94 protein-coding genes and 7 pseudogenes (1 of these 101 cut by a window edge) are annotated in these 114621 nt (G+C 58.0%); 46 read left to right on the top strand and 55 right to left on the bottom strand.

The genetic code is table 11. The features are described from left to right. Positions 1–122 precede the first annotated feature (122 nt). The 3 genes from istA (at position 123) to ACYZTL_RS26555 (ending at position 3836) form a co-directional block, all read left to right on the top strand. Complete coding sequence (gene istA / locus ACYZTL_RS26565; protein WP_461950425.1) at positions 123–1622, top strand: IS21 family transposase; 1500 nt, start codon at positions 123–125, stop codon at positions 1620–1622. Next, positions 1615–2418 (top strand): IS21-like element helper ATPase IstB, encoded by an 804-nt coding sequence (istB, locus tag ACYZTL_RS26560; protein WP_461950426.1) that lies wholly within the window; start codon positions 1615–1617, stop codon positions 2416–2418. Before istA ends, istB begins: the two co-directional genes overlap by 8 nt. 494 nt (positions 2419–2912) lie before the next feature. After that, positions 2913–3836, top strand: a complete 924-nt coding sequence (locus ACYZTL_RS26555) for a hypothetical protein (RefSeq protein WP_461954222.1) — start codon at positions 2913–2915, stop codon at positions 3834–3836. A 549-nt stretch (positions 3837–4385) separates the two neighbouring features. Here ACYZTL_RS26555 and ACYZTL_RS26550 read toward each other — a convergent pair. Further along, positions 4386–5417: an IS110 family RNA-guided transposase gene (locus ACYZTL_RS26550; protein WP_461950015.1), complete on the bottom strand. Its 1032-nt coding sequence runs from the start codon at positions 5415–5417 to the stop codon at positions 4386–4388. Between the two features lie 504 nt (positions 5418–5921). Continuing rightward, entirely contained in the window at positions 5922–6380 is a 459-nt protein-coding gene (locus ACYZTL_RS26545) for a hemerythrin domain-containing protein (RefSeq protein WP_461950014.1), read from the bottom strand. 322 nt (positions 6381–6702) lie between these two features. On the opposite strand from ACYZTL_RS26545, the pseudogene ACYZTL_RS26540 reads away from it, so the two are divergent. Then, positions 6703–6876, top strand: a pseudogene (locus ACYZTL_RS26540) (methyl-accepting chemotaxis protein); the annotation flags it as partial. Between the two features lie 248 nt (positions 6877–7124). Next, positions 7125–7453: pseudogene (locus tag ACYZTL_RS26535) on the top strand (DHCW motif cupin fold protein). A 598-nt stretch (positions 7454–8051) separates the two neighbouring features. Here ACYZTL_RS26535 and ACYZTL_RS26530 read toward each other — a convergent pair. Beyond that, complete coding sequence (locus ACYZTL_RS26530; RefSeq protein WP_032828974.1) at positions 8052–8282, bottom strand: hypothetical protein; 231 nt, start codon at positions 8280–8282, stop codon at positions 8052–8054. Between the two features lie 175 nt (positions 8283–8457). On the opposite strand from ACYZTL_RS26530, the gene ACYZTL_RS26525 reads away from it, so the two are divergent. Further along, the gene (locus tag ACYZTL_RS26525; protein ID WP_461950013.1) at positions 8458–10119 is read left to right on the top strand and encodes a SulP family inorganic anion transporter; all 1662 of its coding nucleotides are present in this window, start codon (positions 8458–8460) and stop codon (positions 10117–10119) included. A gap of 21 nt (positions 10120–10140) precedes the next feature. Here the strand turns inward: ACYZTL_RS26525 and ACYZTL_RS26520 are convergent, their stop codons facing one another. From ACYZTL_RS26520 to ACYZTL_RS26510, 3 genes and pseudogenes are all read right to left on the bottom strand, one after another. Beyond that, positions 10141–10329, bottom strand: a complete 189-nt coding sequence (locus tag ACYZTL_RS26520; RefSeq protein WP_095077032.1) for a ribbon-helix-helix protein, CopG family — start codon at positions 10327–10329, stop codon at positions 10141–10143. Between the two features lie 420 nt (positions 10330–10749). After that, positions 10750–11047 (bottom strand): annotated as a pseudogene (locus tag ACYZTL_RS26515) (hypothetical protein); the annotation flags it as partial. A 109-nt stretch (positions 11048–11156) separates the two neighbouring features. Then, positions 11157–11825: a polysaccharide lyase family 7 protein gene (locus ACYZTL_RS26510; RefSeq protein ID WP_461950012.1), complete on the bottom strand. Its 669-nt coding sequence runs from the start codon at positions 11823–11825 to the stop codon at positions 11157–11159. A gap of 852 nt (positions 11826–12677) precedes the next feature. On the opposite strand from ACYZTL_RS26510, the gene ACYZTL_RS26505 reads away from it, so the two are divergent. Beyond that, positions 12678–14108: a hypothetical protein gene (locus ACYZTL_RS26505; protein ID WP_461954221.1), complete on the top strand. Its 1431-nt coding sequence runs from the start codon at positions 12678–12680 to the stop codon at positions 14106–14108. A gap of 549 nt (positions 14109–14657) precedes the next feature. Here ACYZTL_RS26505 and ACYZTL_RS26500 read toward each other — a convergent pair. From ACYZTL_RS26500 to ACYZTL_RS26485, 4 genes are all read right to left on the bottom strand, one after another. Beyond that, on the bottom strand, positions 14658–15689 hold the full coding sequence (locus ACYZTL_RS26500; protein WP_461950015.1) for an IS110 family RNA-guided transposase: 1032 nt from the start codon (positions 15687–15689) through the stop codon (positions 14658–14660). 51 nt (positions 15690–15740) lie between these two features. Further along, on the bottom strand, positions 15741–16673 hold the full coding sequence (locus tag ACYZTL_RS26495) for a J domain-containing protein (RefSeq protein WP_461954220.1): 933 nt from the start codon (positions 16671–16673) through the stop codon (positions 15741–15743). 866 nt (positions 16674–17539) lie between these two features. Continuing rightward, positions 17540–17866, bottom strand: a complete 327-nt coding sequence (locus ACYZTL_RS26490; RefSeq protein ID WP_461954219.1) for a low molecular weight protein tyrosine phosphatase family protein — start codon at positions 17864–17866, stop codon at positions 17540–17542. Between the two features lie 47 nt (positions 17867–17913). Then, positions 17914–18603 carry a winged helix-turn-helix transcriptional regulator gene (locus ACYZTL_RS26485; RefSeq protein ID WP_461954218.1) on the bottom strand — a complete coding sequence of 230 codons (690 nt, stop codon included), beginning with the start codon at positions 18601–18603 and terminating at the stop codon, positions 17914–17916. Between the two features lie 102 nt (positions 18604–18705). On the opposite strand from ACYZTL_RS26485, the gene ACYZTL_RS26480 reads away from it, so the two are divergent. Together ACYZTL_RS26480 and ACYZTL_RS26475 are read left to right on the top strand one after the other, a co-directional pair. Then, positions 18706–19647 (top strand): carbon-nitrogen hydrolase family protein, encoded by a 942-nt coding sequence (locus ACYZTL_RS26480; protein WP_461954217.1) that lies wholly within the window; start codon positions 18706–18708, stop codon positions 19645–19647. A 72-nt stretch (positions 19648–19719) separates the two neighbouring features. Then, entirely contained in the window at positions 19720–20154 is a 435-nt protein-coding gene (locus ACYZTL_RS26475) for a GFA family protein (RefSeq protein WP_461954216.1), read from the top strand. 130 nt (positions 20155–20284) lie between these two features. On the opposite strand, the gene ACYZTL_RS26470 is transcribed toward ACYZTL_RS26475, so the two are convergent. Together ACYZTL_RS26470 and ACYZTL_RS26465 are read right to left on the bottom strand one after the other, a co-directional pair. Then, the gene (locus ACYZTL_RS26470; protein ID WP_461954215.1) at positions 20285–20776 is read right to left on the bottom strand and encodes a hypothetical protein; all 492 of its coding nucleotides are present in this window, start codon (positions 20774–20776) and stop codon (positions 20285–20287) included. 142 nt (positions 20777–20918) lie between these two features. Next, the gene (locus ACYZTL_RS26465; RefSeq protein WP_461954214.1) at positions 20919–21389 is read right to left on the bottom strand and encodes an anti-virulence regulator CigR family protein; all 471 of its coding nucleotides are present in this window, start codon (positions 21387–21389) and stop codon (positions 20919–20921) included. Between the two features lie 153 nt (positions 21390–21542). Between ACYZTL_RS26465 and ACYZTL_RS26460 the strand changes: the two genes are divergently transcribed. Beyond that, positions 21543–21680: a hypothetical protein gene (locus ACYZTL_RS26460; RefSeq protein WP_461954213.1), complete on the top strand. Its 138-nt coding sequence runs from the start codon at positions 21543–21545 to the stop codon at positions 21678–21680. 107 nt (positions 21681–21787) lie between these two features. Here ACYZTL_RS26460 and ACYZTL_RS26455 read toward each other — a convergent pair whose 3' ends face one another. The 6 genes from ACYZTL_RS26455 to ACYZTL_RS26430 all read right to left on the bottom strand — a co-directional run bounded on the left by ACYZTL_RS26455 (position 21788) and on the right by ACYZTL_RS26430 (position 37225). Next, on the bottom strand, positions 21788–22540 hold the full coding sequence (locus tag ACYZTL_RS26455) for a GGDEF domain-containing protein (RefSeq protein WP_461954212.1): 753 nt from the start codon (positions 22538–22540) through the stop codon (positions 21788–21790). A 13-nt stretch (positions 22541–22553) separates the two neighbouring features. After that, positions 22554–22940 (bottom strand): DUF1987 domain-containing protein, encoded by a 387-nt coding sequence (locus ACYZTL_RS26450; RefSeq protein ID WP_461954211.1) that lies wholly within the window; start codon positions 22938–22940, stop codon positions 22554–22556. A 19-nt stretch (positions 22941–22959) separates the two neighbouring features. Beyond that, a complete protein-coding gene (locus ACYZTL_RS26445) occupies positions 22960–23529 on the bottom strand; it encodes a SiaB family protein kinase (protein ID WP_461954210.1) in 570 nt (189 codons plus the stop codon). Between the two features lie 2 nt (positions 23530–23531). Beyond that, on the bottom strand, positions 23532–24746 hold the full coding sequence (locus ACYZTL_RS26440; protein ID WP_461954384.1) for a SpoIIE family protein phosphatase: 1215 nt from the start codon (positions 24744–24746) through the stop codon (positions 23532–23534). A gap of 1034 nt (positions 24747–25780) precedes the next feature. Beyond that, positions 25781–26209, bottom strand: a complete 429-nt coding sequence (locus ACYZTL_RS26435; protein WP_461954209.1) for a hypothetical protein — start codon at positions 26207–26209, stop codon at positions 25781–25783. A gap of 189 nt (positions 26210–26398) precedes the next feature. After that, complete coding sequence (locus ACYZTL_RS26430; protein ID WP_461954383.1) at positions 26399–37225, bottom strand: peroxidase family protein; 10827 nt, start codon at positions 37223–37225, stop codon at positions 26399–26401. Between the two features lie 672 nt (positions 37226–37897). Between ACYZTL_RS26430 and ACYZTL_RS26425 the strand changes: the two genes are divergently transcribed. The 3 genes from ACYZTL_RS26425 to ACYZTL_RS26415 are packed head-to-tail and all read left to right on the top strand — an operon-like array spanning position 37898 to position 42311. After that, positions 37898–39634: a type I secretion system permease/ATPase gene (locus ACYZTL_RS26425; protein ID WP_461954208.1), complete on the top strand. Its 1737-nt coding sequence runs from the start codon at positions 37898–37900 to the stop codon at positions 39632–39634. A 6-nt stretch (positions 39635–39640) separates the two neighbouring features. Continuing rightward, entirely contained in the window at positions 39641–40981 is a 1341-nt protein-coding gene (locus ACYZTL_RS26420) for an HlyD family type I secretion periplasmic adaptor subunit (protein WP_461954207.1), read from the top strand. A 1-nt stretch (position 40982) separates the two neighbouring features. Continuing rightward, positions 40983–42311 carry a TolC family outer membrane protein gene (locus tag ACYZTL_RS26415; protein WP_461954206.1) on the top strand — a complete coding sequence of 443 codons (1329 nt, stop codon included), beginning with the start codon at positions 40983–40985 and terminating at the stop codon, positions 42309–42311. 147 nt (positions 42312–42458) lie between these two features. Here ACYZTL_RS26415 and ACYZTL_RS26410 read toward each other — a convergent pair whose 3' ends face one another. Continuing rightward, positions 42459–43055, bottom strand: a complete 597-nt coding sequence (locus ACYZTL_RS26410; RefSeq protein ID WP_461954205.1) for an eCIS core domain-containing protein — start codon at positions 43053–43055, stop codon at positions 42459–42461. 116 nt (positions 43056–43171) lie between these two features. Between ACYZTL_RS26410 and ACYZTL_RS26405 the strand changes: the two genes are divergently transcribed. Then, positions 43172–43336, top strand: coding sequence for a DUF2986 domain-containing protein (locus ACYZTL_RS26405; protein WP_461954204.1), 165 nt, complete (start codon positions 43172–43174; stop codon positions 43334–43336). Between the two features lie 722 nt (positions 43337–44058). Continuing rightward, a complete protein-coding gene (locus ACYZTL_RS26400; RefSeq protein WP_461954382.1) occupies positions 44059–45573 on the top strand; it encodes a sensor domain-containing diguanylate cyclase in 1515 nt (504 codons plus the stop codon). A gap of 234 nt (positions 45574–45807) precedes the next feature. Here ACYZTL_RS26400 and ACYZTL_RS26395 read toward each other — a convergent pair whose 3' ends face one another. Then, entirely contained in the window at positions 45808–46314 is a 507-nt protein-coding gene (locus ACYZTL_RS26395; RefSeq protein WP_461954203.1) for a transporter substrate-binding domain-containing protein, read from the bottom strand. An 83-nt stretch (positions 46315–46397) separates the two neighbouring features. On the opposite strand from ACYZTL_RS26395, the gene ACYZTL_RS26390 reads away from it, so the two are divergent. Continuing rightward, positions 46398–47672, top strand: coding sequence for a flavohemoglobin expression-modulating QEGLA motif protein (locus ACYZTL_RS26390; RefSeq protein ID WP_461954202.1), 1275 nt, complete (start codon positions 46398–46400; stop codon positions 47670–47672). A gap of 135 nt (positions 47673–47807) precedes the next feature. Here the strand turns inward: ACYZTL_RS26390 and ACYZTL_RS26385 are convergent, their stop codons facing one another. Further along, the gene (locus ACYZTL_RS26385) at positions 47808–48470 is read right to left on the bottom strand and encodes a hypothetical protein (RefSeq protein ID WP_461954201.1); all 663 of its coding nucleotides are present in this window, start codon (positions 48468–48470) and stop codon (positions 47808–47810) included. A gap of 85 nt (positions 48471–48555) precedes the next feature. After that, on the bottom strand, positions 48556–49218 hold the full coding sequence (locus tag ACYZTL_RS26380; protein WP_461954200.1) for a hypothetical protein: 663 nt from the start codon (positions 49216–49218) through the stop codon (positions 48556–48558). A 404-nt stretch (positions 49219–49622) separates the two neighbouring features. Here ACYZTL_RS26380 and ACYZTL_RS26375 point away from each other — a divergent pair, with 404 nt between their 5' ends. Next, entirely contained in the window at positions 49623–49895 is a 273-nt protein-coding gene (locus tag ACYZTL_RS26375; RefSeq protein WP_461954199.1) for a hypothetical protein, read from the top strand. Positions 49896–50208: 313 nt separating this feature from the next. On the opposite strand, the gene ACYZTL_RS26370 is transcribed toward ACYZTL_RS26375, so the two are convergent. Then, the gene (locus tag ACYZTL_RS26370; RefSeq protein ID WP_461954198.1) at positions 50209–53106 is read right to left on the bottom strand and encodes a sensor domain-containing phosphodiesterase; all 2898 of its coding nucleotides are present in this window, start codon (positions 53104–53106) and stop codon (positions 50209–50211) included. Positions 53107–53336: 230 nt separating this feature from the next. Next, complete coding sequence (locus ACYZTL_RS26365; RefSeq protein ID WP_461954197.1) at positions 53337–53564, bottom strand: hypothetical protein; 228 nt, start codon at positions 53562–53564, stop codon at positions 53337–53339. A 95-nt stretch (positions 53565–53659) separates the two neighbouring features. On the opposite strand from ACYZTL_RS26365, the gene ACYZTL_RS26360 reads away from it, so the two are divergent. Together ACYZTL_RS26360 and ACYZTL_RS26355 are read left to right on the top strand one after the other, a co-directional pair. After that, positions 53660–54931: an epoxide hydrolase family protein gene (locus ACYZTL_RS26360; RefSeq protein ID WP_461954196.1), complete on the top strand. Its 1272-nt coding sequence runs from the start codon at positions 53660–53662 to the stop codon at positions 54929–54931. A 100-nt stretch (positions 54932–55031) separates the two neighbouring features. Further along, a complete protein-coding gene (locus ACYZTL_RS26355) occupies positions 55032–55532 on the top strand; it encodes a GNAT family N-acetyltransferase (RefSeq protein ID WP_461954195.1) in 501 nt (166 codons plus the stop codon). 133 nt (positions 55533–55665) lie between these two features. On the opposite strand, the gene ACYZTL_RS26350 is transcribed toward ACYZTL_RS26355, so the two are convergent. Both ACYZTL_RS26350 and ACYZTL_RS26345 read right to left on the bottom strand, forming a co-directional pair. Then, complete coding sequence (locus ACYZTL_RS26350; RefSeq protein ID WP_461954194.1) at positions 55666–56007, bottom strand: hypothetical protein; 342 nt, start codon at positions 56005–56007, stop codon at positions 55666–55668. Positions 56008–56267: 260 nt separating this feature from the next. After that, the gene (locus tag ACYZTL_RS26345) at positions 56268–56963 is read right to left on the bottom strand and encodes a tRNA (adenine(22)-N(1))-methyltransferase (RefSeq protein ID WP_461954381.1); all 696 of its coding nucleotides are present in this window, start codon (positions 56961–56963) and stop codon (positions 56268–56270) included. A 246-nt stretch (positions 56964–57209) separates the two neighbouring features. Here ACYZTL_RS26345 and ACYZTL_RS26340 point away from each other — a divergent pair, with 246 nt between their 5' ends. Then, complete coding sequence (locus ACYZTL_RS26340; protein ID WP_461954193.1) at positions 57210–57887, top strand: class I SAM-dependent methyltransferase; 678 nt, start codon at positions 57210–57212, stop codon at positions 57885–57887. 16 nt (positions 57888–57903) lie between these two features. On the opposite strand, the gene ACYZTL_RS26335 is transcribed toward ACYZTL_RS26340, so the two are convergent. After that, positions 57904–58557 (bottom strand): TetR/AcrR family transcriptional regulator, encoded by a 654-nt coding sequence (locus ACYZTL_RS26335; protein ID WP_461954192.1) that lies wholly within the window; start codon positions 58555–58557, stop codon positions 57904–57906. 118 nt (positions 58558–58675) lie between these two features. Here ACYZTL_RS26335 and ACYZTL_RS26330 point away from each other — a divergent pair, with 118 nt between their 5' ends. From ACYZTL_RS26330 to ACYZTL_RS26295, 8 genes are all read left to right on the top strand, one after another. After that, positions 58676–59101, top strand: coding sequence for a hypothetical protein (locus ACYZTL_RS26330; protein ID WP_461954191.1), 426 nt, complete (start codon positions 58676–58678; stop codon positions 59099–59101). A 415-nt stretch (positions 59102–59516) separates the two neighbouring features. Continuing rightward, entirely contained in the window at positions 59517–60986 is a 1470-nt protein-coding gene (locus ACYZTL_RS26325) for a multiheme c-type cytochrome (protein ID WP_461954190.1), read from the top strand. 444 nt (positions 60987–61430) lie between these two features. Then, on the top strand, positions 61431–61523 hold the full coding sequence (gene kdpF, locus ACYZTL_RS26320) for a K(+)-transporting ATPase subunit F (protein ID WP_150786186.1): 93 nt from the start codon (positions 61431–61433) through the stop codon (positions 61521–61523). Beyond that, entirely contained in the window at positions 61520–63292 is a 1773-nt protein-coding gene (kdpA, locus tag ACYZTL_RS26315) for a potassium-transporting ATPase subunit KdpA (protein ID WP_461954189.1), read from the top strand. The genes kdpF and kdpA overlap by 4 nt, the downstream gene beginning before the upstream one ends. Before the next feature lie 10 nt (positions 63293–63302). Continuing rightward, on the top strand, positions 63303–65381 hold the full coding sequence (gene kdpB, locus ACYZTL_RS26310; protein ID WP_461954188.1) for a potassium-transporting ATPase subunit KdpB: 2079 nt from the start codon (positions 63303–63305) through the stop codon (positions 65379–65381). A gap of 12 nt (positions 65382–65393) precedes the next feature. After that, positions 65394–65966: a potassium-transporting ATPase subunit KdpC gene (gene kdpC / locus ACYZTL_RS26305; RefSeq protein ID WP_461954187.1), complete on the top strand. Its 573-nt coding sequence runs from the start codon at positions 65394–65396 to the stop codon at positions 65964–65966. A gap of 26 nt (positions 65967–65992) precedes the next feature. Beyond that, the gene (gene kdpD / locus ACYZTL_RS26300) at positions 65993–68692 is read left to right on the top strand and encodes a two-component system sensor histidine kinase KdpD (RefSeq protein ID WP_461954186.1); all 2700 of its coding nucleotides are present in this window, start codon (positions 65993–65995) and stop codon (positions 68690–68692) included. Further along, a complete protein-coding gene (locus ACYZTL_RS26295) occupies positions 68689–69378 on the top strand; it encodes a response regulator (RefSeq protein WP_461954185.1) in 690 nt (229 codons plus the stop codon). The genes kdpD and ACYZTL_RS26295 overlap by 4 nt, the downstream gene beginning before the upstream one ends. A gap of 60 nt (positions 69379–69438) precedes the next feature. Here the strand turns inward: ACYZTL_RS26295 and ACYZTL_RS26290 are convergent, their stop codons facing one another. From ACYZTL_RS26290 to ACYZTL_RS26260, 7 genes are all read right to left on the bottom strand, one after another. Next, complete coding sequence (locus tag ACYZTL_RS26290) at positions 69439–71340, bottom strand: potassium transporter Kup (RefSeq protein WP_461954184.1); 1902 nt, start codon at positions 71338–71340, stop codon at positions 69439–69441. A 391-nt stretch (positions 71341–71731) separates the two neighbouring features. Continuing rightward, the gene (locus ACYZTL_RS26285) at positions 71732–72460 is read right to left on the bottom strand and encodes a TetR/AcrR family transcriptional regulator (RefSeq protein WP_461954183.1); all 729 of its coding nucleotides are present in this window, start codon (positions 72458–72460) and stop codon (positions 71732–71734) included. A 215-nt stretch (positions 72461–72675) separates the two neighbouring features. Next, positions 72676–73185, bottom strand: coding sequence for a flavin reductase family protein (locus tag ACYZTL_RS26280; RefSeq protein WP_461954182.1), 510 nt, complete (start codon positions 73183–73185; stop codon positions 72676–72678). A gap of 37 nt (positions 73186–73222) precedes the next feature. Next, on the bottom strand, positions 73223–74452 hold the full coding sequence (locus ACYZTL_RS26275) for an acyl-CoA dehydrogenase family protein (RefSeq protein WP_461954181.1): 1230 nt from the start codon (positions 74450–74452) through the stop codon (positions 73223–73225). Between the two features lie 469 nt (positions 74453–74921). Continuing rightward, positions 74922–75401: a VOC family protein gene (locus ACYZTL_RS26270; RefSeq protein WP_461954180.1), complete on the bottom strand. Its 480-nt coding sequence runs from the start codon at positions 75399–75401 to the stop codon at positions 74922–74924. Between the two features lie 89 nt (positions 75402–75490). Beyond that, positions 75491–76105, bottom strand: coding sequence for a dihydrofolate reductase family protein (locus ACYZTL_RS26265; RefSeq protein WP_461954380.1), 615 nt, complete (start codon positions 76103–76105; stop codon positions 75491–75493). Between the two features lie 169 nt (positions 76106–76274). Beyond that, the gene (locus tag ACYZTL_RS26260) at positions 76275–76667 is read right to left on the bottom strand and encodes a GFA family protein (RefSeq protein WP_461954179.1); all 393 of its coding nucleotides are present in this window, start codon (positions 76665–76667) and stop codon (positions 76275–76277) included. Between the two features lie 132 nt (positions 76668–76799). On the opposite strand from ACYZTL_RS26260, the gene ACYZTL_RS26255 reads away from it, so the two are divergent. Both ACYZTL_RS26255 and ACYZTL_RS26250 read left to right on the top strand, forming a co-directional pair. Next, the gene (locus ACYZTL_RS26255) at positions 76800–77204 is read left to right on the top strand and encodes a hypothetical protein (protein ID WP_461954178.1); all 405 of its coding nucleotides are present in this window, start codon (positions 76800–76802) and stop codon (positions 77202–77204) included. Then, complete coding sequence (locus ACYZTL_RS26250; protein WP_461954177.1) at positions 77198–77890, top strand: RES family NAD+ phosphorylase; 693 nt, start codon at positions 77198–77200, stop codon at positions 77888–77890. Before ACYZTL_RS26255 ends, ACYZTL_RS26250 begins: the two co-directional genes overlap by 7 nt. Positions 77891–77952: 62 nt before the next feature. Here ACYZTL_RS26250 and ACYZTL_RS26245 read toward each other — a convergent pair whose 3' ends face one another. Both ACYZTL_RS26245 and ACYZTL_RS26240 read right to left on the bottom strand, forming a co-directional pair. Further along, on the bottom strand, positions 77953–78609 hold the full coding sequence (locus tag ACYZTL_RS26245) for a DUF2931 family protein (RefSeq protein WP_461954176.1): 657 nt from the start codon (positions 78607–78609) through the stop codon (positions 77953–77955). A gap of 42 nt (positions 78610–78651) precedes the next feature. Then, positions 78652–79644: pseudogene (locus ACYZTL_RS26240) on the bottom strand (DUF2235 domain-containing protein); the annotation flags it as partial. A 218-nt stretch (positions 79645–79862) separates the two neighbouring features. Here ACYZTL_RS26240 and ACYZTL_RS26235 point away from each other — a divergent pair. Further along, positions 79863–80144: pseudogene (locus ACYZTL_RS26235) on the top strand (phage infection protein); the annotation flags it as partial. Positions 80145–80226: 82 nt separating this feature from the next. Here ACYZTL_RS26235 and ACYZTL_RS26230 read toward each other — a convergent pair. From ACYZTL_RS26230 to ACYZTL_RS26215, 4 genes and pseudogenes are all read right to left on the bottom strand, one after another. Further along, positions 80227–80767 (bottom strand): annotated as a pseudogene (locus tag ACYZTL_RS26230) (transposase domain-containing protein); the annotation flags it as partial. Positions 80768–80889: 122 nt separating this feature from the next. After that, the gene (locus ACYZTL_RS26225; protein ID WP_461954175.1) at positions 80890–81387 is read right to left on the bottom strand and encodes a hypothetical protein; all 498 of its coding nucleotides are present in this window, start codon (positions 81385–81387) and stop codon (positions 80890–80892) included. A gap of 855 nt (positions 81388–82242) precedes the next feature. Then, a complete protein-coding gene (locus ACYZTL_RS26220; protein ID WP_461954174.1) occupies positions 82243–82893 on the bottom strand; it encodes a DUF2931 family protein in 651 nt (216 codons plus the stop codon). Continuing rightward, positions 82893–84440 carry a DUF2235 domain-containing protein gene (locus ACYZTL_RS26215; RefSeq protein WP_461954379.1) on the bottom strand — a complete coding sequence of 516 codons (1548 nt, stop codon included), beginning with the start codon at positions 84438–84440 and terminating at the stop codon, positions 82893–82895. The genes ACYZTL_RS26220 and ACYZTL_RS26215 overlap by 1 nt, the downstream gene beginning before the upstream one ends. A gap of 218 nt (positions 84441–84658) precedes the next feature. Between ACYZTL_RS26215 and ACYZTL_RS26210 the strand changes: the two genes are divergently transcribed. Continuing rightward, positions 84659–84943, top strand: a complete 285-nt coding sequence (locus tag ACYZTL_RS26210; protein WP_461954173.1) for a hypothetical protein — start codon at positions 84659–84661, stop codon at positions 84941–84943. 82 nt (positions 84944–85025) lie between these two features. Here the strand turns inward: ACYZTL_RS26210 and ACYZTL_RS26205 are convergent, their stop codons facing one another. The 4 genes from ACYZTL_RS26205 to ACYZTL_RS26190 all read right to left on the bottom strand — a co-directional run bounded on the left by ACYZTL_RS26205 (position 85026) and on the right by ACYZTL_RS26190 (position 89014). After that, positions 85026–86621, bottom strand: coding sequence for an MFS transporter (locus ACYZTL_RS26205; protein WP_461954172.1), 1596 nt, complete (start codon positions 86619–86621; stop codon positions 85026–85028). Then, positions 86618–87715 carry an HlyD family secretion protein gene (locus ACYZTL_RS26200; RefSeq protein ID WP_461954171.1) on the bottom strand — a complete coding sequence of 366 codons (1098 nt, stop codon included), beginning with the start codon at positions 87713–87715 and terminating at the stop codon, positions 86618–86620. Before ACYZTL_RS26200 ends, ACYZTL_RS26205 begins: the two co-directional genes overlap by 4 nt. A 99-nt stretch (positions 87716–87814) precedes the next feature. Then, complete coding sequence (locus tag ACYZTL_RS26195) at positions 87815–88225, bottom strand: cupin domain-containing protein (protein ID WP_461954170.1); 411 nt, start codon at positions 88223–88225, stop codon at positions 87815–87817. A gap of 45 nt (positions 88226–88270) precedes the next feature. Next, positions 88271–89014, bottom strand: coding sequence for an SDR family oxidoreductase (locus ACYZTL_RS26190; protein WP_461954169.1), 744 nt, complete (start codon positions 89012–89014; stop codon positions 88271–88273). A gap of 261 nt (positions 89015–89275) precedes the next feature. On the opposite strand from ACYZTL_RS26190, the gene ACYZTL_RS26185 reads away from it, so the two are divergent. After that, entirely contained in the window at positions 89276–90874 is a 1599-nt protein-coding gene (locus ACYZTL_RS26185) for a winged helix-turn-helix domain-containing protein (RefSeq protein ID WP_461954378.1), read from the top strand. A gap of 505 nt (positions 90875–91379) precedes the next feature. Here the strand turns inward: ACYZTL_RS26185 and ACYZTL_RS26180 are convergent. Next, a complete protein-coding gene (locus ACYZTL_RS26180) occupies positions 91380–91835 on the bottom strand; it encodes a hypothetical protein (protein WP_461954168.1) in 456 nt (151 codons plus the stop codon). Positions 91836–92139: 304 nt separating this feature from the next. Here ACYZTL_RS26180 and ACYZTL_RS26175 point away from each other — a divergent pair, with 304 nt between their 5' ends. Beyond that, positions 92140–92649 carry a YkgB family protein gene (locus ACYZTL_RS26175; RefSeq protein WP_461954167.1) on the top strand — a complete coding sequence of 170 codons (510 nt, stop codon included), beginning with the start codon at positions 92140–92142 and terminating at the stop codon, positions 92647–92649. Between the two features lie 59 nt (positions 92650–92708). Here ACYZTL_RS26175 and ACYZTL_RS26170 read toward each other — a convergent pair whose 3' ends face one another. The 3 genes and pseudogenes from ACYZTL_RS26170 to ACYZTL_RS26160 form a co-directional block, all read right to left on the bottom strand. Continuing rightward, positions 92709–93551 (bottom strand): helix-turn-helix transcriptional regulator, encoded by an 843-nt coding sequence (locus ACYZTL_RS26170; RefSeq protein WP_461954166.1) that lies wholly within the window; start codon positions 93549–93551, stop codon positions 92709–92711. Between the two features lie 342 nt (positions 93552–93893). Then, positions 93894–94047: pseudogene (locus ACYZTL_RS26165) on the bottom strand (hypothetical protein); the annotation flags it as partial. A gap of 20 nt (positions 94048–94067) precedes the next feature. Next, positions 94068–95744 carry a tetratricopeptide repeat protein gene (locus ACYZTL_RS26160; protein ID WP_461954165.1) on the bottom strand — a complete coding sequence of 559 codons (1677 nt, stop codon included), beginning with the start codon at positions 95742–95744 and terminating at the stop codon, positions 94068–94070. A 267-nt stretch (positions 95745–96011) separates the two neighbouring features. Here ACYZTL_RS26160 and ACYZTL_RS26155 point away from each other — a divergent pair, with 267 nt between their 5' ends. Beyond that, the gene (locus ACYZTL_RS26155) at positions 96012–96296 is read left to right on the top strand and encodes a hypothetical protein (RefSeq protein WP_461954377.1); all 285 of its coding nucleotides are present in this window, start codon (positions 96012–96014) and stop codon (positions 96294–96296) included. A gap of 317 nt (positions 96297–96613) precedes the next feature. On the opposite strand, the gene ACYZTL_RS26150 is transcribed toward ACYZTL_RS26155, so the two are convergent. Then, complete coding sequence (locus tag ACYZTL_RS26150; RefSeq protein ID WP_461954164.1) at positions 96614–97003, bottom strand: c-type cytochrome; 390 nt, start codon at positions 97001–97003, stop codon at positions 96614–96616. Between the two features lie 185 nt (positions 97004–97188). Between ACYZTL_RS26150 and ACYZTL_RS26145 the strand changes: the two genes are divergently transcribed. The 6 genes from ACYZTL_RS26145 (at position 97189) to ACYZTL_RS26120 (ending at position 104180) form a co-directional block, all read left to right on the top strand. Further along, positions 97189–97674: an adenosine-specific kinase gene (locus ACYZTL_RS26145; RefSeq protein ID WP_461954163.1), complete on the top strand. Its 486-nt coding sequence runs from the start codon at positions 97189–97191 to the stop codon at positions 97672–97674. Between the two features lie 166 nt (positions 97675–97840). After that, complete coding sequence (locus tag ACYZTL_RS26140; RefSeq protein ID WP_461954162.1) at positions 97841–99214, top strand: glutamine synthetase family protein; 1374 nt, start codon at positions 97841–97843, stop codon at positions 99212–99214. Between the two features lie 7 nt (positions 99215–99221). Further along, complete coding sequence (locus ACYZTL_RS26135) at positions 99222–100613, top strand: aldehyde dehydrogenase family protein (RefSeq protein ID WP_461954161.1); 1392 nt, start codon at positions 99222–99224, stop codon at positions 100611–100613. 3 nt (positions 100614–100616) lie between these two features. Next, positions 100617–101777, top strand: coding sequence for an iron-containing alcohol dehydrogenase (locus ACYZTL_RS26130; RefSeq protein ID WP_461954160.1), 1161 nt, complete (start codon positions 100617–100619; stop codon positions 101775–101777). A 115-nt stretch (positions 101778–101892) separates the two neighbouring features. Further along, positions 101893–103449, top strand: coding sequence for an amino acid permease (locus ACYZTL_RS26125; protein ID WP_461954159.1), 1557 nt, complete (start codon positions 101893–101895; stop codon positions 103447–103449). Between the two features lie 311 nt (positions 103450–103760). Then, the gene (locus tag ACYZTL_RS26120) at positions 103761–104180 is read left to right on the top strand and encodes an organic hydroperoxide resistance protein (RefSeq protein ID WP_461954158.1); all 420 of its coding nucleotides are present in this window, start codon (positions 103761–103763) and stop codon (positions 104178–104180) included. 51 nt (positions 104181–104231) lie between these two features. Here ACYZTL_RS26120 and ACYZTL_RS26115 read toward each other — a convergent pair whose 3' ends face one another. Then, complete coding sequence (locus ACYZTL_RS26115) at positions 104232–104567, bottom strand: hypothetical protein (protein WP_461954157.1); 336 nt, start codon at positions 104565–104567, stop codon at positions 104232–104234. A 354-nt stretch (positions 104568–104921) separates the two neighbouring features. Here ACYZTL_RS26115 and ACYZTL_RS26110 point away from each other — a divergent pair, with 354 nt between their 5' ends. Both ACYZTL_RS26110 and ACYZTL_RS26105 read left to right on the top strand, forming a co-directional pair. Then, entirely contained in the window at positions 104922–106634 is a 1713-nt protein-coding gene (locus tag ACYZTL_RS26110; RefSeq protein WP_461954156.1) for an amidase, read from the top strand. 80 nt (positions 106635–106714) lie between these two features. Beyond that, a complete protein-coding gene (locus tag ACYZTL_RS26105; RefSeq protein ID WP_461954155.1) occupies positions 106715–106954 on the top strand; it encodes a hypothetical protein in 240 nt (79 codons plus the stop codon). Between the two features lie 115 nt (positions 106955–107069). Here ACYZTL_RS26105 and ACYZTL_RS26100 read toward each other — a convergent pair whose 3' ends face one another. Further along, on the bottom strand, positions 107070–107792 hold the full coding sequence (locus tag ACYZTL_RS26100) for a cysteine hydrolase family protein (protein ID WP_461954154.1): 723 nt from the start codon (positions 107790–107792) through the stop codon (positions 107070–107072). A gap of 153 nt (positions 107793–107945) precedes the next feature. On the opposite strand from ACYZTL_RS26100, the gene ACYZTL_RS26095 reads away from it, so the two are divergent. From ACYZTL_RS26095 to ACYZTL_RS26085, 3 genes are read left to right on the top strand one after another with little or no spacing between them, the layout of a single operon-like run. Continuing rightward, a complete protein-coding gene (locus ACYZTL_RS26095; protein WP_461954153.1) occupies positions 107946–108827 on the top strand; it encodes an AraC family transcriptional regulator in 882 nt (293 codons plus the stop codon). A gap of 35 nt (positions 108828–108862) precedes the next feature. Then, entirely contained in the window at positions 108863–109189 is a 327-nt protein-coding gene (locus ACYZTL_RS26090; protein ID WP_461954152.1) for an NIPSNAP family protein, read from the top strand. Between the two features lie 41 nt (positions 109190–109230). Continuing rightward, entirely contained in the window at positions 109231–110667 is a 1437-nt protein-coding gene (locus tag ACYZTL_RS26085) for a M15 family metallopeptidase (RefSeq protein ID WP_461954151.1), read from the top strand. Here ACYZTL_RS26085 and ACYZTL_RS26080 read toward each other — a convergent pair whose 3' ends face one another. From ACYZTL_RS26080 to ggt, 4 genes are all read right to left on the bottom strand, one after another. After that, on the bottom strand, positions 110668–111129 hold the full coding sequence (locus ACYZTL_RS26080) for a GNAT family N-acetyltransferase (protein ID WP_461954150.1): 462 nt from the start codon (positions 111127–111129) through the stop codon (positions 110668–110670). Next, the gene (locus ACYZTL_RS26075) at positions 111030–112136 is read right to left on the bottom strand and encodes a sterol desaturase family protein (RefSeq protein WP_461954149.1); all 1107 of its coding nucleotides are present in this window, start codon (positions 112134–112136) and stop codon (positions 111030–111032) included. The genes ACYZTL_RS26080 and ACYZTL_RS26075 overlap by 100 nt, the downstream gene beginning before the upstream one ends. A gap of 454 nt (positions 112137–112590) precedes the next feature. Further along, complete coding sequence (locus tag ACYZTL_RS26070) at positions 112591–113124, bottom strand: cysteine hydrolase family protein (RefSeq protein WP_461954148.1); 534 nt, start codon at positions 113122–113124, stop codon at positions 112591–112593. A 65-nt stretch (positions 113125–113189) separates the two neighbouring features. Continuing rightward, positions 113190–114621, bottom strand: partial view of a gamma-glutamyltransferase gene (ggt, locus tag ACYZTL_RS26065; RefSeq protein WP_461954147.1) — the 3' portion only. 296 nt of this gene lie beyond the right edge of the window; only the last 1432 of its 1728 coding nucleotides appear in the window; its start codon lies off the right edge, out of view — the gene reads right to left on this strand; it ends in the stop codon at positions 113190–113192.

Here is a 114621-nt window from a genome sequence, read left to right as displayed (position 1 = left end):
TGCTGACTGTTGCCGCTGACCGAAAACTGACCCAGTAAAGGCTGTTCTGCCGACTGAAAACTGACCCAGGTGTTCAACTGCTTCTGCTCGCTTTCCGAGCAGGAGAACACAGGGTGATCAGCATGGAAATGTTGGGGAAAATTCGGCGGATGTACTTTCGCGACAAGCTGTCGCTGCATCAGATAGCCAAGCGTACCGGGCTGTCGAGAAACACCATCCGAAAATGGGTCAGAGCGCCCGAAGCAACTCAGCCGGCGTACCAGCGGTGCGCAGCCTTCAACAAACTCAGTCCATTTCACCAGACGCTGGAGCAGGCGCTCAAGGCCGATTCGTTTCGGGCAAAGCACAACCGCAGGAGCGCCAAAGCGCTCCTTGAGCTGATCAAGGCCGAGGGTTACGACGGCGGCTACAGCCAGCTCACCGCCTTCATTCGCTCGTGGCGCGGTGAGCAAGGCAAATCCTTACGTGCCTTTGTACCGTTGACGTTCGCACTCGGTGAGGCTTTTCAATTCGACTGGAGCGAAGAAGGTCTGCTGATTGGCGGCCTGTTCCGACGCATCCAGGTCTCCCACATGAAGCTGTGCGCCAGTCGCGCATTTTGGTTGGTTGCGTATCCCAGCCAAGGCCACGAGATGTTGTTCGATGCCCATACCCGCTCGTTTGGCGCGTTAGGTGGGGTGCCGCGTCGCGGCATCTACGACAACATGAAGACCGCTGTCGACAAGGTCAACAAGGGCAAGGGCCGCACGGTCAATGCCCGGTTTGCCGTGATGTGCGCGCACTACCTGTTCGACCCGGACTTCTGCAACGTGGCCTCCGGCTGGGAAAAAGGTATCGTTGAAAAGAACGTCCAAGACAGCCGACGGCGCATCTGGCTCGATGCTCAAAACTGCATGTTCCACACCTTCGAGGAACTGAATGCTTGGCTCGGCCAACGCTGCCGTGCGCTCTGGGACGAGCTGGTGCACCCGCAGTACAACGGGCTGACAGTGGCGGACGTCCTGGAGCTGGAACGCGCTGAATTGATGCCGATGCCGACCGCCTTTGATGGTTACGTCGAGCGCACCGTGCGGGTCTCCAGCACCTGCCTGATCAGCGTGGCGCGAAATCGCTACTCGGTGCCGTGTGAGCGGGTCGGCCAGTGGGTCAGCAGCCGTCTGTATCCTTCGCGGATTGTAGTCATCGCCGATGAAACGACGATTGCCAGTCACAAGCGCCTCTTTGATCGAGACCAGGTCAGCTTCGACTGGCAGCACTACATCCCGCTCATCGAACGCAAGCCCGGAGCGCTGCGCAATGGCGCTCCGTTTGCTGATCTGCCGAAGCCGTTGCAACTGCTAAAACGCGGTCTGAGGCGTCACACCAACGGTGATCGAATCATGACGCAGGTACTGGCGGCTGTTCCCATCGCCGGGCTCGATGCCGTGTTGGTGGCTGTGGAGTTGGTACTTGAATCAGGCAGCTTGAGCGCTGACCACATCCTGAATGTCCTGGCTCGACTGACATCGACAGCAGCCCCTCCGTCCGCCGAAACCAGCCTTCAACTCAAGATAGCGCCTGTCGCCAATACGGCACGCTACGACCGGCTCCGTACCACCGATGAGGAGACTCGCAATGCGTGATCTTATGGCGGAACTCAAAGAACTGCGTCTGCATGGCATGGCCAGCGCCTGGGAAGAACTGGCTTCCCAAGGAGAGGCCTCAACGACCTCGTCGAAATGGCTGCTCGAACATCTGCTTCAACAAGAACATGCAGATCGTGCCGTACGGTCTGTGAATCATCAGATGCACATGGCCAAACTCCCCATGCATCGTGATTTGGCCGGCTTCGACTTCAGCGCTTCCAGCGCTGACGCCCGCCTGGTCAGGGATCTGTCCAACCTGGAGTTCACCGATACCGCGCAAAATGTCGTGTTCATCGGCGGGCCTGGAACAGGCAAAACACACCTCGCCACCGCCTTGGCCGTGTCCGGGATCACGACGCATCACAAACGCGTGCGCTTCTACTCCACGGTGGATCTGGTCAATTTACTGGAGCGCGAAAAGTACGACGGCAAGGCAGGCCGAATCGCTCAAGGGCTGCTTCGCACAGACCTGGTGATACTCGATGAACTGGGGTATTTGCCCTTCAGCCAGAGCGGTGGTGCCCTGTTATTTCACTTGCTGTCCAAGCTGTACGAGCACACCAGCGTGGTCATCACGACCAACCTCAGCTTCTCGGAATGGTCGAGCGTGTTTGGCGACGCCAAGATGACCACGGCGTTGCTAGATCGGCTGACACACCACTGCCACATCGTCGAAACGGGCAACGAGTCCTACCGCCTGCAACACAGCAGCTTGGTCGCCCAGACGAAGATCAAATCACGTGAACGAAAGCGCAAGGACGATGATGGTGCCGAGGACGATGAGCCGTTTTGATCTGCACCAAGATACCCTGCCGCATGCCTGCATGCGGTGGGGCTTGATGCCTCGTCCACTGGGACACGACTGCTAAGCTTATCCACAATTGCTGATGCAAAAATCAGCAATCCGCCCTGGGTCAAATTTCAATCGGCAGGGTGGGTCAGTTTTCAATCAGCGCCGACAGGACGGCAAAGCCAGGCGAGTCTTTCAGCGACTGGGCAACGTATGCCTATTCAGCCTGTGCAAACTTGCCCGCTGATCGGCAAGGTAACGACCGAGACTATTGCCCGAAGACGGTTGTTGCCACTGCACTGCAACTCGGACTCATTACGGAAGCCGCAATAGCCCATTGCCGTTCGACGCCACGGCTGAACGCCCAGCAATCGGAGGCACAGTCCATTTATAGCTGCCTAGATCGGGGCTCTTTCAATGAAGCAACTGAACGCTCTTCGGTAGTGGATTCCAGTTCCCCATCGAATAAGGCTTCAGCTCTAAACACCACGGGACTCATGAAACCGACTTTAGTTGCGGCCATTCACGCCGCCGACTGGGCCGGCGTTCCGCCATCCGATCTGGATGGCGTCTATTTTCTAGAGACCTTCAGACAGATATCAGTGCAGTGCCCAAACATCGTTTCAGAAGCGTCGATGCTCAAGCTGGAGGCGTCAATTGCAGCCGGCAATATGGAGTCAGTAAATCGCACGCTGTCCGGGCACGGCTCTTCGCAAGATATGGCAATGACGATTTGGGGCTTGGCAAAAGGACTAAGTTACGATGATTGTAGCCAGCTCGGCGGTTACGAATATGAGAGTTGTCTGGCGAAAAATGAACAGCTGGATAAGCCTTTGGTGTCTCCAGAGGCCCAGCAAGATGTCCAGGTACTGGTTGGTCGCTATGGCTGCGGACAGGAAGTTGCTATCTATGCATACAACTTCAATCAGTCCCGGTCGTTGAGGTATCAGCAATTAGGTGCGCGTTACTATATTGACAGTATGAAAAATCCCGGGGATGTCGCCAAATACAGAAAAGTATTCGAGAACTGTGCGCACCAGGCCGGAGATGGGGCGGCGTATGCCTGGTGCGGTTGTTATGTGAAAGGACTGTCCCTGGTTCGGGGCGGCTATGCAAATCCACCCGAAGCGGTTGCGGCGGCGAGTCGCAGTGCTTTTTTCAAAGGGATCAGCTACTTGCCTTCGGACGCCCGCGAGTGTTTGCGCCCAGGCGAGGAAATGATGAATAGTTGGCGAAGTTCGCATTCGCCATTCACCACAGCTTGCCTCGTGTCAACGGCATCGGCAACTGGAAGCACCACACCTGGGCTGATGGAATGCGAATACCAGACAGCCTGGGGGAAAATAGTCGTGCATGATCGAAACTGCGACAGTGCAATTACTTCAAGAACGTGGGGTGATGTTCCAATAAGTTGTCGCTGAGTGTTCAGGTAATGTTCAAATTGCGTTCGCTATAACAACATTGCCACCAGCTCTTTTGCGCCGGGGCACGGATGTCCCTGTCATCGGTCAGGTCAATTACAACTCAGTACCAAATCGGTACCGCGATTGGCAAGCTTCTTGAAGCCAAGTGCTTCAACCTTGCCGTTGATCACAATAAATTTTGCTGTTGCGTCGTCTTTTGACGCACCCCAGTCCACGCTTCCGTCTGTTGATTTTGCGTAGAAATAGGTTCCATCCGCCGGAGTCGGCTCGAATGGCTGTATATGGACTCCTCCTCATTGCAAGCCCCTTTGCTTTGGCTCCCGCGCCGACTGCACACGTATATTCGGCCTCTAAATACAGCATCGTTTCGATGCAGGGCCATGATGGGCTATTCGCGCGTCAGCTCCCGATTGCTTTTTCGTGCTTTTCGCACTTAGACATTAGAGGGTTTTGCCGACGCCGGTTCGACCGGTTTGCCATCGTTCAGGTTGCTTTGCAATCGTGGTTAAGAGTTGTTTCTCTCGTGGAACACGTCGGGTAAATAGATCAGGCCGCTGCCTGATCCGGTTGGTAATCAGTGCCGTGACGCAGCATCGCCCAAGCCATGCGTGCAGTTTTGTTGGCCAGCGCAATAGCGGCCACATTGGGATGTGATCGCTCGGCTAAACGAACGGCCCACTGGCTGAGTCGATCCTCTTTGGATTTGGCTGTGCGTAGCGCCGAGCGCGCGCCATGCACCATCAATGTTCGCAGATACGCATCACCGCGCTTGCTGATACCGAGCAATCGATCCTTACCACCAGAACTGTGTTGCCTCGGTGTCAGTCCCAGCGAGGCGGCAAACTGTCGGCCATTGGCAAACTGACGGGTATCACCGAGAGCGACGACGAGCGCTGTGGCGATCATTGGGCCGACGCCGCGCAGCTGTTGAAGACGGACGGCGGAGGGCTCGCTTGTCGCGATCGCAGTGATCTCGCCGTCGAGTTTGCATACGCGTTCATCCAGCGCACGAAGGTCGCCCCACAAACCATCCAGCAGACAACGAAAGCGAGCCGTCAAACCGTTATCTGCATCTTCTAGCCAGCACGGTATCGCACGACGCAGCATCAGTAATTCCTTCGGTGCAACGAGGCCGTACTCGGCAACCAGCCCACGGATTTGATTGGCTTTGGCCGTCCGCTGTTCGATTAAGCCGGCCCGGATGCGATGCGTCGCCTGGATATCCTGTTGTTCGATCGTCTTGATGGCGACGAATCGCATGGTGGGACGGCTCATCGCCTCACAGATCGCCTCGGCATCGTTCACGTCGTTCTTGTTGCTTTTGACATAAGGTTTAACGAACTGGGGTGCGATCAGCTTGACTCGAAATCCGCGAGCTTCGAGTTGCCGCGCCCAATGATGGGCGCCACCGCAACTCTCCATGCCGATCTCACAACCAGGTTCGATCTTCTCCAGCACCGTTTGAAGCCATTGATCACGAGACAGACGCTGCCGCCAGACCGGCTTCTCATGGCGATCCACACCGTGGATCTGAAATACGTTCTTGGCCAGGTCGACCCCAATGCGCATAAGCTTCATGTGTGGACTCCTTCTCACTGTTGACTGTGGTTCGCACCTTCAGTCTGGCACTCAAGATGCCGAAGTGAGGAGGAGTCCATCCCATTGCTTTTGGCCGTTTTCTGCCTGTCGCGACTAACTGAAGTCGACTCAAGTTGCCGGTGGACCGCTGCACCTGTTGAGTCGTGTGCGCCCTCAGATCAGCCAACGAAACCAGGGGCGGCTGAACTGCCTAAAAGCATGGCCATTAGAAATTTGCATCATCACCCGCAGCCCCCCCACTAACCCCGTGGCCAGATTCGTCGTAGGCGGCTAGAGATCTATGATCGAAATAGTGCGATTAGCAGCAACGCTTATTCCACGCCTGGCGAATGTGCGGGTGTAAGGCTCACAATTCATCTCATTTGTAATTCTATAAGTAATCCTACAAGCCAGTGGTGTGTGATCTGGCATCCACGTAATAAATTTGTGAGAAAGAGTATTAAATAGCAGCCTAATCTTGAAGTAAGGCGGTTAAAGTTCCGATTAATGCCACTGACGCTTTATTTCCTGCCACTGGATTTCTGATAACCACTTATCTGCCACCGGAAAGAAAATATTCTCCTCAGCATCCATATGGTCGTAGTATTTCTTGATGAAGTCATCGATAGTGTCAGCGATTACTCTCGCCTCCTGAGTTGAGTCCTCCAACATCTTGAGCTGTCCAGCAATGCGCTCAAATGCTTGATGATCTCGCTCGATATCCTTGACCCGTTGGTGGATCGGTGCTTCAGTCGCTAGCAAGGCCCGCCGAATAAGCTCTTCATTTTCATGGTGGTGTCGCTCTGCATCACCATGCAAGGCTTCCAGTAGCTTAAACAACAGCTTGCCGTCATCGGCACCAGCGGATTCATGCCTCACCCTCCCCAGCAATCCTTTAATCTGAGTAATTTTGATAGCCACCTCATGATGATATATGTGCAGTTCTTTCAACAAAGCGTTCATCTCAAATCCTCAACTACACCAAACTATCACAGAGAAAATATTATTAACCACCCACTCCGAGGATAGCCACACATATCAATTTCCATAACTTCTAATCCCTCCACCCCCAAGCACTCACCAGCGCGTATTTAACCTTTTTATTATAGTCTGGCGCAAAACTCTCGCCCCAAAAAATTTGTCACCCTTGGATAAATTTGAAATAACAAGTGAATGTTCATATACGCTATTGTATTTGCTTAAGGCGACGCTAAAAAAATAACCAACCGCCCCCTTGGCACACCGAGCACCGTCAACCAGCCACCCGCGGGCGCCCTGCGATTGGGTTGCCGAGCAGACCAACCTGCTGGCGCTCAACGCCGCCATCGAAGCGGCTCGGGCGGGGTAGCAGGGGCGAGGCTTTGCCGTGGTCGCCGACGAAGTTCGCCCTCTGGCGCAGCGTACACGGACTTCGACCCAGCAGATCCACGGGATCATTACTTCGTTGCATACCGGTGCGATCGCGCTGTTTTGAATCGCCCCGGGTTTCGTAGGCACCTCCAAACCATACAATCAGGCCCAGCTACAACAAGTGGAGCGCCTGTAATTTCTTAGGCAAAGCCGACAGGCAACTATGGGCCGAGAGCTTCCTATGGCTTTCACGCTTGAGTGGGCGCCTGTATTTCATAAATGCGGGGCATCTGTGTCTATCGAAAGGATCACTGGATGGGTACGGTCCACAGACATCCTTTCATTGATGAGGCAACCATGGACCTAACCGCTGTTCCCTTTGGTACGACCGATTGGTCGACTGTCGAACCTGTCGAGTATGTTGGACAGACGGGTACCGCCTATTGGCGATCCTGCCAGTTTGGTTCGACGGGTGTGCGGATGGTTGAATACAGTCCTGGCTATCTGGCCGATCACTGGTGCTGGAGAGGTCATATCCTGTTGTGCCTGGAAGGCGAGTTGCACACGGAGTTGGAGGATGGTCGTCAGTTCACACTCACCGCGGGGATGAGCTATCAGGTGGGCAGCAACGCTGAGGGGCATCGATCTTTCAGCAGTACGGTGCCAGGTTGTTCGTTGTGGATTAACGCTGGAATTAACCGCTATAGACCCAGGCTGTGTGAAAACGCATGCGCCATTTTGAAGTCTGCGTTGCTACGTAAAATCTGCCAGCGTTTGGTTAATCAGCAGGCCGTAAATTTGAGTAGGAACGCGATTTTCGTTGCAGTCCTGACTGTCAAACCTACTTCAAAACGTTTTCACACAGCCTGGACCCAAAGCTGCCTGTCATATCAGGCATCAACCGGCCAAAAACAGTCACTCCCTTGTAGTAACACGCCTATCTGTTACAGATATCAAGACTGGCGATTGGGCTGCTCGGCCTTTTTACCGAAGGTCCCAAGTTCAACCGGATCCTTTGTAGAACAAGCAGATAGACATGCTGGGTGAGGTTCGACCTCGCCTGTACCTATAAACTATGAATTTTCGCTGGCTGACCACGTCGAGGGTAAACATGCGGAGCCTCGATTCTCTCCTTGAGCTTGGCAGCATAGTCCTGAGCACTTTTTTCATGCCGAAACTGCACTCGTCGGATGCCAAAACATACAGACCAAAGAGCTTCGCTTTGACTGGATAGATACTCGACCTTCACTGACATGATCATGTCTCCAGGGTGTGATCCAAGGGTTAAAAATGGATTTCAGCGGTCTTGAGTCCCAAGTCTCGAAGTTCGGCGATCAAGTCATCCAGATGCCCGAAAGACTCGACCTCCTCGTTGTCATCAACCAAGAAGTAACTTCTCCCGGCGTCCTTCTTGAAGAACACAATCCACTCCTTGGGGTTGGTCGGGTTTGCGATCACATGGGTGTCAAAGGTCACGCCTTCGGCATGTTTGCTTTTCACAGCTTTACGATTCATGTCAGTCACCACGCTACACGCGCTCTCGAAATTTTCTATTTGCAGTGCGCGCCCGTTCAGCCCCATGCGAGTCTTCACTATAAACATCTCCAGCCGCACGACGCAGTGGATCAAAGGCTTTTCAATTATCACTGCATGTTAATATTATGCACATACACCCATTAAGGAGCTAGCCATGATTGCGATAGGTGAGGCATGGAAAGCGGGACTGTTGGGTCGAGAGCACTGGCTCAGCAATATGGTGTCTGGTGTGATAGTCGGGGTCGTGGCGCTCCCCCTGGCAATGGCTTTTGCCATTGCATCTGGCGTCAAGCCTGAGCAAGGCATCTACACCGCAATCATCGGCGGCCTGCTGGTTTCACTCTTTGGGGGAAGCCGCTTGCAGATTGCCGGGCCGACAGGTGCGTTCATAGTGATTCTGGCGGGAGTCACGGCCAAGCATGGCGTTGACGGTCTGCAAATCGCTACGATGATGGCGGGTGCCATGTTGTTATTGCTGGGTATTGCCCGGCTCGGTGCAATCATTAAGTTTATCCCCGATCCGGTGATCGTCGGATTCACCGCTGGTATCGGCGTGATCATCTGGGTCGGACAGTGGAAAGACTTTTTCGGTTTACCGACGATCAGTGGAGAGCACTTCCATGAAAAGCTCTGGCATTTGCTACAGGCGCTCCCGGATCTTCATATGGCCACCACCCTGCTGGCTGCACTCAGTCTTTTCTTGGTAATCACCGCCTCCAAAATTCCCGGTCTCAAACGGGTGCCTGGCCCGCTAGTCGCAATGGCGGTAGCTACGGCGATACAGTCAACCTTTCATTTCGAGGGGGTAGCCACGATTGGCAGCGCATTTGGTGGCATACCTCAAGGTCTTCCAGCGTTTAGCCTGCCTGAAATCACGCTGTCTCGCGTCATCGATTTGATTGGTCCGGCTTTCACTATCGCCATGCTTGGAGCAATCGAATCGCTGCTGTCCGCAATGGTTGCCGATGGCATGGCGGGCACTAAGCATGATTCCAATCAGGAACTGATCGGTCAGGGGGTGGCTAATCTGGTCACGCCGTTGTTTGGGGGCTTCGCAGCCACCGGAGCCATTGCCCGTACTGCAACCAATATCCGTAACGGCGGCACAAGCCCGCTGGCCGGCATTACGCACGCGGTCACCTTGGTGCTTATTATTCTGTTTCTGGCACCACTAGCCTCAAACATCCCACTGTGCGCCCTGGCCGCCATTCTTTTCGTGGTCGCGTACAACATGAGCGAGTTGAAACACTTCAAGCGCATGGTCCAGCGAGCCCCACGAGCAGACGTGTCTATCCTGCTCATCACCTTCAGCCTCACAGTGTTCAGTGACTTGGTGATCGCCGTGAATATCGGTGTCATTCTCGCAATGCTGCACTTCATGCGCCGCATGGCCTCATCTGTGGCGGTGCAGCAGATAGTCGAGCACGAACTTGAAGAAGAGTTGAGGGCCAATGGCCATGCTCACTTACCGCCAGGGATACTGATTTATACGATTGAAGGGCCACTGTTCTTTGGTGCGGCTGAGACCTTCGAGCGTGTGTTAGCACAGACCCATACCGACCCACGTCTGTTGATTATCCGTCTGAAGCGCGTACCGTTTATGGATATCACGGGCTTGCAAGTGTTGGAGGAGGTCATTCAGCAGCTGCATAGCCGGAATATCGTGGTGAAACTCTGCGAAGCGAACACGAAGGTGCTCAACAAGCTCGATAGGGTGGGTATCCTGCAAGAAATTGGCCCGGAGCATTACCACGCCGACTTCAACACCGCGTTGGCTAAAGCTGTCAGTCACGTAGAGGGTACGTCGACCCTCTAGAGACTAACTGCCAGTGTTGGGTTATGACTTGGTACTGGCGGCATGCTTGCTCTTGGTCGAATAGCTGGCGCCGTGAGTGTCCAGGTAGTCACGAATCAGTTGGCGGACAACCTGCGAAGACGTCAGGTCTTGTGCTGCACAGAGTTCCTCAAAAGCTTTTTTCTTGACGGGATCAATGAGCACAGTGAGGCGCGCAGTCTTGCTTTCCATGGGGTATTCAATCGCTCAAGTCGCTGGATGTTAATCAAATTGTAATTGCCTTGTTCTGTGCTGTCACTGTACAGGCGGCTTGCTGCTCGGTACCTAGACTTTACTCACAAGAAAAGATTTGGTTCTCACGGTGGGTGATGAGCCGGATCTGCTCCGACTCAACATGGATAATCCCCACCCGCGAGGAAGGGAGCAGATTCATTCTAAGCTGGCCGCCTGCCTGCAACGGGTCGACTGTGATCAGTCACGAGCGACCGGAAATGGCCGATAGCTGCCCATCGCGAAATGGCGCAATCGATCGACGCCCCTAAGGTTAGTTAACTCAAACCAGCACCTGGCGCAAGAAAGTGCGTTCATGTATTCCATAAATGCAGCACATCTGTCTCTATCGAAAGGATCACTGGATGGGTGCGGCGCTGAGGTATAAATCAGCTCGGAAGTGTTATCGCCGAAATCGCGATATCGCATTGACGCGGCCCATCATTCGAACCAGCCTGCCGGCTCGACGAGTACGGCGGCCGCGACCTGAGAAGGGCGATAATTGACGAAGCGGGTGCGCATGCCGAAGTGGCGCTTCCATCCACGGCCCTGGTTGAACGTGATCGCGCCGATGTAAGGATGCGTGCCGCCACCTTTGACACCCGCCTGCGATAGCAGCGTACCCCACTGTGCGCACGCAATGGTTGTGAAAGGCTTCGAGGGCATCTGCCTCCCGCAGCGGTTGAGTTTATTGGCAGCTAAGCACTTGGTAGCCGATCGGCGAGGAAATCCACCAAAGTCTTCACCCTTCGGATCGGCGTGCCAACAGTTGTGACCTAAAGAAGCGACTAAATTTCGTGTTGGATCTCCAGCACCCTGAACGTCACTTTTCCGCCCTCGGTGGGATAGCCGGTGTTGTCCTGCACATACGCACCCGCTTTGAAATACAGGGGTTGGGTCTTCCAGCTCGGATCGATGGTGGTTCTCCAGTTGTATCCTGCTGCGCTGATGCCCAGCGCGCCCTTCGGGCTGAGGTGGATCAGGTAGGAAAAGTTGCGGTTGAGCGGCACACCCGTCGCAATGGTTATGACCTGGCCCTCTTCATCGTCGGGACGCATGCGCACCTTGGCGACAATGTTTCCAGTCGAACCCGACGTTTTGTACTGGTATTCCAGCTTCACCATGGGGCTGTTGCTGTCCTTGTTGTGGATCTGGCCAATCACGATCTTGCCGGTGCTGGGTACCTGATTGACGGCCAGACTCGCCCGCAGGGTGTTATCCGCCGCTGAATACTGCCAGTTGCGCAGCGTTCCATCGCTATAGGTTTCCCGCAACTCGCTACGCGGGTAAAGAGCGTTGGCCGTCCTGGAACCGGTCACAGGTGCCCAGAAGGAAAGGATATCGGCTTCAGAACTGAAATACTGGTCCTTGAACCCTTGCACCAGTCGAGGCGTTTCTATGGTGGCCGGTGGGCTGCCTTCAGGGATGCTTAAATTCCAGGTGGAGAGGTCGATCATGTCAAGGATCCTATATGCGGGGAATGTTGCGGCCACAGTTGCGCTCGAACCCGCGCTATTGACCTGTGTCAATTGGGCTTGCTGATTGTGAAATCCGTATGGCGGTAGATTGACGTCAAGTGTTCGTCGAGGGAGTTATTGCAGGCTTTGTGCCCGCGAGGATGACCGTTAGTCGGTTATTTTGGTAGTTGACGGAACTATTGCGTGTTGGGCTTTTACTGATCTGCAGAGCCGGATGTAGAGGGGAAACAACCGGACAGGTGCACGCTTTCGTCGGATGGATGGCCACAGTTTTTCGCGCCATTACCATCAGTGGCGGGAGTGAGCAGTCTTCGAGGAAATTTATCGCGTATGGAGTGAGTGGCCGTTTATGGCCGAGGCTGTGTAAAAACGTTTTCGAGCAGATTTGACAGTCAGGACAGGAGCAAAAATCGCGCTTCTACGCAAATTTTTGGTCTGCTGACTAACTAAACACTCGCTGATTTTACGTAGCAACGCAGACATCAAAACGGTGCATCCGTTTCTACACAGCCTGGGCCGTTTTCTGCCTGTCGCGAAGGACGGCAACCGCCCCATTGCTGTCTCTCATAGCGGGAAACAATGAGCTGTGGATACGAGCCCATTGCAGTCATACGTTTTCGGGGTTTGCCGCCGCCCAGGTGCCAGGCTCTACACCATTGCACAGGTTTTCTACGCGTCCTAGAACGTGTCCTATGCTGACTTGTACGCCCCCCGATTGAATCCGTTGGTGGCGGGTGACAAGGTTGCCTGTTCTACCTCGAAACATAGGTTTGGTGATCTGGATAAATTCCACCGGTTTGGGACTAAAACCCACTCACGGAGTAGATCCACATGAGAAAAAATACGAACGGTACCGCCTTCTCATTGATTTGCCTCCTCGAACTCGTTGCAGAGCCTGGATTTGCTGGACAGGCGTACTATCAAGGGCAGAATTCCTCGCCCCCTATCGGAGACTATTCAGGCATCGATCCGGCGCGGTCGAGATCAACCCGGATCGAAGGCACTCCATTCAGGACGGCAAAGCCAGGCGAGTCTTTCAGCGACTGGGCAACGTATGCCTATTCAGCCTGTGCAAACTTGCCCGCTGATCGGCAAGGTAACGACCGAGACTATTGCCCGAAGACGGTTGTTGCCACTGCACTGCAACTCGGACTCATTACGGAAGCCGCAATAGCCCATTGCCGTTCGACGCCACGGCTGAACGCCCAGCAATCGGAGGCACAGTCCATTTATAGCTGCCTAGATCGGGGCTCTTTCAATGAAGCAACTGAACGCTCTTCGGTAGTGGATTCCAGTTCCCCATCGAATAAGGCTTCAGCTCTAAACACCACGGGACTCATGAAACCGACTTTAGTTGCGGCCATTCACGCCGCCGACTGGGCCGGCGTTCCGCCATCCGATCTGGATGGCGTCTATTTTCTAGAGACCTTCAGACAGATATCAGTGCAGTGCCCAAACATCGTTTCAGAAGCGTCGATGCTCAAGCTGGAGGCGTCAATTGCAGCCGGCAATATGGAGTCAGTAAATCGCACGCTGTCCGGGCACGGCTCTTCGCAAGATATGGCAATGACGATTTGGGGCTTGGCAAAAGGACTAAGTTACGATGATTGTAGCCAGCTCGGCGGTTACGAATATGAGAGTTGTCTGGCGAAAAATGAACAGCTGGATAAGCCTTTGGTGTCTCCAGAGGCCCAGCAAGATGTCCAGGTACTGGTTGGTCGCTATGGCTGCGGACAGGAAGTTGCTATCTATGCATACAACTTCAATCAGTCCCGGTCGTTGAGGTATCAGCAATTAGGTGCGCGTTACTATATTGACAGTATGAAAAATCCCGGGGATGTCGCCAAATACAGAAAAGTATTCGAGAACTGTGCGCACCAGGCCGGAGATGGGGCGGCGTATGCCTGGTGCGGTTGTTATGTGAAAGGACTGTCCCTGGTTCGGGGCGGCTATGCAAATCCACCCGAAGCGGTTGCGGCGGCGAGTCGCAGTGCTTTTTTCAAAGGGATCAGCTACTTGCCTTCGGACGCCCGCGAGTGTTTGCGCCCAGGCGAGGAAATGATGAATAGTTGGCGAAGTTCGCATTCGCCATTCACCACAGCTTGCCTCGTGTCAACGGCATCGGCAACTGGAAGCACCACACCTGGGCTGATGGAATGCGAATACCAGACAGCCTGGGGGAAAATAGTCGTGCATGATCGAAACTGCGACAGTGCAATTACTTCAAGAACGTGGGGTGATGTTCCAATAAGTTGTCGCTGAGTGTTCAGGTAATGTTCAAATTGCGTTCGCTATAACAACATTGCCACCAGCTCTTTTGCGCCGGGGCACGGATGTCCCTGTCATCGGTCAGGTCAATTACAACTCAGTACCAAATCGGTACCGCGATTGGCAAGCTTCTTGAAGCCAAGTGCTTCAACCTTGCCGTTGATCACAATAAATTTTGCTGTTGCGTCGTCTTTTGACGCACCCCAGTCCACGCTTCCGTCTGTTGATTTTGCGTAGAAATAGGTTCCATCCGCCGGAGTCGGCTCGAATGGCTGTATATGGACTCCTCCTCATTGCAAGCCCCTTTGCTTTGGCTCCCGCGCCGACTGCACACGTATATTCGGCCTCTAAATACAGCATCGTTTCGATGCAGGGCCATGATGGGCTATTCGCGCGTCAGCTCCCGATTGCTTTTTCGTGCTTTTCGCACTTAGACATTAGAGGGTTTTGCCGACGCCGGTTCGACCGGTTTGCCATCGTTCAGGTTGCTTTGCAATCGTGGTTAAGAGTTGTTTCTCTCGTGGAACACGTCGGGTAAATAGATCAGGCCGCTGCCTGATCCGGTTGGTAATCAGTGCCGTGACGCAGCATCGCCCAAGCCATGCGTGCAGTTTTGTTGGCCAGCGCAATAGCGGCCACATTGGGATGTGATCGCTCGGCTAAACGAACGGCCCACTGGCTGAGTCGATCCTCTTTGGATTTGGCTGTGCGTAGCGCCGAGCGCGCGCCATGCACCATCAATGTTCGCAGATACGCATCACCGCGCTTGCTGATACCGAGCAATCGATCCTTACCACCAGAACTGTGTTGCCTCGGTGTCAGTCCCAGCGAGGCGGCAAACTGTCGGCCATTGGCAAACTGACGGGTATCACCGAGAGCGACGACGAGCGCTGTGGCGATCATTGGGCCGACGCCGCGCAGCTGTTGAAGACGGACGGCGGAGGGCTCGCTTGTCGCGATCGCAGTGATCTCGCCGTCGAGTTTGCATACGCGTTCATCCAGCGCACGAAGGTCGCCCCACAAACCATCCAGCAGACAACGAAAGCGAGCCGTCAAACCGTTATCTGCATCTTCTAGCCAGCACGGTATCGCACGACGCAGCATCAGTAATTCCTTCGGTGCAACGAGGCCGTACTCGGCAACCAGCCCACGGATTTGATTGGCTTTGGCCGTCCGCTGTTCGATTAAGCCGGCCCGGATGCGATGCGTCGCCTGGATATCCTGTTGTTCGATCGTCTTGATGGCGACGAATCGCATGGTGGGACGGCTCATCGCCTCACAGATCGCCTCGGCATCGTTCACGTCGTTCTTGTTGCTTTTGACATAAGGTTTAACGAACTGGGGTGCGATCAGCTTGACTCGAAATCCGCGAGCTTCGAGTTGCCGCGCCCAATGATGGGCGCCACCGCAACTCTCCATGCCGATCTCACAACCAGGTTCGATCTTCTCCAGCACCGTTTGAAGCCATTGATCACGAGACAGACGCTGCCGCCAGACCGGCTTCTCATGGCGATCCACACCGTGGATCTGAAATACGTTCTTGGCCAGGTCGACCCCAATGCGCATAAGCTTCATGTGTGGACTCCTTCTCACTGTTGACTGTGGTTCGCACCTTCAGTCTGGCACTCAAGATGCCGAAGTGAGGAGGAGTCCATCCCATTGCTTTTGACCGGGTTGAAGAGTTGTCGTCAAAATAGTCCACTCAGACCCCGCGTTTTGTTTAAATGCAATAGACACCAGTAACGGTAAACTACACTCATTTGTCGCGATGACTTCCTTTTCCATTACCCCTTCGGAACTCAGCTGAGTGGCGCTCGTGGGACCTGACGCAACCGAGGTGGATTGATCCGGCACTGCCGGTCTGGAATTCGGTGCGTCCATAAATGACTCCTGTGGTACCGTCGTTGACCTGCTGTGCAGTAGCGCATATCCCACCCCAGCTCCAGCAGCCAGTATCGCGATGCAGATTAGCAATACCATTCTTCGTTTTGAGGATTTTTCATAGAGGAAGCGAAGCGTTGTATCATCTTTATCACGTAACGACTTTTTCTTGTCGTTCATAATCACTGTTGTTCCGACAAGCGTGTATATAATTACAATGATTGCAGTTGTCTGGGGGTAGCTGAGTGCTTTCTCTCTCATCCATTCGAAACTGAATAAAATGACCTGCAGTATAAAAACAGTCACGATGGAGGTGAGTAGTGCGAGCGGCCAGTAACCCGTGCAAATACTTTTTACATATTGCTCTCGAGTCTCTTCGCTTAGTTGCCCGGTCGATTTTGCTTCCTTTTGCTGCTCGGAATGAGCCGATGCCTCGGCGGCCCGTTCCTTTTTTAGCTCCTCGGCTATCCACGCATCATGCTGGCGACGCAACTCAGGGTCCGAAAGGACCGAATACGCGTCGTTTACCAACTTCATCACCCGCTCGGCCTCTGCCCGTTTATCAGGCGGGACACGATCTGGGTGCCATTTTTGACAGAGGTACTTGTAGGCTCCGCGAATCACCTCGTTGCTGGCGTTGTGAGCAACTTGAAGGTTTTCGTAATGAGAGCGGATCATAAGTCCTCCACACATGCAGGGTGGATCTCAAAGTAGCACTGAGGCTCTTGAGGCGTGCCGGCCCGAATCAAGGCAGCCAAGGGAGAGAATATTGACGCTTCGGGTCTTGGCTGACAAAAATCATTGAAGTGCTTGTGATTTTTTGGGTAAGGCTACCTCAGGGAGGTGACCAAGATGAGTGTAGACCTTAAAGAACGTTTGCTCATTGCGATAAGGGAGGGCGCCACCCTTTGCTCCGGATCGAAACTCCGCTTTTTGCGTGGACGCTGGCTGACCGCTTCTGGCCGAGGCTGTGTAAAAACGTTTTCGAGCAGATTTGACAGTCAGGATAGGAACAAAAATCGCGCTTCTACGCAAATTTTTGGTCTGCTGACTAACTAAACGCTCGCAGATTTTACGTAGCAACGCAGACATCAAAACGGTGCATCCGTTTTTACACAGCTTGGGCCGATAGCAGCCGCCCGCCATCTCGCACCCTTTTCTCCAAATGCAAACCCACAGCGAACTCGCGATGGACTAAAGAACGCCGTGTTTCTCCAGAAGCCCCGCGTTTACGTTCACGACCATCGCGAGCAAGCTCGCTCCTACAGTTTGTTCACCTGACTGATATGAACGCCAATGCGCCCCCGTTTTTCTGAAGTTGCGGTCTGTGCGTAAACGCGGCTGACGGTTCCATTCGCGAACCTATTGACCGAAGGCACTTCACATAAAAAATGTGAAGCCTTTCATACGGTAAAAACCGCTATCTGCGGTCGGCCATGATTAGGGCGATGGATTCAATGGAAACGGGCGCCATGAAGGCGCCCGTTTTTTGTGTCCATGATCAAAGTGGTTCACCAGCATCCATCGGACAGCTAACCTTCTTTTCAGGCAGGCAAATACCGCGTAACTCTCGCATCCAACACCTTGATCAGCGCAGGCTCCATGTACTGAAAAACATCCGGTATGTCCAAACAAACGACGCGCTTGTCCACCAGCTCCGAACCAAATCGAGCCATCAGTTTGTTGCGATGAATCGGCTCCATGACAAATACCAGGTCAGCCCACTGCAACAGTTCCAGGTTGACTGGAACATACGCATCATTGCTGATACCCGCCGACGCAGTTTCCACGCCCGGCCAGTCAGCAAAATGGTGTTCGGCCGTGGGGCTACGCAGGCGGTTTTGGCTGCATATGAAAAGCACGTTCAACATCGTATAACTCCAAACAGTTAACGTGAATCGGGCTCTGGCCAGCGAGATTACCGAGTCACTGCCGCACTCCGAGTGCCCGCGAACGCACTCGTGCCAAGCCAGCGCCACAGGCTTTCCGCATCCTTCACTGCGCCATCCACCCGCAACTCTCGCGACTGAATCACCTCCCGCGGTGTGCGGTCGCCCGCCCACACCTCGGTCAACGCGCGCACGCTGGAGTCCACGACGAGCGTCAGTTCGCGTCCCGGGTCGTCGCGGCACAGGTCGGCCACACCCTCCTCGACCACGAGCCACCACGCTTGCTCGCCGGGCCGGGCGTCGCGGAACTTGAAGTGGATAACCACCGGTCGGGACGGGAATGTCTCGATGCACACGAACCGGCGCACGTCCCACATGAGCAGGCCCGCGTCGAGTTGGTCATCGCGAAGGCGGCTGCCGATCCAGCGCGCGCCCCAATGACCCAGCGCCATGATGATGGGGCGCAATTCCTCGCCCGCCTCGGTCAGGCTGTACTCCCAGACCTTGCCTGCGGCCGTGCGATGCACGACGCCGATTTCTTCCAGATGGCGCAGCCGCTGTGCCAGCAAACCGGTGGACATCCGGGGTACGCCACGGTGCAGTTCGTTGAAACGCTTACTGCCGCACAGCAGTTCGCGCACGACCAAAGGTGTCCAGCGCTCGCACAGTGCTTCAGCACCGCGTGCGACCGTGCAGAACTGACCGTAGCTTTCGTCCATTGCCTGGCTCCGCAATTACAACGCTTCAGATTCTGAACTAGCCCCGCCACTTCGCCACGCGCACGCTCAAGCCTTCGAAGCCAAGTGCCAAAGGAGAACGCCATGACCAAGGTAGCCATCATTCAGCGCCCGCCCGTGCTGCTCGATCGCAGCGCGACGATCACCCGGGCCGTGCAATCGGTCGCCGAGGCTGCGGCGGCAGGAGCGTCGCTGATCGTTTTGCCCGAACAGTTCATTCCAGGTTACCCGTCATGGATCTGGCGGCTGGCGGCGGGAAAAGACGGGGCTGTAATGGGCCAGTTACACACGCGGCTGCTGGCCAACGCCGTTGATATTACGAACGGTGACCTGAGCCAATTGTGCGAGGCCGCCAGGGTTCACGCCGTGACGATCGTGTGCGGCATCAATGAATGCGACCGGTGCAATGGTGGCGGCACGCTCTATAACAGCGTAGTCGTTATCGGCGCGAGCGGCGCAGTGCTCAACCGACACCGCAAGCTCATGCCAACGAATCCCGAGCGCATGGTGCATGGCTTCGGTGATGCAAGCGGGTTGCGCACGGTCGATACACCGGTCGGCCGCGTTGGTACGCTCATCTGCTGGGAAAGCTACATGCCGCTGGCACGCTATTCACTGTATGCCCAAGGGGTGGAGATCTACGTCGCACCCACGTACGACAGCGGCGAGGGCTGGATCAGCACGATGCGCCACATTGCACTCGAAGGCCGCTGTTGGGTCCTCGGCAGCGGCACCTCGCTACGCGGCAGTGACATCCCCGACGACTTCCCGGCGCGTACGCAACTGTTTCCCGATCCTGACGAATGGATCAACGACGGCGACTCGGTGGTGGTCAATCCGCAAGGCCGGATCGTGGCCGGTCCATTACACCGAGAGGTCGGCATTCTGTATGCGGACATCGACGTCACACTCGTGGCGCCAGCGCGTCGGACGTTCGACGTCACCGGGCACTACGCGCGCCCTGACATTTTCGAACTGCAGGTGCGGCGCACGCCGGCGACAACGGTGCGCTACATCGACAGGTGAAGGCAGGCAACGTTCAGGCGATCCATGCCATGTCCGGCGGTATCGCCTGACAATTGATCAAGGAGTCATGCCATGAGCATTGAACGGTCTTACAAGGGCAGTTGTTTTTGCGGCGCAGTCGAGTTCACCGTCAGCGGCGAGCCGGCCGCGATGGGCTATTGCCATTGCGAGTCGTGTCGGCATTGGTCTGCGGGGCCGGTCAATGCCTTCACGCTGTGGAAACCCGAGGCGGTGCACGTGACTCGGGGCGCTGACAACATCGGCACCTATAACAAGACACCGCACAGTTACCGCAAGTGGTGCAAGACGTGCGGCGGGCACCTCTTCACTGAACACCCGGGGATGGGGCTCATCGACGTGTATGCCGCGGTCATCCCGGATCTCGCGTACTCGCCAGGCGTTCACGTCCACTATCAGGAGACCGTGCTGCGCATCAAAGATGGATTGCCGAAGCTGAAGGATGTCCCCAAGGAATCAGGAGGATCGGGCATCAGCGTGGACGAATAGCGCTGACGAGGTAAGCGTCTGGCATGGGTTCGAAGGCAAGTTGAATCTGGCTTCACGGTGTGCCGGACGCTTACACCGGAGCAAATGAATCGGGCGCCTTAATGGGCGCCCGTGCTGCGAGTAAAGCTGATCAGTGCGATTTCTTTGATATCGACGTCCCGGCTTTACTCAACCCTTTCGAGTTGTGATCACCTGGTTTCGAGGCCGAGATTGCACTGGCTTTGGCCACGCCGCGAGTATCTTTGGAATGGGCGATGCCAGACGTCTTTGCGCCATGACCGCGCTCACCATTGCGATCATTGCCGTAGTGGTTTCCGCTTTCGCCACGGTCGCGAACAGCCTTCCCGGCATGATCGCTGCTCAGTCCATTACCGCGGCCGTTACTGTTAGCGCTGCCGTGATCTGAACCGCTGTGACCACCACCTGTACCGCCGCCGTGGCCACCGCCATTACCACCGCCGTTGCCACCGCCATTACCGCCGCCGTTGCCGCCTCCGTTACCACCACCGTCCTTCGCATAGGCGGCGTTCATGATAGTGAGGCCAGCAGGGAGTAATGGGGCGGCTGCAAGCATCATGGCGCATGACATGACAGCAACGAAACTCTTGTTTTTTAAAAGCATGATTGCTTCCATAGGGTTGATATCGCATGTGCTAAGACGCATTTGCCGCCCGACAGTTCAAGTCCTGCGACAGACGGAATGCGGTGCGCACTGACCCAATCCGCACACCGCCAGAAAAAGCGCCACACTCGCCATTCAGGTATTAATCAAAAGCCCCGTTGAGGACTTCGTAGATGAGCCCGGTTGCCAGCGCGACCAGTATCAGGTCGGTGCCCGCTTGCTGCCATTCGTATCCATCATAATGCGGCAGCCTGCCAATCAAGCGACCATCCAGCTTTTTCGCAATGCCGGGTGGAAGAGGCTTTCCCCGAGCGAGGTTTTTCTGAATGCCGGGTGGCAAAGCAGGGCCGGGACTCCAGTAGTCCCTGTATTCACCAACGATCCCAAGAATGCTGCCTCGATTGATACTGGGGCCATGATCCCAATCGCCGCCTCCGGAGTTTTTGCCTTTGCTCCCCTGACCACCCTGATTGCCATGGACTTGGCTGTTTTGCGGATTTCCCTTGCCGTTTCCCTGGCCCTTTCCATTTCCAGGATCGGCCAATGCAGTCGCTGAGCCGCAGACCAGCGCAAGACATGTAATCGCGGCAACCAATGAGCGTGATCTGTGCATGAGTCGTTCCTTCAGAGTGGCGGGATATCTCTCTGAAATTTAGACGCTATTGACGATGTTGGTTCCCGCCCGTTTTGTCTACGCTGGCATGCTGCGGATTTTGGTAGCTCGTAGCACACTAGCCAAGTGGCCAGCTTTATCAGGAGGCGAAAAATGAGCAAGCAACCTCAACCCCGCAGCCGCTCCAACCCTCAACCCAGATCCCGCCCGGTGGTGCCAAATCTACCCAGCAAAACCGGTAACAAGTCCGGGGGCTTGCGCGGCAACTACCCGTCGAAGAAGTCGAAATGAAAAGCGATCATCTGCGAACTTCGGAATATCGCCCGAAGGCTGGATTGTCTGAATGGACGCGTGGTGAGCCAAATAAATGAACGCAAGAGTGCTCAACGCCAGAAGTTCTACTCTTCACCTGCCGCCTCGACACGATTTCTGCCAGAGCGCTTCGCTTGGTAAAGCGCTTCATCCGCCAAGCCGTAGGCGGTATCGAAACTTGTTCCCACTGGACTGGCGCTAACGCCGAAACTCGCGGTGATACGCCGGTTCACCGGACTGCCAAACACATGAGAGGCAATCGCCTCCCGCATGGCGTCCGCAAGCCTCAAACCTTCCACGATTTCTCCGGCAGGGATCAGTACGGTAAATTCTTCACCGCCCACTCGCCCGATTATTCCGCTATCACCCACGATCCGACGCAGGCAGCCGACTATCCCCTGAATGACTGCATCCCCCGCAGGATGACCGAACTCGTCGTTCACTTGCTTGAAGTGGTCAATGTCCAGGACGACCATGACGGCACCGGATTTTTCCAGGGCCTGTACGGTTAGTTCAATAACTGCGCCACGATTCAACACACCCGTCAGGGCATCGTGAGTCGCGCGATACTCCAGTTGGCGAGCCAACGTTTGCAGTTGCGCGTTAAGGGTGTTCATTTCGCGCTCGGCCCGGTCGCTACGGCCGATCAGGCGGCGCGTCTCCCGCATCAAACGCTCGAAATGTGTAGTCATATCGGCAAGCGAACACCGGTACACTTCGGCGTCAGCCTCGCTCAACGCCAAAATGGAGCGAGCGTGTTCAAGCGCATCATTTTCGCTTTTAAACAGGTCGTAAGCCGAATCACCTGAAGTGCTGATGGAAGCGACTGGAGCGGGCATTTTTATCATCCCCTCAGGTAGTAATCGGATGATCTTTGAAAATAATCGAGGTGAAGTCGGCCTTCAGTTCCTCACCAAACTCAAAGATCGTTTCGTCCTCCTCATCGTGGTACCAGTTAACTTCCATCTGGTTACCGGACTGAGCCGCCCGATCAAGCGCATCGAAAATGCTGAACAGCATTTTTGTACTGGAGCTATTGAAATAGGCCAGCGCGATATTCGTTGTAATCGTCGCCCGCTCACGCCCCTGCAAAAAACTGCGCAGGTTGTGGATGATCGGGGCATAAAAAGCAGCAGCGTTTTCGGGATAGGACTCGCCTTTTATCGACAGAAGGTTCTGATCGAAACGGAAGTCTACTTCCGGCGAGGTTGCGGTGGCGTCAATGTAGAAATTATCCATAGCGAATGTGTCACTCGACTCAAATGATGGCTTTAAGACAAAACAAGGTAGTTTCGGGATCATCCGCTCTTGGGTGGAAATCGAACTCCAGTGGCGCGCAAGCGTCGCGCGCCATGGTCAGAAACCCCAAGCCGGCGCCCTTGCTGCCCTCTGGAGTCTCCGCCCGCAACGTAGCTTTGTAGGCGTGCTTGATCTCTTCAAGCGACATGTTGCGCAAGGGCTCAAGCTTCTCACGCAAGCGATCGACATCTGTTGTTGCGACGGGATTGGCGCAGAACATCAGATGGTGCTCGCCGTCCTTGCTTATGCACACCGCGCCCTGACGCAGCACTGACTGATCGGAAACCGCAGCCTGCAACGAATCCGATGAATAGTGGATGATGTTCTGGGAAAGCTCGATAAAGGATGAGAACAACTTGCGCCGTGTCGGACCACTGACTCCGGAAATTTCAAGTTGCAGCTTCACGACTTCAGCCATCGCCGCAATGATATGGTGCGAAAAATAGCCCATATGATAAAAAATGACGTTCCGCTGCTGAGCCAAATCAAAGAAAGTGCAGTCGTGATGCGCGGAGGGGGTATTAAGCATTATCAGTTCCTAATGCGGGCACAAAAAAGGGTCAAGTCGTCACGACGGGCTTGTTCTCCCTGCCAACCTGCAAGCGTACGTTGTACCTCCTCGCAAATGACCGTTGACGATTTATCGCGATGCTCCAATATCGTTTCGAACGCCTTGCGCTTACCAAATGCGATCTTTTTGGGGCCGCCAATCTGGTCCGTCAGGCCATCAGTGACGATGAAGACAAGGCTTCCTGGCGGCATGTGAACGGTACTCACCCTCCACGCATAGTCGAAGTCGCTGTCAACATAACCGACCCCCATTCGTTGACCGGCAATTGTTTCAAGCTCGTCGGCGTCGGGCTTCAACACATTCAACGACATTCTGGCTCCGGCAAAACTCAGTTGTTGAGTGGCCGTATCGAACCAAAAGAAAGCAGCATCGAGGCCGTCATCAGACTCCGGGGTGCCATCCAGTCCGTTGACTTGTCCCAGCAGCCCTTTCACGCCTCGATTGACTGCCGAAAGGAGATTCGCAGGGTCACGTGGTCCTATCTGGGCAAGCGCCTGGGTTAAAGAAGATGAGGCGATCAGGGTCATGAAGGCCCCAGGAACGCCGTGACCGGTGCAGTCTGCAATAGCACCGAACCATCCATCCGGGTAGGCGCAAAAATGGTAAAAGTCGCCGCCCACTACGTCCCGTGGCTCCCACAGCAGTGCCGCGTCATCCAGAGTGGACGCCAAGGCGTCACGAGACGCCCGCAGCATCGCGCGCTGAATGACACTCGCGTACTCAATGCTTTGCATCATCTGGCGGTTTTTTTCGGCTTGCATTGCAGCCACCACAGCCATCAACTGCAAGCCATTTCCCAACCCCATGAAGTGGCCGTCTTTCGTCACGATGAAGCCATCCGCGAGGGCCTTTTCACCATATTCCACAGTCTTGAACGTCAATTCTTCGATGCTCATCTCGGCATCTACAATTAACGGTTCCTTGTCCATGAATGCGATACAGCTCTTTTTGTCGTAAAGCTCACGGTGAAACGGTTTGCTCATTTGGGACAGGAATATGTTTCGATTGATTAAACCTACCGGGCGCGCGTCTTCAACCACAGCCAGGCACACCATCTCCCGCTGCGCAGTGAAAATTTCCATCACGAGGGTGTTGGTGCTCTCCAAGCCGATCGCAGGCGCCTCATTGCACAAATCGCCTGCGCATTTATGATCTCTTGGTAGCTTGGGACGCATGAAGGTGAAGTGTTCTGCGTTCATACTGAAATCATCGCGCCGATTAATTAAATGAAGAACCATAGCCGATTGATATTAAACTGATATTACAACGCAGAATTTGATCTTGATCAGGGGCGAGCCGCTTAACCGACACGACTAATTAATTGATTACAAAAGAATATTTTTACTCGCCGGCCTGCGAATTTCACGCTTGGCAGGCTTGGCAGGCTTGGTGGCCAGGATGGCTACTTATTGCGTCGGGGGTGGGCACAGACCTTTGCCACGTCATTCCAGTATTACTTGCCTCTATATCTGCCATTTTTTACGTGCACCGTCGAATACACCAAAGAATGATGGCAAACAGCTACTCTCCCCACGATCTCTCAAGTCCCCCATAAACTGACAACCTATTGGAATCCCTGACTCTGCAGGTCGGTCTGGAGTTAGTGGCGCCAAATGATCTGTGGCGAGGGGATTTAGCGAAACGTCGCACCGCCCCGTTGGGTCGCGAAGCCGCCCCAGCAGTAATTGTCCTGATTGACGACTGCTTCGCAGCCGAACGGGGCGGTGCGGCGGTCCGCTAAATCCCCTCGCCACAGATTTCTTGCCCACCTGTGCGATATCGCCCCACGTTGAGAGAAATCCCCCATAAACGGGCAGTATTACCCCCATTCTGTGTCAACTTTTTTGCTGGAAAACTGGCCAAGTACTCAGGTTGCGCTGCCGGCGGGGAATTATGGGCTGTTCAATCTTTTGGCATAGAGAATGCTGTGCGTTCACCAACGCATTAATTGAAAGTTTGAAGTTGTTACCACTGGAAAAACAGCTTTCCTGGGCACTCCCCATGAATGCAGCCGTTGCCTTGCTAATACACCTGCGCCGCAGATCAGCCGCGCATTGCCAGCCCTACTGAGGAGTTACCTTTATGCAAAGTGAGCCGCTAATCCTCACGGTGGTACTCATGTTTTTCATCTTTTCGATAGGGGCAGCCTGGGGTCTTATCAGCTTGTTCAACTGTTAAGAGTCAGTGGAAAGCAGTCATCACGTTTGGCTTACAAGCGGCGTGCGTGTCGAAAACCGATAAATAGAAGCAGGGCAAGCAGACCGAGGACAAGTCCACGACCAGTAGCCGGTTCTATCACTGGCTCAAGGTGATCTTGTTCGCAGGCAGCGCTATTGAGTTGCTCGACAGTAATGCGCTGAGATTGCGTAGAAAACAGCTTTTGGCGAATCAAGACCTCCGCCTCTTGCTCCAGATCCAACACCTGATACTTCCAGAGCGTTGATGATCCTTCTCGGCAGTAAGTAAACGCGGCGGGATGGGGGGCGGCGATTATACAAGCGTCGTTGATGCCCAGTTTTTGCAGCGTTTCTGTTGCGGATCGGGTGAAGCCCAGGTCGAAGTCCGGAATAACCCCGGTAGCAGAAGCGGCGAGCGAAACCAACAGGCTGCTCATGGCGCAGGTAGCTGAAATGTTCAAGGCTGGATCCCCTTTTCCATTCCCTGGTCAGATGTTGATCGAGCGTTTCCCACGGCCCGACATACAGACTTGCGAGTGTGGTTCACCCATTTTCAAGCTGACAAACGGCCACTCTTTTTTAAAAGAAGGAGGGCATCCATGCCCTCCCCTCCGCTTTCCACGTTTCTTGCAACAGTACTGATCAGGACCTCAAGTGGCGAGAATGAAGTCTGTGGCAGTGACGGTTGTCGCATCGGCCACACCGACCAGGCGGATGGAGTCAGCTCCAGCGAAGCTGACCAGGGTATCCGCACCTACATCGGCGATGGTGACGCTGCCGGCAAAGGTCGCGGCATTGATGTTGAGCGCGGAGATATCGAGGCGGTCCTGCCCTCCTCCCGCGATGGCATCGAAGCCGAGGATCTGATCGGTCCCGAAGCCCGCTGCGAACATGAAGATATCGTTGCCACTGCTGGCAACCATCATGTCGTTGCCGGCACCGCCTGTGACCGTATCGTTGCCATTACCGCCATCGATAAAGTCATTGCCGATACCACCCAACAAGGTGTCGTTAGCGTCACCACCCAGCAGCGTGTCGTTGCCATCGCCGCCCTGGAGCAGATCGCTGCCGGTACCGCCATCCAGGCTGTCATCACCCAGTCCGCCGAGCAGCGTGTCGCTGCCTGTTCCACCATTCAATACATCTGCCCCGTCACCGCCGTCGAGGCTGTCATTGCCATTACCGCCGCTCAGGGTATCCGTGCCAATGCCACCGAACAGTTGGTCGTTACCGCCGTCGCCATTCAGTGTGTCGTTGCCGCCGTTGCCGGTGAGGATGTCGTTGCCGCCGCCACCATTGAGGGTGTCGTTCCCCACCCCGGCGGTGATGACGTTGTTCAACCCGTTGCCGTTGCCGGCGAAGTTGCCGGTTCCGGTGTAGGTCAGATTCTCGACATTACCGCCCAGCGTGTAGCTGGCCAACGAAGTCTGCACGGTGTCCGTACCGCCACCCCCCACCTCGACCACCACGTCTGCGGCGGCATCAACAATGTAGGTATCGTTGCCGGCGCCCCCCACCATCCGGTCCGCACCCGCACCGCCATCGAGGAGGTCGTTACCCACCCCGCCGGTGATGGTGTTGGCCTGAGCGTTACCGGTACCGGTGAAGTTACCGGCGCCGGTATAGGTCAGGTTCTCGACGTTGGCATCGAGCTGGTAGCTCGTCAGGCTGGTTTGCACCAGATCGGTACCACCACCCAGCGCCTCGGTGACAAGGTCACCGACATTGTCGACCACAAAGGTGTCGTTGCCGGCACCGCCGTTCATGGCATCCGCGCCGAGCCCACCGTTTAGGGTGTCGTTGCCATCCTCGCCATTGAGGACGTCGTTGTCGGCCCCGCCGTTGAGGATGTCGTTGCCTGTGCCGCCAAACAACTGGTCGATACCGGCAAGGCCATTCAGCGTATCGTTCCCGCCCAGGCCAAGCAGTACATCGTTACCTGCGGCGCCGGTGAGGGTGTTCGCCAAAGCGTTGCCCTGCAGCACCAGGCCAGTCAGTACCGTGACCGCTGCCGTTGCCGCAGAGGTCACCGACTCCAGCGTGCCGAAGCCATCGGTGTAGCGCACGATCACCCGTAGTTGCAGGTTGCCCTGCGCCACACCAGGGGTGAAGGTCGCAGCGGTCGCGCCGTTGATGTTGGTGAATGAATTGCCGACACCTTGCTGCCATTGGTAGCTGAAGGTGCCCAGCCCGTCCACATCAGCAATCCCGCCCGTCAGCGCGGTCAGTACCTGCCCTTGATCCGGTGTCGTATCGCTGATCAGCAACGCGCCTGTCGGTGCATCGTTGACGTTTTCCACCGGCCCCAGGATGTTGGACGAAACGCTTTCGGCCACACCGAAGTTATCCACGTAACCGATCACCACGCGCACTTCCTTGTCGACCTGAGCCTGACCCAGCGCGAACGTGCTACCGGTAGCGCCGGCGATGTTGACGAAGCCAAGCCCGTCGTTCGCCTGCCACTGGTAGGTGAACTGCGGATTGCTGCTCAGGCCATCGGCGTCGATGATGCTCGACGGGTCAGCGGTCAACAGTTGGTTCTGCACGGCAAGCCCGGTAACGGTCGGCCCTTCGGTCGGCGTACTGTTCCCGGACGAGTCGACGATCTCCAGTGTGCCCTTGGCATCCTGGTACACCGCCCGGACGCGGATGTTCAGACCCGCCTCATCGGGCCCCACCAGGAAGGTGGTGCCAGTCGCCCGCGATGCCTCGCCAGCGGCGAGGAAGGTGATGTCGTCATAGACACCTGTGCCGGGAATGGTTTCGACTTGCCAGTAGTAAGCCACCCCACCGGTCACCGCACCGGTCGGATTGGTCGCGCTTTGGTTGTCCGCGTCGCGTACCGCCGAACCACTGACGCGCAGCAACTGGCCGGCGACAGGCGTATCTTCACGCACGCCGGTAGCAGCATCGAGGATGGCCAGATGACCCGATGGATCGTTGTTTTGCGCGGTGCCGACTCCGGACGCCAGCGCCACGTCAGCGAACTGCAGACGCTCGATGCCCGTCAGGCGATCGACGCCATCACGCCCTGCCACCGAGTCGGTGACAATGACCGTGTCGCCATCGATCTCGATGCCGTATTCCCCGAAATTACCGGAGTACAACGCCGTGTCGAAGCTGTCATTGCCGGTCAGAATCTCCCGCACGATGACCAACTGGCCCGGGTTGTAAGTACCGTTCAGCATAAACGGCACCAGCGGCTCCATGCTGTCGAACGTGGCGATTTCATCGCCAGTGCCATCAGCGTTCTCCCGTACGCTGATGCGTACGTTCAGCCACTTGTCACCATCGATGATGTCGTCCCCCCCCCGACCTTCGATCAGGTCGCTGCCGCTACCGCCGAGGATGATGTTGCCGCCATCGAAGAACGTCGCTCCGTCGGGCAGCAGATCAGCCAGGCCGTCGATCAGGTTGATGTTGGTCAGCACACTGCCGGTTGCACCCGCAGTGGGCAGCGATGTGGCATCTTCGTTATCACCGCGCAGGAAGTCACCGTGGGACGAACCCGACAGACCTTCCACGATGTCGAAACGCACCAGCGCCGAAGCACCCGAACCCGGTACTGGCGGAACATCGAAAAAGCGGTCGGTGAAGTCAATGGACACGCCCTGGGCGAGCCCTTTGAAGGTTGCCCAGTCATAGCCGGAGCCGCCGATATAGCGGTCACCGAAGCCGAGACTGCCGACCATGATGTCGTCACCGCCTTCTGCGTTGAACTTATCGTTCTCGTTACCGCCGATGAATACATCGTTGCCGATTATAGGGTCGTTACCAAGCGGGTCGAAGTTGTCGCCAGGTGCACCGTCCGAAGTGCCCTTCTCGATCCAGTCGTCGCCTTCGTTGCCCATGTCCTGTTCGTTGGCTTTGCTGCCCAGAATGAAGTCGTTGCCGTGGCCACCTATGGCCTCGGAGGCGTCCTCGCCAGTAACGATGAAGTCATTGCCGAACCCGCCAATGATCAGGTTGACGCCGTTGCCACCGTGCAGCACGTCGTTGCCGTCGCCACCCTGGATGTTATCGTCGCCGCCCTTGTCGGTGATGATGTCGTCGCCGGCACCACCGCGCAGTTGGTCGTTGCCGTCACCGCCTTCAATGCGATCGTTGCCGCCGTCGCCCCAAACCGTGTCATCCCCCTCACTCGCGATGAGAATGTCTGCACCGTTGGTGCCGCCCATCACGATGTGCTCTTCACCCGTGTATTTGACGTAGTTGGCGTCCGCCTCCGCGGTCAGCGGGTTGTCGCGGAACACCACCTGCTCGCCGTTTTCGCCAAGCGGATCGGCGTTGCCCAGGCCATCGTTGTATTGCTTGCTCTGGTCCCTTTCCAGATAGAACGCAACGTCCGAGAACACCAGGCCCGGCAAGTGCGTGGCCGAGGTGTTGGCCATGATCAGCTTGGCGAACGAGTTGCTTTCCAGCTCGGCATTCATCGACAGGCCAGCGGTACGCTCCAGATAGTAGAAGCGGTCGCCGTCCTGCAGTTTTTCCAGCTGGTTCTCGAACACGAAGTTGAAGGTCGAGCCGAGCATGCCGCCAAACGGGGTTTTCTGTTCGGCCAGGCCGCCGATCCAGAGGTCGATGGCATCGACCCCCGTGATAGTCACACCCTTGAGATCGTCGGCAGTACCCAGCAGCCCATCCTTGCCGGCCCGCGTTACGTTGGCCCAAGTGCCAGTGCCGTTGAGGAAGTCCAGACGGTCTGCCGGCGCATCCGTACCGCCAAATACCAACGCCATGGCTGCAGCGCGTTTGCCTTCCAGCGTGGTCGCCTCCGTGATCGTTTCATGGGTGCCATAGGCTGCAATGAAGTTGATCAACGACTCCGGATGTTTGAGGTGCTGCACCAGGTCGACCCAGCTGGTGTACGGCTTGAGTTGGGTATCACCGGTTTGGCTGTAGATGTCGCGGCGGATCGCATTGAGCGAGGGAATCCCGACATCGCGGCCACGGGCGATGTTGATCGCCGGCAGGTCGAGCGGCAGGCCGAGCAGGTTGTTACGCAGCGCCTCGGTGACGAACTCGTCGATTTCGTTACCGGCTTGCCGAGTGATCCCACGCACGATCGCACTGGTCGCGTCCTCGGGCGTCACGCCGCTGGCGGCGTACGCCAACGGGTTGAGGAACGCTGCGATCAGGCCGAGTTGCTGATCAGGATCAGCACTGTTCGGATCGCCGACCACGTTGAAATCGACGTCGAAGCGATCGACGGTCTCGGTCAGCATCGAGTGGCCAAACCGGTACACGGTATGGGCGAACTCGGCGACGATCGAGGCATCGAGGTCAACGTCATAGACCTGGGTCGGTGCGAAAAACAGATCGACGTTAGGCTGGATGGTCCGGGCAAACTCCTCGAACACCAAGTGCTGATACTGCATCTCGGTGCCGAACTTGGCAGCCTGGAACAGGCGCTCGCCATTCCACACCAGCGCATCGATCTCCGCCTGATTGACTGGCAACGCGCTCACTGGCGTGAGCAGCCACTCGTTGAGGAAAGCCACGTCACCCGAATCGAGCACGGTGTCCTTGGTTTGCGCGACCAGCCGATTGTGCTCGGAGTGGAAGATCGCATGCACCGCAGTCAGGCCGATGTTCTCGTTGACCCGGCCGTCGCCAGCCATGTAATGCGCATCCAGCAACTCGTTGTCGTAGGCCAGGTTGGCACCGGTCTGCGGATTGACCGGCACTGCATTGCCAATATCGGAATCCCCGTCAGGCGCGAGCACGCCACCGCTGAACACCGGCGCGGCATTGTGGGCAATGTCGACGAGGAACTGGTGACCGGTACGCACAGCATTGGTCAGGCTAATGGGGGAAAGCGGATTGCCTTCGACGAGGACGTCATCAGCCGTGCCGCCAAGCCCGTCAGCCCCCTTCATCACGACCATCGGGAAGCCGTTCGGTCCCTTGATGAAATTGCCATAGGCGTCGGTCGCCAACAGTGGGGCGTTATCGACGTCGGCATCGGTCAGGTGGATACCCAGAATGTCGTTGGCTTGCGCCTTGACCACTTTCCAGGTCGCCATGCCACCGATTTCGCTGTCGTCCGAGGTACCAAACTTGCCATCCGTTCCCAGGTCACGGTTAGTGATCAGCCTGCCCGTCGCGATGGGGCCGTCGTCGGTCAGCAGATAACCGCGCAGGAACACCTGATGCGATGGGTGCGAGCTGTAGGTCTGGTTTTGGTCCACGAACGGCGAGGTGGTGTTGGTGTGCTCATGGATATCGTCGGCCGTGCCGAGAACGCCATCCGCCCCTGGCAGGTTGGTCGCGCGGGTCAGCACCATGAAGTTGGCGTTGCCGCCTGGCACATACAACGGATCATCCGGTTGCAGCGGGATGAAGATGGTGCCCGAACCGCCTTTGGTCACCAGGTCAAGACCGTGATCAAAGAACTGCCCGAAGAAGGTCATCCAGGCGTTGAACGGCGCGGACAACCCCGCATCCGGCGCGGTGTTCTCGAACATATACACGTCGTGGTCGTCGCCAGTACCGAACTGACCATCCAGGCCGGGGCTGGCGACTATCCGTACGCCATCCTTGAGCACGTCGTCGTTACCCGGCGTGCCGAAGTTGAGCACACCGTCCGCGCCCGCGTCGTAAGCCGTGGCATAAGCCGCCGGGTTGTTCGACGTCTGGTCGACGATCAGATTACTGATAGTGCGCGGCTGCGAGTCAAACACATTGCCGCTGTTCTGCTGATACGACGATCCCGGAATGGCCGGCGAACCGGGACCAAAGAACCCGGCAGGTGCACCTTCCGCTGGATTGAAGACCGGATCGGTCACGCGCGGGAAGACGTTATCGGCGGCACCAAACTCGGTGTTGTTGATGCCGTTGAGGTTCATCAGGTTATTGTTCGAGCCATCGACCGTACGCAGGCCCAACGGCGCGCGGATATTCGGGATCAGCGAGAGGATGTCCTGACCGGCCGCGTCAGCCTCGGCAATCTTGATCTGATCAAGGATGAAGTTGAGGTCGGAGCGGACCATGTTAAGGCCCACGCCACCCTCGGTGGCATTGACTACCGGTGCCTGCGCCGTCGGCACAACCGGCGCGCCGGGTTCCACCACGGCAGTCGGCTGCGAGAACAGCACTTCAGTCGTGCCATGACCATCCTGATAGATCGCCTTGACCCTCAGTGACAGCCCGGCAAGATCAGGCGAGACCTTGAAGGTGGTGCCGTCGGCGCTCTGGAATGCCAGGTCACCGGCAGGCAGCAGAATGATGTCTTCGAACACGCCGGTGCCCGGGTCGGCTTCGAATTGCCAATAGTAGGACACCGAGGCGTTGTTGATAAAACCCTGCAGATTACCCACCGTTATGTTGTTCGCATCGCGCACCCCGGCCACGTTCACCGTCAGCGTGTCGCCCACTGTGATTGCGCCGCCGTTTCCATCCGTGACGGTCGGCCTGCCCGTCGGTTGTGCATTCCCCGCCACCAGCACTCGCTGGGTATCGGCGAACTGCAGGCGTTCGATATGCAGCAGGGTATCGGTGCCGTCGCGACCCACTACGGTATCGGTCACCGTCCAGACATCATCCGCCACATCGGTCGTGCCACGGGTGTCACGCGTCACCACATACTCGGACTGAAGTCCGGAGAAAATCGCGGTATCGAAAGCCGCTCCGCCCGTCGAGGTGCCGGGCAGGATTTCCCGCACGGCCTTGAGCTGCCCCGGGTTATAGGTGCGGTCCAGCATGAACGGAATCATATCGACCATGCTGTCGAAGCTGGCGATCTCGGGGCCGGTATGGTTGACGTCACCGGCGTCATACACCGCAATCCTGACGTTGAGCCATTTGTCGCCATCGATCAGATCATCACCACCGCGGCCCTCGATCAGATCGCTGCCATTGCCACCCAGGATGATGTTGCCCGTGGCAAAGCCGGTGGTGGGCAAACCGGCATCGGCCAGAAACTGCTCCAGTCCGCGGATCAACGCCACATTGGTCAGTGCACTGCCCGTGGTACCACCGTGGTTGATGATTGTGTCCGCATCAACATTATCGCCCTTTAGCACATCGCCGAATTGCGAACCGGACAAGCCTTCGACCTCGGCAAAACGGTCGAGGATCGAGGCCGGCGACGCGCCGACCGGATTGAACGGCCCGTTGTTCTGGTTTGGCGCGTTGCCGTGTGGCTGCGCCAGTGCAGCCATGGTCAGGTCAACGGTCACGCCGACTCTGTCATTTTTGTGGGTCACCCAGTCGAAACCGGACATGCCGTCCATATTGTCCTGGGCATCGCTGCCGACAAAGATGTCATCGCCACCCTCGCCGATCATTTCGTCGAAGCCACCACCACCGACAAAGATATCGTTGCCGATCACATCGTCATTGAGCAAAGGCGAGGCGTTATCGCCAGGCGCGCCGTCCTGGGTGCCCTTTTCGATCCAGTCATCGCCTTCGTTGCCGGTAGCTGGCAGGTTGGTCTTGGCTCCGAGAATGAAATCGTCACCCTGGCCGCCGAAGGTGATGCTGACGTCTTCGGTGGTGATGATGAAGTCCTGGCCATCGCCCCCCAGGATCAGGTTGCCTCCAACCAGCATGCTACCGGCGATGATCACATCGTTACCGTCATTGCCTTCCAGACGGTTGTCGCCGAACGAGTCGGTGATGATGTCATCGCCCGCACCGCCCAGTACCGCATCGTTCCCGGCGCCGCCTTCGAGGAGATCATTGCCGCCGTCGCCGTAAACGGTGTCATCGCCCTCACCGGAGATGATGATGTCATCGGCAGCGGTGCCGCCGAGGACGACATGATCTTCACCGGTGTAATGCAGAAAATTACTGTCCCCACCCTCGGTGTCGGGGTTGTCGCGGATCACCAGCGGCACGATTTCCACACCGTTGATCATGATGCCGCCCGTCGGATCGGCGCGGCCGCCGACGCCAAGGCCAGTGTACTGATTGGCCTGGGTCACTTCGAGGGTGAACGTCGGCGTCAGGAACACGGTATTCGACAGGTGGGTGACATCGGTGTTGAGCATGATCAGCTTGGCAAAGGAGTTGTTCTCCAGCTCGGCGCCGAAGTTCAGGCCCGCGACGCGCGACAGATAGTAGAAGCGGTCACCGTTCTGCAACGCCTCCATCTGCGTTTCAAACACGAAATTGAACGACGAGCCGAGCATACCGCCGAACGGCATCTTCTGCTCGGCGAGACCACCGACCCAGAAGTCGATGTCGTCAACGCCGGTGATGGTCACGCCCGTCCAATCGTCTGCGGTACCCAGCACCCCATCCTTGCCGGCCGTCGTGACGTTGGCCCAGTCACCGGTGCCATTGAGGAAGTCCAGGCGGTCAGCCGGCGCACCGGGACCACCGAATACCAGCGCCAACGCTGCATCGCGTTTGCCTGCCAGCGTCGTCGCATCCGTAATCGTGTCATGCGTGCCATAAGCCGCGATGAAGTTGACCAACGACTCGGGGTGCTTGAGGTTGTCCGCCCAGTCAGCCCAACTGATGTACGGCTTGAGTTGGCTGTCACCGGTTGATTGGTAGAACTCACGCCGCGCCTCATTCAACGTGGGGATGCCAGTGTCGCGACCACGCGCCAGGTTCAGGGCCGGCAAATCGAGGGGCAGACCGAGCAGATTGTTGCGCAACGCTTCGGTGACGAACTCGTCGATCTCATTGCCGAGCTGACGGGTCACACCGCGAATGATCGCCCCTGCCGCTTCGTCCGCAGTCGCCCCGCTGCCGGCGAACGCCAGCGGGTTGAGGAAGGCCGCGATCAGACCGAGTTGCGAGTCCGGATTGTTCGGGTCAGTGAGGAGCGGATTGAATTCGGGGTCGAAGCGATCGACGGTCTCGGTCAACATCGAGTGACCGAAGCGGTACACCACGTGGGCGAACTCGGCGAGGATGGCCGGGTTGATCGAGGTATCATAGCCGTTGGGGGCCAGGAATTCGTCGACCTGCGGCTGAACGGTCCGCGCGAACTCCTCGAACACCAGATGCTGGTACTGCATCTCGGTACCGAACTTGGCGGCCTGGAACAGGCGTTCGCCGTCCCACACCAACGCCGCGATATCGGCGGGTGCAGTCGGTATTGCGGCCACATCGTCCACCAGCCACTCATTGAGGAACGCCAGATCGCCGGCGGCCAGGATGGTTTCCTTGGATTGCTGGACCAGGCGGTTGTGCTCGGAGTGGAACACATGGTGCACGGCAGTCAGGCCGATGTTTTCGTTCGCCCGGCCATCGCCGGCAATGTAGTGAGCGTCGAGCAGTTCGTTGTCGTAGGTCAGGTTGTTGCCGCCCGGGCCCGCTGGCTGGGCATTGCCGATATCGGCGTCAGTATCCGCCTGCAGAACCCCGCCGACGACAACCGGCGCGGCATTGTGGGCGATGTCGTCGAGGAAGCCATGCCCGGTGCTCACGGCGCTGGCCAGACTGATCGGAGCATCCCGGTTGCCTTCGACCAGTTGCGTGACGTCATCAGCCGTACCGGCAATACCGTCAGCGCCGTTACTGATGCGCATCACCACCTGCGGCATACCGTTCGGGCCCCGAATGAAAGCGCCATACGCATCGGTTGCCAGCATCGGCACGTTATGCACATCGGCGTCGGTCAGGTTGATGCCGAGAATGTCACGGGCCTGAGCCTTGACCACTGCCCAGGTCGCCATGCCGCCATTTTCGGCGCCGCCATCATCTGAAGTGCCGAACTTGCCATCGGCGCCCAGATCGCGGTTGGTAATCAAGCGCCCCGTAGAAACAGGGTCACCTGCGGCGTTCAGGACGTACTCGCGCAGGAACACCTGATGCGAGGGGTGCGAGCTGTAAGTCTGGCTCTGGTCTACGAACGGCGAGGTGGTGTTGGGCTGGCCATCATCGGCAGTGCCGACAATTCCGTCCGCGCCGGCTGTGCGTACTGCCCGTGGCAGCACCATGAAGTTGGTCGGGCTGCCCGGCACGAACAACGGATCGTCCGGCTGCAACGGAATAAACACGAAGTCGGTACTGCTCTTGCTGAGCAGGTCGAGGCCGTGATCGAAGAACTGGCCAAAGAAGGTCATCCACGAGTTGAAGCCGGCGGTCAGACCGGCGTCCGCCGACTGGTTGGGGATGAAGAACACTTGCGTGTCGTCATCCGTGCCAAAGACACCGTCGGGACCTGGGCTGATCACCGGGTCGGCACCGCCGTTCGCCGCCACCGCGGCCGGGTTGCTGGCAGTCTGATCAACGATCAGGTTACTGATAATCCGTGGCTGCGGGTCGACCACTGTCCCTGTCCCGGTGTATGACGCCAGAAACGAGGGGTCAAGCAGACGCGGGAAAGCATTGTCCGCGGCGCCAAACTCGCTTTGCCCGGTGACCAGGTTGTTGTAGCTGCCATCGACGGTACGCAGGCCGAATGGCACCTGACTGTTGGGTAGCAAATCACTGAGGCTGGCGCCGTCGGCGTGCGCTTCTGCGATGAAAATTTGCTTGAGAATGAACTCCAGATCGGACTTGTTGAAATTGGCCATTTGCTTGCCCTCGATCTCTTTGGGGAAGGACACGGGACGATAAGAATCCGCCCACGCCCAGTCAGGTGCTGACTTGCGCAGTGTGTTGGTTCATTTTTTTTGGCGAGAGCAGACGCGGGAAGACAAAGCCGTTAAATGGCCCCCCGGGATGCGCGCCTGGAATTCGCGAAAGAATGGCTCGCTTTGCCATCAGGCAGAGCGAACCCCAGCCCTGGGCGGGCCATGGAAACTTGAATTCAAGGCGAACTTCCTGAACAACCCCTTCACTCTGCAGAAGAACGAAATGATCGACATGGTGTGCTCCCTCGGGAAAATCTCAGCACCTTGCGTTGCCAAAGAGTTGACAGGCTTCAGGCGGACGGTGACGTCAATGAATAAGACTAAAGTTGCTGAGTAAAACATTGTCAATTTTACGACGCACAAAACAGACGATCGGCGTTTGACATTTCAACTAGCTGTTTTTAATAGACTTATAGGTAGTTCGATGCAGCATTAGAGCGAAATGTTATTTCAGGTTGTTACACCACCACCTACGCTGCTGCCATGGGAGCAACGCAGAAATTGGCAGGAGATTCGCCTCAGAGCGAACAGCCTGCGTCGACGGCTGCCTGCGGAATTACATCTGTTAGCTGTTGCGCCGCGAGGACAAGCGGCTTTGAAGAGGGGTCAGCCATGCACAAACAGTCGAGCACCCGATCCGAACTGGCCGACGCGCTCTTTCGTCTTCGCCGCAGTTTTTATTCGCTGGCAGCTTTTAGCGGCGTCATCAACGTCATGATGTTGACGCCTGCCGTTTACATGCTGCAGGTTTATGATCGGGCCTTGGTCAGTCGCAACGTCACAACGTTGACGATGTTGACCTTTCTGGTGATTGGCCTGTTCTTGCTGATGGCCACGCTGGAAATGTGCCGCACCCGCGTGCTGATCCGGGTCGGGAACTGTCTCGACATGGACCTCAATCGACGCATTTTCACCGCAGCATTCGAGCGTAACCTGAGCCGCGCCGGAGGTAATCCGGCCCAGGCCCTGCAGGATCTCGCGCAGGTGCGTCAATTTCTTACCGGCAATGGCCTGTTCGCGTTCTTTGATGCGCCATGGACGCCGATCTACCTGCTGGTCGCCTATCTGATCCACCCGGTGCTTGGACTGGTCACGCTGATCGGCTCGCTGATTCTGGTGGGCCTGGCTTATCTCACCGAAAAGGCGACGCAAAAGCCGCTGGCCGAAGCCAATCAGGCCGCCCTCTCCTCCGCCAGCTACGCCAACAACAACCTGCGCAACGCCGAGGTCATCGAGGCCATGGGCATGCTGCCGTCAATCGGAAAACGGTGGTACCAAAGCCATTTGCGTATTCTGGAAATGCAGACCCTGGCCTCCGACCGTGCCGCCCTGATCAGCAGCACCGGGCGCTTCGTGCGTATCACATTGCAGTCGCTGATCCTCGGCGCCGGCGCGCTGCTGGCGATCGAAGGCAAGATCACCCCCGGGATGATGATTGCATGCTCGATCCTCACCGGCCGCGCGCTGGCCCCGGTGGAACAAGTCATCGCGTCGTGGAAGCAACTGCTCGGTTGCCGTTCGGCTTGGGGCCGGTTGAACGAAATGCTGAACGACTATCCGCGCCGGCCACCGAGCATGTCGCTGCAGCGGCCGCTGGGCATGCTGGCGGTGGAGAATGTGTATGCCGGTGCCCCCGGCACCAACAGCACGATTCTGCGCGGGGTGAGCTTCAACCTTTCCCCCGGCGAAAGCCTTGGCATTATCGGCCCATCCGCCTCGGGCAAATCCACCCTCGCCCGCCTGTTGGTCGGCGTCTGGCCGGCACAGGCCGGAAAGGTGCGCCTGGACGGCGCGGACATATTCACCTGGAACAAGGGCGAACTTGGCCCCTGGCTCGGTTATCTGCCACAGGACGTGGAACTGTTCGAGGGCACCATCGCCGACAACATTGCGCGCTTTGGCGAAGTGGACAGCGACGCAGTCATCCGCGCCGCCAAGACTACTGGAGTGCACGAGATGATCCTGCGTTTCCCGCAGGGTTACGAGACCCGTCTGGGCACCGATGGCAGCCCGCTTTCCGGTGGCCAGAAGCAGCGCATCGCCTTGGCGCGCGCGCTGTATGGAGACCCCAATCTGATTGTGCTGGATGAGCCGAACGCCAACCTCGACGACGTCGGTGAAAAGGCCTTGGTCGATGCGCTGGCTCAATTAAAAACCCGCGGCGCCACCGTCATTCTGATTTCCCACCGTCCCAATGTGCTTTGCGCCGTCGATAAGGTGCTGATGCTGCGCGACGGTGGTGTGCAGATGCTCGGCACTCGCGATGAAGTATTCGCAGAGCTGCGCAAGGCCAGGGTGATGCCGACAGGCGCGTCGACTCCGCTGGCCTCCGTCAAAGCACGGGAGTGACCGATCATGCAAATGAGCCAACACACCGACATGATTCTCACCGACCCCAGGCACCTGGTTGATCTGGACGTCGGCAAACCCATGCGCTGGGGCATGTGGCTGGTGCTCGCCGGCTTCGGCGGCTTCCTCCTGTGGTCCTGGCTGGCGCCGCTGGATGCTGGCGTGGTAGCGACAGGCACGGTAAAAGTCACCAGCAATCGCAAAGCCGTGCAGCATCTGAGCGGCGGCACCGTGGAGGCCATTCTTGTTCGCGAAGGCGATGCAGTGAAAAAAGGCCAGGAGGTGGTCCGCCTCGACTCGCTGCGTGCCGTTGCCGAACAGGGTGCGGTCAGCGCCCAGTACATCGTCAGCAAGACGGTGGAAAACCGCCTGGAAGCGGAACGTGATGGCCGCGATGTGGTGAACTACGATCCCGAATTACTCAAGCGCTTCGGGAATGACCACCGCCTGGTGGCCGCCATGGATCTGCAACAACGCCTGCTGGACACACGGCGCGCTGGCCTCGCTGGCGAAATCAGCATCCTGCAGGAAAACCTCGCGGCGTCGGCGGTGCAGCTCAAGGGTCTGCAGCAGGTCTATGGCGCCCGCGCCTCGCAGATCAACTTCCTCAACCAGGAATTGAAAGGCACCCGCGTGCTGGCGGCCGAAGGCTATGTGCCGCGCAACCGCCTGCTTGAGCTGGAACGCAGCAATGCCGACCTCTCCGCCGGCCAGGCCGAGAACCTCAATAACATCGCTCGCGTACGTAGCCAGACCACCGAAATCAAGCTGCGCATCCTGCAGCGCCAGCACGATTACCAGAAGGAAGTCGAATCGCAGCTCACAGACACCGCCAAGGAAAACACCACCCTGGCCGACCGCTTGCGTGCGCTGGACTATGAAGTGACCCACACGGTGATTCGGTCGCCGATCGATGGCATGGTCCAATCCCTGGCCATTGCTACCGTCGGCGGGATCATTCAGCCCGGCTTCAAGATCATGGAAATCGTTCCGGACAACGAACCGCTGCAGGTCGACGCGATGATTCCCGTGCAGGCCATCGACAAGATGGTTCCCGGCCTGGCCGTGGACATTGCCTTCCCGGCCTTCAACCATGCCCAGACGCCCAACATACCCGGCCGCGTGAAGACCGTTTCCGCCGACCGCCTGCTCGACGAGGAAAGCAAGCAACCGTTCTATCTGGCTCAAGTAGAAGTCACGCCCGATGGCATGAGCCTGCTTGGCAGCAATCACATTCGTCCCGGTATGCCCGCCAGCGTCACCATCAAGACTGGCGAACGCAACATGATGAGCTATCTTCTCAAACCAATGCTCGAACGTGTCGACAGCTCCTTCAAGGAACAATGAAATGGATCGTCATTGCCTGTGCTTCTGCCTGTTAGCGTTGTCCCTCCCGGCCAGCGCCATGGACCTCAAACAAGCCTGGGATCTGTTGCAGTACCAAGGCCCCGTCTACCGCGCCGCCGTGCATGAAAAAGAGGCCGGCCTGGAAAACCGCGCCATCGGCCAGGCCGGCCTGCTACCGCAGATCAGTGCCTCGGCCTACGACAACAAGGTCAATGGCACCCAGCGCCAGAGCGGCGTCGAAAGGGATCTCGACTACGACTCCAAGGGCGCTAACGTGCGCTTGCGCCAACCGCTGTTCAACAAACAGAAAATGGCCGAGTACCGCCAGGGCAAACAGCGTGCCGACTACAGCGTCGCGGTGTTCGATGCCAAGAGTCAGGACGCCGCGGTGCGCCTGGCCGAAAGCTATTTCGACGTGCTCCTGGCCAGCGAAACCATCATCCTCGCCAAGTCCAAGCTGAGCGCCTTCGACGAGCAGCTCGCCTCGGCTAAACGGCGCATGGAGTTGGGGGCCGGCACCGTCACCGACATCGACGAGTCGGTCGCTCGCCGCGACCTCGCCGATGCCGAGCTGATCGAAGCGCAGGACAACCTGATCAATGCGCGCCGCAAGCTTGAGGAATACATCGGAGAAACCCCCGAATCGCTGACCACCTTGCGTCCGAGCTTCGATACACCACCGCTGCTACCGAGCAACCTGCAAGACTGGTTGGTCAAAGCCCAGACCGACAGCCCGCTGATCCATGCGCGCCGTCATAGCAGCAACCTCGCCGAAGAAGAAGTAAAGCGCGCCAGGGCTGGCCACTGGCCGACACTGGATTTCGTTGCCGGCTACACCGCGGGCGAGAGCCAATCAATCTCCGAGCTCAATCAACGCAACCGCTACGGCTCAATCGGGCTGGAAGTCAATTTCCCGCTGTACAACGGTGGCGGTACCAGCGCGCTGACACGCCAAGCCAGTGCCAATAGTTTCAAGGCCCTGGAAGAACTCGACGCCACGCGACAGGAAGTCATCTCCGGAACCACCCGCGAGTATGCCGGCGTACAGAGCGGCGCCAAACGTATTCACGCACTGGAGCGAGCCGTGGAGTCCAACGAACGCTCACTGACTTCGACACGCAAGGGCTTCAAGGAAGGAGGCACCAGCACCAACTCGGACGTCCTCAATGCCGAAGAGCTGCTCTTCGTTGCGCGCCACGATCTGTTCGAGGCCAAGCTGCGCTACTTGATGTCGCGCCTGCGCCTGGCTTCTTCAGTGGGTAGTCTGGGCGACGACGATATCAACCACATCAACGACTACCTCGGTCCAGAACTGTTGGTCACCAACTGACGTTCACTGGCCGGTCGGCGCTCAGGTGAACAGCGTCATGGTGCCTGTCAGCAGTGATAGTGGATGATGACACCGGCTCCTGCTGAATTACGCTTGTATCGCGGGGAAGTCATTGATGACGTGCTGACGCTTCGTGAGCTCCACCCTTCAGTCAGTCCCTTCCCGCACCCACCGTCTGACCTCAGCCTGTATGGCATAAGCCGGCGCCTCCACGGCATTGAAATCTTGTGTATACCGCTGGGCAAATCCTTCTACCCCCCATTCCTGAAACTGCTGCACATGTTTGAGCTCGTGAGCCCAGAGCGCGATGTTCTGTTCTGCGGTTTGAGCGTCCCGGAAGAGGATGATGTCGATCAGCGTCACGGCCCCGACATCGGGGTTTTGCAGCATGGCAGTGGCGGCGCTGAATTGGCCGTTGTCGCTGATTTTGTAGTGCGCGGCATCGAGGACGCTGGGGTCGTACCAGCGCAGCAGTTGCTCCCGGATGTGCGGTGGAATGGGTTGGAGGCCGGCATTGGCTGCTTCAGCGCGAGCTTGGGTCAGCCACAACGCCAGGGCAGGTGCTGCGATCTGATAGATCCCGTCAGGCAGGGGGCCGAGCACCTGCCCCAGGTCTGGCAGGCAGATGCAGCCGTCCAGGCACACTTGTTTCTCGCCAGCCGGGCAGGCGTTGGTCTGGGCTGGCACTTCAAGCGTCAGACAAAGAACAAACAGCGCCACCAGGCGCGTAGTGAAGGACGGCATTCGGACCTCCAGGGACGGAAACTGCGCGAGCAGTGGGTTACAATCTCGACGACCCGCAAAGCTTTAGCGTATCCCTATCGGTAGCATTCAAGAATTGACAAGCTGAGTAGAAAAACATGAATCGTCAAAAAAAAATAAAGCAGTTATTAAAGGCTCACGCCAAAAAAGCGAGCGCCAAATTGGCACCGCAAAACAAGTCTAAATACATTAGTAAAGCTGACCGATTGAAACTGGCTGCTGAAGAATCCAGTCAAGACTCAATCATTTCCTCTGAGAGCTGATCCGTGTGTTTTGAGCACCCTGCTCAAGTGGTGCTCCCGTTGGTGAATGTCAGCTTCGGGTCGACTGCGTCCCTTCGCGATAGGCAGCAATCGGTCCAGGCTGTGTGAAAACGCATGCGCCATTTTGAAGTCTGCGTTGCTACGTAAAATCTGCCAGCGTTTGGTTAATCAGCAGGCCGTAAATTTGAGTAGGAACGCGATTTTCGTTGCAGTCCTGACTGTCAAACCTACTTCAAAACGTTTTCACACAGCCTGGGTCATAAGCGGATCTCATCGTTCAATACGAAGTATCCGTCGCGCAGGTCACGTCGCCTTGCCAATCAAGTACCGTGTAGATACTGTTAACTTAACGCACGAACTTCAAAGGCCCGCCAGTGTTTCCATCATTGCCTGTTCCCCTGGCTGGGTAATGTTGAGTCCGAGTTTCAGAACTCACCATGAACCCTCTGAACCCTCTGAACCCTCCTGTGACTCTTCTCTTGTAAATCACCCCCAGTTCTCTTGGACTATGTTTAAACTCTGCCCTGAAGCGCCAAATACGCCGGTGGTGCTTTTCAAAGGAAGGGAATCGCCGTTTCAAAACTATTAAGGAAGCCAGCATGCCTCATCAGCCTTTGGCAGTTCGTCTCGCTGCAACAAAGGACGTCGGACCCGGAACGGCTAAGCAGTTTGTGGCAAAACTCAAGGTTCGGTCTGCAATCCTCTTTTTGGTGGCCGTCTGCATGTCCCTGGTGGCGGTGGCTATCTGGGAGGGCTGGAACGCCCGCCAGTATCGCTTGCATGACAAAGAAGTCGCGATGTCAAATCTTGCGCAAACTCTGTCATCCCAGGCACAAGCGTCGATCAAGCAGGCCGACACCGTATTGTTCAGCCTGGTAGACCGCCTCGAAATCGATGGTATGGACCGCGACCGGTTACCCCGATTACGACGTTTGCTCACTGCCCAGCGCAATGAACTGCCTCAATTACACGGCCTGTTCATCCATGACGAAAAAGGCGAGTGGATAGCGAGTTCGAGCGGGTTCATTCCATCAAGCACCAACAATTCCGACCGCGAATATTTTATCTTTCATCGCGACCATCCAGAGCGTGGTCCGCATATCGGGCCCTCGATAAGAAGTCGCTCCACGGGCGACTGGGTCATGCCGGTGTCGCGCAGGATCAATCATCCCGATGGCAGTTTTGCCGGCGTGGTGGTGGCAACTCTGTATCTCGATCATTTTCTCAAGCTCTACAACAGCATCGACATCGGCGGTAATGGGGTCATCAGTTTGATCTCCGCCGACGCCAGGATCGCGGTCCGCCGCCCCTTTAACGAAGCTGAAGTCGATACCAGCCTCGCCAAAGGCCCGCTCTTCACGCAACTTTTGCCCAAAGGACCTTTTGGCTCGGCAATCGTTAAGTCCTATGTGGACGGTGTGGAACGAGTCGTGGGTTATCGGCGACTCGATGAATATCCACTCGTCATTTTTGCAGCTCACAATAAGGAGGAAGTCTTGGCGAGCTGGCGACAAGAGTCGTTGCTAAGCGCGGTGATAGTTGCTTTGCTGATGGCAATTCTAGGTGTGCTCGGCTATCGCTTTATCAGGCTGATGAAGGGTCAGAATCATATTCAGAACGAATTGCTGGGTGCTCAAGAAAAATTGATTGAAGTCAATCGAACGCTTGAGACATTGGCGCTGGAGGACGCATTGACAGGGCTGGCAAATCGGCGTCAGTTCGACCTTTACCTTCAAGCCGAAATGGGGCGCGCCAAACGCAACCAACGGAGCCTTGCGTTACTGATGATCGATATCGACGACTTCAAGCGCTTCAATGATCAATACGGTCATTTGTCCGGAGACGAGTGTCTACGCACCATCAGCGCGATCATAAGAGCAAACATCCAGCAGCCCGGCGATCTCGCCGCTCGCTATGGCGGCGAGGAATTTGCAGTAGTGTTGCCGGGCACTGACTATGTGGGGGCATTTCTGGTGGCAGAGAAAATCCGGCATGCCGTGCAGCAAGCGGGAATCGAGCACAGCGAAAGTACCCAGGGCATCGTCACGGTCAGCCTTGGCGTAAGTGCATGTAAACCAACAGCTGAAGACTTACCCAAAGCCTTGATCGGCGCCGCTGACAAGGCTCTCTATGTAGCCAAAACCAGCGGAAGAAATATGAGTGTTATCGCCAACGAACTCCATAACAGAGCTGCAACGGCAACGAAGGGCCGGGAAACCTCTCAAGGTGGTGAGTAGGCTCTCCGACGGTGGTTGTACCTGAGTTCAGGCAAGCTGAAAGTCCGACTTTTTCAACAAACTCAGCTGATGGCGGCCTGTCGCGAAGGGCTGCAATCGGCTGTGGATTGCAGCCCTTCGCTTCAGACGGCAATCATGTCGCACGTATTCCACTAACGTGTTGAATCCATCTCCCGCTCAGGCTCAGGCTCAGGCTCAGGCTCAGGGATGATTCACTCTCACAAAAACCGAACTTCAAAATTCCGGTGCCTCCTTGAGCATTACCGCGGGCTTGTTCTCGCCGGCGAAACGCTGATTGAAGGCCATCAGGCTCTCGTAGTAACTGGAGGACTTGCGAACGAAGACCACCTGTCCCGCTAACTCGTCCACGTTGAACACTGCGGGCGAGTCGGGACCGGACACCACTACCTCGCTGACGTCGCGATAAACGCGAGAGGAAAAATCGACCAGGTTCTTGCGCTCCTCGGTCCCAGTGAGGTTAGACGCCGCAATATCGCCCTTGCCGGCAATCAGCGCCGGCAGCAGTTCATCCCGGGCGACAGGAATGAACACAACCCGCACTTTCAGAGACTTGTGTTTCAGCTTTTTATCCTTGGTCAGTTCCTTGGTCAGTTCCTTGTTCAGATCCTCCTCGAATACGCGAAAAGCGTCGTAACTCAAACCGCGCTGGACACCCCTGTCGACAAAATAGAAAGCCTTGCTGTAGACCGACAGGACGCGAATGACCCGTCGTTCGATCATCCCGTCGAGGTCACCGGCCCACGAAACGCATCGACAGCGACTAAGCTTTTGCAATTGATCCTGATTCTCTCGAGGAGATTTCCGTGAGCTCCGCGCCCCTCTCCGAACTCGATGCCGCTCTGCCCGGTCTGGCCCGCAAGATCCGCGTGTTAGATGCCCTGGCCTGGCCAGACGGGGTCGAGGAAGTATTCCTGGAGCGTTGGCGCGCCGGGCATGCAGAACTGCCCAAGGTCGAACTGCTCCCGCGCGAGCACAGCGCCGACATTGCTGCTTTGGAAGCCTTTATTGGCCGTTGCGATGAGGGGCATCCGGCCGGGAACTTCCTCGCCATGACAGCACGTAGCTATGCCACGGCCGGACGTATGCTCGATGCCATTGGTACCCCCGCCTTTACCCAGTATTCGTCAGCGCTGTACCGGCGCCCGGACTTCTACTACCAGAGCCAGAAATTGAGCATGCTGGACGCCGCCCAATTCTTCCTCAAGACCACCGACGCCCTTCTGGGCGGTGCCCGGATTCCACCGAGCCCGGCAGAGATCCCGGCCGAGGCTTTCGCCGCCTGGATGCAGCCGGAACTGGACCGCTTCTTCGGACCGGGCCGGATCACGGTCGTGCTCGATACGACCCTGGCCGCCAAGGCCATTGCCGGGGCGAGCCGCATCCGCCTGCGTGCCAGCGCCTTGTTCTCGGAACTGGACAAGAATCAGCTATTGCAGCATGAGGCCTTCGTGCATGTCGCCACGGCACAAAACGGCGCGCTCCAACCCAACCTGAAAAGCCTGGGACTCGGGGCGCCACGCACGACCCAGACTCAGGAAGGCATCGCCACCTTGGCCGAGCTGTTCACTGGCAGCATGGACATCAACCGCCTGCGCCGCCTTGCCCTGCGCGTGCTCGCGGTCCAGCAGGCGCTGGATGGCGCCGATTTCATCCAGGTGTTCGAAGGTTTTCTCGCCGCCGGTCAGTCGCAAGAGGAGTCATTCCGCTCGACCCAACGGGTTTTCCGCGGCGCCGACCTGCGCGGCGGTTCGGCGTTCACCAAGGATGCCGCCTATCTGACCGGTTTGCTCAGCGTTCATACCCTGCTGCGCATCGCGATCCGCGACAACCGACCAGAACTGGTGGGCCATCTGTTCGCCGGGCGCCTCAGCCTGGGCGATACCATACGCCTGGCCCCGCTCTTTGAGTCCGGCTGGCTCCAAGGGCCGGTATACCTTCCGGCCTGGGCGGCCGATCTGCGTCTGCTCGCCGCCAACCTTGCCTTCTCCGCTTTTATCGCCTGGATCAAGCTGGATGTACTCGATCTGGAGGTGCTCATGGCCTTCGCCGACGAACATGAAGCCGATGCCAGCGCCTAGCCTGAACCTAAAGCGGCGTACCGACCTCACCGCGCAGCCGTCGCTGTCCGACCCTTTGCAGACATTCATAACGATTAAGCTAAAGGGCCGCGGAACGCGGTCCCAGTGAGCGAAGCGAACGATTTGAACCGTTTGTTAGACGACATTGAGGCCAAACTCCTGAATCAATCGCTCCCTTAGACTCTCGGTCTGTTCCGCTAACTGAGCAAACTCGGGCGTATTAGCTTGCTCAAGGGAAAGCACAGCCTCATGTAAGAGCAGATAGAGCTGAGTGGTGAAATTTCGAAGGTTACGGCCCAGCACTTCTGGATCAGTGCGCTGTAATTTTTTGAACTTTAATGTTTGCGGCTGGAGCAGATGAGACAAAGAAAAGTGGCTATACGAACTGTGGGATGCATGCGAATTAAGATGATTCCGAAAATCCTTGTAGATGCCATTAACCGCCTTGGCTCGTTCTCCCGCTTGCGGAAGATTGTTGTTGGCAGCTTTATCGACCATCTCAGGAAAGGTTCGAAAATAGGTTAATAACTCTGTGTATTCAATGAACGGACGTAATAAGGCACCAGCCTCTTGCGCAAGACCGTCAAGGATCAAGCTGAAGGCACCAACGCCGAGATGCTTACCCTTCAGCAGGGTAAGCCCACAAATGCGAGTATATGTATCTTCGCCCGATTTTGATTCGTACGCATCGATGCAAATGTCAATCGCCTGGAAAATATCCTCAAGTACCTTCGTTTGAGCGGCACGTTCAGCGCTCAGATATGCAATCGCATCAGTTCTGGCTTTCCAGAGATCCATAACTTGGGGCTGCCTTCTAACGTTTGGTTAAGGAGCCAGCTTTGGCCGGTCCCGAGTGAGCGCAGCGAGCGGCTTGAACCATTTGTTAGGCATTGACTGCACCAAGTAACTCGCAAGGCTTGTACAGTTTTATATTAAATTGCTGCTCGAGCAACTCTTGTTTTCCGTGATTGAAGAAAGCTCGACCATCATTGCTGCAAATTATATTGCAGCCCTCAATGAGGGCAGATTCGAAAATCATAGCGTCTCGAAATTGATTTATCTGGTTATGTGTTAAGTTGCTTGTGTCTTTGGGGAAGGAGTTGGTGCTGATGATGCTAAGAATTTTCGTCAGCCTATTTGTGCCTTCGGTGAATGTCATGGGGAAAGTGCTTTCTCCAAATATAAAAAGTTCTTTGGCTGTTGTAAGTTCTTTGATTTTTTCTTTGAGGTCTGTGCCCTCTAGCTCTCTATATGCGGTAGCTCGAGCAATAAGGACTTCATGCCCTTCATTTTTAAGCAATGAAATCATTTCATCTGCGGGCAATACATTTGTGTCGACTAGGATTTTCATCAAATGCCTAACTACTATTAGGAGACATGCCATGTCGCATTTCTTGTCGTGATGGCGTGTCGGATAACGTTCCTTGTCGTCCTGTAAGTCCTTATCTAGCTTAGAGGTGGTCGCGGCAAACGCGACATCGCCCAGAGAGAAACACGACAAGGGTGACGGCAAGCCCTGCGGCCTTCTATATTCAGAAAGCAGCATCGGTGACGCTACCCATTTGCCATCACTGTGTCCACCGTCCGCTCCTGGCCAATATCAGTCGCCCGCGGAAGGGACGTAACAGTCCTAAGACCACCATAAAAGTTCCTACACAAACCTCGGAATCCCTAACCTTGCCCGCCGTTCCGATGCAGCTTATAGTCCGCCCCGTCGTCCAAAATGGCGATTCAGGTTTGGCGACCTGACCACAGAGAATGCGAGGGCTCTACGCTTTGTTGCAGGGGTCGTCGCACCCGCAAAGCCGCTGTTATGGCGGCTGTGCGCGGGAGACTTTCGGGTCTGCCGGTGTTCTCTGTGCCGGTTCGCCAACCTGCGCACAGCTGCCACCCAATCGTTTGGCGACGACTGAGTGACGGCCTTTGAGCCAATCAAACAGAGATCTTCAAATGACTAGATACATGCCCCTCACCGGGATCGACCTGATTCCGGCTTCCCTGCTTATCGACACCGAAGCACCGCTCGACGTACTGCAAGCCGCAGCGGACTACCGAATTCGCACGGTTACGCAGGTACTGGAAAACATCGCCTTCCGCGCCGAGCTTGGTTGCGACACGGTGGTGCTGAAGGACTTTTCTCAGCTGCTGGCCATCCCGTTGCGCGACGGCTGTGACTTGATGGATGTGATTGGCCGACGTTTGCGGGCGCAGGCGAAGGAGTAAATTAAAACGGGCGCTGAAGGCTAATGCCGGTCAGTTAAGCAGATTTGTAGGAGCGGGCTTGCTCGCAATGGACTTCAAGGCGACGCGTTTATCCAGAAAATACGCGTTATCGTTAACGTCCATCGCGAGCAAGCTCGCTCCTACAAGTGTCAGCTTTCGCTTAACTGATCGGCATTAGGCGCTGAAGGCGCCCGTATTTGTCCGAGTTAAAGAATAACCACCACCCAGTCATAAACGGGACCGATGTGGTACAAGCCGTACTCGCTCGTGAAGGTTAGGAAACCGCGATAAGGGCACGATACCTCAACAAACCCTAACGCCCCATCAGCGAACTCGCCAACAACGCCTCCAACCCCATCGGCTTGGCAAAGTAATAACCCTGGGCCTGCCCTGTGCCCATTTCGCGTAGCAAGTCCAGCGTCGCTTGATCCTCGACACCTTCGGCCACCACATTCAGGCCCAGCGATTCGGCCATTCGCACAATCGCCCGGACGATCGCGCGACTGCGAGGACTGGTGGTCAGTTCGAGGATGAACGACTTGTCGATCTTCAAACCGCTGAAACGGTATTGATGCACATAGCTCAGGGATGAAAACCCTGCACCGAAGTCATCGAGCACCACCGACATGCCGTTGTCGGCCAATTGCTGCATGGTCAGTCGGGCAATCGCCGGCTCGGCTACCAGCGCACCTTCGGTCAACTCCAGGCAGATCCGCGACGGCTCGACCCGGTGCCGCGCCAACAGTGCAAGCACGTCACTGGCGAAGTCCGGACGCGTCATGCTGTAGCTGGAACAATTGACATGCACCGGAGGCCAATCGGCGTGCTCGGGCTGTGCGAGGATCACTGCGATGCTGGTCAGCATGTACAGGTCCAGGCGACCGATCAGGCGCAAACCCTCGAAATCCGGCAAAAAATCGCCCGGCGCGATCACCCGCCCGCCCGGCTGATGCCAGCGAATCAGCGCTTCAAGGGCCAACAGTTCGCCGCTTTCGACGCTGACAATCGGCTGGAAATACGGCAGCAATTCGTCGGTACGTTTGAGCGCGTTGCGCAAGGCCCCTTCACGCTCAACCTGGTCCGAGACTTCGCGACGCACTTCCTGATTGAACACCGCGTAGCTGTCGCGCCCGGCACTTTTGACCCGGTACATCGCCACATCGGCATCGCGCAGCAGGTCGGCTGGTTCGTGATGGAACTGACTGTCGGCGCTGACGATTCCGATACTGCAGGACGAAAAAACTTCATAGCCATTGATTAGAAACGGCAGGTCAAACGCCACCAGGATCCGTTCGGCGATTTCGATCACCACGTCCAGCGGCGCCTCGGGAGCCAGCACGGAAAACTCATCGCCCCCCAGGCGCGCCAGCATGTCGGTGTCGCGCAGACAACCGCGCAAACGGTGAGCGGCCTGCATCAACAGCAGGTCACCAAAATGGTGACCGAGGCTGTCGTTGACCAGTTTGAAACGGTCGAGGTCGATGAACATCACCGCCAGGTGCCCGCCTTCGCTGCCGAACTGCGACCAGGCCAGATTGAGGCGCTGTTGCAGGTAGGTACGATTGGGCAACCCGGTCAGCGCATCGTGGGAGTTCTCGTGCTGCAACTTGGCATTGGCGTGATCGAGCTCGCGGGTGCGGTTCTGCACCCGGGCTTCCAGCTTGAGGTTGGCGGCATGGATCGCTTCGGCGGCCGTGCGTCGCGACAATGCTGTGTCAATGTGCCGCGACACGAACGTCAGCAGGTCCTGGTCACGCAGGGTATACCGTACCTGCGGGGTATAGGTTTGCACCGCGAGCACGCCACGCACCACATCGCCATCGAACAATGGAATGCCCAGCCAGGAGTAGGATCGGACATACTCCTCGTCCAGTTCGATTTCACTGTGCTCAGCCAATCGTTCAGCCTCGCCAGCATCAATCAGGCAAGGTCGACGCTGACGGATAACGTACTCAGTCAAGCCCCGGCGTCCTCGCCGGGCCACCGGGTAGGTCGTCTGCCGCTCATCGACGAAATACGGAAAGGTCACTTCACTGGTCGCGTCGTCGAACAGCGCAATGTAGAAGTTCCGCGCGAACAGCAGATCACCGACGATGCCATGCAAGGTCTGGAACAACTCAGCCATATCGCCAGGCTGGCTCGACAGCTCCGCGATCTGGAACAGCGCGCTCTGCAGATGTTCGGCGCGCTCTCGGTCTGCCACTTCCTGCCTCAAGGCGTCGTTGAGTGCCGAAAGCTCCAGGGTGCGACGCATCACCGTCGCCTCCAGATCCTCCCGGTGCAGAATCCGGTCCAGCGCCATGGCCACGTGGCGGGCCACCACCAGAAACAGCGCGCGGTCTTCAGCGCTGTAGGTCCGAGACACGTCGTAGACCTGCATGGCAAGCATGCCGAACACGTCATCCGAGGCATTTTTCAAAGGCGCGCCCATCCAGAATTCGGGACGATCACCCACGCAGTAGAAACGCTCTTCGGCCTGAGCCGCGAGAATGCCGGCGGCGTCGATCAGCAACGGTTGGCCAGTGGTCAACACCTGGCCGGTCAACGACAGGTGCGAATGATCAAGGTACTCGTAGTGCGCGGACTCGACGGCATCGACGTCGATGATGTCGACGTAATACGGGTAGTCAATCTTGCCACTGTGCGAGTCATACAACGCGAGATAGAAGTTCTCGGCATCGATCAGGCTCGCCAATAGTTGGTGAACCCCCACCAGAAACACTGACCGGTCGCGGGTCGAACTGGCCAGGTAGGTAATTTCATACAGCACTCGCTGAGTAATCTGCGCACGGGCAAGGGTATTGGTCTGCACCTGAATGCCCAGTCGCTGGGCGAACTCGGCGAGCGCCGGTTCGGCGGCATCGTCGACTGGCGCGAGTAGCCAACCCAGCTCACTTTCGCCCCTGCCGGTCGGCCAGCGGTGCAAGCGCCAGGTCAGGCAAAAGGCTTCGAACTCTTCATTCGCAACACTTGACGGCCACTGCGCCCGCGGGTCGCCCTGCCCGACCAAATGCATTTGTTCACCGGCGCGGTAAACCACCCACGCAGTGGTGTGCGCCCAGTTGCGTGCCGAGTCCAGCAATTGTTCGATCGTGTCTTGGTTGTCAGGGTAGATCATGCCGACAGTGTCCGAATTCCCTTTAAGCCGGGATGCGACAACGTTGCAATCGTTCGATTGCCGCGGGAAGTCGGTCAATGGACGAAAACTCATCAGCGCTCCCTGAGCCAGAAACTGGCGATACTAACTTATTGGATACTAGCAATGCGCCATCGAGCTTCCCGTTTATAGAGTTTTTATTCAATAGATTTTTTTTCGCTTTGGTTCAAACCTTGGACCGCGCGCGCGCCAGCAGTCCATGTCTAGCGGCTGCTTTCGGAAACAGCAGTCATTCAAATTTGCCGAGACGCGCGTTGCGGATCGCTGCCCCCACATCAAACGCGTTAATCGACGACCTGTATCTGCGTCAGCCCTACCCGCTCAGCCTGCTCTAAAATCTCTGCTGGCGTGGCATCCGCATTGGGCATGATCAGGCTGTTCTCTCCGTCCCCAAAATGCAGTTGTAGCAGGTGCATTGCCGCCTCATGGACGGGCAGCCGAGGCTGCTTGATCTCGAACATGTGAGTGCGGGGCTCGCCGTCGAACAGGTATTCCACAGTGTAGTAGCGCATGGTGGGATCCTCGTAATGGGAGAAGTGCGCGCGGCTGAACTGCTAACCTTCAATTTGCAATGATGCCCAGCATGCCCTCATCCGAGGAAGTGAAAATGAAACGCGCATTCGTCGCCGCCGCAGTCGCCCTCATGCTCACCTCATCGCTGTCCGCCAATGCAGTTTCCACCGAAGATACAAGAGCCATCCGGCCCTTCGAAATCCACGTGCCTGACCGCGATCTTGCCGATCTGCGCGACCGAATTGCGGCGACCCGTTGGCCGGAAAAAGAGACTGTTTCCGATCGGTCCCAGGGCGCTCAACTGGAACAATTGAAGGCGCTGGTCCACTACTGGGGCACGAGTTACGACTGGCGCAAAGTGGAGGCCCGGCTCAACGCCTTGCCGCAGTACGTAACGACTATCGATGGGATCGACATCCATTTCATCTGGGTTCGCTCTCCCCGCCCCAACGCTTTGCCGTTGATCATGACCCACGGCTGGCCAGGCTCCGTACTCGAGTTTATTAATGTCGTCGGCCCGCTCTCCGACCCCACCGCTCACGGGGGCAACGCGGCGGATGCATTTGATGTGGTGATTCCGTCCATCCCCGGCTACGGTTTCTCCGGTAAACCGACGGGTATTGGTTGGGATCCGGATCATATTGCACGGGCCTGGGCGCAGTTGATGAAACGCCTTGAGTACACGCGCTACGTCGCCCAGGGTGGTGACTGGGGAGCCCCGATCACCAGCGCGATGGCGCGCCAGGCACCGGCCGGATTGCTCGGCATTCACCTCAACCTGCCGGCCACGATACCGCCGGAAGCGACTGCGGCACTCGCTGCCGGTGGGCCGGCACCGGTGAACTTCTCCGAGCGGGAACGCGCAACCTTCGACGCCGTTGCCACACTGATCAAGCAGGGCAACCTGGCGTACAGCGCAATGATGGCCGCAAGACCGCAGATGATGGGCTACGGCGTGGCGGATTCACCGACCTTTCTCGCTGCGCTCATGCTCGTGCACCCGGGATTTGCAAAATGGATGTACGGCGCCGACGCTCAACAGCTGCCGACAAAGGATCAAGTGCTGGATAACTTCACGTTGTACTGGCTAACGAACAGCGCCGCTTCGGCAGGACGGCTGTATTGGGAAAACATGGGACGCAGCCCTCTTTCCTCCGCCGCACAGAAGACGACCGAAATTTCCCTGCCGGTGGCGATCACGGTGTTTCCAGATGACGTTTATTGCCCTCCAGAAACCTGGGCCCGACGCGCCTACAGCAATCTGATCTACTTTCATCAAGTCGACAAAGGCGGTCACTTTGCGGCCTGGGAACAGCCGCAACTCTTTACTGAAGAACTTCGCGCAGCGTTCAAGTCTTTGCGTTAGCGGTGTCTGTCATTCGTGAGAGGTTGCTTGCGGCCAGGAACGAACAGGTGTTCCTCTGCACAATTATCCAAGTAGTTTTACCAGGGAGGGGAACGTACTTATGAAGCCCGTCAGAATTCGTACCCTACAAAGCACTGATGCTGAGGCGTTGCTGACTTTTGAATTGGACAATCGCGAGTGGTTCGAGCGCCACATTGACGCGCGCGGTGCTGCCTTTTACTCGGTGCAGGGTGTCACCGAGCACATTACGGCTTATTTATCTGATTATGCCGCCGGCATCTGGCACCCATTTGTCATCGAAGGCTCTGGCGGAAAAATAGTGGGTCGAGCGAACCTGAAAGACATCGACACGTCCGAGCGGTCGGCAGAAGTCGGCTATCGGATTGCTGAAAGCGCTTGCGGACAAGGACTGGCAACGCGGGCGGTGAAGCATCTGATTCAGGAGGCACAGTTGCATTGGAACCTTAAACAACTGGTTGCCAACGTATACGCTGAAAATATCGGCTCGGCAAAAGTACTCAAGCGCTGTGGCTTCTTGATCGAACATGTATCTCGGCAAGAAGGGACAGACCAGGAGTATCGCTTTGGCCTTGCGATTTAGGCGAGTGAATGATGGGCCGATACGCGTGCATTCGCAGACAAAAAAAGCCCCGCAACCGAATGAGGTGCGGGGCGAAAATCGGTTGGTTGCGGCCAACCAAAGGAGCTCTGTGAAAAGCGTTTACGGGCCGGGGTCAGATGCAATCCTGTGCGGCGCGTTCAAAACTCGACGGCAGTAAGTTCGAGGCCAGCAAATGCCGCTCATAGATGAACACCTTGCCGCCGTTCCCGACTTTGTAGGCTTCCAGCACGTTGTCCGCCGAGACTTTGCTCGGCACCACGATCCGATAGCTGCGCTGGGTCTGCGAGACGGTCGGGTTCAACGCACTGCCCTGCAATTTCGGTACGACGCAGTCGGCGTATTGGGCAGGGGTCTTGCTGGTCTGCAAGGTCAAGGTCGGGTCGTTCGGCGCGGAGGCACAGCCGGCGAGCAACAAAGAGCCAAACGCCATGGCTGGCACAAATGAAGAGCGCATCGGTCTTTTCCTGAAAATAAAAGGTTGTGTTCGATGCAGGTGATTTTCCGACTATTGCCGCCAAAGAAGAACTTGCGTTTCGTAATGGTCACTATTACTTCTAGCGATAGTTGCGCGCCGTGCAGACGGGTACACACTGAATCACAACTGGAAAAGATGCTTGCGCAGGTGAACACCACGCGAGTGTTGGGCATGGTGGATTGGGAGGAACTGGAGGCATTTGTCGAGGCTGCGTTTGCCTGAGAGATGCGGCGGTGAGCTCAAGCCAGAAGTTCGGTGATCCACCGGGCCTGTCGGGCGACTTCCTGCACCTTCTCCTCGGGCACGGCCTGCCGCGCTTGGGCGAACTGGGTCAGGGTCTTCTGTTTCTGGCGCAGCCTGCGCTGCCACTTGATTAAGAAAGCCGGGCTGCGTGCCTGCATCTGCAGCGGGCCGAAGTACAGTTCCTCGGCGGTGTAGATCACCGGCCCGGCGCGTTCGGCGACGATGATTTCGTAGTCGAAGCGGTTTTCCCGCAGCACTTCCTCGCACAGGATGCGGTAACCATTTTCCATCAGCCATTGGCGCAGCGGCTGCTCGCCGCCGTTGGGCTGCAGGATCAGGCGCTCCTGACCGCTCAGACGCGCCTTGCCGCTGTCGAGGATGTCGCGGATCGTCTCGCCGCCCATGCCGCAGATGCTGATTGCCGTGATCCCGTCTCCCGGCTCGATCGCCGCCAGACCATTGCCCAGACGCACGGTGATCCGCTGGTCCAGGCCGTTCTCGCGCACGGTGCGTTCGGCCGAGCGAAACGGCGTCAATGCCACCTCGCCGGCCACCGCCGCCGCGATGGCGCCCCGGCGCATCAACGCCACCGGCAGGTAGCCGTGATCCGAGCCGATATCGGCCAGGCGCGCACCTGCGGGCACATGCGCCGCCACGCGCTCCAGGCGCATGGACAATGTCTGTTCGTTCAACTGCAGCCCCTTTTCACCACGAACGTCCGGCACCTTTGGCCGGATCGGGACGCGACTCTGTCGATCAACGCCGTACATGTCAAATTCCTGCGACCAGGGCCATGGCTCGCCCCGTACTTGCCACTCGCACAGTGTTGACGGTTTCGAGATATTGAGTGGAGGGTTCAGACCTTCGACCTTCGCCTGCCCCCCAATCCATCAGCCTTTGTCCTATCCTTTATCCAACCCATATCGCCGGTCGCCGCTATGCCCGCCCCCGAATCCATCCTCCTCCAAAGCTGGCACCACAACGCCCGGTCCTGGATCGAAGCCATCCGCGCCGGCACCATAGAAAGCCGCCACACGGTCACTGACCAGGCAATCCTGCTGGCGGTGCTGGGCCGTCAGCCCGAGCGTGTGCTCGACCTGGGCTGCGGTGAGGGCTGGCTGTTGCGGGCGCTGACTGAACGGTCCATCGAGATGGTCGGCGTGGATGGCGATGCGACGCTGGTCGAAGCGGCCCGGGCGGCGGGAACTTCTGTGGTGCATTTGGCGAGTTATGAAGCGTTGGTGGAGGCGAAAGTAGCTATCGGTCGTGACTACAACCTGATCTGCGCCAACTTCGCCTTGCTGCACCAGGACATCATCCCTCTGCTCGCCGCCATGAACACCCTGCTCGTCCCGGATGGCGCGTTGGTCATCCAGACACTGCATCCGTGGACCGCAGCGGCGGGTGATTATCAGGATGGTTGGCGCACAGAAACCTTTGCCGGGTTCAAGGGAGAGTGGCAACCCATGCCGTGGTATTTCCGCACCTTGTCCAGCTGGTTCAATGCCCTGGACATGGCCGGTTTTCGGCTGACCGGCCTGCAAGAGCCGCAGCACCCACAAAGTCCTGTGCCGCAGTCGTTGCTATTGATAGCCGAGCCTATACGCCGAGGGTAAGCGATGGCGCTGGGCATCACCTCCGCTTCCGTCGCGCCTCTTCATCCTCCGCCAATGCCTGACGAACCAGCGCCCTCGCCGCCCAGGCCGCGGTGTCGAGTGATTCGTCGATACTCGCGCGACTGATATCGCGCACGGCGATCAACGCTTCGGTGCCGATGACGATCGACAGCGCCTGCTTCAGGCGTTTGCGCGCCCGGGGTGTGAGCACGTCCTTCAACGAGTCGACGATCGGCTCGATGTAGCTCATGCGCCGGCCCGGTCGCAGGGGCGACTCGTGGGACTCGTTTTCGAGCCACACGGTCATGAACGAACGTTCCATCACATGCAGGCCGATTTCGTCGTCGATCAAGAGTTTGTTCAAGGCGTTCGCCGCCAGACCTATGCCCTTTACCGGATCGTCTCCCGGCCGCCAGAAGCTCTCCAGCGGCTTCATTTCACGATCGGCCGCCGTCTCGCTGATTAACGCCTCAAGCGAGGGAAAGTAGCGATACGCCGTGGCGCGCGACACCATCGCGCGCTCGGCCACTTGCGCGACAGTCGGGTGATGGCCCTCGTCGCGCAAGGCGACGGCGGCGTCGATAAGCGCCTGACGCGTTCGCAGTTTCTGGTTGGCGCGGCCTTGCGGATCGCCGTCTGGGTGTGACGGGCTTGACTTCGGAATCGGCATGGAGTAAATGAGACTCTGTCTTGTCGTAAGACTTGAGTCTCATAATAGACACGCAACCACCCACCTACAAGTCTGTTTCAGCAACTGAACGCGCCTCAGGGCGCATGAGGTGAATGCCATGAATCACAACCCCCGTTCGCGGACCTGGTTTCGGCTCGCTGCGCTCTACTTCGCTAGTGGCGTGATACTGGGCGTGGCGATGGGCGCTTCCGGCGACCACTCGCTGTTCGCGGTACATGCCCATGTCAATCTGTTGGGATGGGTGTCGATGGCACTGTTCGGAATCATCGGCACCGCGCACCCGTCCATCACCGAAGGACGCGTTGCGACAGCACAGTTCTGGACGTACAACGTTGGCGTCCCGGTGATGCTGGGCGCGCTGACGCTACGCCTCAGGGGCTTCCCTTCAGTCGAGCCATTGATTGCCGTCGCCTCCATATTCATTGGCTGCAGTGTGCTGCTGTTTGCGTGGCTGGTGTTCTCGCGCATCGGCGTCACAGCCGAGGGTTTGAGCAGCGCGACACGGGAATCGCCCCTTTCATAACGCGCAAAACCAGTCGCTGATTTTGGGCAGCGTATCGGTGCGGGGTGAGATCTGCTCCGGATCAAGCGCTGCCCTTGTAACTGGCAGGGTGCAGATGAGCAGGAATGGGCAGAAAGAGCGGCCCCACAAACCCCGATTTCGGAGTGAACTCCCCCACTATGGGTGCCGTTCCCCAGCAGTATTCGCGTCTCGAATAGCACAAAATTTCGGTCTCTGACCAATGTTTGCTGGGTCTTCAGGCCGCTAGACATACTTTGTCACATTCCTTGCAAAGTCGAGTGAGCTTCTCCCGTTCATCAAAGGTGGAGCGTCGAGGAACTGCACATATAACCATTGGCTTGCAGCATGAAGTCCCCCTGTCAATTCAATGGAAGTGCTGCAGTCATCCTCTGCAATTGTCTTGGGGGAAACTTTTATGAACCACCCTGAATATACGTGTGCGCAGGTAGCTCGCCGTTTTTTATGCTTTCTAGCCTGCCTGCTTACGGTAACGCTGGTGGCGGCCGACGAACCTCAGGGCAATGACAATCAGGGGAATGAGAAGTGGCTGGAGCCAGCACGCTCCAGGCTCATGCATGTGAATGGCGGGATGCCGTTCTTTCCGCATCGGGCCAATACCCCCGGCAACCTGGTTTTGAATGTAAAAGACTTCGACAATGCCCAGGTATGTGGCGCTTGCCATACGGAGATCTACAAGCAGTGGCGCTCGTCGATGATGTCCCAAGCCTGGGATGAACCCATCTATCGGGCCTTGCTCAAGCGTGCGAGTTCGGCCACCGAGGGGAAGGTCGACAACTTCTGCACCGGCTGCCATACCCCGATCGGTCTCACGACCGGGCAGATCAATTCGCAAGTCAACCGCTCCTCGATTGAAGACAGCGCGAAAAATCATCCGATGCCCGGGGTCGATTGCGAGACCTGCCACAACATTAGTGCCCGCACAGGCCTCGATAACGGCGCCTATGTCCTGAGCCCTCGAGCGCACGGTAAACCAACCAAGTTCGGCCCGCGTGAAGATGCCGTTTCGCCCTATCACGACACGGTATATTCCGCCCTGCACACGCGCTCGGATTTTTGCGGCACCTGCCACAACGTCACGCACCCGTTCAGCAGTGTGGCGGTCGAGCGAACCTATGACGAATGGCAGGAGAGCGCCTACAGCCTTAATGACATAACCTGCCAGAGCTGCCATATGCCGGGTTTTGCGGGTAAGGCCGCGATCATGGGGCCAGACCGCGAGCAGGTCGCCTCGCATTGGTTCAGCGGAGCCAACGCCATGATGCTCAAGCATCTCGGTCAGGAAGCGGGCGCGCAACGCGCGCGCGACATGCTCGCGCGCGCGGGGGAAATAACGTTCCAGCAACTGCCGGCAGCCATCATTCCCGGGCAATACACCTCGGTAGCAGTGAAAGTTGCCAATGTCGGCGCCGGGCACAAGCTGCCGACCGGCTTTCCGGAGGGACGGGAGATGTGGATCGATTTCCGGGTGCTGGATGCCAGTGGTCGCGAGCTCTATCGGCTGGGCTCGATCAAGGACGGCAAGACCGAGGACAACACGCGAAATTTCAAAGTGCACATAGGCGACAAGGACGGCAATCCGTTGGACGTCGAGGTCTGGAATGCCACGCAAATTCTCTCGGACAACCGCATTCTGCCTAAGGGCTACGATATTGGGGAGTTCTCCTTCCTGGTGCCGGCCGACGCCGTAGGGCCGCTCACCTTGACTGCCGAACTGAACTACTGGCCGTTTTCGCAGAAACTGGCCGATTACCTGCTTGGCAAGGATAAGTTGCAGGTGGAAATCACCCAGATGGCCAAAGTCACACAGAGCGTACCCCTGTCGACAAGCCTGCCCGTCGTCGGGGCAGACACTGCGCATTTTTAGCTGCGCAGTGTCGACGTTCGGGCAGGCCGAGAGTTATCGGCAGCGGGCAGCCCGGTCCGGCGAGCAAGGTGGAGGCATTGCGGCACGAGACGATGAAGGCCTGCGGGCTGGCGGATCAGTCGCATAACCTGCATTGAAGTGGCGAGCAATGCCACCTGCATCGAACACCTGATGCTAATCACTCAATTAAAAAAAACAGCAACCTCACTGTGGCAACAGACGCTAAACACCATTACTTGCGCTCTAAACACTCCATTCAAATCTTTATGAAATTTTTATTCTTTCACCCCATATCCTTTTAACAACTTACCAGGCATCAAACTAGGCTTCCCTCATCGCTGGAGGGAATACCATGGACTTCATCTTTTTAGTACTTGGTGCACTGTTTGTTCTCAGCCTCGTCGGCCTTGCGCGCGGTTGTGCAGCGCTTAACAGGAGACGGTCATGACTGGCTTCTATCTACTCGGCAGTCTGATAGCGGCCGGGTTGCTGGTTTATCTCGTCTGCGCGCTGCTGTTTCCGGAGGACTTCCTGTGACTATTCAAGCCTGGGTCCTGCTTGGGGCTTTTCTTCTGGCGCTCGGCATTCTGGCCTGGCCCCTTGGCGTTTGGCTGACCACCGTAATGGAAGGCCGGTTTGCCTTGGGTTCGCGCATTGAGTCGCCGCTGTATCGCCTTGCCGGCGTCAAACCTGAAACGCAGATGAGCTGGCTCCAATACGCACTCGCCTTGATCGTCTTCAATGCGCTGGGTTTGTTGGTCGTTTATGCGTTGCAGCGGCTGCAAGATGTGCTGCCATTTAACCCGCAGGGCATGGGCGCCGTCAGTCCGGATTCGTCGTTCAATACCGCCGCCAGTTTCGTTACCAATACCAACTGGCAAGGCTACAGCGGCGAAGCAACGATGAGCTACCTGACGCAGATGCTCGCGCTGACCGTGCAGAACTTCCTGTCCGCCGCCACCGGTATTGTGGTGGCAATTGCCCTGATCCGCGGTTTCGCGCGCCACAGCGCGGACAGCATCGGCAACGCCTGGACCGACCTCACCCGCATCACCTTGTGGGTGCTGTTACCGCTGTCGCTGATTCTCGCGTTGTTCTTCGTGAGCCAAGGCGTGATCCAGAATCTTGATCCCTACAAGGAAGTCACGACGATGGAGGCCGTGCAGTACCAGGCTCCGGTACTCAATGACGCCGGTCAGCCGACCCTTGATGCGCAAGGCAATGCTGTGTTGAAAAACGTCACCAGCGACAAGCAGACCATTGCCATGGGACCGGTGGCGTCACAAGAGGCCATCAAGATGCTGGGCACCAACGGCGGCGGTTTCTTCAATGCCAACTCCGCCCACCCCTACGAGAACCCCACCGCCCTTACCAACTTCTTGCAGTTGATCGTGATTTTCCTGATTCCGACCGCGCTGTGTTTCGTGTTTGGTCACATCGTCGGTGACATACGACAAGGCTGGGCGCTGCTGGCGACAATGACGTTCATCTTCCTGATCGCGGTGGTGGCCGTCACCCATTACGAGCAACTCGGCAATCCGCAGTTTGCGTCGCTGGGCATCGACACGGCGGCGGGCAACATGGAAGGCAAGGAAGTGCGCTTTGGCATCAGTGCATCCAGCCTGTTCGCAGCCGTGACCACGGCGGCTTCATGTGGTGCGGTCAATGCGATGCATGACTCGTTCACCCCACTCGGTGGCGCGGTGCCGTTGATACTCATGCAGCTGGGTGAAGTGGTGTTCGGCGGAACCGGATCAGGCCTGTACGGCATGTTGGTGTTCGCCATACTCGCGGTGTTTATCGCCGGCCTGATGATCGGTCGTACCCCTGAGTATCTGGGCAAGAAGATCGAAGCTTATGAGATGAAGATGGTGGCCATCGCGATTCTGGTGACGCCGTTGCTGGTGCTGTTCGGGACAGCCATCGCTGTCATGGCCGAGGCCGGCAGACTGGGGATCGCCAACCCGGGTGTCCATGGTTTCTCGGAAATCCTCTACGCCCTCACCTCGGCAGCCAACAACAATGGCAGCGCATTCGCCGGTCTTTCGGCCAACACACCTTTCTATAACACCCTGCTGGCGATCATGGCCTGGTTTGGCCGGTTCGGCGTCATCGTGCCGGTGCTCGCGGTCGCCGGCAGCCTGGCGGCCAAGAAACGCCTGGCGGTCACCGGCGGCACGATGCCCACCCACGGCATGCTGTTCGTTGTTTTGCTGATTGGCACGGTGTTGCTGGTCGGCTTGTTGAACTACGTACCGGCGCTTGCACTGGGCCCCATCGTTGAACACTTCATGATGATCAAGTGAGATCACGAACATGACACGCAAAGCGTTCTCCTTGTTCGACCCCAAGCTCATACGCCCTGCCATAGTCGAATCCGTGCGCAAACTCAGCCCCAGGATCCAGTGGCGTAACCCGGTGATGTTCGTCGTTTACATCGGCGCCATCATTACCACCGCGCTGTGGGGGCAAGCCCTGAGTGGCAAAGGCGAGGCCAGCACCGGCTTCATTCTCGCCATTGCCCTGTGGCTCTGGTTCACCGTGCTGTTCGCCAATTTCGCCGAAGCCCTGGCCGAAGGCCGCAGCAAGGCTCAGGCCGCCTCTCTGCGCGACCTGAAAAAGGAAACCTGGGCCAAGAAACTGCGCGAACCGCATTACGGTGCCGAGTGGCAATTGGCTCAGTCGAGCGACCTGTGCAAGGGCGACGTCGTGATGGTTGAAGCCGGCGACCTGGCGGACTCGGTGATCCCCGCCGACGGTGAAGTGATCGAAGGCGCTGCCTCGGTGGATGAGTCAGCTATCACGGGGGAGTCGGCCCCGGTGATACGAGAATCCGGCGGCGACTTTTCGGCGGTCACCGGCGGGACTCGGGTCCTGTCCGACTGGATCGTCATCCGAGTCACCACCAACCCCGGCGAAACCTTCGTCGACCGAATGATCGCGATGGTCGAGAACGCCAAGCGACAAAAGACACCGAATGAAATCGCCCTGTCGATTTTGCTGGTCGCGCTGACGATTGTGTTCCTCGGCGTGACGGTGACCCTGCTGCCCTTCTCGCTGTTTGGTGTTGCCGTGGCGAATTCCGGTATACCGGTCTCGATCACCGTCCTGATTTCACTGCTGGTGTGCCTGATTCCCACCACCATTGCCGGCCTGCTGTCGGCAGTCGGTGTGGCGGGCATGAGCCGCATGATGGAGGCCAACGTGATCGCCACCTCGGGCCGAGCGGTGGAAGCCGCCGGCGACGTGGATGTTCTGTTGCTCGACAAAACCGGGACTATCACTTTGGGCAACCGTCACGCCTCGGCATTTTTAACGGCTCCGGGCATCAAAGAGGCCGAACTGGCAGACGTGGCCCAACTGGCCTCCCTGGCCGACGAAACCCCGGAGGGACGCAGTATCGTCGTATTGGCCAAGCAGCGTTTCAATCTGCGGGAACGGGACATCGGCGCACTCGACGCCCATTTCGTGCACTTTTCGGCGCAAACGCGAATGAGCGGCGTGAACCTGGGCGACCGGCAAATACGCAAGGGTGCCGGTGAGGCCATTCTCAAGCATGTCCAAAGTCTGGGCGGCAGCTTTCCCGAAGCCGTACAAACCGCTATCGAGGACGTGGCGCGCCGGGGCAGTACCCCATTGGTCGTCTCCGACGGGGTCAAGGTGCTGGGCGTCATCGAACTCAAGGACATCGTCAAGGGCGGTATCAAGGAGCGCTTCGTCGAACTGCGCCGCATGGGCATCAAAACGGTGATGGTCACCGGCGATAACCGGATCACCGCTGCGGCCATCGCTGCCGAAGCCGGCGTTGATGACTTTCTGGCAGAGGCCACCCCTGAACAAAAATTACAGCTGATCCGCAGCTATCAGGCGGAAGGCCGATTGGTGGCCATGACCGGTGACGGCACCAACGACGCTCCGGCATTGGCTCAGGCGGATGTCGCCGTGGCGATGAATTCGGGAACTCAGGCGGCCAAGGAAGCCGGCAACATGGTCGATCTGGACAGCAACCCGACCAAACTCATTGAGGTGGTGGAGACAGGCAAACAAATGCTGATGACCCGGGGTTCGCTGACCACCTTCTCGATTGCCAACGACATCGCCAAGTATTTCGCCATCGTGCCGGCTGCCTTTGTCAGCACTTACCCGCAACTCGCGGCACTCAACATCATGGGACTCACCAGCCCGAATTCGGCGGTGTTGTCAGCGGTAATCTTCAACGCGTTGATCATCATCTTCCTGATCCCCCTGGCGCTCAAAGGCGTCAAGTATCGCCCGGTCGGTGCGGCCCTGCTCTTGCGCCGCAATCTGCTGATCTATGGGTTGGGTGGTGTGATCGTTCCATTCATTGGCATAAAAGTGATCGACATGGCGCTGTTTGCCGTCGGTCTGACTTGAAGGAGCATTGTCATGGCGTCTCTACTGCGTCCAGCGTCGACCCTGTTGATTGGGCTTTCGTTGATCACGGGCCTGGCCTATCCCTTGGTCACGACCGGGATTGCCAGACTGGTCTTCCCTTCTCAGGCGGCGGGCAGTCTGATCGAACGGGACGGCAAAGCCGTGGGCTCGTCGTTGATCGGTCAGGGTTTCAGCGATCCCCGGCATTTCTGGAGTCGCCCGTCTTCAACCAGCCCGATGCCCTACAACGCGACGGCATCATCAGGATCGAACCAGGGGCCACTGAACCCGGCGTTGGCGAATGCGGTCAAGGGGCGGATCGATGCCTTGCGTGCAGCCGATCCCGGAAACACCGCCACGGTGCCCGCCGACCTGGTCTACAGTTCGGCTAGCGGGCTTGATCCACATATCAGCATCGCAGCAGCCCTGTATCAGGCGGGTCGAATTTCGCGGGTGCGCAGCCTGCCCATAGAGCGCGTTCGTCAACTCATTGCGGAGCACTCTGAAGGCATGCTGATGGGGTTCCTTGGCGAGCCTCGGGTCAACGTCCTCGAACTGAACCTGGCACTCGACGCCATGCATTGAGTGCCAACTCACACACGGTGGGCTTGATGGCCGAACAACGTCCTGACCCAGACCAGCTACTGGCACAGATTCGCGAAGCAGAAGCGCAAGCCAAGCGCGGTCGGCTAAAGATTTTTTTCGGGGCCAGTGCCGGTGTCGGCAAGACTTACGCCATGCTGGTCGCCGCGCAAACGGCGAAACGACAGGACACCAATGTACTGATCGGAGTCATCGAAACCCATGGCCGCGCCGAGACCCAGGCGCTCATCTCGGGGCTCGAACAATTGCCGCTCAAACAGGTCATCGACAAAAACCGTACGCTGACCGAATTCGACCTGGACGCCGCGCTGCTGCGCCAACCGGAGCTGATCCTGATCGACGAGCTGGCCCACTCCAACATCATCGGTTCCCGCCATCCAAAACGCTGGCAGGACGTAGAAGAGCTGCTCGGCGCCGGTATCGACGTCTGGTCCACCATGAATGTTCAACATCTGGAAAGCCTGAATGACATCGTCGGTGGCATCACCGGCATTCGCGTCTGGGAAACCGTGCCCGATCATGTATTCGATACGGCCGATGAAGTGGTCATCGTTGACTTGCCGCCCGACGACCTGCTGCAACGTCTCAAGGAAGGCAAAGTCTATCTGGCCCATCAGGCCGAACGTGCGGTGCAGAACTTTTTTCGCAAGGGCAACCTGATTGCATTGCGCGAACTGGCATTGCGGCGCACCGCCGACCGGGTCGACAGCGAGATGTTGCAATACCGCATCAGCAGCGCAGTCAAACCCGTCTGGGGTACGCGTGACTCACTACTCGCCTGCATCGGCCCGCATGAACAGGGCGAAAAGACCGTGCGTTCGACAGCGCGTCTGGCCGCTCAACTCAACGTGCCGTGGCATGCCGTGTATGTCGAGACTCCCGCGTTGCAGCGCCTGCATGAAACGAAGCGCCGTCGCGTTCTGGCGACCCTGAAACTGGCCCAGGACATGGGAGCGCAGATCTCGACCCTTGCCGGTCAGGACATTGCCGAGGTGCTGGTCAAGTACGCACGCCAGCACAATCTCTCCAAGGTCGTACTGGGGCGCGATGAGCACCCTCGTCGTCGTTTCTGGCGGCGGGTACTCGCGGATCGAATTGGTGCTCAGGGCGCCGACCTGGACGTGATTCAAGTCGCTCTTCCGACCGCCCGGCCTGCACAAACCGCACCCAGCGCCACGACGACCGAGACTCCGGTGATGTGGCGGCCCTACCTCTGGAGCGGGGCCCTCTGTACGTTAACGACCTTGCTGGTCATGCCCCTGGCTCATGTGCTGGAACAGGCCAATATCGTCATGATATTCCTGCTGGCCGTCGTCGCCGTCGCCGTTCGCTTTGGACGCGGCCCGGCGATTCTGGCGGCCTTTTTGTCAGTGGGCGCGTTCGACTTCTTTTTTGTGGAGCCGCGCTTTTCGTTTGCCATCTCCGATGCCCAGTACCTGGTGACTTTCAGCGTCATGTTCGTCGTTGCATTGGTGATCGGACAAATGACTGCCGGCCTGACCTACCAGGCACGGGTGGCGCAACGGCGCGAAGACCGCATGCGGGCGTTGTACGATATGTCACGGCTATTGTCCGCCGCACTGATGACAGAGCAAGTCGCCGACATCAGCGCACACTTTCTCTCCGCCGAGTTTGGTGCAAGGTCGGCGCTGCTGGTCGCTGACGACAACAATAAACTGTTGGCCCCGATGTACACGGGCGATGCACCGCAAGTGGACGTTGCCATTGCCCAATGGTCCTTCGACAAAACCGAACCGGCCGGTTACGGCACCGACACCCTGCCCTCAAGTTCGACGCTCTATCTGCCCTTGTCAGCCCCCATGCGGGTGCGTGGTGTACTGGCCGTGCAACCGCGAGACACGAGCCGTTTGGTGGTGCCGGAACAGCGTCGCCTGCTCGACACCTGTGCGTCATTGCTGGCCATCTCGCTCGAACGGATTCACTACATCCACATTGCCCAGGACACGACAGTGCAGATGGAGTCCGAGCGCTTGCGTAACTCGCTACTCTCGGCCATCTCCCACGATTTGCGGACGCCATTGTCCGTTTTGGTAGGGCTTGCCGAAGCGCTTAAACTGACCAGGCCAGCCCTGACCGGCGAAGCCGCCGAGATCGCCATCGCGGTGGGTGAATCCGCGCTGCGCATGAATACACTGGTCAACAACTTGCTGGACATGGCTCGCCTCGAATCCGGCAAAGTGGTGTTGAATCGGCAGTGGCAACCCATCGAAGACGTCGTGGGCAGCGCCCTGCGAGCCGTCCAGCCGATTCTGGGCAGGCGTTCGGTGCAGGTCGCTCTGGAGGATGATCTGCCCCCCGTACAAATTGACGCGGTGCTGATCGAACGCGTCCTCATCAACCTGATCGAGAATGCCATCAAGTACACACCCTCCGAGACCCCCATTGGGTTGGGGGCCAGAGCCACGCCTGACCACTTTGAGTTGTGGGTCACCGACGAAGGCCCTGGCTTACCGAGTGGTCACGAAGAGGCACTCTTCGCCAAGTTCATGCGTGGCAAGAAAGAAAGCACGACGCCCGGAGTCGGGCTGGGTCTGGCTATTTGCCGAGCCATCGCCCAGGTCCATGGAGGAACCATTTCGGGTGTTACACGCCCAGAGGGTGGTGCGTGCTTCACGTTACGTCTACCCCGTGAGGAGCCTCCAGTCATCGACTCCTCTGCTCAGCAAACAGACGAGGAGCAGCCATGACCGAAGCGGTGCTGCATGTCCTGATCATCGAAGACGAGAAGGAAATACGACGCTTCGTGCGAATGGCCCTGCAAGCCGAAGGCCTGGAGGTTCACGAGGCCGATACCTTTCACCGCGGCCTCATCGACGCAGGAACACGTCATCCGGACCTGATCGTGCTCGACCTCGGACTGCCCGACGGCGACGGTGTTGACCTTATTCGAGACGTGCGGAGCTGGTCAGAGGTGCCGATCATCGTGTTGTCTGCCCGTGGCGCGGAGTCAGACAAGATCCTGGCGCTGGACACCGGAGCTGACGACTATCTGGTGAAACCTTTTGGCACCGGAGAACTGCTGGCCCGCGCCCGCGCACTGCTACGCAGACACGTGAAGGATACCGAGAACCATGCGGTCCTGGCCTTTGGCGAGATTCGAATCGATATGGAGCGGCGCGTCGTGGAACGCGCCGGCGCCCCGCTGCATTTGACACCGCTGGAGTATCGCCTGCTGATCCATCTTTGCTCACACCCGAACCGCGTGCTGACTCACCAGCAACTGCTCAAGGCGGTCTGGGGTCCTTCGCACACAACCGATACGCCTTATCTTCGAGTATTCATGGGTGGCTTGCGCAAGAAAGTCGAAGCAGACCCTTCCCAGCCACGACACCTCATCACCGAAACGGGCGTTGGCTATCGTTTCATTCCTTGACTACCGGATGACAACTGCCAGCGGTCGATAACGCATCGCGCGATCACCGCTGACCTGTCACTACATTTCGACTTGTGTGCCCAGCTCGATGACTCTGTTCAATGGCAACTTGAAGTACTTCAGATTGCTGTTGGCGTTCTTGAGCAAGAACGCGAACAGGTACTCGCGCCACTTGGCCATACCGATGCGCTTGGTCGGGATAACCGTCTCCCGGCTCAGGAAATAGGTCGTGCGCATAGGGCTGAAATCAAGCTCGGGCAGATGACAGAGGCTCAGCGCCAAGGGAACATCAGGTTCTTCGGTAAAACCAAAGTGCAGACTGACCCGAAAGAAGCCTTCACCATAGGTTTCAACTTCGAACCGATGTTCCGTAGACACTCGCGGACTGTCTTCGGATACCACGGTCAGTAACACCACTTGCTCATGCAACACCTGGTTATGCAGCAAGTTATGCAGCAGCGCATGAGGAACAGCATCGGCTCTGGCTGTAAGGAACACCGCCGTGCCTTTAACGCGATGGGGAGGTTGCGTACGAAGACTACTAATGAATAACGGTAGAGGAAGCGAGGTTTCATCCAGTCGCTCAACAATAATCTTGCGTCCCCGCTTCCAGGTCGTCATCAAGATGAATAGCCCGATGCCGGCAATGACCGGGAACGCACCGCCCTGAAAAATTTTCGGCGCATTGGCCGCAAAATACAGACTGTCCACCAAGAGAAAACCGATCAACATCGGGATGGCCAACCAGCGCGGTGTTTTCCACAGGAGCAGGACGACTGCCGAGGACAAAATGGTGGTGATCAGCATGGTTCCCGTCACCGCAACCCCATAAGCGGCGGCCAAGGCGCTGGATGACTCGAAACCGATCACCAGTAGCACAACCCCCACCATCAACGCCCAGTTAACGGTGCCGATGTATATCTGCCCCTGCTCCTGGCTGGAGGTGTGCTGGATAAACATCCGAGGGACGTAACCCAGCTGAATGGCTTGGCGAGTCAGGGAGAAGGCGCCGGAGATCACGGCTTGAGAGGCGATGATCGTCGCCAGTGTGGATAGGGCGACCATCGGCAACAGCGCCCAGTCAGGTGCCAGCAAATAGAATGGATTGCGCACCGCTTCCGGGTTTTCCAGGATCAAGGCGCCCTGGCCAAAGTAGTTGAGTGCCAGACCGGGCAGCACGAGCACGAACCAGGCACGAGAAATCGGTTTACGACCGAAGTGACCCATGTCGGCATACAAAGCTTCAGCTCCCGTCAGCGACAGGACGACAGCGCCCAGAATCGCCACACCCATTCCCGGATGGACCACGAAGAAGCGCACCGCCCAAACGGGGTTGAGCGCTTGCAGCACTTCGGGGCGCTGCAAAATACCGTAGATCCCGAGTGCGCCCAACACCACAAACCACAGCACCATGACCGGGCCAAACAGGATGCCGATCCGCGCTGTACCGTGTTTCTGGATCAAGAACAGCGCCACCAGCACGACCACTGACAGCGGCACAACCCAGTGTTCTATTCCGTCAAACGCCAACTCCAGCCCTTCAACCGCCGAGAGTACCGAAATCGCCGGGGTGATCATGCTGTCCCCGTAAAAAAGTGCCGCACCGAACAGCCCCAGCAGTACCAACACCTTGCTCATGTAGGGGTAAGGTGCCGCCGCGCGGCGGGCTAAAGCCGTCAACGCCATGATGCCGCCTTCACCCTGGTTGTTGGCGCGCAGGATGAACAGCACATACTTGATGGAGACAACCCAGATCAGTGACCAAAATATCAACGACAGAATGCCCAGCACTCCATCGTGATTTAACTGAACGCCGTAGTGGCCGGAAAATACTTCTTTCAGCGTATAGAGGGGGCTGGTGCCAATGTCCCCATAAACCACTCCGACAGCGGCAACGAGCAAGCCCGCTCCTGACGTTTTAGAGGTGGAGCCTTCGCTTGGACTGGTCACTGTTTTACTCAAGGGTCGCTTCTCTCAAACTACCGGAAGGAACTGCATTCCATCTTTGGGCAATACGATTTGCCAGGGCCGCTTGGAGTTACAGGGCGCATGGAAGATAAAAAATCGCGGCCAGTATCGTTGCGAACAAAAACAGCGACCGTAAAGAAAGCGTAAAAATTCAATGCATTCACCGAGTCGATTGCCGACCTTTGCAATTGACAGGTATCGGCCAAAGCAGTCAGTCGATGACCGGTCATATTGGGTCCAGCAACCAGGTGCGAAACGCGATGAGTGATGGCAGCATTTCGTTGCGCGGCGGATATGTTAACTGCGCTGACTGGCGAAAGGACGCCGAGTGCTTCCAGGCTGAATAGGCCCGCTATGGCAACTCGGACAACGGTGGCCGCTCACCTCAACTGGCAAGATCAATCTGGATAATTCGCTCAACTTCATCATGAGGAACGCCGAGGCCGCGAAGGATGTACTGCACCATGCTCTCCACCGCACTCGCTGGGCGCTCCCCTTCGAGGATCTTGCGCAGCAGGTAAAGCATGCCGCCAATGATGCAGTCGACGGTTGAGGTGATATCGACGACGTCGAAGGCCTTGGAGTTGTTGCCTGTGAGAATATCCCGGGCCAGGGGGTTCCCCATGGTCGATATCATGTCGTTGATGCTGTACACCGAGTGCACCAGAAACCAGCCCCAGACCGGATCGGTAAGACCACGGTGGATGGTTCTACGGATGTTGACCCCGACTCTTTCGGCGATGCCAGCCTCTGGCGAGGTTGCCGCATCCAGCGCCTCGATCATCAGGATGGCGTCTTCGATGAAGACCGCGCGAGCGACTTCTTCTTTGCTGGAGAAGTAATTGTAGAAAGTGCCAAAGGACATTTCGGCTTCTTCGGTGATGTCGTTGATCGCGGTGGCTTCGATGCCCTTGCGGCCCATTACCGAGCGGGCTGCCCGCAGCAGTTTGTTGCGGGTACGCAAGCGGGCCTTTTCATGGATGCGGGGTTGGCGCGGCGGGTTTGCTTCAACGGCGTCGGGAGACGCAGTGGGTAAGGCCTTGCCCTTTTTAGCAGCGGGTTCTGCTTTCGGGCGTTTAGGCGGCTGGGCCTCGTGCGTTACCTTGTCTTTCATGTCACTTACCATCATCGGCGCTAGAGCAGTCGGCGAAAGGATACCCGACTCAGCTGGGGCATGACAGCGGCCGGCCCGGAGCGCGAATAACGGTGCTTCGTTATCCCAGGTTGGCCCTGCAATAACGAAGCATACGCGCAATGACGTCACTACAATTTCCCGCCCCGCCCAGCAAAAAACACGCCGGGCAGCCAACGTCAGAGCGGGTGTTTCAGCTAGCCAAGATCAAACCAACAGGTAGCCGGGTCGAGGGCATGCAACTGCTTGTAGGCACCCGAGAAGAACAAAAGCGGACGGCCGTCCGACTCCTCCAGTGCCTCGACATCGGCGGTGTAGATCAAATGATCGCCACCGACATGCACGGCATTGGCGCGCACCGCTAATTGCACCAACGCACCGTCCAATACCGGCGCCTGAGCCAACTGGCGGAATACGGGCTGCTGATCAGGGATGGGGCGACCGCCGAAATGGCTGCTGACCGCCTCATGCTCTTCCCGCAGAAAGCTGATGCCAAAGGCATCGCCCGCCTGAATGCTGCTGGCAAAACGCGCCTGGGTGCGCACCGCGATCAGCACCATGGGCGGGTCCACCGACAACGACATGAAGGCATTGGCCGTCATACCGGTGGGCTGGCCGTCATGGATGAAGCTGACCACGGTAACGCCCGTGGCAAACTTGCCCATCACGCGGCGAAACGACCGCGCATCTATGTCACAAACTTGCATAACCTGGACTCCTCGTCGATACGCACGATCACGCCGCTTAGATAAAAGGCGTGCCCGGAGTAATGCCGCAGAGGATCCGGCCGTAGGTTTCGAAGTTGGTGTTGGGGCTGACGATGCCATGCAGCGACGCGATGCGGGCATCCTGCCAAATCTTGGTCATGGGGTTATTGACCGCCGCCAGCGAGCCGCCTGAGGCTGAGGCCAACAAATCGACGGCTTCCCAGATAAGCTTTTCGGCGTATCCAACATCGCGGCGTACCTTGGCGCGTTCGAGAAAATCCATGTAGCTGCCGGAGGCGGCGCTGATGTCCATGGCGTCTGCATGGCGTTCGAGGATGGTTCGCGCCGCATCGATTTTGGCGGAGGCTTCACCGACTTGCAGGTGAGTGATCGGCGCCTCGGACTGCTTGGCGTACCAGGAGTATTGAATGCCCCGACGTGGCAGAGTTTCCAGAAAGGTTTCCAGCGCTGCTACGCCCAGACCTAGCGCCGGGAAGGCCAGGATTATCGAAAGCATCGGCATGCACGCAGTGCGGAACAGCGGTTCATCCGCCAAGTGGGTGGACAGGTATTTCCCCTCGATGGCCTGGGAGACTGACGCGATGCGCGCCTGCGGCACGAACACGTTTTTCACCGCAACGCTGGAACTGCCGCTGCCGCTGATCCCGATCACATTCCAGTCGTGCAAAATTTCGATCTGTTCGACGGGAATCAGCGCAACGCCTTGGTCGACCATATTGCCGCTGTCGTCCACCAGGGGAATTCCCAGCATGTCCCAGGTAGCGTGATAAACCCCGGAGTTGAAGCCCCACAGCCCCTCTTCAATCAGGTAACCGCCTTCCACCTTCTTGACCACCGCCTTGCGCGGCGACAGCACGCCCACTACGCGCGCCGGCTTGCTGCCACGAAATACCTCTTGCGCCGCAGCTTCGCCAAAGAACGTAGCGGCGGACCAGGTGGTGACATTGATCAGCGCCGTTACCCAGGCTACCGAGGCGTCGGCGCGACCCAGTTCGGCCACCACGTTGAGGAAAGTTCGCACCGAGACAGCCTCACCACCAAACTGGCGCGGCGTGGTCATGCTTAACAGGCCGCCGGCTTCGAGGTCCGCGATGGTCTCGGCGGGCAGGCGGCCGAGGGCAGCGGTTTCCTTGGTGCGAGCCTTGAGCGTAGGGATCAGTGAGCGAGCGTAGTCCTGCAAAGCAAGGCCGCGATCGCTAGGGCTATCGATGGTTTGCACTGGGTTTGCTGGGTAAATCGCGTTCATGATTCATCCTTTTTTGGTGTTGTTTTGTGATGCTCATGTCCAGCAGCGAAGGCCGGGGCAGGAGTTATTGATATAGTTATCATATTTGATGATGTCATCAATAGTTTTTTTAGAGTGTTTGATTCTTACGACACAGCGGCGGTGCGCAACACGTTCTAAACGCACCTTGCCTCATGCCTGTATCGAGGTGCTGCAATGTCTGAATTCAACGCCTCACTTACCGACATGCGCTTTCTGCTTGACTAAGTATTTGCCGCACGGATTGGCGCACCGTGATGTTCGATGTGCCGACACAGGATGTAAAAACCCGAGTGTCGGTGTATTCGGCTTCGGTGGGGTGGTTGAAAATGTGAATGTCGAGCGCACGACGATGGCAATCCCGCCAAGGGTACGGTCAGCAGCCTCATGGCACATAAATGACGACCAACGCCGGCCCTGATACCAAGCCCCCAACCTTGAGTGCCGCGTCCTAACGCCCAAGCGCCGCTTCAATCGCCGCAATATCAATCTTCCCCATCTCCATCATCGCGTCGAATGCGCGCTTGGCCGCCGCTTGATCGGGATTGTTGATCGCCGCCGTCAGGACACGTGGAGTGATCTGCCACGACAGTCCCCACTTGTCCTGACACCAGCCGCAGACGTTTTCCTGGCCGCCGTTTCCGACAATCGCGTTCCACAAGCGGTCCGTTTCGGCCTGGTCGTCGGTCGCCACCTGGAACGAGAAGGCCTCGTTGTGCTTGACCCCTGACCCGCCGTTCAGCCCGAGACACGGGATGCCCATCACCGTGAATTCGACTGTCAGGACATCGCCCTGCTTGCCCGCCGGATAGTCGCCGGGCGCGTGAAGGACAGTGCCCACCGCACTGTCGGGGAACGTCTTGGCGTAGAACGTCGCGGCGTCCAGTGCGTCGCCGTCGTACCAGAGACAAATCGTGTTTTTGCTGGTCATTTTGGTTCTCCCACAGTGGGCTGACACTTCATTTTAGCCAAGCAGTCAGCCGGAAAAATTGGCGCGAAAGCGGCCAATCCTGACGTTCGCTATTCAACGTCTTCGAACGTTCCAGTGCGCACGTCACCGCTGGCCACGTAGCGGGTGATCAACACACCGCCCGGCGTGGTGGTCGAGTGTTCCAACGTGAAGGCCGACGCGAGTGCTTTGTCGTCGAACAGGCGCTTGCCGCGCCCCAGCACGACGGGAAAAATCATCAGCCGAAGCTCATCCACCAACCCGGCGGCCAACAGTTGGCGCACCAGGTCGCCGCTGCCCTGCGTCAACAACCGGGCGCCTTCTTGCTGCTTGAGCGCGCGAATCGCTACGGCAAGGTTTCCGTTCAATGCATGACTGTTCTGCCAATCAAGCGTGTCGGGCCGATGCGTGGCCACGTGCTTGGGCACGCTGTTGAACAGGTCGCCGATGGCGTGGTTTTTTGAGTCCGGCCAATACGCCGCGAAGATGTCGTAGGTGCGACGCCCCAGCAGCAACTCGAACGGCTGTGAGAACAGATCCGTTATGGCCTGGCCGGAAACTTCGTCGGCGTAGGGCACGATCCAGCCACCGAAGCGGAATTCGCCGCTGAGATCTTCTTCGGGCCCGCCGGGCGCTTGAATGACGCCATCCAGACTGATGAAAGCGGCAACGGTGAGCTTGCGCATGGTCTTCTCCCGGTTCGTCTTCATGAAAGTTTTCGTACAGAGAATGCCGACAATCATGGCGACCTGTCGGCGTCATTCCCTACCGAATAGTCGAACGACTCGCTGCGAAATCGACAGAGTGATGTCCAGATGACGAGCCCTGCGAAATAGAGTCTCGAATACCTGCGCCCTACTCCTCAGAACGCCCCGTACCGTCACGGTCGCGTTCGTACCGTCTCGTCAGCGGAAACGGCGGCAACCAGGACTCGCGACGGGTGATCCAGCTTTCGTAGGTGGGCGTCAGTTGGTCAGGAGCATCCAGGGATCCCAGGTTCACTTCGATTTCGTCGTCGGTGCGAGCGAAAACCGAAGAGCCGCAGCGCGGACAGAAAAACCGCCCGGCGTAGTCGCGCGTTTCGCCAGTGATCGTCACCGCGTCCTCGGGGAATATCGCGGAAGCGTGAAACAGCGCGCCATGATGCTTGCGGCAGTCGAGACAGTGGCACAGGCCGACCCGGTAAGGGCGTCCCGACGCTTCAATTCGGACGTTGCCGCACAGGCAACCGCCGGTAAATCGGTCCATGCTGCGCCTCCTCTCATTGGTGCGGTCGGAAGATTTATAACGATAGCAGCCCCCCACTGGTCGCCACGAACTTGCTCCACAGACGCTTTCCGCCTAACTTTGACTCTATAGATTCAAAAGGAGGTATTGAACATGGCCGTTGCCCTCCAGCAACAAGCCTTTAGCAAGAGCCAGTGTGTAACGGGCCTGCGCGCCGCTGTCGGCATCCTCGAAAAGTGGGCGGCGTCCAGCGATCAGGCCTGCCGAATCCTGCGCATTTCCCGCAGCACCTACACCCGCGCCCGCCAACACGATCCCGACTGGGCCGTGGCGCTGGACGCGGACCAGATGCAGCGCATCAGCTTTGTCCTCAACATCCACGCCGCATTACGCCTGGTGTTCGATAACCCGGAAAACGTCTACGGCTTCCCGTCGATGGCCAACGACAACGAATTCTTCAACGGCCGCTCCCCGCTCGAGATCATGGCTCAGGGCGATATGATTTCGTTGTATGAGACTTTTCGGCGCATCGACGTGCTGCGTGGTGCGCAATGGTGAGGCTGAGCGAACTGGCAGAACTTGCCGGTGAGCCATTGCAGGCCTATCGACTGGTCAATTCGAAGTTCCCCCCGGTGGCGTTGTTTGATGACGTCGCCGACGCGGACGAGTTCGAGGTGCTGTATCAGATACAGGAACTCACCAACCCCAGGTTGAAAAATGAAGTGGGTCGCCTTGAGCTGATTCGCCGCAGTGAAATCCCGTTCGGTATTCCGGGTTGCTCTTACGCGACAGCGCCGTTCACCCACGTCAACCCGGCGGGATCGCGGTTCAGCGATGGCGGTTTTGGGGTGCTGTATCTGGCGGACACCATGGAAACGGCATTGGCCGAAGTGAAGCATCACCAGAGTCTGTACTGGTCGAACGTGCCGAGCCTCAACTATGAGCGGTTTGTTTTCCGGGGGTTGTCCTGCTCTTTTGTGGAGGTCGGGATGAAAGATGCGACGTCCATTGCGATGACCGATCCTGTTTATGATCCGGACGATTACACGGATTCCCGTCGTTTGGGGAAGTTGGTCAAAGAAGCGGGTTGTCCTGGGCTTCGTTACAACTCGGTGCGAATGCACGGCAATCATTGCTGGGCGTTGATGACGCCGAGACCGGTTTTATCGGTGATTCAGGCGGCGCATTACGAGATGGTCTGGAATGGACAGGTGACGAGTGTCAGTCAGATCAGTGAGGCTTGATTGCGTTATGCCGAAATGAAAACGGGCGCCTTGATAGGCGCCCGTTTTTTGTATGTGTGGTGTTACCAGCTGCCGTAGCGGATGCCGTGTTTCTCGATGTAGCGTTTGGACGCCTCGGACAACGGGTAATAGTTACCACCTGATTTTCCAAGGTGCGGCCCCAAAGGCTCTATCTCTGCTTGAGCACGAGCAACCTTGACTGACTTCAAACATTTATCAGTCACCCACACCTGTACGATGCCGCCGGGGGCAAGTCCGAGGTAAACCATGGTTATGTAGTTGGCAGGCTCGTTGGGCGTTGCTGGGCAGCGCTCATTTACAGAGGCGTGCATGATCTGCCGTGCTTCTTCGGGTATGTCGACCCACGCACGATAGGTCTTCGACTCGACAACCGATTGCCATCGAACAAAGATACGTTTCGGTAGATCTGCTCCGACTACGCCACGGATGCCGCTGCTGATGTATTTACTCCAGCCACGAGCTACTTCGGCGCCATCTTCGGAGTCATGGCTACCCGCTGTGCCTCCACCGGTGCGATTGAATAGCTTGCCGTTGATGTCTTCTACGGCAGAGTCTTCCACCCACACCTTCATATAAGCAGGTTCAAAGAAGCTGAGGCTCCACCATTGATCTTTCGGGTCGTTTTCGCCGGAAAGTGGGTCGCCAGCCTGACATCCCGCTACTAAAAACGCGCCCAGTAAAATGAGGATTGAGCGCATCAGAATGTTCTCCAGTTAGAGTCAGGTACATGAGGATGCCGTAGGGCTCACCAGCACGCACTCCTCCACTTCCTCACGGTAACCACCGCCAATATCGGAATGCACCCCAGGCACAGGAATTTCAGGATGCGCAGGAATAACGGTGCTCAACGCAAAATTGGCACGGCGTTCATCACGGGCAGTAATTTGAACGACATCGGTAAAGTATTTGCGGTCCAGATACAGCTTGATTCCGGGCGCGACTGGACTTTGGATATTCCCCAGATTGGTGAATCCCGCGACAGAAGGAACGGTATTGAACAGACCGATGAAGCCCATCAGAATTTCGCTATTGTCCTGACCAGTAAAGCTGGCGCTGAAGCCATCGGGATTCCTACGCAACACCTCTCCCAATGGCCCCTGCTTACAGCGCACGACCTCATTTGCAAAATGCCTGGCGGCTGCAGCACCTCGACTGAAACCGAACGTATCGAAGGTCAGTGAAGTAATTTCACTGCCGGGGTTTTGATCGACGACTTGTTTGATCAGGACTTTCAGTCGAGAAAATGCAATTTCGGCCTTGCTCGCTACACCCGTTTCACCGCGTCCAGTTGCGGCATTACCGAAGCTGTCTTTGCTCCCGCTTTCCGTACCGATTCCGTCGACGTACAGGCTTCGTAACGCCAGTGTGGCCGAACCTTCCCCCTTCACGTCTTTGTTGGCCGGATACAGTTCATACAGTCTGAAAACATTACTCACATCATTCCCATAACTCCCCTCCGGATCCGCCATATACGGCTTGCAGCTCGCATCGACGTCTTCCGGGCGAATCGGGTGATGAGCACCACAAAGCAATCCTGACGCCGAGTTGCTCGCATTGTTCAGCGTCCCGTCGAAGAACACACCAATGCGCAACGCGACTCTGACTTTCTCTTTCGCAGCCGCCGGTGCCTTGCCGTATTTCTCATACTCGGCCCAGCGTTTGGCGTGGATGTCGACGGGTTTGGCTTCGTCGTATCGGAAGTTTTTCGGCGGGTTGCGTACGTATCCACTCATTCCTTGATCACCTGGCTCCTTGGTGCAACGGGCGCTGAGGGTGCCACCGTGGATCCAATCAATCAACGCGTAGCCAGATGCCATCACTCGGACAACATGGACCTTAATCCATCCATTGCTTTCGTTAATGGTCACCATTAATTCAATGAAGTTCTCTTAAAAATTCCGCGGCGTAACATCGCCTCCATACCAAACAACCACCCCCGGAGCACACCCTCATGAAACGCCAAATCTTCCTCAGCATCGCTTTCTCGGTTTTTGCAGTTAACGCTTTTGCCGCGTCCTCTGCTCACCCGGTTGTCGCTGAAGGCGGCTCGGATCGTCTGATTGAAAGCCGTATGGCTGAGGGTGGTTCTGATCGCCTGATCGAGAATCGCGTTGCCGAAGGTGGCTCCGATCGCCTGATCGAGAACCGCGTCGCCGCTGATGGTTCGGATCGCCTGATCGAAAACCGCGTCGCCGAAGGTGGCTCCGACCGCCTGATCGAAAGCCGCGCTGCATGAATGAATGGCTCTACCGCAGTACCCAACAAAAAGCCCGGCCTGATCAGCCTAATGCTGTTCACTTAAGCGGAGCAGCCTACGCATCCAGGATCAAGTGCGAACGCACATTCATCAAGGCCACCAGGCGCAGCATGGGAAACGGTGTCTGGCGGTCGGTCGAGGTATTTTCCGATCCAAAGTGTTCCCGAAGCTCGGGCGTATCCGGGGTGCGCAAGAGCGCTCCGTCCACCGCGAATACCTGCAGGTCATGCCAGGCGTCACCGTCATAGCGCTCCGCGCCCCATTGGGTACCCGTCTTGCGGAACAACCACTCAACGGGATCGGCGCCGAGCCGCTTACGCGCTTCGGTTACACCGCTACGCGCCAACAGGTGGTCGGAGGCCAGGCCTTGGGCGCAAATGTTCAAACGTCTGGCCACCTCGTGAACGGGCTCGTCACGAAATAGCGCCATGCCGAGCACCACACTTGGTCAGCGGGCAGGCGGCGTCGGCGAATGGTGGCCTGACTGGAAAGATCCAGCGCAGACGCTACCCACTCAATGGGGTGTTTTGGGTAAAGGTGCTCAGGTCGCAGAAGTTGAAAAGGTCGCCGAGGTCGAGCAGGTCCTGTTGAACTGACATAAAAAATCCGATGCCATAGGTCAGGCATCGGATTTTCGGATAAGCCCGGCTTGGACTCAAATGCTTAAGTGAACAGCATTACGACTCTGCGCCGGTTTTTTTCGTTTCTGACCTACCGCGATTTAGTTGATAGGAATCAACATCTGGCGCTGAGCGGTGGTCAAGGTATCAATTGAGGCAATGCTCAGGCCGGCAGTCGCAGTATCGGCGACAGGATTGCCCATGTCGGCGGAAACGCTCTCGGGAAGGTTGTACATGGCGCCAGTCAGCGGGTCAACGATCAGCATGCCAATGAGTCCACCAATCAGGATGTTGCCCCAATACCAGCCGCTGAGGCCGGAATCCAGCTCGACGGATTTGTCTGGATAGCCTTCTTTCTTGAATTTCAGATTGTAGGTCTGACCTGAAAAGTAACCGTTTCCAGACTTCAGGGTCACGGTGCTGGGGGTGTTACCGGAATGGATGACCTGACCACTTTTATCCGTAATTTCAAAAGATGCGCCTGCCGGTGCGCTGGATACAGCTACCGGATATCGCGTATCACCAACAATGCTCGCGCAACCTTGTAGACCCAACACTGCTGCGACCGCAAAACCTCCTACCACCATCCGACTTTTCATAGCGCGCTTCCATGTGGTTTGGCCGTCATTGGCCGCTCCGGATTATAGCTGGCTAGTGGCATTTTGACATCTAGCCGAGCGCGCACTTTTGTGTCCGGACTAAATACCCAGGTCCCGCTCAAGGGTCAGCTTAATAAGCGTCCTCGACAAAGCAGCCAGGGTTTCGGATGGCTCCTTGCTGCTGATCCCAACCAGGCGCCCGGTGGCGGCAAGCACCTTCCGCCAGCTAATAGGCTTCGCATACGCGTAATGCTGTTCACTTAAGCACGGGCACCCACATTTGTGGCGAGGGGATTTATCCCCGTTCGGCTGCGAAGCAGTCGCCAATCCGGACAATTCAGTTTGTTTGGCCGGACGCTGGGGCCGCTTCGCGACCCAACTTGGATAAATCCCCTCGCTACAGATTTCTTGCCCGCCTAAAGATTTTCTTAAGTGAACAGCATTAGGCCTGATCAGCCGGGTTTTTCGTGTGCGGAACAAATCTCGGAATCATCCGGCCCGCTTCCCCCTGAAACGGCAGAAATCGACACGTTGCTAACAGCACACTGAAGCTGTGGCTTAATGCCATATTCATTGACGAAAGCGAGACAGCATCCATGGAACATCTGTCAGCAAACTAGCTTGAAGATCCTGTGCAAACAATACGCGTGGTCACGTTCAACGGATGGGCAGCCTTTAGTTGCTCTCCCGTTTTTGTGTGTCAAAAACGGATTTCCAAGCGGCCACCCGAGTCAGCGCAGAAGCATTCATTGCTGGCGTCAAAAAGAGTGTCAGTCAGATCAGGGAGACTTGATTGCGTTATGCCGAAATGAAAACGGGCGCCTTGATAGGCGCCCGTTTTTTGTATGTGTGGTGTTACCAGCTGCCGTAGGGGATGCCGTATTTCTCGATGTAGCGTTTGGACGCCTCGGATTGTGGGTAGTAGTTGCCTCCAGATTTTCCAAGGTGCGGTCCCAAGGACTCAATCTCTGCTTGTGCGCGAGCGACTTTTACCGCCTTCATGCATTTATCTGAGACCCAAACCTGCGCGATCCCTCCAGGCGCCAAGCCGACGTAGACCAATGCAATCGCTCCGGCAGGTTCGTCCGGTGTTGTCGGGCAAGTCTCGTTCACTGTCGCCCGCATAATTTGCCGAGCTTCTTCAGGTATATCGATCCAGACCCGATAGGTTTTCGATTCGACCACGGATTGCCAGCGGACGTAGATGCGTTTTGGCAAATCGGCACCCACGACTTCCCGAATCCCCCCTGTGATTTGACCCCAACCCCGAGCGGACTCCGTGCCGTCTTCAGGCTCGTTTCCCGCCGCCGTCCCGCCGCCTGTTCGGCGCAATAATTTGCCGTTGATGTCTTCGACTTGGCTGTCTTCGACCCAAACCTTCATGTAATTCGGCTGGTTGAAGCTGAGGCTCCACCATTTCCTGGTGAGCTCGCTTTTTGAGAGGGTGTCCGAAGCCTGACACCCAGCCACCAACCACAGGCCAAGTAATAAAACCAATGCACGCATCAGAACACTCTCCAGCGAGAGTCCGGCACATGAGGATGGCGCACACGGACTCCACTTTCAGTCGGCGCGTTGGTATAGCGAATGGTCACACCTCGCTCTCGAGTCGCTCCTGCCGGATTACTCCAGTTGGCAGACATGTGAACGTATTTGAGCTTCAACATTTTTTCTTCTTCAGCTGTTGGCTCGTAGTTTCCGGAGAGAACCCTGTCACAAAAAGACTGTAGTTCAGCAGGCAAGCTGTAAGCGGGATCGTTTTCGTCGATCACACCAAACTGCACACCCTTCTCCTTGGCCAATTTATGCATCAAGTGCAGATACACCACCGACAGCTTGCCACTGACCGGGCGCTTGAGCTGCAAACCTGCGTACGCGCGCACCTGTTTGCCCTCCGCTGTCTGATCTTCTCTCGGCAATGGGGTTGGTTTCGGAGTCACGATTTCCAGTATCGTTTCTGGCCAGCCATTGGCTACCCAACTCGCTTTCTGCTGCTGAGCATCACGATAAATCGAAGTGGTTCGAATGTCGGTTCCCTGTTGCACCGTAAGGGCCTGCATTGGGCTGACCAGCACGCACTCTTCCACTTCTTCCCGATAACCCCCACCGATATCCGAATGCACACCGGGAACGGATATTTCCGTGTGCGCGGGAATGACTGTGCTTAACGCAAAGTTGGCCCGACGCTCTTCCCGTGCGGTCAATTGGATGACGTCGGTAAAGTACTTGCGGTCTAGGTACAGTTTGATCCCCGGCGCTACCGGGCTTTGGATGTTACCTATGTTGGTGACCCCCGCGACCGAAGGGACGGTATCGAACAGGCCAATGAACCCCATGATGATTTCGCTGTTGTACCGGGCATCGAAACTGGAGCTGAACCCCTTGGGGTTGCTGCGGAGCACTTCACCCAAAGGTCCTGGTTTGCAACGTACGATTTCGTTGGCGAAATGTCGGGCAGCGGCGGCGCCTCGACTGAACCCAAAGGTGTCGAATGTGAGCGATGTAATCTCGCCGTCAGGATTACGATCTATCGCTTCCTTGATCAATGCTTTCATGGCGACAAACGCTTTTTGTACCTTCCCAGCTACACCTGCGTCTCCTCGTCCGGTCGCCGCGGCCCCCAAGCTGTCTTCAGCGCCGGCATCGGTGCCGATCCCATCAACGTAGAGACTGCGCTGTACGAGTTTGGATGACGCATCGTTTCCGGCTACTTCCGATGTCGGATAGAGCTCATACAGCTTGAAAACATTACTCACATCATTCCCATAACTCCCCTCCGGATCCGCCATGTACGGCTTGCAGCTCGCATCTACATCCGCAGGCAGAATCGGGTGATGAGCGCCACACAATAATCCTGAAGCCGAGTTGCTCGCATTGTTCAGCGTCCCGTCGAAGAACACACCTATGCGCAACGCGACTCTGACTTTCTCCTTCACAGCCGCCGGTGCCTTGCCGTATTTCTCATACTCGGCCCAGCGTTTGGCGTGGATGTCGACGGGTTTGGCTTCGTCGTATCGGAAGTTTTTCGGGGGGGTGGGTACGTATCCACTCATTCCTTGATCACCTGGCTCCTTGGTGCAACGGGCGCTGAGGGTGCCACCGTGGATCCAATCAATCAACGCGTAGCCAAATGCCATCACTCGGACAACATGGACCTTAATCCATCCATTGCTTTCGTTAATGGTCACCATTAATTCAATGAAGTTCTCTTAAAAATTCCGCGGCGTAACATCGCCTCCATACCAAACAACCACCCCCGGAGCACACCCTCATGAAACGCCAAATCTTCCTCAGCATCGCTTTCTCGGTTTTCGCAGTTAACGCTTTTGCCGCTTCCTCTGCTCACCCGGTTGTCGCTGAAGGCGGCTCGGATCGTCTGATTGAAAGTCGTGTGGCTGAGGGTGGTTCTGATCGCCTGATCGAAAACCGCGTCGCCGAAGGTGGCTCCGATCGCCTGATCGAGAACCGCGTTGCCGAAGGTGGCTCTGACCGTCTGATCGAAAACCGCGTCGCCGAAGGCGGTTCCGACCGCCTGATCGAAAGCCGCGCTGTATGAATGAATAGCTTTTTCGCGGTACTCAACGAGAAACCCGGCCTGATCAGCCGGGTTTTTTCTTGCGTCGATCAATGAGTTTCCTTCATTGAGGCGAAGCCGCAGTACGCATCTTTGCGTATCGCGCCAACCCGATCTTGATGCCGACCAGGATGGGCGCGGCGACTGCAAAAAGCAGGGTAACTGCAACAAATGCAGTGTCGAAGGCAATCACAGTGGACTGACCTGTCACGACACGCCCCAGCAGACTCGTCGCCGCCCGGCCGGCGGCCACTGCATCCATTCCTTTAGCCGACAACATCGCTGTCGTGGAGGTCAGTCGTTCGATGACCGCGCCCCCACCGGGAGTGACACTGGCGCCAAGGACCACGGCATTGGCGACAACGTTATGGTCGATCAGCGTCTGAAGCCCCGCGACCCCCATCAGGCCACCCAACTGGCGCCCCGTATTGAAGAGCCCTATGCCGCTGGCAAGGTTGCGCCTGTTGAGGTCACTGAAAGCGATCAGGGTGATCGACAGAAACAGAAAACCAAGACCCAATCCACGCAACAGGATGGCGGCCATCATGTCGTCGGTGCCGCTTTCACTGGTGGAACCGGACAGCATCCACATCGCAACCATGATCATCAGGATGCCGAAGGGAACGGTAGCGAACGGCGGAACACGGCGGGCCTGCATGAGCCAGGCCGAAATGAGCAGCGCCCCGATAAAAAATGCGCCACTGGGCAACAGGAGCTGGCCGGCATCGGAGGGTGTGAACGCGAGGACCGACAGGGCGAATGCCGGAATCAGAAACGCACTCCCGAACAAGGCCGCACCCGCGACAAAACTGACGATAAAGGCAAAGGTAAAATCGCTCGATCTGAACAGGGTGAAATCGAGCACACCCTGTCCTTTCGTCAACACTTGCTGGCCAAGAAATGCCAGAAGCGCGGCAGCGCCCATCACGGTCAGCCACAGGATGCGCGGTTCCTCGAACCAGTCCCATCGGCTGCCCTGGCTGAGAACATAGGTAAAACAGAACAGGGTGACGGCGATCAGGAAGAAGCCGACCCCGTCAAACGGACGATGCCGTGCCTTTGCCGGCAATGGGCCGTCCGCGACCAGCAGAAGCCCACTGGCCGCCAAGGCAAGCGGAACAATGCTGAAGAAAATCCATGTCCAGGACTGGCTATCGATCAACCACCCTTGAAGGGCCGGCGCGAGCGTTGCGGGCGCAACAACAGCGCCCATGGCGAACAGTGCCTGAAGGATGGGTTGACGAGATCGCGGCCAGGCGCGAAAGATGATCACTTGGCCCCCGACCAGCAGAGTGCCGCCGGCGAAGCCCTGAATAATTCGAAGCGCTGCCAGCAGGTCCAATTGAGTCGTGATGGCGGCAATGGCGCACGCCACACCCATGACCAGCGTCGCGCCGATGAGGACCTGACGCGGACAGAAACGGTTCATCAGCCAAGGGGCAGTCATGAACCCGATCAGCTTGAGCGCGGTGTAGCCGATATCCAGCCAGGCGAACTCATCGGGCGTTGCATAGGTATCGCCGATGATGTCGCCGCGTCCAAGCGACAGGACGGTGCCGGCGATCGCTTCCGTCAGCGCGGCAAGCATGATGCCCGCCATGAGCAGGAGGCCGTTCGTCGCGCTGGCATTGCCCGGCGTGGCGGTGGCCACCGTGCTCATGAGCCACTTCCTTGCGCAACCTCGACCCGCGCGGACAGGCCCGGCACGATGCGGCCCGGCAACGGGTTGTGAGCCAACAGGATTTTCACCGGAACCCGCTGAACGACACGAACAAAGTTTCCGGTCGCGTTGTCCGTGGGCAGCAGACTGAACGCCGAACCGCTGCCCGGTGCAAAGCTGTCGACCACGCCTTCAAGTACCTCGTTCGGATAGCCGTCAACCGTGATGCGCACGCTTTGACCGGGGCGAATGTGCTCGAGTTGGGTTTCCTTGAAGTTAGCCACGACCCACACGTCATGGACCGGCACGATATCGAGCAAGGACACGCCCGTCGTCACAAACCGACCGACGCGGACCTGGCGGTTACCGATTACGCCATCGACAGGCGCGCGTACCACGGTGCTGTCGAAATCGATCTGCGCGAGATCCCGCGCAGCCTGCGCCTGGTTCACCGCCGCAACGGCCGCTTCTCGCTCGGTGACCAGCACGGCGATGTGTTGCTGTTGCGCCTCTACCGATGCCGATGCTGCCGATACCGTTGCCTCGGCTCTGGATTGTGCCGCAGCGGTTTCATCGACCAACGCGTGGCTGATCGCGTTGCTGACGATCAGTTTGCGGTTGCGATCATGAGTCTTGTTCGCCAGATTCATCTCGGCCGCGGCCGAACGTCTCTGGGCTTCGGCCTGTCGGATCAGGGCCCGCTGAAGCTGGGTCTGGGCATCGACATGACTCAGGCGAGCCTGGGCCGCACTGACATTCGCCACGGCTTGCGCCAGCCGTGCGCGGTAGTCTCGATCATCAATGCGAAACAGGACATCACCCGCCCGGACGGTCTGATTATCCTCAACCTCTACCGAGGTGATATACCCCGCCACTTTGGCGGCGAGCGAGGTGACGTCACCGCGTACATAAGCGTTGTCGGTGGATGTCCTGCCGCTGAAAACAGCCATGGCCCCTCCGACAGCCAGGACCAGAGCGGCTGCGACGCACAGCAATCGGCCGATCACTTTTTTCTTGCCGGGGCGCGCCACGGCGACAGGGATTTCGGCGCTTGAGCCGGCGGCAATGGCGGCCTTGTCCTGGAGCGAGTTCATTGTTCTCATTACCTGTTCAATGCCAAAAACTTACAGCAGCCAAAGGGCGGCAGTGGCCTGCCGCCCGGCTGTCGCGCGTCGATCAGCGCGTGTGTGAGGTCACTTCCCGATGGGCGTGACGAGCTCCTTTTCCCCGGAATCGAGGACGAACACTGCCAGCAAGCGTGCAGGCTGGGTATCGCTGGCGTTGGCGCTGACTTCGTGCACGGAGCCCGGCTCCTCTACGAAGTTTTCGCCTACGTTGTAGATCTTTTCCGGCTCGCCTTTGACTTTGATGCGAAACGAGCCCTCCAGGACCGTTGCATAAATGAAGGCCGTTTTCGGATGGGTGTGAGATGGCGACGCGGCGCCCGGCCCATACTCGACGAGCACGCCCTTCATGCTCTTGCCAGGGATGTTGGGAATGGGACGGTCGAACACCACCGTCACCTTGCCTGCGGGCTTGTCGTCGGCCGACGCGGTCATCGAGAGCGCTGCGAAAGCAGCGGCCAGAAGGTATCGGGTCAACATGGCAAATCTCCTGATGTGTCAGTTTGATGAGGGCGTAACCCGGTGTCAGGACTGAGCGAGCCAGTCCTCGAAACGGATCGCGCCCAGGCGTGGGTTCTGGCCGGGGGTCAGCGATTGATCGTCGAGCACCGCGCCGAAGTAGCGTGCGTGCACGTCCGGTACGACTTTGCGGGTGTCCTGGGTTGCCCGCAGAAAACGCCTGGCCAGTTCGTCGAGCGGCATGGCTTCCGGACCCGCGACTTCGACCGTGCCATTGACCGGTGCTGCCAGCGCGACATCGGCCAGCGCCGCCACCACGTCGTCGGACGCTATCGGCTGGATCAGCGCTGGCGAAACGCAAATCTGCTCGCCGACGGTGAACGACTGGACAATGCCGCCGACAAACTCGAAGAACTGCGTGGCACGCAACAGGGTGTAAGGAACTCCGGAGGCCTTGATAAGGCTTTCCTGCGCGACTTTGGCCCGGAAGTAGCCGGCCTCAGGCAGCCGTTCACTACCGACAATCGACAGAGCCACGTGATGGCGAACCCCGGCAGCCGCTTCAGCCGCCAGCAGGTTGCGGCTCGAGGTTTCGAAGAAATCGAGGACGGCCTGGTCTTCCCACGACGGCGCGTTTGCCACGTCGACGACAATATCAGTGCCATCCATCGCTTCGGCCAGGCCTTCGCGGGTGATGCTGTTTACGCCCGTACTGGGCGCGGCTGCGAGCACGTCATGGCCGCGCTCGCGGAGGTTGTTCACAAGTTTCGATCCGATGAGGCCGGTGCCTCCAATGACGACGATCTTCATGGGCTCTCTCCGCTTCAGATTCACGACGGCAACCATTGCTGTCGATGTGGAGCAAGAGTGCCCCCGCGCGTAAGGGAAGTCCTTGCACAGGTCTTGAATTTACCTTCGGCCAAGCTTGGTTTTTCGTCCAAAGAAGCCGGCGCTTGAATGTCATCCTTGCTCGACGGTGCAGCCGGTTACGCGCTGCCGTATTATCGAGTTCTCGTACCAATCACCCGCTCGGACACGGAGTCGAGGGCGCTCGATCAGGGGATACTCACCTTGCCATTCGTGTTTGAAGACTATGTGCTCGATCAGGAGCGCCGGGAACTCACCTTGCGCGGGCAAGTCGTGCCCATCGGGCCACAGGTCTTCGATTTATTGCTGCAGCTCGTCAGCCACCGCGATCGCGTCATCAGCAAGGACGACCTGCTCAAGGCGGTGTGGAGTGGCCGGGTCGTTTCGGAATCGACGATCACCAGCCACATCAATGCGGTGCGCAAAGCCATCGGCGATACCGGCGAGGAACAGCGCCTGGTTCGCACGGTCGCGCGCAAGGGTTACCGCTTCGTTGGCGAGGTCGAGGATGGCGAGACCGCAGAGGCACAACAACCTGACGGACCCGCTATCGACGCACGCGTACCCGCCGACCAGAATGAACCAGCCCCCTACCCCCTCCCGCTTCCGGATAAACCCTCGATCACCGTCCTGCCATTCCAGAACCTGAGCGGTGATCCGGAACAGGATTATTTCGCCGACGGCGTGGTTGAGGACATCATCGCCGCCCTGTCGCGTATCCGTTGGCTGTTCGTGATCGCGCGCAATTCGAGCTTCACGTACAAAGGCCGGGCGGTGGACGTCAAGGGCGTCAGCCAGGAGCTCGGCGTGCGTTACGTGCTGGAAGGCAGCGTGCGCAGGTCCGGTGACAAGGTACGCATCACCGGGCAACTGATTGATGCGACGACCGGGACGCATCTCTGGGCGGAACGCTTCGAAGGCACGCTCCACGACATTTTCGAGTTGCAGGATCAGATCGCTGAAAGCGTCGTCGGCGCTATCGCCCCGCAGCTCGAGCGGGCGGAAATCGAGCGGGCCAAGCGCAAGCCGACGGAAAGCCTTTGCGCCTACGACTATTACTTGCGTGGAATGGCGAAACTGCACAGCGGCACACGGGAAGCCATCGAAGAGGCGTTGCCGTTGTTCTACAAGGCCATCGAGCTCGATCCGGAGTTTGCATCGGCCTATGGCATGGCGGCGTGGTGTCACTTCTGGCGCAAGTTGAATGGCTGGATGACGGATCGACCTCGAGAAATCGCCGAAGGCGCGCGGCTTGCGCGTCTGGCCATGGCGCTCGGTCGGGACGATGCGGTGGCGTTGACGCGAAGCGGGCATGCGCTGGCCCATCTCACCGGCGATGTCGATGGCGGCATTGCCCTGCTCGACAGGGCGCGCCTGCTCAATCCCAACCTCGCCCCCGCCTGGTATCTGGGCGGTATCCTGCGTGCACTGCGCGGTGAAACAGACGCCGCCATCGAGTTTTTGACCCATGCCGTTCGCTTGAGTCCACTGGACCCGGAAATGTTCAGGATGCAGGTGGGAATGGCGATCGCGCATTTCTTTGCCGGGCGCTACGACTGTGCGACGGACTGGGCGGAAAAGGCATTGCGCAACCTGCCCATCCTGCTGCCTGCGGTTGCTCTGGTGGCTGCCAGTCATGCACTCAGCGGACGAATGGACAAAGCGGAGCAGGCGATGCAGCGTCTGCACGAGCTGGACCCCTCATTGCGCATCTCCAACTTGAAAGACTGGTTGCCCATCGAGCGGCCCGAGGATCTTGCACGCTTCGCCGATGGACTGCGACTGGCCGGGTTGCCCGAGTGAGTGTGGCTCGATAGTTCGACGGTGGGTTTGGTGTTCGAGCGTTTGGGTGTATATCCATTATTTTGGTGATGGCGGCTGGCGGTTTCGCCCTTACGGCGAGTCACTTTCGAAAATCCGGAATGCCGGCCCAGGCGAAAGTAACCAAAGCGCTCTTGCCCCTTTCGTTCGGTGCCTCGCCTAGGCTCGGCATGCCCTCGCTCCGGTCCTGCTCCGTGGGCCCGCCGCGATCGGCCATCCATGGCCGTGCGCGGCTAACCCGGCATCCATGCCGGGTTGCCCACTGCGCAGAACCTCCACTCGGCCTCTCGAGGGGGCGACTACCGCAACAACACCGCGAGGCGGCCTGCCAGCCGACCTGGCTCTTCAAATGTACGCCTCTCCCCTGTGGGAGCGAGCCTGCTCGCGATGGACGCCAACGATAACGCGTGCTGTCTGAATGAACCCATTGTCCAGGCGCTTTTCGCTCGCTCCCACAGTGGTTTCGTGCGCAGGCTAAATGCGCGACTCAGTTATTGCGCAACAACACATACGCCTCACCACCCTTACGATCATGCTGAAGAATAAAGTTACTGCCCTGGATCCGAACCTTCGATGGCACCCGGTCCGCAACGGCTGTTTGCGAATAAGGCTGCGCAGCACTCAGTAGTTGTCGGGTCAGGCTGTCTTCCGGTTGATTCGGAGTAGTCACCACGCATTCCTTCTCGGACAACTGCACCGCAAGGTTTTTATCAGCCGTGAAGCCGATACGTGTAAAGCCCATATCCTGCAGGTCATTGATGCCATATCGCTTGGCTGCTTCGACCGAGCCGGCGAACGATGGCGCAGTCTTCAGGCAGATATCGGTGAAGGCTTCGATGGCCTTGGACTTGACGGGAATCGGAGCGTTTGGGGTTGATGCAGCGCAACCGGCGAGTACGAGAAGGCTGGAAAAGGCGAGCTTGCGGAGCAACGAATGGGACATGACGCAGGGATCCTTCCATTTGAATACGGCGCGCAACCATCAGGTCGCGTGCCACTTGAACAGGTGGGCGCGAATGGTAAAGCAAGCCCGCCCTCCCGCGAGAGGATTAGCGTCGACTCGCGAGCCGAATTCGGCCCGTCGCAGCAACGAAAAAGCCACCCTTCTCTTTCAAGACGATCTGCATCGGACTCAATACGTTCAGAACCCAATAGCGTGGGATCAAAGGCAACACTATCTCCACTCCCAACACAAACCGCGCTGGGTTGTGAAAGGTACTGCCCCCCAACTACTGGAAGCCTGAATCATGAAAACCTTAAGCATTGAAAACTCCAAAACCAACACCGCCTCTGGAAAATCATCGCTCGGGATTAAAACCACAGCGTTTGGAACCTACGGTGCGTACTTTGCCCTCGCCGTTATCTACTTCTGGTTCGGCGGCATGAAATTCACACACTATGAAGCGCAAGGCCTGGTTCCGCTGGTAAGCAACAGTCCCTTCCTGGGTTGGGTCTACAACATTTTCAGTGTCGATACCTTCTCCAGTTTACTCGGCGTTCTGGAAGTCTCGATCGGTGTTCTTATTGCAGGTCGCCTGCTGTCACCCAAACTTTCATTGATCGGTGGCGCGTTGTCAGCCGGACTGTTTTTCACGACCTTGAGCTTTATGTTCTCGACACCGGGCGTGATCGAACCAGGCCTCGGTTTTCCCGCGATTTCGGTTGCGCCGGGCCAGTTTCTCCTGAAAGACATCGGGTTGCTCGCCGCTTCCATATTCGTGGCCGGCCATTCTTTAACCGCGCTGGAAACCCGCTGAACCGATGACTCTTCTCTTGGGATGGCCTGAAGCAATTCGATGTTTTCAGGTCATGCCCATCAAGAAAGCTCTGCCCCCTCTCCTGCCAGGTCTTTCATCCAGTCCCGAGGGCTGTAGCCCGTCTTGCGACGAAACGCGCGTGCAAGTGCCGAAGGACTTTCATAACCGACCTCGGCGGCGATAAGCGTAATCGGTCGCCCTTCACGCAAACGCTTCTGCGCCAGGCTGATACGCCAGCTCAACAGATAGTCCGCAGGTGTCTGCCCTATAACGGCCCGGAAATGCACGGCATAGGCCGCACGCGACATGTTCGATTCGCTCGCCAGCTCCGCCACCGACCAGGCACGGTGAGGTTCGTTGTGCATTTGTACCAGAGAGCGCGCCAGTCGCGAATCGGCCAGCCCGGCCATCATTCCGGTACGCAGTTGGTGATGATCGAGCAGATGTCGAAACAACAGGATGATCAGTAATTCGAACAAGCGATCCAGTGCTGCTTCCCTGCCACAATGTCCGGCTGCCGCCTCCACGAACATCCATCGCAGCGTATCGGCCAGCATCGGTAAATCTTCCAGGGGCAGCACCAGGCAATCGGGTAACGAAGCAGACAACGGGTTATCGATCCCGCCCTCAAACGCCATTGACGCACACAAGAGTTGAGCGCCCTCGGGCTCACCGGCGAACAGTTGATGCCGGCTGGGGCGTGGCAGAAAAATCAGACTGGGTCGGGTCAGCAGCAAGTCCTTGCGGTCGCCCCCCCGCAAAGTGACGGAACCGCCCTGCAGCAGGTGAATATGACCGCGCTGGTCGGCGCCATCGTACGACGCCATACCGCAAAGCCTGCCGTTGAAAAACAGGTGTGCGCGCACGCCAAACTGCGACAACAACGTAGACAAGCGATCCATGGGCAATCTCTTGGCGAGATACAGATGCTCAATCATATCACCGCCGATTTGCGGCCCGACTAAACGCACTTTTAATGAAAAAGCCCGGGGTTATCGCCTAATGCTGTTCACTTAAACGCGCTCGTGGATCGTGCATACCTTTGTGGCGAGCGAGCTTGCTCCGGGCGGAGTTCCGACGCTGGGCTGCGTAGCGGCCCCAAAAATCTGACAACCATTGCCGATTTTTGTGAGTGCTACGCACTCAAGCGGGAGCAAGCTCCCTCGCCACAGGTTTCTCTGATTCAAGACTCTCTTAAGTGAACAGCATTGCGGCTTTATCGCCGGGCTTTCTCGTGCACAACCCTAGGTGTGATGAATTTCCCGATCCTTGGTTTCCGGCAGGAAGCCGCCAAACCACCCGTTGCCGATGTGGTACGGCAACGACATCGAGGTGTAGCGGATGCGCGCCGGGAACAGTTCCACCAGCCAGGCCGCAATCGGCGCCGTAGACCATGGTCACGTAGATCACCAGGATGGTCAGCAGTAACAGCACCGCGCCCCGACTCGGCAAAAACAGGAGGCGGTGATTTCCACATCGGCCCGTGCCATGGCCAGGTCGAGGCGGATCCCGGCAGCCGCGGCTTCGGCGTCCCGGCCCAGTCGTTTCAGGCATTCCACATAACCATGCAGGCTCCAGACATTGTCCAGATGCCAGGACGCACGGCTCAACGTGTTGTCCAGCCCCAAATCGGCGCGATAGGCCTGCAAGGCTTCTTCCACCCGGCCCTGTTCCAGCAGCAGCGCCCCCAACGCATGCCGCACCGGCTGCATCCAGCCCCAAGGCTCGTCGTAGGGCAAGTTGTCGTCCAGTGACAGCGCCTCGCGCAGGTGCGCGAATGCGCTGTCGTAGTTGCCTTTGCGGTACTCGACTTCTCCGCGCAGCATGGCGCCGGCCACCGCCAGGATATCGGTGCATTTATTGTTGAAGAGGTAACGCGTTTGCGGCACGCGCGTCAGTGCATTGATGAACAGCCGTTGTTCGGCTTCCGCGCCGGCGATATGCCCGCTGGCCGCGTGCGCCACGCCTCTGGCGTAATGCAGCATCGCCGTGGTCACGCAGTACAGCTCCTGGTCATTGGGCAATGGAGTGGCGAGGATGTCCTGCCATTTGCCGAAGCGGATCTGCACATGGACCTTCATCGACACGAAGCTTTCCAGCCAGTCGGCCATGGGCGGTTGCTCGACGCGCAGCAGTTCTTCCTTGATGGTCGACATCAGTTCGTCGGCAGCGTCCAGCGCCGGTTGGTATTGCCCGAGGAACATCGCCGAGTAGAGTTTGAAGTGGTAGTTGTGGCATCGATACAGGGTGTAGAAGTTGAGCGGCCCTTCCCGCTCCAGGAATTTGCTGTCGGCCAGGATCGCCCGGCTATTGGTGATCATGGCCCCACGGTAATCGCCGCAGAGCACGTCGATGTGCGACGGCATATGGCGCAAATGTCCGGCGTCCGGCACCAGGTCGCGCAGGACATCAGCGGCGCGCAACGCTCGCTCGGGATGGGGCGACATTTCCAGGGTGTGGACGTACATGTGCAGCACGCCGGGGTGCGGCGCATCGCCGTGCTGCTCCACCCGGCGCAGCGCCTGCTCCAGCACCGCCAGCGCTTCCAGGGTGTCGGCGCCCGGCGCGGGTTCACCGGTTTTCAGATCCCACAGCAGCCAGGGTGTGCGATCAATCAAGGCTTCGGCAAACAGCGCCGCAACATCCGGATCGTCGGGAAAGGCTTTATAGACATCGCGCATCGACGCCGCGTAGGCATCGTTCCAGTCGAAAAGTTGTTCAACGCTGACGGCCTCGTCGGCCTGATAGCGTTGCTGCAGCGCCCGGATCAGCGCCTGTTCCACCGGTTTTGCCCCGTCGCTATGCGCCAGCGCGGTACGCGCCGCCAGTCGGGCCTGGGCAACGGCGTCTTTCAACTCCTGTTCGATAAACGCGTCCCAGCGCTTGTTGTAGTTGGGGCCGCAGGCATAGGCGATTCCCCAATAGGCCATCGCGCAATCGTGGTCGTGTTCGATCGCCTTGCGAAAACAGCGGATGGATTCATCGTGGTTGTAGCCGTAGCACCACAACAATCCACGATCGAACCAAAGCTGAGCCTGTGGCGAATGGGTCGTTACGGGGCGGCTGTAGGTGCCCAAATCGTAATAGTCATGCATCGGTTTACCCTCTCGATCAGAGCCTGGAACCTCGCAGGAAATGCCTCACCGCGGTCTGATTTCCTGGAGACCGTCGATCGTTCAAGAGATCCAGCATACCCCGGCGGTTCCGGTCGGGCGGTACAGCCGACGACAGGCTGGCGCTATTGGAATCCGAGGACCATTGCCAACGTCGATAGTCACCATCAATTCAATGAAGTTCTCTTAAAAATTCCGCGGCGTAACATCAGCTCCATACCAAACAACTACACCCCGGAGCACACCATCATGAAACGCCAAATCTTCCTCAGCATCGCTTTCTCGGTTTTTGCAGTGAACGCTTTTGCCGCTTCTTCCGCTCACCCGGTTGTCGCTGAAGGCGGCTCGGATCGTCTGATTGAAAGTCGTGTGGCTGAGGGTGGTTCGGATCGTTTGATCGAAAACCGCGTCGCCGAAGGTGGCTCCGACCGTCTGATCGAAAGCCGCGTTGCTGAAGGTGGCTCCGATCGCCTGATTGAAAACCGCGTCGCTGAAGGTGGTTCCGACCGCCTGATCGAAAGCCGCGTCGTATGAATGAATAGTCTCACCGCGGTACTCAACAAAGAGCCCGGCCTGACCCGCCTAATGCTGGTTACTAAAGAGAGTCTTGAATCAGAGAAACCTGTGGCGAGGGAGCTTGCTCCCGCTTGAGTGCGTAGCACTCACAAAAATCGGCAATGGTTGTCAGATTTTTGGGGCCGCTACGCAGCCCAGCGTCGGAACGCCGCCCGGAGCAAGCTCGCTCGCCACAAAAGTATGCATGATCCAAGAGCGCGCTTAAGTAACCAGCATTAGGCCTGACCCGCCGGGCTTTTTCGTGGGCAAAATAATCTGCGTGACGGATTGATGGGCTACTGCGGCTGAAACGTCTGCAAGTACGCCAGCACATCCTCGATCTTCTCAGGATCGCTGAGGCCCCAGAAAATCATCCGGGTGCCGGGCACCACTTTCTTCGGCGCTTCGAGATAAGCCGTCAGTGTCTCGCGCGTCCAGACTATGCCGGCGGATTTCATCGCGTCGGAGTACTGGTAGTCCGCCACGCTTCCCGAAGGACGGCCGAAAATGCCGTTGAGTTGTGGGCCGAAGCCGCCCCGCGCCGACTCGCCGACTTGATGGCAACCGCCGCATATCCGCTTGAACAGTGCCGCCCCGGCTTCAGCATCGCCGGCCGCTGACGCCGGTGTGCAAAATGCCCCTGCGGTCAATGCCAGGACGAAGGTGAGGGCTACAGCTTTCATCATGTTCGGTTCCAGTGAAGTCAATCGGCGCACCCGGTGCATTTTCGCGCCTACCTTACCCGATTACAGCCGCCCGACGTGCACCGGTCGCTCAAGCTTCGGCATCCGCGTGAATCTCCTAAAATGAGTTGTGAGACTTGAACAGTTGCCAAACCCTGGCAGCACCATCGTGGAAGGAGGTGTTCGAGATGCAACTCATCACGCAGAAAATCGATAAGCCGCAAGAGACGAATTTCATTCTGGGCCAGACCCACTTCATCAAATCCGTCGAGGACATTCACGAAGCATTGATCAACACGGTGCCGGGCATCCGCTTCGGCGTGGCTTTTTGCGAAGCCTCGGGCAAATGCCTGGTGCGGTGGTCCGGCACCGATCCCGCCATGATCGAACTGGCCCAGAGGAATGCAAAAGCCATCGGCGCCGGGCACAGCTTCATCATTTTCCTGGGCGACGGCTTCTACCCGCTGAACATACTGAACTCGGTCAAGTCGGTTCCAGAGGTATGCCGGATCTTTTGCGCAACCGCCAACCCCACTGAAGTAGTGCTTGCCGAGACAGCACAGGGACGAGCGATTCTCGGTGTGGTGGATGGCTTCTGTGCCACGGAGATTGAAGGCGGCGAAGACATTCTGTGGCGCAAAAACCTGATGCGGCAGATTGGCTACAAGCAGTGAATTCAGAGGGCTTGGGGTCATAAGGACTTGCAGTTTTCAACAGTAGGCTAAGCTTGGATCAGCTCATTGCTCACGATGCTCGGTTCTGCAGGGTTTAGGTTTTTCTGGAGAGCGTCTGCAACAGCTATCTCAGACAGGCCCAACCTTTTCACGCAGGATTGACGTGATGACCGAGCCCCTCCTCAGCTTTGATGCGCTCAAGCGCGCTGCTGCCGCTGGTGAAATCGACACCGTATTGGTCTGCATGGTCGACATGCAGGGACGCCTGGTCGGCAAGCGATTCCAGGTCGAATTTTTCATCGACAGCGGCCACGAAGAAACCCACTGCTGCAATTACCTGCTGGCCGACGACATCGACATGGAACCGGTGCCGGGTTACGCCGCCGCCAGTTGGAGCAAGGGCTATGGCGACTTCGTCCTCAAGCCTGACATGTCCACGCTGCGACGCGTACCCTGGCTGGAATGCACGGCGCTGGTGCTGTGCGACGTGCTCGATCATCACCATCGAAAGGACTTGCCGCACAGCCCGCGGGCAATTCTGAAAAGGCAGGTCGAGCGCCTGCGCGAGCGCGGCTACACCGGCATGTTCGCCTCGGAGCTCGAGTTCTATCTGTTCGATGAGAGCTACGAGGCGATCCACCAGCGCAACTATCACCAACCGAAAACCGCCGGCCATTACATCGAGGATTACAACATCCTCCAGACCACCCGCGAGGAGCCGGTGCTGCGGGCGATTCGCAAGCATCTGCAGGCGTCGGGCATTCCCGTGGAAAACTCCAAGGGTGAATGGGGCCCCGGCCAGGAAGAAATCAACATTCGTTATGCCGATGCCATGACCATGGCCGACCACCACGTCATCATCAAGCACGCCTGCAAAGAGATCGCGCAGTTGCAAGGCAAGGCGATCACGTTCATGGCCAAGTGGCGCTATGACGCCGCCGGTTCCAGCAGCCATATCCATAATTCGCTGTGGGACAAGAACGCGAAAAAGCCGCTGTTCTTCGACGCCAAAGCCGAGTTCGGCATGTCGAAACTGATGCGCGCCTGGGTGGCCGGGCAGCTCAAGTACGCCAACGACATCACCTGTTTTCTCGCGCCTTACATCAATTCATACAAGCGCTTCCAGGCCGGCACCTTCGCGCCGACGCGGGCAGTGTGGAGCCGGGACAATCGCACCGCCGGCTTTCGTTTGTGCGCCGAAGGCAGCAAGTCCATCCGCATCGAATGCCGCATCGGCGGTGCTGACCTCAATCCTTATCTGGCCTTCGCAGCATTGATTGCTGCCGGTCTGGCCGGGATCGACGAGAAGCTCGAACTCGCGGCGCCGTTCGAGGGCGATGCCTACCTCGATGAGCATCTGCCGGAAGTGTCGAAGACCCTGCGCGACGCCTGCTCCGCACTCAAGGGGTCGAGCATGTTGCGCGAGGCGCTCGGCGATGAAGTGGTCGATCACTACGTGCACACCGCCGAGTGGGAGCAGAAAGAGTACGACCGGCGGATCACCGACTGGGAACTGCAGCGCGGCTTCGAGCGCTATTGAGAACATCATGACGGCGAAGGTTCAGCTCATCTCACCGGTCGATGGCCGGGTCTATGTCGAACGCCAGTGTGCCGACCAGGCCCAGGTCGAACAGGCACTGACGGCGGCAGCCACCGCCCAGCTTTTATGGCAGCGCCGACCGCTGAGCGAACGTGCTGCTTTGTGCTCCGCCGCCGTTGACGCGATGCTGTCGATGCAGGCGGACATCGTGCCGGAACTGGCCTGGCAGATGGGGCGCCCGGTGCGCTACGGCGCCGGCGAGTTGCGCGGTTTGGCAGAGCGTGCCCGTCACATGATCGCGATAGCGCCTGAAGCGTTGGCAGCTGTGGAACCCGATCCTGTTGCCGGTTTTCGGCGCTTTATCAAACGCGAACCGTTGGGCACGGTGCTGGTGGTCGCGCCGTGGAATTACCCGTACCTGACGGCGGTGAATACGATCATCCCGGCGCTGATGGCGGGCAACAGCGTGATCCTCAAGCACGCCACGCAAACGCTGCTGGTCGGCGAACGTTTCGCTGAAGCCATGCGTCGCGCCAATCTGCCTGAGGGGCTGTTTCACAACCTGCTGCTCGGCCATCAGCAGACGTCCGCAATCATCGCTTCGGGCCGCGTGCAGCAGGTGAATTTCACCGGTTCGGTCGAGGCTGGCAAAGCGATGGAAGGTGCCGCCACGGGTCGATTCATCGGCGTGGGCCTGGAGCTCGGCGGCAAAGACCCGGCCTACGTTTGCGCCGACGCTAACCTTGAGCACGCGGTGGAGAATCTGGTGGATGGCAGCTTCTTCAATTCCGGGCAAAGTTGCTGCGCCATCGAGCGCATCTATGTCGATCAAAAAATCTATCCGGCGTTTGTCGAGCGCTTCGTCAACCTTACTGGCCAATATGTGTTGGGCAATCCGCTGGACGAAGCCACGACGCTGGGCCCGCTGATCACACCAGGCGCCGCCGATTTTGTTCGCGGACAAATCGCCGACGCGCTGGCCCAGGGTGCCAAAGCGCTGATCGATCCAAAATATTTTCCTGCCGATGCGCCGGGCAGCGCCTACCTTGCACCGCAGGTCTTGGTAGACGTGAACCATCAAATGTCGGTAATGCGCGACGAAAGCTTTGGCCCGGTGGTCGGCATCATGCCCGTGGCCGGCGACGACGAAGCCATCGCCCTGATGAACGACAGCGCGTTCGGGCTCAGCGCATCCCTGTGGACCCAGGACCTCGCCGCCGCCGAACGCCTCGGCAACGAGATCGCCGCTGGCACCGTATTCATGAACCGCTGCGATTACCTGGACCCGGCGCTGGCCTGGACCGGGGTCAAGAACAGCGGACGCGGCGTCACCCTGTCGCGCCTGGGCTACGAGCACCTGACCCGCGCCAAATCCTTTCATCTGCGCCACGAGGTGTAGGCCATGAGCCTGACTGGAAACTGGAACTACCCCACCAGCATTCGCTTTGGTGTCGGCCGCATCGCCGAGCTGGCCGAGGTCTGCCGCAGCCAGGGCATCCAGCGACCGTTGCTGGTCACCGACAGTGGCCTGGCGCGCGCGCCGATCACCACGGCGGCGCTGGAGGCCATGCGCGCTGCCGGCCTGGGCGTCGCGCTGTTCTGTGACCTCAAGCCCAATCCGATCGAAGCCAACCTCGCAGGCGGGCTCGAAGCATGGCGAACCGGCCAGCACGATGGCGTGGTTGCCTTCGGCGGCGGCAGCGGCCTGGACATGGGCAAACTCATTGCGTTCATGAGCGGGCAGACCCGACCGGTGTGGGATTTCGAAGACATCGGCGACTACTGGACCCGCGCCGACGACAGCCACATCGCCCCGGTCATTGCGGTGCCGACCACGGCGGGAACCGGTTCCGAAGTCGGCCGCGCGGCAGTGATAATCGACGAGCGCACGCACACCAAACGCATCATCTTCCACCCGAAAATGATGCCGCGAGTGGTCATCAGCGATCCGGCCCTCACCGTCGGCATGCCGGCAAAAGTCACCGCCGGCACCGGAATGGATGCGTTTTCCCATTGCCTGGAATCGTACTGCGCCCCCGGTTTTCATCCAATGGCCGACGGCATTGCGGTGGAAGGCATGCGCCTGGTGGCCAATGCCCTGGTGCGCGCCGTGCACACACCTTCGGACCTTGAGGCGCGGGCGCAAATGCTCGCGGCGGCGGCGATGGGTGCCACCGCGTTTCAGAAAGGCCTGGGCGGCATGCACGCGTTGTCGCATCCGGTGGGCGCGCTGTACGACACCCACCACGGCATGACCAATGCCACGTTCATGCCTTACGTCCTGCAGTTCAATCGCAAGGCCATCGAGGAACGCATCACCCGTCTGGCGGCGTACCTGCGCCTGCCCTCCCCGGGCTTCGAAAGTTTCCTGGCCTTCGTCCTCAAGCTGCGCAAAGACATCGGCGTGCCGCATACGCTGGTGGAACTGGGCGTGGATGACCGGCAGGCCAACCTGATCGCCGACATGGCGATTGTCGATCCCTCGGCCGGCGGCAACCCGCTGCCGTTGACCAAGGACGGCGTGGCCCACATTTTCGATGCGGCATATCACGGCCGTCTCTAGATCCGGAGCAGTCAGTTTTATCGGTTGGAAAAAGGAGCAGTACGACAAGGTGTTGAAGGCCAGCCCATTGCGCACACGCCAATGGATTGAATCAAAACCTGAAGGGGTACATAGCATGAACCCAGCAAGTCAGCCCGGCACCGACGCGCACGACGAGGACGTCAAAGTGCTGCACAGCATGGGCTATGCCCAGCAACTCTCGCGACGAATGGGCGTTTTCTCCAACTTCGCGATTTCCTTTTCGATCATCTGCATCCTCTCCGGCGGCATCAACTCACTGGCCCAGGGCACTTCGGGCGCAGGGGGTGCGTCGATTGGTATCGGCTGGCCCATCGGGTGCCTGATCTCCGGGGTGTTCGCCATGGCCATGGCGCAGATTTCCTCGGCCTACCCCACCGCTGGCGGTCTCTATCACTGGGGCTCGATTCTCGGTAACCGCTTCACGGGCTGGCTGACGGCCTGGTTCAATCTGTTGGGGTTGGTCACAGTACTGGGCGCGATCAACGTCGGCACCTATTACTTCTTTTTCGGTGCGTTCGGACCGGCCCTGGGCATGGAAGACACCATCACGGTCAGGGTGATATTTCTGGCGATTCTGACCGGTATCCAGGCCTTGTGTAACCACTTCGGGATCGGTCTGACCGCGAAGCTCACCGACTTCTCGGGCTACCTGATTTTTGCCACGGCGCTTGCCTTGAGCATCGTCTGCCTGATCTCGGCACCCAGTTATGAGTTCGCCCGTTTGTGGACCTTCGGCAACTATTCCGGCGAGGCCGGCGGCAGCGTCTGGCCACAGGTTTCGAACGGCTGGGTGTTCATGCTCGGCCTGTTGCTGCCGATCTACACCATCACCGGTTATGACGCTTCGGCGCACACCTCCGAAGAGACCCGCAGTGCGGCCAGGTCGGTGCCGCGCGGCATGGTCATGTCGGTGGTGTGGTCGTTGCTGTTCGGTTGGGTGATGCTGAGCTCATTCGTCCTGATGTTGCCGAGCATGGACGAAGCGGCGAAACAGGGCTGGAACGTGTTCTTCTGGGCCATGAACGCCCAGGTGAGCCCGAACATCAAACTTGCACTTTACGTGGCTATTTTCATCTCGCAATTTCTCTGCGGGCTGGCGACCGTGACCTCGGTGTCACGCATGATCTTCGCGTTCTCCCGGGACGGCGGCCTGCCCTGCTCGAAAGCTTTGGCCTCGGTCTCCCCGAAATATCGCAGCCCGGTGGCAGCCATCTGGACCGGTGCCACCCTGGCCGTATTATTCGTCTGGGGCTCGTCGGTGATCTCGGTCGGGGCAACGCCGGTCTACACCATCGTGGTCTCTTGCACGGTGATCTTCCTGTTCTTCTCTTTCATCATCCCCATCGTGCTGGGCCTGTTCACCTACGGGACCTCGAAGTGGCCGACCATGGGACCGTGGAACATGGGTCGCGGGTTGTACTCACTGTTTGCCATTCTCTCGGTGCTCTCGATGGTGGTGATCTTCGTCATCGGCATTCAGCCACCGAACGACTGGGCGCTGTACATCACCATCGGTTTCCTGGTGCTGACGGCCATCGTCTGGTTTGGCTTTGAGGCACGGCGGTTTCAGGGGCCGCCGATGGGCGATCTGATCGTCAAGCGTCAGGCGGACATTGCGGCGGCTGAAGCGGCATTGAATAAGCGGGCGTGAAGGTTTTACCTGTAGGAGCGAGCTCGCTCGCGATGGACTCAAGAACGGCGCGTTTATTCAGAAAACACGCGTTATCGTTAACGTCCATCGCGAGCGAGCTCGCTCCTACAGGTATTACGCTCGGCGATTCCTGGTGCTCGATTTGTATCAGTGTGTATTTACTCTGACGATCTTACACAGCGTTACACAAGCGCCGGATCAGGACACATTCGCACTACATGAAGCTGAAAAAGTGGGCCACATCGCACATTCAGACGTTTTCCGATGAATAGCGATTTAGAAGAGCCCAAAAACCTCAGCAGGAACCCGCAATGATCAATCAAATCGACACCGTGCTATACACCAGCAAGACCCGCACGACCGGAGGCCGTAACGGCGAGTCGCGAAGTGACGATGGACGTCTGGATATCAAACTTTCCGCAATCGGATCTTCAGGCAGCGGCACCAATCCCGAACAACTGCTGGCCGCAGGTTGGTCAGCCTGCTTCATCGGCGCCATGGGTAAAGCGGCGGTTGCATTGAAAGTGACTTTGCCGACCGACGTCGCGGTCGATACCGAAGTGGACCTGGGCAAGACCGAAAACGCCTTTTTCCTTCAGGCGCGTCTCAACGTGAGTCTTCCGGGCCTGGATCCTGTTGTTGCGCGGGCGGTAGTGGATGCAGCGCACCAGACCTGTCCGTATTCGAAGGCCACCCGTGGCAACATCGACGTCGTCATTAACCTGGTTTAGTCCGAGCGACAAGCGCGGCCTGCCATTGCGGCAGGCTGTGCTGGTTACCGCTTACTGAACGTTTTTCAGCTTGACCACATCACCGGACACCTTGGTGGTGTAACCGGTCAGGACCCAGGCCCAGAACCAGTTTTCCTGCACCTGGGTGTTGATCAGTGCGTCGCCGCCCTTGGCCTTGATCGCCGCGTCTTGCGCGCGAACGAAACGGCTGTTCTGGCGGATCGGGATGACGCCGAACAGCAGCAGGCCGGTGGCGCTCGCTTCACTGTGGCCAACGACGGTGTATTGGCTGGCGTCGTATTGCCGGGTCTTCATTGGCGCGCCGGTGCAACCTGCCAGAACCAAACCGAACAGGGAAACGGCAACCACTTTGCTGAGGTAATTCACTGAGTCACTCCATGGGAAAACGCCCGGGATCCATCTCTCGAGCGGCGCACACTTTAGCGGAGGTAGTGGCCAATTGGTATCAGGCCAGACGAGTACCCGACATCAAGCCTTCGGTGAGCAGTGAAACCAGTGGCTGAACCCTATGTTGCGTGCGAGCGTCATCACCGATCACGGCCACTTCGGTCGACTTCAAACCGCTTCAACGAAAACGCCGACAAATCCAGATCGCTGCCGCCACGCGCTGTACTGTTCCGTAGCGACTTTCAAACCGTCTTTGCACTGGCAACGACCCCTTCATTGGACATACCATGCCGCGCATTCACTCCATCCCCATCAGCAAACGGCGGTAACAGCATGATCGAGGTCACCGAGGTTTCCATTGCCGAACTGCGAGCGGCGCTCGAATCCGGCCAGACCACAGCGGTTGAACTGGTCCAGGCCTATCTCGCCAGAATTGACGCCTACGACGGCGCCGACACGCCCACCGCCCTCAACGCGGTGGTGGTGCGCAACCCTGATGCGCTCAAAGAAGCGCAAGCGTCCGATGCCCGGCGAGCGAAGGGCGAAACGTTGGGGCCACTCGATGGCATTCCCTATACGGCCAAGGACAGTTACCTGGTCAAGGGGCTGACCGCCGCCTCGGGCAGTCCCGCCTTCGCCAACCTGATTGCTTATCGCGATGCGTTCACCATCGAACGGCTTCGCGCCGCCGGGGCAATCTGCCTGGGCAAGACCAACATGCCGCCCATGGCGAACGGCGGCATGCAGCGCGGCGTTTATGGCCGCGCGGAAAGCCCCTACAACGCCGGCTATCTCACCGCGCCTTTCGCCTCGGGTTCGTCCAACGGTGCCGGCACCGCAACCGCCGCCAGTTTCGCGGCTTTCGGCCTGGCGGAAGAAACCTGGTCAAGCGGCCGCGGCCCTGCCTCGAACAATGGGCTGTGTGCCTATACGCCTTCGCGCGGGGTGATCTCGGTGCGCGGCAATTGGCCGTTGACGCCGACGATGGACGTGGTTGTGCCGTTCGCCAGAACCATGGCTGACCTGCTCGAAGTGCTCGATGTGGTGGTGGCGGAAGATCCCGACACCCGCGGCGACCTGTGGCGGATGCAACCCTGGGTGCCGATTCCGAGTGTCACCTCGGTGCGCCCCGCTTCCTATGCCCAATTGGCCGCGAAGCCCGATGCCCTCGCCGGCAAGCGCCTCGGTGTTCCGCGCATGTTCATCAACGCCGATCCCGAAGCCGGCACCAGCGACGCGCCGGGGATTGGTGGGCCAACGGGACAGCGCATCAACACCCGGCCTTCGGTGATTGCTCTTTGGGAAGAGGCACGCAAGGCCCTCGAAGCCGCGGGCGCCGAAGTGGTCGAAGTCGATTTCCCGCTAGTCTCCAATTGCGAGGGTGATCGTCCGGGCGCACCGACGGTGTTCACGCGAGGTCTGGTGTCCAAAGAGTTCCTGCATCATGAGTTGTGGGACCTGACAGCCTGGGCGTTCGATGATTTCCTGCAGGCCAACGGCGATCCGAAACTGAACCGCCTGGTCGACGTCGACGGGCCGCTGATTTTCCCCCACGACCCGGGCACCTTGCCCAACCGCGAAGGCGACCTCGTCGCGGGCATGGACGAGTATGTGCGGATGGCCGAGCGTGGCATCACGCCGTGGGACCGGATCACCACCGTTCCCGACGCTCTGCGCGGGCTTGAACAGACCCGTCGCATCGACCTTGAAGACTGGATGGATCGGCTGGGCCTCGACGCGGTGCTGTTCCCGACGGTGGCCGACGTTGCGCCGGCGAATGCCGATGTCGATCCGGCCTCCGCCGATATCGCGTGGAGCAATGGTGTCTGGGTCGCCAACGGCAACCTCGCCATCCGTCACCTCGGTGTTCCGACGGTCACTGTGCCGATGGGCATCATGCCGGACATCGGCATGCCGGTCGGGCTGACCTTTGCCGGTCGTGCCTATGACGATTCGGCGCTGCTGCGCTTTGCTTCGGCGTTTGAATCGACCGGATCGAAGCGCAAAATCCCGCCTCGAACCCCGCCGTTGTCGACCGGGAAATGATCGAAAGAACGGGATTGGGGCACAGGCTCCAATCCCGTTTTGTCATCAGATCCCTGTGTCACTGTCCGTGGTAATGCGACATGAACAATGATGGCCGTGAAAACGCGCTTGAATCGCAGGCAACGTCAAAGGCTCCGCCTACAGATTCGTCGGGCAAACCGGTGGATGTGGTCGGAAGGGATTTACAGGATAGAGACGGTGAAGCCGAAGGTGTCGATCAAACCAACACGCCCTCTTCCACCCGAGCCAAAGAGCAGGATGCCGAGGAGCTCAAGCGGAAAATAGACGAGATAGAACGCAAGGTCGCTGACGGTAATTAGCCACCGGTGTGGAGTGTTTTTCACGAGCTGGCGGGGTTGGTTGGATCTGTGGCTCTTCATCTGGCTGTGCAAGACTGCGCCTCGTGAAACGAGGCGCACGCAGATGGCGTTCGGCTTAGGCGCCCTGAAGAAACTCAAGGGTTTGCGCCGTGCTCCACAGCGCATTGGCGATGTAGCGATAGTTGATCAACGCCGCCAGATAACCATCACCTTCGGGGGTTGTCGGGCCGGCCGTCGCGTCCCGAACCACGGCCACTTCAAAACCGAGTTCCAGCAGTTCCCGAAGGTGCGACTCGACGCAGAGGTTCGCCGCCATGCCGGCCAGAATGATCTGCGAAACGCCATGCTTGCGCAGTTGCAGTGCCAGGTCGTTGGTTTCCGGACCGTACACCTTGTGCGGGGAAGCAATAATGGTTTTGCCATCCAGAATGTAGGGTTTGTACTCGGGCATGAAGTCGGCGCCGGAGTTTTCGAAACCGTCGAGGCTCAGCGGCCCCTTGCGATCAAACATGCAGATGCTGTGCATGACCTTTTCGAGTGGCCCACCGAAATGCCATTCGTGGTCACACGGATAGTAGTAGTGCGGAGAAACCGCGACCGTGATCCCGGCACTCTTTGCTGCGGCAAACAGCTGACCAATGTGCTTGACCGTATCGTGCTCGACAATGCTTTTGCCAAACACGGACCAGCTGACTCCCTCCGGGCTGAGGAAGTCGATTTGCGGATCAATGACCACCAGCGCGGCGCGGCCGAGGTCCAGTTTCATACCGGGGTCCGGCAAGGCCGGCTCCGTCGGGTCGGCATACGGGGAAATGATGTGAGGTAAAGGGTTGCTCATGGCGGAAGACTCCGGTCGACTATAGGAATTAACGCGTTCCGCCATGGCGCCCGGGAGGGCCGTTGTCTACCATCGGCGAGAACGTCATCCTATTGCCGCGCACAGCTTCGCTTTTGCCAGGACGTGCACAGTCTTTACCCGGTCGTCCCTATCATGGATATCCTCTCCGAATTCTTCGAACGCACCCATCTCCAGGGCCGGCTGTTCTTCTCCGGCCGGGTCGACGGCACGCTCATGCTCGACAAGCCACCGGGCATGGCGTTCATCCACGTCATCAGTCAGGGCGGTATCGACATGATTCAGCCCGGGCTGCCGAAGATATCGATTGCCGAACCCAGCGTGCTGTTTTGCCCGAGCAGCTGTCGATACCAGTTGCGCTCAAGTTCAGCGCAAGGCGCCGAGCTGGTCTGCGCCTCGTTCCAGTTCGGGCGCAACTCGCTTCAACCCTTCCCTCTCGGCCTCAAGGAAACGCTGGTGTTCCCCATCAGCAGCCTGGAAAACATCGCACCTGTGATCGGCTCGCTGATCGGCGAATTTCAGGATCAGGCACCCGGCAGAACCAAGGCGCTCAATCTGTTGCTCGAATACATCTTCGTGCTGCTGGTGCGGCGCTCCGTCGTGGAGCAAAAAATTTCCAGCGGCCTGCTCTATGCCTTGCAGGACGGGCGCCTTGGTGCGATGTTCAACCGCATTCACCAAGAGCCAGAAGCCCCCTGGACCGTCGAAAAGCTGGCAGCGCTGGCACACATGTCCCGCTCGAAATTCTCGGCGTACTTCACCCGGATCATGGAGGCCTCACCGATGGGCTATGTCACCGCGTGGCGAATGAAAGTCGCCCAGGACTTGCTTCGCGATGGTGTTCAAATCAAAGTCATCGCTGCGTCGGTCGGGTACAGCTCGCAAGCGTCTTTCTCCAGAACCTTCCTGAGCGTGGTGGGCTCGCCCCCCGCCGAATGGCTCAAGCGTGATGCCAGTGAGGAGGTTCCCCTGGTGACGGCGCGCGTGCAGCAAAGCGAGTCAGACGACGCACTTTAAAATGACTTGATCTTCCAGCCCAAGAGAGCAAAAACATGATCACTTGTTATCTGAAGTACGTACTTGACCCCTACCAGATCGAAGCGTTCGAACACTACGGAAAGCTGTGGATTCCACTCGTTGAAAAGTTCGGCGGCCAGCATCACGGCTACTTCCTGCCATCCGAAGGCGCGAACAATATCGCCATGGCGATGTTCAGCTTTCCAAGCCTTGCTGCCTACGAGCGCTACCGACAGGATTCCATGAACGACCCGGAGTGCATCGCGGCGTTCAAGTACGCTGAAGAGACAAAATGCATCCTCAGTTATGAGCGCAGTTTCTTCAGGCCCGTGTTTGGCGATCAGGCGCAGCAACCGGCCTGATGTCGGTCGGCAGTGTGTAGCCCTCACCCCGGAGAGATCGCATGTGTTCTTCTTACAAAACCGCACGATCCTGGCTGCAGTCACTGCTGTTCCTGAACATCGTCATCCCCGCCATGACCAGCGCCGAGCCACGGCCAGAACACATGGTTTATCTGCGCACGATTAATCCCACCATCGAGCAAGACATTCGCTACGCCGGCGCCCACAACTTTACCGGCCACCCACTCGACGGTTACGCCGCTGCCGAGTGTCTGTTGACGCTTGACGCCGCCAAGGCGCTCGCTCGGGTTCAAGCATCGTTGCGTGCGCAGGGTTATGGTTTGAAAGTCTTCGACTGTTATCGACCGAGTCGCGCTGTCGCCGATATGGGAAGTTTCGCAAAGGAGCCCGGCGACCCACGCAAGGCCGAGTTCTACCCGCGTGTGGACAAGCAGGATTTCTGGCGCCTGGGGTATGTGGCGCGGGTGTCGAATCACTCCAGAGGCTCGACCGTCGACCTGACACTGACCGGCCCGAAGGCGCCGCCCGCCAAAGCCTGGACGCCTTCGGCCGCGCAGGTCGATTGCACGGCGCCCTATGATCAGCGCTGGCATGACGGCGCACTCGACATGGGCACCGGGTTCGATTGCTTCGATGAGCGCGCGCATACCGCCAACCCGACGATCAACGCGACCGCGAAAGACAACCGTCAGCGGCTAAGCAGTGCCATGGAAAAAGAAGGGTTTTCCGGGTACTCGACAGAATGGTGGCACTTCACTTACGCAGGCGCCGGGGCGCCGAACAACGTCATGGATTTCCCGATCACGCCGCTCAGCGCCAGCGAAGCACTCGACACCAGCCATCAGCTGATTGTGGTCACCAGCAAAAACTGGGATGACATCCAGGGCACCGCCCAACGCTATGAACGGGATGGCAAAACTTTTCGAAAACTGGGCAATGCGTTTGCGGTGGTGGTCGGCAAAAACGGCATGGCCTGGGGCAAGGGTTTGAGCAACGTTGAACCGGGCGACGGTCCGGTGAAACGTGAAGGTGACGGAAAAGCGCCGGCCGGAGTATTCAAGCTCGGAACGGCATTTGGCTACGACAATACATACGAGACAAAACTGCCTTACCTCACCCTGACACCGGCCATCGAATGCGTGGACGACAGTCACTCCGCACACTACAACGAACTGGTCGACGGCTCGAAAATCTCAAAGGACTGGAACAGCGCCGAACGCATGCGCAGCGAGGAAGGCTATCGCAAAGGCATTTTTATCGAGCACAACACACCGGCGTCCCCCGCCTCGGGCTCGTGCATTTTTTTCCACATCTGGCGCAGCCCGACCTCGCCGACGGCGGGCTGCACGGCCATGGATCAGGCGGACATTTCCCGATTGTTCGACTGGCTCGACCCTCGCCAGTCTCCCCTGCTGGTGCAAATGCCCGAGGCGCAATATGAGCGCTTCCGTGAACGTTGGCACCTGCCACAAAGGTGATCAATCAACCTGCTTCAGATCCAGGCAGTAGGTGTAGTAACCCGTGTCACGCACATAGCCCAAGGATTCATACAAGCGCTGTGCCTGATGATTGTCCGTGGCCGTTTCCAGCACCATGCCTTTGGCGCCGGTCAACACCGCGAAGGACCGAGCGGTGTTCATCAGCAACGTGCCGACCCCGCGCCCTCGGGCGGCGGGTGCGGTGAACAGGTCGCCGAGCAGCCAGGTGCGATGCGCGTCGATGGAAGAAAAAGTCGGGAACAACTGAACGAAACCCAGCGCTTCGCTGGTGGCGTCCCGGGCGAAGAAGATCACGGATTCATCCCGGGCGAGGCGTTCGGCGATAAAGTCGCGTGATTGCGTCAGGTTTGAGGGCTGGCCGTAGAAACCTCGATAGGCGTCGAACAGGCTGGCAATATTGTCGAGGTGGGTGGCGTCGGCGCGATGGACCTGGACATCCATGAGAGGGGTCTCCGTGAGGCGGCAGTGGTGTGTCGGGCGATGTCGATAAACGGCGTGACGATCAGGCTGTAGACCGTCTGGTAACGCTCATGATCCTGTTCACCTGTGCCGAACCGAAGGATTTCGGGCTTCGGCGTGGTGACGTAAAGCGTACCGAACATCCAGTCCCACAGTGACAGGTTGATGCCAAAGTTGAGGTTGAAATGTTGCGGTGCATCGCTGTGATGAATCTGGTGCTGGGCCGGGCTGTTCAGCACATGTTCGAACACAGGCCCGAACGAAAACCAGACATGGCTGTGACGCAGGTTGGCTGCCAAAGCATTGAGGATGAACACCAGATAGGTCACGCCAAACAGGGTATAACGGCTGATCTCGCCGCCACAGGCGTACCAGAAGACGCCGGCATAGGCGCCGATGCCGATGATCGTCGACAGCCTGTCGACAATCTTCTCCACGAAATGAACCCGGCTGGCCGTCGCCGGCACCAGCACAGGTGCCGAATGATGGACTTTGTGAAATGCCCATAGCCATCGGGAATGGAAGGCGCGGTGCGCCCAGTAGCTCATGAAGTCTCTCACCAGAAAAACGCCGAGGCCGTAGAGCAAGGACAATGACAGGTTCTGCTCCACTTGCACCCGCGCGCCCCACAGGTTGGTGAAAAAGGCGATGTAGTCTCCGGACCGCAGGACGAGCGGGTCCACCAGTCCGACAATGGGCAACACCAGCGCGACTTTGAGGATCGCCCGCACAAAGTAATAGCGGTAATCGAGCAACGCCGAACGATGGAAATACACCCGGCGCCCGCCGATGAACTCTCCAAACGACCGCGCGTCGGTGAGATTTCGATGTTTCCGGAAAAGGAACAGGGCGTAGGCGATGCTGTACGACGTGAACAGAAACAGTAAGCCCATGCGTCCATTCAGATCGAAAAGGCCCAGAAACTGCTGCGTGACGGGCCCGATCACCCAATCGGTCAGACCGTTATAGAGCAGCGTAAGAGCATCCACGTTAGGCTCGCCTCCATCAAAGCAAGATCATTACAAAATCACACCGTAACCGAGAACGGTTCTTAGTTCCAGTTCCAGCCTCTACACGTCCCACCCACGCGGAGTTGAGGGCAGCCTCCTCGCCACACTAATGCTGTTCACTTAAGAGAATTTTGAATCAGAGAAGCCTGTGGCGAGGGAGCTTGCTCCCGCTTGACCGGGCTGGCGCTCCAGTGCGTAGCACTCACAAAAATCGACAATGATTGTCAGATTTTTGGGGCCGCTACGCAGCCCAGCACGAGCAAGCTCGCTCGCCACAGGGTTTGTGGCTGGCTGTATGGACCGGGGACATACAGTAGGAGCGAGCTTGCTCGCGATGGACGTAAACGATAGCCCGTGTACTCTGGATACACGCGCCGCTCTTGAGTCCATCGCGAGCAAGCTCGCTCCTACAAGGGAATTAACGTTTCGGGCGCTAGTAGGTGATGTCCGCCACAGGCATCACGTCAATTCGCGCCACCGAACCGGTCAAATGAGCCAGGTCCTTGTTGTGCTCGGCGATGATGTCTTCGGCCGCGAGGTTTCCGTTGTTGACGGTGGAGTGAGCGTCAGCCGCCAGCACCACGTCGTACCCCAGTTGCAGGGACTGACGCACGGTGGCGTTGACGCAATAGTCGGTTTGCAGGCCGCAGATGACCAAGCGTTCGAAATCCTGCACCGGCAACAGCGTTTGCAGGTTGGTCTGATAGAACGAATCCGGTGTGGTTTTGCGTACACGCCAATCCTTGGGTGATGTTTCCAGCCCTTCGGCCAGTTGCCAACCGTCGGCGTTATGCGCCAGCGGACTGCCGTCTTCTTCGTGCTGAACAAACACGACCGGAACCCCTGCATCACGGGCGCTGGCGCTGAGACCGTTGATACGTTCGATGACACGCGCAATCTCGAAGCACTCGTACTCTCCAGTGCATAGAGCGTGCTGGACGTCGATGATTAACAGTGCGGAGGTCATGGTTCTTTCCTTGATATATCGGTGAGTCAGGGGGCAGAAAGTCTGTCCCCTTCCAAAAACAACCCTCAATAACCAAGCGACAACCCGGTGTTGCGACGCGGATCGTTCGCGCCGTAGAAGCGGTTCTTGCCCACCGGCTTCCCGTCCAGCGACGGCGCCCCGACCAGGATGGCCGCGATATGGTTGGCATCCTGCGGCCCGGCGAACTTATGCCCCCAGCTTTCGAGCAGCTTCACCGTGTCCGGGCTGGTGGTGAACGTCTCCAGGTTGGTCTCTTCCGGCAACCACTGCTGGTGGAAACGCGGCGCATCCACCGCCTCCTGGATGTTCATGCCGTAGTCGATCACGTTGAGGATGGTCAGCAAGGTCGCGGTGATAATGCGGCTGCCACCCGGCGTGCCGACAACCATCACCACTTTGCCATCCTTGGTGACGATGGTCGGGCTCATGGACGACAGCGGTGCCTTGCCGGGCGCGATGGCGTTGGCCTCCCCTTGCACCAGGCCGTACATGTTCGGTACGCCGATTTTCGAGGTGAAGTCGTCCATTTCGTCGTTGAGAATGACCCCGGTTTTGCTGGCCATGACGCCGGCGCCGAACCAGTCGTTCAAGGTGTAGGTCACCGAGACCGCGTTGCCCCATTTGTCGACGATCGAGTAATGGGTGGTGTTGCTGCCTTCGTGGGGCGCTACGCCGGGTTTGAGCTCGCGGGACACACCGGCCTTTTGCGGGTTGATGGCGGCGCGGATTTTGGTCGCGTAGTTTTTATCCAGCAGATGCGCGATCGGGTTCTTCACGAAGTCCGGGTCGCCGAGGTAGCTGTTGCGGTCCACATAGGCGTGGCGCATGGCTTCGATCTGGTAATGCATGCCCTGCGCCGAGTGGTAGCCCAGGTCCTTCATCGGGTAGCCGTCGAGGATATTCATGATCTCGCAGATCACCACGCCGCCGGAGCTTGGCGGTGGTGCCGAGACCACGTGGTAGCCGCGATAGTCACACTCGATCGGCGCCAGTTCGCGGGTCTTGTATTTGTCGAGGTCGGCCTGGGTGATGATGCCCTTATTGGCGAGGCTGGAGGTGACGATGGCGTCGGCTACCCAGCCTTTATAGAAACCGTCTGCACCTTTTTCGGAAATTTCCCGCAGGGTTTTACCCAAATCCTTTTGAACGAGTTTCTGCCCGACTTGCATCGGCTCGCCGTTGCTCAGGAAGATCGCGCCGGAATCCTTGATGTCCTTCTTGAACACGTCGGTGGCGTAATCCAGCAAATCGACATCGCCCTGCTCCAGCACAAAGCCGTCTTCAGCAAGCTTGATGGCCGGGGCGATCACTTCCTTGCGCGGTTTGGTGCCGTACTTGCTCAGCGCCAGTTCCATACCGGATACCGTGCCCGGCACACCGACGGCCAGGTGACCACGGGTGCTGAGGTCCGGGACGACATTGCCCTCCTTGTCGAGGTACATGTCGGCGGTCGCGGCCAGGGGGGCTTTTTCGCGG

The sequence above is a fragment of the Pseudomonas sp. LB3P81 genome (assembly GCF_054897965.1).
The sequence above is the reverse complement of the archived record's forward strand: the minus strand, read 5'-3'. Positions and strand labels throughout refer to the sequence as shown.

Bases quoted from the DNA above. Each gene is read 5' to 3' on its own strand.
- istA (WP_461950425.1), top strand. From the start codon at position 123: ATGGAAATGTTGGGGAAAATTCGGCGGATGTACTTTCGCGACAAGCTG.
- istB (WP_461950426.1), top strand. From the start codon at position 1,615: ATGCGTGATCTTATGGCGGAACTCAAAGAACTGCGTCTGCATGGCATG.
- ACYZTL_RS26555 (WP_461954222.1), top strand. From the start codon at position 2,913: ATGAAACCGACTTTAGTTGCGGCCATTCACGCCGCCGACTGGGCCGGC.
- ACYZTL_RS26550 (WP_461950015.1), bottom strand. From the start codon at position 5,417: ATGAAGCTTATGCGCATTGGGGTCGACCTGGCCAAGAACGTATTTCAG.
- ACYZTL_RS26545 (WP_461950014.1), bottom strand. From the start codon at position 6,380: ATGAACGCTTTGTTGAAAGAACTGCACATATATCATCATGAGGTGGCT.
- ACYZTL_RS26530 (WP_032828974.1), bottom strand. From the start codon at position 8,282: ATGAATCGTAAAGCTGTGAAAAGCAAACATGCCGAAGGCGTGACCTTT.
- ACYZTL_RS26525 (WP_461950013.1), top strand. From the start codon at position 8,458: ATGATTGCGATAGGTGAGGCATGGAAAGCGGGACTGTTGGGTCGAGAG.
- ACYZTL_RS26520 (WP_095077032.1), bottom strand. From the start codon at position 10,329: ATGGAAAGCAAGACTGCGCGCCTCACTGTGCTCATTGATCCCGTCAAG.
- ACYZTL_RS26510 (WP_461950012.1), bottom strand. From the start codon at position 11,825: ATGATCGACCTCTCCACCTGGAATTTAAGCATCCCTGAAGGCAGCCCA.
- ACYZTL_RS26505 (WP_461954221.1), top strand. From the start codon at position 12,678: ATGAGAAAAAATACGAACGGTACCGCCTTCTCATTGATTTGCCTCCTC.
- ACYZTL_RS26500 (WP_461950015.1), bottom strand. From the start codon at position 15,689: ATGAAGCTTATGCGCATTGGGGTCGACCTGGCCAAGAACGTATTTCAG.
- ACYZTL_RS26495 (WP_461954220.1), bottom strand. From the start codon at position 16,673: ATGATCCGCTCTCATTACGAAAACCTTCAAGTTGCTCACAACGCCAGC.
- ACYZTL_RS26490 (WP_461954219.1), bottom strand. From the start codon at position 17,866: ATGTTGAACGTGCTTTTCATATGCAGCCAAAACCGCCTGCGTAGCCCC.
- ACYZTL_RS26485 (WP_461954218.1), bottom strand. From the start codon at position 18,603: ATGGACGAAAGCTACGGTCAGTTCTGCACGGTCGCACGCGGTGCTGAA.
- ACYZTL_RS26480 (WP_461954217.1), top strand. From the start codon at position 18,706: ATGACCAAGGTAGCCATCATTCAGCGCCCGCCCGTGCTGCTCGATCGC.
- ACYZTL_RS26475 (WP_461954216.1), top strand. From the start codon at position 19,720: ATGAGCATTGAACGGTCTTACAAGGGCAGTTGTTTTTGCGGCGCAGTC.
- ACYZTL_RS26470 (WP_461954215.1), bottom strand. From the start codon at position 20,776: ATGCTTTTAAAAAACAAGAGTTTCGTTGCTGTCATGTCATGCGCCATG.
- ACYZTL_RS26465 (WP_461954214.1), bottom strand. From the start codon at position 21,389: ATGCACAGATCACGCTCATTGGTTGCCGCGATTACATGTCTTGCGCTG.
- ACYZTL_RS26460 (WP_461954213.1), top strand. From the start codon at position 21,543: ATGAGCAAGCAACCTCAACCCCGCAGCCGCTCCAACCCTCAACCCAGA.
- ACYZTL_RS26455 (WP_461954212.1), bottom strand. From the start codon at position 22,540: ATGCCCGCTCCAGTCGCTTCCATCAGCACTTCAGGTGATTCGGCTTAC.
- ACYZTL_RS26450 (WP_461954211.1), bottom strand. From the start codon at position 22,940: ATGGATAATTTCTACATTGACGCCACCGCAACCTCGCCGGAAGTAGAC.
- ACYZTL_RS26445 (WP_461954210.1), bottom strand. From the start codon at position 23,529: ATGCTTAATACCCCCTCCGCGCATCACGACTGCACTTTCTTTGATTTG.
- ACYZTL_RS26440 (WP_461954384.1), bottom strand. From the start codon at position 24,746: ATGCGTCCCAAGCTACCAAGAGATCATAAATGCGCAGGCGATTTGTGC.
- ACYZTL_RS26430 (WP_461954383.1), bottom strand. From the start codon at position 37,225: ATGGCCAATTTCAACAAGTCCGATCTGGAGTTCATTCTCAAGCAAATT.
- ACYZTL_RS26425 (WP_461954208.1), top strand. From the start codon at position 37,898: ATGCACAAACAGTCGAGCACCCGATCCGAACTGGCCGACGCGCTCTTT.
- ACYZTL_RS26420 (WP_461954207.1), top strand. From the start codon at position 39,641: ATGCAAATGAGCCAACACACCGACATGATTCTCACCGACCCCAGGCAC.
- ACYZTL_RS26415 (WP_461954206.1), top strand. From the start codon at position 40,983: ATGGATCGTCATTGCCTGTGCTTCTGCCTGTTAGCGTTGTCCCTCCCG.
- ACYZTL_RS26410 (WP_461954205.1), bottom strand. From the start codon at position 43,055: ATGCCGTCCTTCACTACGCGCCTGGTGGCGCTGTTTGTTCTTTGTCTG.
- ACYZTL_RS26405 (WP_461954204.1), top strand. From the start codon at position 43,172: ATGAATCGTCAAAAAAAAATAAAGCAGTTATTAAAGGCTCACGCCAAA.
- ACYZTL_RS26400 (WP_461954382.1), top strand. From the start codon at position 44,059: ATGTCCCTGGTGGCGGTGGCTATCTGGGAGGGCTGGAACGCCCGCCAG.
- ACYZTL_RS26395 (WP_461954203.1), bottom strand. From the start codon at position 46,314: ATGATCGAACGACGGGTCATTCGCGTCCTGTCGGTCTACAGCAAGGCT.
- ACYZTL_RS26385 (WP_461954201.1), bottom strand. From the start codon at position 48,470: ATGGATCTCTGGAAAGCCAGAACTGATGCGATTGCATATCTGAGCGCT.
- ACYZTL_RS26380 (WP_461954200.1), bottom strand. From the start codon at position 49,218: ATGCTGCTTTCTGAATATAGAAGGCCGCAGGGCTTGCCGTCACCCTTG.
- ACYZTL_RS26375 (WP_461954199.1), top strand. From the start codon at position 49,623: ATGACTAGATACATGCCCCTCACCGGGATCGACCTGATTCCGGCTTCC.
- ACYZTL_RS26370 (WP_461954198.1), bottom strand. From the start codon at position 53,106: ATGAGTTTTCGTCCATTGACCGACTTCCCGCGGCAATCGAACGATTGC.
- ACYZTL_RS26365 (WP_461954197.1), bottom strand. From the start codon at position 53,564: ATGCGCTACTACACTGTGGAATACCTGTTCGACGGCGAGCCCCGCACT.
- ACYZTL_RS26360 (WP_461954196.1), top strand. From the start codon at position 53,660: ATGAAACGCGCATTCGTCGCCGCCGCAGTCGCCCTCATGCTCACCTCA.
- ACYZTL_RS26355 (WP_461954195.1), top strand. From the start codon at position 55,032: ATGAAGCCCGTCAGAATTCGTACCCTACAAAGCACTGATGCTGAGGCG.
- ACYZTL_RS26350 (WP_461954194.1), bottom strand. From the start codon at position 56,007: ATGCGCTCTTCATTTGTGCCAGCCATGGCGTTTGGCTCTTTGTTGCTC.
- ACYZTL_RS26340 (WP_461954193.1), top strand. From the start codon at position 57,210: ATGCCCGCCCCCGAATCCATCCTCCTCCAAAGCTGGCACCACAACGCC.
- ACYZTL_RS26335 (WP_461954192.1), bottom strand. From the start codon at position 58,557: ATGCCGATTCCGAAGTCAAGCCCGTCACACCCAGACGGCGATCCGCAA.
- ACYZTL_RS26330 (WP_461954191.1), top strand. From the start codon at position 58,676: ATGAATCACAACCCCCGTTCGCGGACCTGGTTTCGGCTCGCTGCGCTC.
- ACYZTL_RS26325 (WP_461954190.1), top strand. From the start codon at position 59,517: ATGAACCACCCTGAATATACGTGTGCGCAGGTAGCTCGCCGTTTTTTA.
- kdpF (WP_150786186.1), top strand. From the start codon at position 61,431: ATGACTGGCTTCTATCTACTCGGCAGTCTGATAGCGGCCGGGTTGCTG.
- kdpB (WP_461954188.1), top strand. From the start codon at position 63,303: ATGACACGCAAAGCGTTCTCCTTGTTCGACCCCAAGCTCATACGCCCT.
- kdpC (WP_461954187.1), top strand. From the start codon at position 65,394: ATGGCGTCTCTACTGCGTCCAGCGTCGACCCTGTTGATTGGGCTTTCG.
- kdpD (WP_461954186.1), top strand. From the start codon at position 65,993: ATGGCCGAACAACGTCCTGACCCAGACCAGCTACTGGCACAGATTCGC.
- ACYZTL_RS26295 (WP_461954185.1), top strand. From the start codon at position 68,689: ATGACCGAAGCGGTGCTGCATGTCCTGATCATCGAAGACGAGAAGGAA.
- ACYZTL_RS26285 (WP_461954183.1), bottom strand. From the start codon at position 72,460: ATGAAAGACAAGGTAACGCACGAGGCCCAGCCGCCTAAACGCCCGAAA.
- ACYZTL_RS26280 (WP_461954182.1), bottom strand. From the start codon at position 73,185: ATGCAAGTTTGTGACATAGATGCGCGGTCGTTTCGCCGCGTGATGGGC.
- ACYZTL_RS26275 (WP_461954181.1), bottom strand. From the start codon at position 74,452: ATGAACGCGATTTACCCAGCAAACCCAGTGCAAACCATCGATAGCCCT.
- ACYZTL_RS26270 (WP_461954180.1), bottom strand. From the start codon at position 75,401: ATGACCAGCAAAAACACGATTTGTCTCTGGTACGACGGCGACGCACTG.
- ACYZTL_RS26265 (WP_461954380.1), bottom strand. From the start codon at position 76,105: ATGCGCAAGCTCACCGTTGCCGCTTTCATCAGTCTGGATGGCGTCATT.
- ACYZTL_RS26260 (WP_461954179.1), bottom strand. From the start codon at position 76,667: ATGGACCGATTTACCGGCGGTTGCCTGTGCGGCAACGTCCGAATTGAA.
- ACYZTL_RS26255 (WP_461954178.1), top strand. From the start codon at position 76,800: ATGGCCGTTGCCCTCCAGCAACAAGCCTTTAGCAAGAGCCAGTGTGTA.
- ACYZTL_RS26250 (WP_461954177.1), top strand. From the start codon at position 77,198: ATGGTGAGGCTGAGCGAACTGGCAGAACTTGCCGGTGAGCCATTGCAG.
- ACYZTL_RS26245 (WP_461954176.1), bottom strand. From the start codon at position 78,609: ATGCGCTCAATCCTCATTTTACTGGGCGCGTTTTTAGTAGCGGGATGT.
- ACYZTL_RS26225 (WP_461954175.1), bottom strand. From the start codon at position 81,387: ATGAAAAGTCGGATGGTGGTAGGAGGTTTTGCGGTCGCAGCAGTGTTG.
- ACYZTL_RS26220 (WP_461954174.1), bottom strand. From the start codon at position 82,893: ATGCGTGCATTGGTTTTATTACTTGGCCTGTGGTTGGTGGCTGGGTGT.
- ACYZTL_RS26215 (WP_461954379.1), bottom strand. From the start codon at position 84,440: ATGAGTGGATACGTACCCACCCCCCCGAAAAACTTCCGATACGACGAA.
- ACYZTL_RS26210 (WP_461954173.1), top strand. From the start codon at position 84,659: ATGAAACGCCAAATCTTCCTCAGCATCGCTTTCTCGGTTTTCGCAGTT.
- ACYZTL_RS26205 (WP_461954172.1), bottom strand. From the start codon at position 86,621: ATGAGCACGGTGGCCACCGCCACGCCGGGCAATGCCAGCGCGACGAAC.
- ACYZTL_RS26200 (WP_461954171.1), bottom strand. From the start codon at position 87,715: ATGAACTCGCTCCAGGACAAGGCCGCCATTGCCGCCGGCTCAAGCGCC.
- ACYZTL_RS26195 (WP_461954170.1), bottom strand. From the start codon at position 88,225: ATGTTGACCCGATACCTTCTGGCCGCTGCTTTCGCAGCGCTCTCGATG.
- ACYZTL_RS26190 (WP_461954169.1), bottom strand. From the start codon at position 89,014: ATGAAGATCGTCGTCATTGGAGGCACCGGCCTCATCGGATCGAAACTT.
- ACYZTL_RS26180 (WP_461954168.1), bottom strand. From the start codon at position 91,835: ATGTCCCATTCGTTGCTCCGCAAGCTCGCCTTTTCCAGCCTTCTCGTA.
- ACYZTL_RS26175 (WP_461954167.1), top strand. From the start codon at position 92,140: ATGAAAACCTTAAGCATTGAAAACTCCAAAACCAACACCGCCTCTGGA.
- ACYZTL_RS26170 (WP_461954166.1), bottom strand. From the start codon at position 93,551: ATGGATCGCTTGTCTACGTTGTTGTCGCAGTTTGGCGTGCGCGCACAC.
- ACYZTL_RS26160 (WP_461954165.1), bottom strand. From the start codon at position 95,744: ATGCATGACTATTACGATTTGGGCACCTACAGCCGCCCCGTAACGACC.
- ACYZTL_RS26155 (WP_461954377.1), top strand. From the start codon at position 96,012: ATGAAACGCCAAATCTTCCTCAGCATCGCTTTCTCGGTTTTTGCAGTG.
- ACYZTL_RS26150 (WP_461954164.1), bottom strand. From the start codon at position 97,003: ATGATGAAAGCTGTAGCCCTCACCTTCGTCCTGGCATTGACCGCAGGG.
- ACYZTL_RS26145 (WP_461954163.1), top strand. From the start codon at position 97,189: ATGCAACTCATCACGCAGAAAATCGATAAGCCGCAAGAGACGAATTTC.
- ACYZTL_RS26140 (WP_461954162.1), top strand. From the start codon at position 97,841: ATGACCGAGCCCCTCCTCAGCTTTGATGCGCTCAAGCGCGCTGCTGCC.
- ACYZTL_RS26135 (WP_461954161.1), top strand. From the start codon at position 99,222: ATGACGGCGAAGGTTCAGCTCATCTCACCGGTCGATGGCCGGGTCTAT.
- ACYZTL_RS26130 (WP_461954160.1), top strand. From the start codon at position 100,617: ATGAGCCTGACTGGAAACTGGAACTACCCCACCAGCATTCGCTTTGGT.
- ACYZTL_RS26125 (WP_461954159.1), top strand. From the start codon at position 101,893: ATGAACCCAGCAAGTCAGCCCGGCACCGACGCGCACGACGAGGACGTC.
- ACYZTL_RS26120 (WP_461954158.1), top strand. From the start codon at position 103,761: ATGATCAATCAAATCGACACCGTGCTATACACCAGCAAGACCCGCACG.
- ACYZTL_RS26110 (WP_461954156.1), top strand. From the start codon at position 104,922: ATGATCGAGGTCACCGAGGTTTCCATTGCCGAACTGCGAGCGGCGCTC.
- ACYZTL_RS26105 (WP_461954155.1), top strand. From the start codon at position 106,715: ATGAACAATGATGGCCGTGAAAACGCGCTTGAATCGCAGGCAACGTCA.
- ACYZTL_RS26100 (WP_461954154.1), bottom strand. From the start codon at position 107,792: ATGAGCAACCCTTTACCTCACATCATTTCCCCGTATGCCGACCCGACG.
- ACYZTL_RS26095 (WP_461954153.1), top strand. From the start codon at position 107,946: ATGGATATCCTCTCCGAATTCTTCGAACGCACCCATCTCCAGGGCCGG.
- ACYZTL_RS26090 (WP_461954152.1), top strand. From the start codon at position 108,863: ATGATCACTTGTTATCTGAAGTACGTACTTGACCCCTACCAGATCGAA.
- ACYZTL_RS26085 (WP_461954151.1), top strand. From the start codon at position 109,231: ATGTGTTCTTCTTACAAAACCGCACGATCCTGGCTGCAGTCACTGCTG.
- ACYZTL_RS26080 (WP_461954150.1), bottom strand. From the start codon at position 111,129: ATGGATGTCCAGGTCCATCGCGCCGACGCCACCCACCTCGACAATATT.
- ACYZTL_RS26070 (WP_461954148.1), bottom strand. From the start codon at position 113,124: ATGACCTCCGCACTGTTAATCATCGACGTCCAGCACGCTCTATGCACT.